The following is a 110,786-nucleotide window of genomic DNA, read 5'->3' on the forward strand; positions in this document are numbered from 1 at the left end:
GCCAGCTCATTATTCTAAAAAAGCCCCCTCATCGAGGGGGCTTTTTTTTATGCGGGGGTTAAATAATATTAGAATGATATTTTTTGAACTCTTTTAAATAATAGTCAATAATTCATCTAATGTTAAGTAGCCCTATATAAGGGTTAAACAATATAAAATTTAATGAATATTCAAGAAGCTTGCTCTAGCGTATAAACATTTTAATATTTAAATTTCTTTTAAGGGGCTGAGTATTAAAAAAATTATTTAACCTTATAAAAAAATAGAACTTTTTTATTCTTATATATTCAATTTATTCATAAATTAATCGAATAAAAAATTGTGAGGATAAAGAAAAAGGGCAGTTCAGCCCTAGTTCTTATAATTTTTATATTAGTTAACCCATCAGATTATGATAAACACTAAACAGAATCCAAAGAATCACAAGTGCTACAATTGGCTCAAGGACCCGCGCCCATCCAGGCACAAGTGGAGTAGACTCTGCAGTCGATTGTAGTGCCTGTACAGGCTGCTGATGAGGGCTCTCTTGAATATTTTGCTGATTTACCATTTGATTAAACTCCTTCATGGTTTCTTCTAATGATAACTCTTCTTGCTCAATTGGTTTAGAACCTATCAACTCAGTTAACTCACTTGTTGCCCAAATCCAGTCATCTGCCTGTCCGGATAAGTGTTCAATTTGTCCTAGTAAGAGTTCTTTTAGTCCTGAAGGTCCGAAATTCCCTGTATCATCTAACTGTTTAATTTCAGAGAACTGTACTGATAATACCTGTGTAATCGCATCTTCCAGCTCAGATTTACTTAAATTGGACTGATTCTTAGGGCAGGTGGTTAAATGCCGGGCGATTTCCTGTATATACAGCTGATCTTGAGTACGAATTTCTTGATAAACCTTATTAGCATCATAACGCCATAAAGTAATCAGCTTTGCTAAAGCAAGCGTATTAATTTCACAAATATACTTTTTTCTTTGGTCAGCTGGGTATTGTTTAAGCAGCTGAGGCTTTTGAATTTGTATTTGCTCAGCGAAATATTGGACTAAATCAAAAGCCATGGTGAACTCCCTAATTTTTTTAATCTAAAAGTCTCAAACTCGGTTTTTTCTTAGGTGAATCAGTTGTTTCTTGTTCAGCAGATTTTAAAGTATCTTTTTCTGTTTGGGTATCTGGATATTCTGCTGGATCGAAAAATAAGCCCTGACCATTTTCTCGTGCATATAAGCCTAGTACTGCCTCAATAGGAACATAAAGTTCGCGAGATGCGCCGGAAAAACGTGCAGAGAAAGTAATAGCCTCATTACTCATATGAAATTGATGTACTGCATGAGGTGCAATATTAAGCACAATCTGTCCGTCTTGAACAAACTGTTCTGGAACCATCGTTTGAGGATGGGTTGCATTGACCAGCAAGTGTGGTGTTAACTGGTTATCACAAATCCATTCATATATTGCCCGGGCCAGATAAGGACGGGTAGGGGACAAGTTAAGTTCTTGTTCAGTCATAATCGAGCTCTATTGATTAACTAGAATTTCATTGAAACGGTTTTTTTCTTGCTGGGTCATCGATTTGACAAAAGCAGGACGGCTAAAAATACGCTGACAATAAAGCAGGATTGGCCGGCAATGCTGTCTTGGCAGTTCAATTCCCATAGATTTTAACCGTATAAAAATAGGTGCCAGCATACAATCTAATATTGTAAAGTTTTCAGACATAAAATAGGGAAAATGTTGAAAAAGCGGAGTTAAAGAAACCAAGGTATCTTTAAGCTCCTGCCGTGTCTGTTTTTGTTCTGGCTGGCTCAATGTGTCGGTATGGCATAGCAGGATGTCTGCAAGTCTGAGCCAGTCCTGTTCAAGACGCCAGATATATTGACGCTGCTCTGCACGCTGCATAGGTGCATCCGCATAAAGCTTATTTTGTCTATAGCGATCATCAATATATTCAGAAATAATGACTGTATTGAAGAGCTTAAGATCTTGTTCAACCAGCATTGGTAAGCGGTTATAAGGGTTCAGGCTGGCTAGGTCTTCATCTTCATGATCAACCAATACCAGATGGTATTTAATCTGTTTTTCAGCCAGTACCAAGCGAATCCAGTGTGAGCGGAAGTCATCTGCATGACTATATAACGTAATACCCTGTAGTGGTGTATTTTCCAAAGACATAAACCAGCAAGAAGCAAAGTGGATAAATTAGGATACTAAAATTCAACCTAAAAAGCACGAACCATAAAGGACTAATCCTATTAAGACGGGATAGATTATAAGAAAAATGACAGGAGTGGGATAAAATGATGATTAAATTAATGCTATTAATATTTTTTGTTATGATCGGAGTAATTAATTACTATCTAAACAAGTCATTCTGGTGTCATGAAGGAATCTGGGGTAAGGATGTTCATGAACAATAAAAATTTAATCGTCTACTTTAGAATAGAGGGATGAATCAATAAAAAAGCCCTGATAAAAACCAGAGCTTCTTTGACCGATTCGGTAAACGAATTAACGTTTAGAGAACTGAGGACGTTTACGTGCTTTACGTAGACCAAGTTTCTTACGTTCAACTTCACGAGCATCACGAGTTACGAAACCAGCCTGACGAAGAGACGGTTTTAGTGTTTCGTCAGCAGCGATCAGAGCACGGGTAATACCGTGACGGATTGCACCAGCTTGACCACCGATACCACCACCTTTAACAGTGATGTAAAGGTCATATTTTTCAGTAGCTTCAAGAAGCTCTAAAGGCTGACGTACAACCATACGAGCAGTTTCACGACCGAAATATTGCTCTAAAGAACGGTTGTTGATCACGAGTTTACCAGTACCAGCTGATAGGAAAACACGTGCAGTTGCGGTCTTACGGCGACCTGTGCCATAGTTAGTAGCCATGTGCTGTATCCCTTAGATATCCAAAACTTGTGGCTGTTGAGCAGCGTGTGGATGCTCGCTACCAGCGTACACTTTCATCTTCTTGATCATTGCATAACCAAGAGGACCTTTTGGCAACATACCTTTAACAGCTTTTTCTAGAACTGCTTCAGGTTTGTGAGCGATTAACTTTTCAAAGTTAGTCTCTTTTAAACCGCCTGGGAATTCAGTGTGGCGATAGTATTTCTTGTCAAGTGCCTTGTTACCAGTTACTTGAACTTGCTCAGCGTTAATCACAACGATGTAATCACCAGTGTCAACGTGAGGAGTATAAGAAGTCTTGTGTTTACCGCGTAAACGACGAGCGATTTCAGTCGCTAGACGACCAAGAGTTTTGCCAGAAGCATCAACAACGTACCAGTCGTGTTGTACTTCAGCTGGCTTCGCGCTGAGAGTTTTCATTCAACCACTACCTATTATAGTTGGTTTGGACAAAGAAGCTGTCCAAACAAAAAGGAGACCGAATTCTACCCGATAATCAGGAGAACCACAATAAAAAAATCGAGTATTAGGCTTCTAATGTTACGCTTTAAATTATAAAAAGAGAAGGTTGTTTACTGGATCCTTCTAAAGCAAATTTGTATAAAGATATCTTAGTTAAAGAAAGGTAGGCCTTTTTAAAAATACGGCACTAAATTTGTGTGAAGTGCTTGTACTTCATAAAGAATAACGGGGCTCCAAAAGGGCTAGTCAGTTTATAGTCTGTATTAGCACTATATGACGAGCCCTAATATTTTAAATATTAATTTTACTGCTAGTATTCTCTATATCTATAGAGTTTTAAATAAAATTGATGAAGCTATAGAATCTTTTATCTGGAAGCTTGTTTATTTTAATCAGCATAACGCTGCTACATACAATTTAAGACCCTATACAATGCTCTCAGCTGTACAATATAAATTAAAGATGATTAGGTCTGAAGTTAATCATCCTTAAAACTCAGGAGTCGTTAAGTATGCTGCCTTTATATGTGACCAGTGGTGAGCCAGCAGGAATTGGTCCAGATATTTGCCTTGGTTTGGCAGAACGTATGGATCGACGGCCGATTGTTATTCTGGCTGACCGCACATTATTACTCGACCGTGCGGAACAGCTGGGCTATAGCCTTAAACTGATAGACTATACAGGACAGCAGCAAGGTTGTGTTCCGGGTGAATTATATATCGAACATGTTCCTCTAAAAGTACCTTGTAAAAATGGTAAGTTAAACCCCCAAAATTCAGCATATGTACTTGAGCAGTTACAGCGCTCGGCAGCTTATGCCATGACAGGAAAAAGCGCGGGGGTAGCGACTGCACCTGTACAAAAATCTGTAATCAATGAAGCTGGAATAAACTTTAGTGGTCACACTGAGTACTATCAGGAGTTTGCCGGGGTAGAGCGTGTAGTGATGATGCTGGCAACCAAAACCTTAAGAGTGGCACTGGTCACTACTCATTTGCCCTTGCGTGCTGTTCCCGATGCCATTACAGAAGAACGCCTGCATCAGGTGATCAATATTTTGCTTCATGATTTAAAAACTAAATTTAAGATTGAGCAACCGAAGATTCTGGTTTGTGGTCTAAATCCGCATGCAGGTGAAAATGGTTATCTGGGCCGTGAAGAAATTGAAGTAATTAACCCGGTATTAGAACATTACCGTGCACAAGATATTAATATGAGTCTGAGCCTGCCCGCTGATACATTATTTACGCCAGAAAACCTAAAAGATGCTGATGCTGTTTTGGCCATGTATCACGACCAAGGACTACCTGTGCTAAAATCTCAAGGTTTTGGTGAAGCCATTAATATTACATTGGGTTTACCGTTTATTCGTACTTCAGTTGATCACGGCACTGCATTATCGCTTGCCGGAACTGGTCGGGCAAAAAGTTCAAGTCTGCAGGTTGCTGTTGACCTGGCGCTTGAGTTAGCTCACTAATTTTTGTTGGAAATCGTTCTATGTATCATATTAATGCCCTAAACCCTAAAGATGAAGGGCATAAGGCGCGAAAACGCTTTGGCCAAAACTTCCTGCATGATCAACGGGTAATTGAAAAGATTGTACGTTCAGTCAATCCTCAGCCGGGTGATAATATTGTAGAAATTGGTCCTGGACTGGCTGCGTTAACTGCACCTCTTATTGCCGAGTGTGAAGCACTGACCGTGGTGGAACTGGACCGTGATCTTGCAGCAGGTTTGCCTGGACGGGTACCTTATCCTGAGCGTTTGACCATTATAGAATCCGATGCATTAAAATATGATTTCAGTCAGCTTTTTAAAGAAGGTCAGCCATTACGTGCAGTAGGCAATCTGCCTTACAATATTTCTACGCCATTATTGTTCCATCTCCTGGAGTTTGGCGATAAAGTCAAAGATATGCATTTTATGCTGCAAAAAGAAGTTGTGGATAGAATTACCGCTGAGCCAAATACTAAAGAATATGGGCGTCTGTCAGTGATGATTCAGTATTATTGCAAGCCGACCTATTTGTTTGAAGTGCCACCCGGTTCATTTAATCCACCACCCAAAGTGACATCTGCAGTATTTCGACTGGAACCCTACAAAGACAAACCGATCGTAGCCCAGAATGAAAAGGCTTTGGCACGTTTAGTTTCGCATGTTTTTACCCAGCGTCGTAAAACTCTGCGTAACAGCTTAAAAGGAATGCTGGCAGAAAATGGTTTTGAAAAAGCCGGGGTTAATCCGATGGCACGTCCGGAAACATTAACACTTGCCGAATTTGTTGCTCTTTCTGACAATATGGTGAACTAAGATATGGCAAAACGCTATAACTATATTATCGGAGACATACAGGGCTGTTTTAAGGCTTTAAAAGCATTACTCAAGCATATTCAGTTTGACGCTAGCCAAGATTTTATCTGGTTTGCTGGAGACATTGTCGCACGTGGTGAAAACTCACTGGGTGCATTGCGCTTTGTCAAAAAACTGGTTGAGAATGGGGCAGCAGCTACAGTTCTGGGAAATCATGATCTGAATCTTTTGGCCTGTGCCCGTGGTTTGAAAGAAACCAAACCCAAAGATAAAACTCAGGAAGTGATTGATGCTATAGATAGTGACGAGCTGATTGACTGGTTACGAAAACAACCCCTGTGTCTATTTCCTGACGAGAAAACAATACTAACCCATGCCGGCGTGCCTTGTATCTGGACCGCAGAACAGACTGCCTGCTTGGCCCATGAGGTGGAGGCTATACTGGCTCATGAAGATTTTACAGTATTGGATGACTTTTTAAGCGCGATGTACGGCACAGAACCAGACACATGGTCAGATAAATTGCAGGGTAATGCGCGTTTACGCTGTATTACCAATTATTTGACCCGGATGCGCCTTAGCAATGCGGAAGGCCGTCTTGAGTTCAGCTTTAAGGATTCTTTAGATGACCCAATGCCGGTAGGCTTTCAGCCCTGGTTTGAATTTGATTCTAAAGCCGCAGAAACACATCAGGTTGTATTTGGTCACTGGGCAGCCTTACAGGCTAAGACTGTCAGTACGAATATTCAGAATGTTGACGGAGGCTGTGTCTGGGGAAATCAGCTGGTTGCATTTCGTCTGGAAGATCAGCAATTATTTAAAGTCGATAATCCTTGCGTTGACTAAGAGGCTTATTCTGGTTTTTTGATGAGCCATATGCTAGAAAAAATTGTTAGAAATAACCTATAAAAAACCACTCGGTATGAGTGGTTTTTTAATGAAAAAATTTTATAGATTAAATTAGTCCTGACGAATCCAGGTCTGATTACGCCCCAAAGCAGAAACGCCAACATAACCACGTAACTGAAGACGTTTACCATTCGAACTCAGTTTGGCTTTCATGCTGTAAATTTTTCCACTTAAAGGATCAATAATACGGCCGCCCGTATAGTTTTCACCTTCAGTATGTTTTAGACCAGTTAATACATCCATACCAAGAATTGGTTTATTGGTATAAGGCGCTGGACAATTTACACATGTTTCTTTAGGTGTATAACCTGGACGTGGTGTAACTTTGATAATACGCCCAGTAAATGAACCATTGGCTTCCTGCCTGATCTCAATCAATGCTTTAGATGAGCCAGTTTTATCGTCAATATTTTTCCAGGTCCCCGAAATATCCTGTGCAAAGGCTGCACTCGACAATGCGGAAAAAATGATGGCGCTGGCAAACTTAATTTTCTGCATCATTCAAATCCTTTTTGTATGAAAATGATCACAAATGTTATAGTAAGGTTAAACTTTAAACTCTTCAATCTTTATTTATGATTACCAGGTCACATTTATTGTAAATAAAGCAAGAATGTTGGAAGCCAGATTGCGGTAAACACACCATTGACAGCCATACCAAATGCTGCATAACGACCGGCCACCTGTCCACGTTGCCAAGCTTGAGCTGTACCAATTGCATGTGCTGCTAACCCCAGTGCAAGGCCAGATGCCCGTTCATCATTAATGTGTCTCAAGAGCAAAGGTGAAAAAGCAGCCCCAATCACACCAGATAGAATTACAATCAGGGTGACGAGAGTTAAAGGTGCATGTAACAAGGTAGCAATGTTCAGTGCAATTGGTGTTGTGACTGCCCGGGTTGCAAAAGCTAAAACAGTGGATTCAGACATGTGCAATAAATAAGCAAGAGTCATGGGTAATGCAACCGCACTAACACTGGCAAAGACCAGAATGCCGACCATTGATTTTAAGGGAAGATCGTCATAACGCATGGCCGCCAGCGGGACAGCTAAAGCAACAGTTACATAACCCAGCAGTCGATTAAAAATTGGATTGACATTCTGCATGTAATCTTCATAAGGCTGCTGAAGCAAGGCTAGCAGTCCGACCACAATAAACATACCAAAAACCAGTAGGGGAACCTGAGGAAATCGTTGATTCAAATATTTTGCACAGAAGTAGCTGACTGTAGTCAGCAAAAAGCCAAAAATAATCATGAGCATCGTTTTTATTCCTTATAACCAGCGTTTTGCTATTTTTGCATAAACCCATAACGGGAACAGGGTACTGATCACCAGCACTACCAGAAATAACGGAATATCTTTACCCATATGTATCAGCATCATAAGTGAGCCGGCACAGATGGGTAAAAAGGCAAAAGCGCTTTCTTTCATGATCTTATTATTGGTATCCACCAGACGGTGTGGCAATTTTTTAAATCTACGCCAGATCAACAGGATAATCAGCAGGCTGATCAGTCCAGTCAGATTACCCAGTTCAGGATGATTCCAGATTGACATGACCCAAACAGCAGCTTCACGGAAGATAACAATCAGGGCAAGCGTACCTGCCCAAGCGGCCCAGTCTATATTTTCAATTCGGTCCATGTCTTATTCAGCTTTTTTAAAACGTTATTTATCACGTTTTAACCTATCTGGTCCCTGATTTCAAACTCTTCCAGTGGTCGTTTGAACTGTTGAGAGTTCTGACCAAGTATTTCATCAATGGGTAAATGAGCTTGCTTGATCAGTTGCTCGAGTTTGTGGGGGGCCATATTCACAGTCAGATGAAGTTGACCTTCATCATCATAGGCTTCTGATTGGATCACATTCAGAGCATAAAGCTGTGTACGTAGCTTGCCATAAGCAGGCTTGAGGACCAGTTCAAATTGCTGGAGTTGGCCCATGAGACATTCCTGAACAGCCTGACGTAGCAGTTCAAGTCCCTGGCCTGAATGTGCCGATACATACACCCGTTCCGGCATGTGCGGTTTGGCATAGATAATTTTGGCTGCTTCACCACTTACATCGATCTTATTGTATACGCGCAGTACAGGTACATCAGCTCCAATTTCTTTAAGCACTGACTCTACGGCATCAATCTGTTCCATCATATCAGGGGTGCTGCTATCAATCACATGCAGCAACAAAGTCGCTTCCAGTGTTTCTTCGAGCGTAGCCTTAAATGACTCTACCAGAGAGTGGGGCAGGTTACGTACAAACCCTACCGTATCAGCCAGTACCAGACTGCCAATACCATCCCATTCCAGTCGCCGTAAGGTTGGATCTAATGTGGCAAAGAGCTGGTTAGCCGCATAGACTTCAGTATTTGCCAATATATTAAACAGGGTAGACTTACCGGCATTGGTATAACCCACTAGTGAAACAGTTGGAATAGCAGCTTTCTGACGTGCAGCACGACCTTGCATGCGGGTCTGGCGTACTTTTTCAAGTTTGTCTTTTAGCTGGCCCATACGGATCCGCAGTAAGCGACGGTCTGTTTCTAGCTGTGATTCCCCCGGACCACGCAAGCCGATCCCGCCTTTTTGTCGTTCTAGGTGAGTCCAGCCACGCACCAGACGGGTAGACAAATGTTCAAGTTGTGCCAGCTCAACCTGCAGTTTACCTTCATGAGTCCGAGCACGCTGTGCAAAAATATCCAGGATAAGGCCAGTCCGGTCAATGACACGGCACTGCATGACTCGTTCGAGGTTACGTTCCTGTGCAGGAGACAGGGAATGGTCAAAAATAACCAGATCAATCTCTTCAGTCTTGACCAGTTCAGCAATTTCTTCTGCTTTACCTGAACCAATAAAAAGTTTTGGGTCTGGCTTAATACGTTGTGCAGTTACATGGTGTAGGATTTCAGCGCCTGCTGATTGAGCTAAAAGGCGAAACTCTTCGGTATCGATATCTTCCAATAACTGGACCGAAACACTGACCAGGATTGCTCGTTCACCACCTTGATGTCGCTCAAAATATTCCACTAATCTGTAGACTCTCTAGCATTAAAACTTCATTTTAAATAAAAGCTGTATCCTACGCGAGCTTAATTAATTAAATTCGGTAACAAGCTTTAGATCATGCTGGAAAAGGCCTGAGCTGTTAAGATCATTCCACCGGCATACAGAATTGACCAGCCTAAAATAGTTTTTAAGGTAGAAAACATTTCAATATGTTCTACAGGGGGCTGCTGCTGGTTAGATACTTTCATCACCTTACCTCTATTTATTAATCCGATGAATATATAATATTTGATTGGATAAAATAATTAAAATTGAATTTTTTTATCCTTATGTTCGGTTTTTATCATCAATGCAAGGAGTGCTTTAAAAGTATAGAATGGAGCTGCAATTGAAATTGTTAAAATATGATCAGTTTTAGTGATAACTCTATGTCTCAGCTTTCCACTCAGCCTGTGCCGGTCTCCGGGCTTTCTAAAATCTGGCTTTACAGTAAAAAAATCGTCACGGGTATAGCACTTATCATAGAGGGCTTTTATCTGGTTTATCGTCACAGGTTATATAAGCATCCTAATAAAGTAGAAAATACCCGTTATGTACAGTATTTCTGTCGCCGTCTTGGCGAGGTATTTAATGTCGAGGTGCGGATTCATGGCACTATTCCTCGCCAGCCAGCACTTTGGGTCAGTAATCATATTTCATGGTTGGATATCGCAGTAATTGGTTCAGCAGCACGGGTATTTTTCTTGGCCAAGGCCGAAATTGAACAGTGGCCAGTGCTGGGTAAACTGGCTAAAGCAGGCGGTACGTTATTTATTAAACGGGGTTCTGGTGATTCAACCAGAATTCGTGAGCAGCTTACCGATTTTTTGAAACAGAATATTCCGGTTCTATTTTTTCCTGAGGCCACTACATCTGATGGCAGTTATATCAAGCGGGTATATGGCCGTTTGCTGGGCGCCGCATTGGCTGCACACAAACCGGTACAGATTGCGCTGATCTGTTATGTTAACCAGCAGGGAAAGTTAGATACGATTGTTCCGTTTATTGATGATCTGACTTTTGCTGAACATGTGCGCCGTGTACTTGAAATGCCACCTGTTACAGCCCACCTGATGGCTTTACCCGCTATTTCAGTAGAAGGCCATACGCTTGAGAGCTTAACTGCTGAAGTCCAGCAGGCTATGGTCAACGGTCTGGCCGAACTACATCAAAATGTTTTAAAAACTACTGCTATATCTTAAATTGAATAGCCAATTTGAAAATAAAAAGCTCGGTCGTCTGAGCTTTTTATTTTCTGTTCTGAATACTTTACATAAAGCCTTCTAGAGTTAACCAAGACAGGGCCTTAATGCCGGCACGTTCCCACCATTTCATTCGTGGCTCTTTATGATAGATCTTTCCACCCGGCTCTTGTGGCTGGAATTCCCAGGTCAGTTTATTATTGGCATCTAAAACCAGTTTATATGCATATTTTTTAAGATTTTCATCCATAGTTTTATGCACAGCGTTCGCCAGTTGAGGGCTGTTAAGAATGACTCCAATTTCAGAGTTTAAATAGGCTGAACGGGGATCAAAATTAAAAGAACCAATAAATACCTGTTTTTCATCTAGTGCCATCATTTTGGCATGCAGGCTGGAGCGACTGAGTCCTTTCATGCTGACTTTGGCTTTTTTTGAAATCTCCTGATTTACTTCATTTAGTTCTTCATCCGTGACAGCAGGTAGAAACTCATAAAGCTGTACACCATTTTCGAGCAACTGTTGACGGTACTTGGCATAAAATGCGTGTACAACGGCGACGTCATTTGCTGCATAAGAGTTAGTGAGTACCCGAACTTTAATACCGTCTTCTGCCAGCTGGCTCAGCATTTTCGCACCTTGCTTTTCAGGAACAAAATAGGCCGAGATCAGATCAACACTCTGTTCTGGTTTATCCAGATATTTTAATAACTGAAAATTGAGTAAACCTTCCTTTTTTGCTTTTGCTTTAATTTTTTCAGGTGGATCTTTAACGACTTCTGCTTTTACCCAGTCAAAACCAATTTTATGATAAAGCCATTCATCAAATGCTTTAGAACGGTTCGTCAGATCCAGATAGTTTTGTACACTCACTTCCTGATTATGGATGTCGAGCTGACGTTTTAAGCTTTCATAGCGTAAATGATGTCGCTGTGCACTGACAATTTCCTTAACCGGATAGGCATAATCATCATTCCAGTAGTCATCAAAGGAATGCACAATATCATCAACTGCTGACCCTAGCAGCATGACATCAACATCTGAGAACTGATAGGTTTCACTAACGTTATAGTACTGGTTGCTCATGTTACGTCCACCGATCAGGGCAATTTGGTGGTCAGCAATAAAACTTTTATTATGCATACGCCGGTTGATGCGTTTTAGGTCAAGCACCATGTCCATGGCACGGTATTTCCGGAAGCGATACGGATTAAATAGTTTAATTTCAATGTTTTTATGTTGTGATAACGCTAAATAAATTCCTTCCATGTTCTTGGCATTGTTATCATCTATCAGGAGCCTGACTTTAACACCGCGGTCTGCAGCACGAATCAGGGCATGCAGAGCCAGTGCACCAATCCGGTCGTTATCCCAGATGTAGTATTGTAAGTCTAAAGATTTTTCAGCTTTATCGATGAGACGCAGACGTGCTGCCAATGCTTCAAGTGGATCATATAGCACATGGTAACCGGTCAGGCCCGGATTCTGTTCACGTAGTGGTGTAACGATCTGCGAAAGGCTGGTTTGGCTTGCATCAATATCATGGGCGTACTGAGGAACCTGAGGCATTTGTCGAGGTAGCGTGGTACAAGCCGGAACAGTGAGCAGTAAACTGCAGCTCGCTAATAGCACAGCGCCAGACGAAGATTTCAAAGATCGTAAACGCATAAATAAGAGTGACCGATAGGACAGAAGAAACCGTAGCAATATGCTTACGAGTACAGAACTGAGCTAGAGTATAATTGGGTCGTAACAAAATATAAATATATAGCCCATTCGGGGCGATATGGATCAGAGATAGAGTATGCTGAAACTGACATCCCTAGTATTTTACTTTTATCTGAGCTTTGGACTCATTGCGCTTTGGGCAGTCTCTCAAGCCTGGATCAGCCAGTCGCGTACCGAAACGATTCATCCTTTTAAAGCTTTTGTGCATCTATTGGCTTTCTATCTTTCTTATCTGCTTTTTCCCTTATTCTTTTTTAGCCTGTATGCAGGCTGGAGTGGTTATTTCAATATCCATGAAGCTGTATTTGTCTTTCTTCTCAGCAGTGTGCTGATCTATGCACGTTTTATTGAGCCTCATTTAGTGCATGTACATCGGCACCAGTTCTCTTTAAATCCTGAAAAACCTTTCCAAAAACCGGTTAAGGTTGCTCTGGTTGCTGACTTGCATATAGGTTTATTTTCCGGACATGAACGCCAGCTTAAGATTATTGTAAATAAAATTAATCAGGAAAATCCTGATATTGTTGTGGTTGCCGGAGACTGGACATATGAACCTGAAAACCAGCTGGCAAAAGAACTTGAGATGTTGCGTGAGATTAAGGCCCCCGTATATTCGGTGACCGGAAATCATGACGAACAGTATCCGGGACCGCCTATTCAGGAATTATTACGACACGCATTAGAGAGTAATAATGTCATCGACATTGAGGGGAAGATTGTTGAATTTGATGAATTCCGACTGATTGGAGTAGGTGACTTGTGGGCAGGTAAAACAGACATGCGCTTACTTCCAGAGTTACCTCAAGACAAGCCTTGGTTAATTTTGTCGCATAATCCAGATACAGTAGATATGGTACCTGCTTTACCGACACGTCCCCTCATGCTTTCAGGCCATACTCATGGTGGACAGGTCGAATTGCCTTGGGTAACCAACTATATTATGAAGAAAGTCTCGATACTGGGGCATAAACGCGGTTTGTACAAGCACGAACATGCAGATGTATTTGTAACGGTAGGGACTGGAATGGTTGGGGTACCTTTTCGTTTTCGTGTACCGCCAACTATTGATATTATTGAATTAATTTGATACAGGCAGATTCATCATATAAAAAAGACGGGAGAAGCCCGTCTTTTTTATAACTGCTTCAGCTTAGATCTGGTTATTTACATCTTCATTTTTAGTTTCACGGATCAGCATAAACGCAATCAGTGAAAGAATAGAAGCAGCTGAGAGATAATAACCAACTGCTGCCAGGCCATAATTTTCAGCCAGTTTAGTCGCAATCAGCGGTGCAAATGATGCACCGAAAATACCTGCGAGGTTAAATGTTAAAGCAGAACCGGTATACCGTACTGAAGTCGGGAACAGCTCAGATAAAACCGTACCAATTGGCCCATAAGTCATTCCCATAATTGCAAGGCCGGTACATAAGAACAGGAATACGACCAAGGTACTACCTGATTCCAGCATGGAAGAAAATACCAGACCAAATAAGGCAGCCGCTATACATACCCCAATAGAAGTAGCTTTACGGCCAAACTTTTCTGCAAATACTGCAGAGAGTGGAATAAAAGCAGCAAAACATAAAGTTGCAATCAGTTGCAGTTCAAGAAACTCACCCCGTGAATAACCTAACTGTGTTGTGGCCCAGTTCAATGCAAATACAGTGGTTAGATAAAAGACAACAAAGGTACAGATCGCAGCCACAGTACCTAAAACCAGCATTGAAAAGTGCTTGGTAAATACTTCTTTAAATGGAATGTTAACTTCTTTCTGTTTATCAAGCACCTTCTGAAAAGCAGGGGTTTCATGTAATTTCAATCGGATATACATACCTACAATAACCAGTGCTGCACTTGCAATAAAAGGAATACGCCAGCCCCATTGCAAAAATGCTTCTTCAGACATCAGAGCGCCTAGGAGCAGAAACGAGCCAGTCGCCAGAATAAAGCCAATTGGAGCACCAAGCTGAGGAAACATGCCATACCAGGCACGCTTGCCTTCTGGTGCATTTTCAGTAGCCAGCAATACTGCACCACTCCATTCACCCCCCAGCCCCAAACCTTGGCCCAGACGGCAAAGTGCCAATAATAACGGAGCTATAATACCAATCTGTGCATAGGTAGGTAATAAACCAATACAGACTGTGGAGATACCCATCGTCAGAAGGGCAGCTACCAGTGTTGCCTTACGGCCAATCCGGTCACCGAGATGGCCAAATAGTGCTGCACCAATTGGGCGGGCAATAAACGCAATAGCAAAAGTCGCTAAAGACTGGAGTACTGCCGCGCTACCGATTCCTGCCGGAAAAAACAGGTGAGGGAAAACAATCACTGCGGCAGTCGCATAGATATAAAAATCAAAAAATTCAATCGTCGTGCCGACGAGGCTCGCGAATAAAACACGAGCCTTAGAGTTAGTCGCTACTTCGGTGGTAGCAGCTGTAGTAGTTGATGACGCCATGGGTAACCTTACACTTCGTAAAAATAAATATTAGTTTTAAAAGCGTAATCTTTTTAAAAAAGGCGTAATTTCTTAAAAAAACAACGAAAATTAATCCATTAATCTCGTTCAGGGTCACTGAAAAGTGAGTACAAATGAATTAGATTACGTAAAGATAGATCGCCAGGAAGTGTAATCCTGCGCCTAACAATACAAAAATATGCCAGATAGCATGAGTATATCTTACTCTTTTTAAGGCATAAAACAATGCACCAATCGTATAAGCCAAACCACCTGCAATTAAAAGGGTTATGGTCTGTTTTGACAGGTACTGTCGCATGTCATCCATAACTAGCAATGCCATCCAACCCATCAACAGATAGGCCAGCAGGGAAATCTTTTGAAAACGGTGAATAAAAATCAATTTAAATACTGTGCCAATACCAGCAATGACCCATAAGGCAATAAGCAGGTTATGTGCTTTAGTGGTAGGCAATGCAATACTTAAAAAAGGCGTATAAGTACCTGCAATGAGATAATAAATGGCTGTGTGGTCCAGTTTCTTGTACCAGAATCTGCGCTGCTCGGTTCTGGAAAAGTGATATAACGTTGAACTTGTGAACAGTAATACCATGCTGCCTGCATATATCCATAATCCAATCCACTGGCCAGTCGGGAGATCACTGCCTTTTATGACCATCAGGACACCGGCGATCACGGCAAGTACTGCACCGACTGCATGGCTATATGCATTAAACTGTTCTTCTCTTGGATGATAAGATTCCGCAAGTGGAGAAGTCATAAACCAACCAATATATTTAAAAGTACAAGTGTATATTAATGCAGTTTTGCTTTTCAGGTAAGAACATTTAAAATTATTACTAATTTATCTAGGATTCTTTCCATGACATCTCCTGAAAGCTTTTCTGAACAGGAACAGCAATTTTTAAAAGAATTTCAGCAATCCCTTGATTTAAATCATTTTGAACGTCTGATATTAAGTCAGTATCAAGGTAAGCTTGAGGGGCTGCAAAAGATTACTTTCCGTCTGGTTGAGCTGCAAAATCAAGTAAAACTCTCTGGCCTGTATCATTATCAGACTCAAGATGTCACAAAAAACTATACTCTAGAAGAGGCAGTGCTGCACATTACATCTCTGCTTCATGACTGTAAACAGGCTAACCTGCTGATTGCATCTCATGAACTACAGCTGAAGAAAAACAAGAAAAAGGTCATGCTTACCCGTACAAAAAGAAAAGACATAACCAGCAAAGATACACCACTTATTACTCATGACCGGGAAAAGCAGCGTTATGTTGCACAAGATCGCCTATTTTTAAAATATTTAGGAATTACCGACGAAAAGGCCCAGATTATTCCGAGCATGGCGCGTAAATGGAAACAGATTAATAAGTTTATTGAAATTTTCTCAGGTGCTTTTGAACAGATTACTACACAAGATAAAGTACGAATTGTTGATTTTGGTTCAGGCAAGGGCTATTTAACCTTTGCTCTATATGACTATCTGCAAGAACAGAAACAGAAATTGCCTTTAATTACCGGAGTAGAACTGCGGCCTAATCTGGTCAGTTTCTGTCAGGAAATCGCACAGAAATCTGGATTTGAACATCTTGATTTTTTTGAAGGAGATGTGCGGACCTATCATCCTGAGCATCTTGATGTCATGATTGCCCTGCATGCCTGCGATGTGGCAACCGATTTTGCCATTCATACCGGTATCCGTTTAAATGCATCCATGATTATGTGCGCACCATGCTGTCATAAAGAATTACGCCCTCAGCTAGAAAGTCCTGAGGTTCTCCAGCCAATGCTGCAATTTGGAATTCACGCCGGACAACAGGCCGAGATGCTGACAGATACTATCCGTGCCTTATTACTCAAAGCTTATGGCTATGATACCAAAGTCTTTGAATTTATATCTTTAGAACATACCAGTAAGAACAAAATGATACTCGCGACCAAGCGCAAGAACTTCAAGCAGCCTGACCAGTCTGTACTGGAACAGATCAGGGCTTTAAAGGAGATGTATGGTATCCGCAAGCATTCTCTGGAACTGTTGTTAAATGACCAATGGGATCAACAGGATATTGGTTGCAAATGTTAACCTGGAAAATCTGTTCAGTCTTTAACTAAGCACTAGTGCACTGTGAACCAGAATGAAATAGCGCAAAACTGAAAATATTATAAAAGCCTTGGACTATCTCAAGGCTTTCCATGCCTCAATAGCCTGCAGACCCACATCTAATCCCACTTCATAGGTATATTGCAGTTTTCGTTTATCCTTGCAGAGACGGTTGGCAAGCCGTTTGTCATCTGGTGGGCAGATTTCCAGAATCTTTTGTGTCACCGGTGCAGTTTGAGCCTGTCGAATGAACTTTACCGACTGATTATAGCGTTCACAGCGTTCTTGCAAACTTAAGGCAAATCCTTGATTCTTTTTAACTATATATTTTGCCAGAAACTGGTCACCCTTACTGCTGGCTTTAAAATAGTTTTTTGGCCGGGTACGAATCACCATTAGTTGCGTAACATCAGGCTGGGCTGCTGCCCACTGTATTGGCAGGGCATCTGCTACGCCACCATCGAAATAAGGTTTACCATTTACCAGTACGGGTTGACGGGTCAGTACCGGGATGGAACTAGACGCACGTAATCCGTCGAAAATGTTCTCCTGGCTGGCACGTACATATTCAGCATGGCCATGAATGGCATGAGTCAGAACCATATAAAAATCTGGATTTTGCCTGAACAGTGCATTCTGATCCAAAGGTGATTCCTGTTCAACAACATCCCACATCCACTGCATGTCTAGCAGATCACCCCCTTTAAGAAAACGGCCATAGTGGATGAACTCACGGCGCAGGGAATGATCCAGATAAATATCAATATTCCTTCCTATCTGGCCTGCAAGATAGTTGGCTACATTGGTTGAGCCAGAAGAAACCCCGACAAATAAACTGAAAGGATTAAAATCATGTTTTAAGAAAGCATCGAGCACACCACAGGTGAAAGAGCCGCGCATACCGCCGCCCTCTACTACAAGTGCATTACGTGTTAGATCTGTCATATGCTTTTAATTCATCAGTTTAATGAGAATGTTCCTGATCACCGTGGCTATGTTCAATATGTTCGCCCGGAGCGGTTGAGGTTTCAGTAGAGGGCTGATCCGGCTGCTGAGTTGCATTAGCCTTTTGCTGGTTAGCCTGTGCTGCCTGCATGGCTTCAGGTGACATGGCCGGTGCATTTTTAAAGGCATGCTGCTGAGTATTTTTTTGCTGCTGACTTGGCATATAGTCTGGCTCATTGGTTACAGCCAGATAAAAAAAGCCCATAAAGAAACAGCCTAGAATCACGGCAACAATCAGTGCTTTCCAGCCCCATGGAGAATGCTCAGGAGAAGAATGATCTACCATAATAAATATCCAAAGTAAGAAAAAATACTGACTAAACTGGGTATAGTTATAGCATAAAACTGTCAAGAAATAGACTGGGGATTTCTAATATACTGAAAATGAAAAAAGAATTTTTTGTTTAAAATATAAAAGCTAAAAATGGTTAAATATGAAATGTCTACATGAGAAACAAAAAAGACGCGCAATCGCGTCTTTTTGTTCTGATCATTAAGCAGCGATTGGTAGTCCAGATTGTGCATGTTGTCTTAATCGCTGTGGTGGAGCAAAACGCTCGCCATATTCTGCAGCCAGCTGTTCAGCACGAGCCAAGGCGCGTTCCAATCCGTACTGGTTCAGGTACTGTATGGCACCACCGGTCCATGGTGCATAACCGATGCCAAAGATAGAGCCTACATTGGCATCGACTACAGATTCCAGCACACCTTCCTCTAAACAGCGTAATGTATCTAGAGCCTGCACAAAAAGAAAGCGTTCAATCAGCTCCTGCTCTGGTACTTCCTTATTTTTATTCCAGCGGCTCAAGCCTTTCCATAAATATTTTTTACCTTGTGCCGGATATTCATAAAAACCCTGACCTGCGGCTTTACCCTTACGGTCAAATTCATGAATCATGGTTTGAATCACTTCATCAGCCGGTGTCAGGGGTAAATCTTGAGCTATGGCCTGTAACGCTTTACGGGTTTCTTTTGCGACATGCTCGCTTAAAGTCAGTGAAACTTCATCCTGAATTGCGAGTGGACCGACGGGCATACCTGCCTTGAGCGCTGCCATTTCTATACTCGCCGGATGGATTCCTTCAGCCAGCATGCGCAGACCTTCCTGTACAAACTTGCCAAACACCCGACTGGTAAAGAAACCACGACTATCATTGACCACAATAGGAGTTTTACCAATCTGCTGCACAAAGTCATAGGCTTTAGCCAGTGTGGCTGCCGAGGTCTGCTGTCCCTTAATAATTTCGACCAGTTGCATTTTGTCGACCGGGCTAAAAAAGTGCAGACCAATAAACTGCGCAGCATTACGACTGGCCTGTGCCAGATCAGAAATGGGTAGGGTCGAGGTATTTGATGCCATCACACCCGTTTCATTTAAATAGATTTCTGCTTGCTGGGTAACCTGTGCTTTAAGCTGTTGATTTTCAAATACAGCTTCTATTACCAGATCACAACCTTCCAGGGTGCTCATATCAGCTGTAGGATGGATCAACTGTAAAATCTGGTCACGTTTTTCAGCACTCATACGGCCTTGACTGACTTTTTTATCAAGCAGTTTCTGGCTGTAGGCTTTACCCTTTTCAGCATTTTCTATAGATACATCTTTGAGTATTACTGAAATTCCTTTAATTGCAATTGCATAGGCGATTCCTGCTCCCATCATGCCAGCGCCTAAAACAGCTACCTTTTTAGCCTGCCATTTTTCATATCCTGCCGGACGGCTAGCCCCTGACTTGATGGCATTTAAGCCATGCCAGAACGTTCCGATCATATTTTTAGACACCTGTCCGGTGGCCAGATATGTAAAAGCGCGTGATTCAATCGTAAGTGCAGTATCAAAGTCGACTTGTGCACCTTCAACAGCTGCTGCCAGAATCGCTTCAGGGGCAGGGTAGCAGCCTTTCGTTTTATCAGTCAGTATGGCTGGAGCAATCGCCAGCATTTGGGCAACCGCAGGGTGTTTTGGATCTCCGCCCGGAATCTTGAAGCCTTTAACATCGAAAGGCTGCTGTGACTGCGGATGAGCCTGAATCCAGTCAAAGGCCTTTTGTAATAGTTCTTCTTCATGATCTGCCGTATCATGAATTAGACCCAGTGATAAAGCTTTTTCTACACCAAACTGTTTTCCTTCAATTAAATAAGGCAGGGCAGTTTGAATGCCCAGCAGTCGGATCATCCGGACAATACCTCCACCTCCCGGTAACAAACCCAAGGTCACTTCAGGTAAGCCGAATTTGGTTTTAGAGTCTTTTAAAGCGATACGGTAATGGCAGCCAAGTGCCAGCTCCCAGCCACCACCTAAAGCTGTACCATTTAAACAGGCAACCACTGGAATACCCATAGTTTCGATATAGCGTAAATCTGCTTTGAGTTTTTGTACCATATGAAAAAATTCAGTTGCCTGTGCCGGTGTGGTAGTCACCAGCTCGTCAAGATCTCCACCGGCAAAGAATGTTTTTTTGGCTGAACGGAAAATAATACCTTTTACTTCAGTTTCAGCTCTGAGCTGCTGAACAACTTTATCTAGCGATGCACGGAACTCGGCATTCATGGTGTTAGCTGACTGGCCGCTGGAATCTAGGGTCAGCACTACAATCTGGTCTGTATTCTTTTCGTATTGAATTGCGCTCATGTTATTCTCCTTATACGCGCTCGATAATAGTAGCAATTCCCATGCCGCCGCCGACACATAAAGTCGCCAGGCCACGTTTTTTATCCTGACGCTCCAGTTCATCCAGTAAGGTCCCAAGAATCATGGCGCCAGTTGCACCTAGCGGATGTCCCATTGCAATTGCACCGCCATTGACATTTACTTTGGCTGGGTCAACCTTGAGTTCATGAATAAAGCGCATGACCACTGCTGCAAAAGCTTCATTGACTTCAAACAGGTCAATATCATCAATACTCAGTCCAGCCTTTTTTAGTGCTTTACGTGCAGCAGGTGCTGGCCCGGTTAGCATGATCGTCGGATCGGTGCCAACCAGAGCAGTCGACAAGATTTTAGCTCTAGGTTTCAGATTCTGTTCTTTCACTGCTTTATCAGAGGCAATCAGTACCAGTGCAGCGCCATCAACGATACCAGAAGAGTTTCCGGCATGATGTACATGATGAATCTTTTGTGCTTCCGGATATTTTTGTAGGGCTACTGCATCAAAGCCCATTTGGCCCATCATTTCAAAGCTCGGATTAAGTTTGGCTAGCCCTTCAGCCGTGGTATTCGGCTTGATAAATTCATCTTCTGCCAGAATGACAACACCTGCTTTGTCCTTAACCGGTATTACAGACTTTTTGAAATAACCACTGGCCTGTGCTTGTGTAGCTTTCTGCTGTGAATGTAGCGCAAAGTGGTCTACGTCTTCACGGGTATAACCGTCCAGTGTAGCAATTAGGTCAGCTCCGATACCCTGTGGCACAAAACCACTGTATAAATTGGTTTCCGGGTCAAGTGCCCAAGGTCCACCATCTGAGCCCATCGGTACACGTGACATAGACTCGACACCACCTGCCACCACCAGATCCTCCCAGCCAGAGCGAACCTTCATTGCCGCCATATTGACCGCTTCAAGGCCTGAAGCACAGAAGCGGTTAATTTGTACACCGGCAACGTCATCATTCCAGCCCGCCGCGACAGCTGCGGTTTTGGCAATATCTGCCCCTTGGTCACCTACAGGCGTTACACAGCCCAAAACAATATCATCAACTTTAGAAGTATCAAGCTGATGACGATGCTGTAATTCGTTGAGTAATCCGGTGAGCAGACTGATCGGTTTAACTTCATAAAGTGAGCCGTCTTTTTTCCCTTTTCCTCGCGGGGTGCGAATGGCATCAATAATATAAGCCTCGCTCATAATTTTTCCTTTTTATATTGAATGACTGGTTTTTCTAATTTTTGAGTGTACTGCAAAGCAAACAGAGTGCAATGACGAGAACGAATCAGGCTAAATGTTGGTTTTTGCCAATACTGAATATAAATAATTATAAAAAAGCCCAAGTGTTTACACCTGGGCGGAGGAAAACTCGGAAATTGAGTTAAGACTTAATGATAACCATGTAATTGGCGGTACAGACCCGGGGTGACACCAGTCCATTTCTTGAAAGCGCGGTGGAAGGTGCTGGTTTCACTAAAACCGACCTGCTGTGCAACATCTTCCAAGGTTAATTCCGGATTAAGCAGCAGGTGAATGGCAGCATCGCGGCGTAAGGCATCTTTAACTCCCTGATAACTTTTACCTTCTGCAGCCAGACGGCGGCGCAGGGTCTGCGGTGACAGATAAAGCATGGAAGCAACATCGTTTAAGGTTGGCATCTCTTCGCCAATCTGGCTCTTTAACACATCACGAATACGCGATGTAAGAGAATTTACATTTTTGAATTTCACCAGCAGTTGTGCTGGCGCAGTTTTCAGGAACTCTTCCAGTGACTCATCATTCTGACGGATGGGCAGGTCCAGATAGTCGGCAGCGAAAGTTACTTCAGTACGTGGTGCATCAAACTGCATGACCGGCGCAAAAAATAGCGCATCATATTCATCTGCATGGGCAGGGCGGCCATAACCAAAATGTACCCGTTCTAGCGGTATGCGGCGTCCGATCAGCCAAGAAGCCAGACCATGCCAGATCATCAGCATACTTTCAGTAATAAAGTGGTCCGGGTCCATACTTTTAGGAATTAATGGCACCAACCGTGCTTCATGCTTGTCACGCTCTAGCGTAACTGACCATTCATCACCAAACAGCTTATAAAACTGTGAAGAAAGTTCTAGTGCATCACCGAGAGTTTTGGCATGTATAATCAGCTGGCACATAATGGCAAAAGTGCCGAGCCGACGTGGCTGTACGTCAAAACCGACGTGTTCATCCTGAGTGACCATCCATAGCATTTTAATGAAACGGGTGTACTGTTCAGGCGAGATACGAGCTTTCGGCTGGCGTAGCAGTTCGGCCTCGATACCGACATGTGAAAGTAAGGTTTCTACATCCATGCCGAGGCGTTTTACACCAGTCAGAGCCGCATTGACGAAATGGATACTGATCGTATCGCGGCTCATGTTAAATCCTTCAGTCTCTTTTATGTTCACGTGTGGTTGACCTAAATGACGCTAAAAATTATTTAATTGGCAATTTACAATAGGTAGACTACCATTTTTACATGATAAATTGCCGAAATGATCAAGGTAAATGGCTGAACATGACATTGTTTACCCGATTTTATCTTTTTAAGATGAAATGAAACCTTATCTGGATAAAACAATAATGACTACCCCTTTAAATGGACTGAAGGTACTGGATTTCTCGACTTTATTGCCTGGACCTTTTGCCAGTTTGTATCTGGCCGATCTCGGTGCAGAAGTTATTCATGTCGAGTCTGCAACTCGCCCCGACTTGATCAGGCTTTTACCGCCTTATGCTAATGGACAGGCAACTGCACACAGTTATTTAAACCGTAATAAACAGTCAGTAACTCTGGATTTGAAAGATAAGACCAGTATTGAACTGATCAGGCAAAAAATAAGTGAATTCGATATTGTAGTGGAGCAGTTCCGGCCAGGCGTAATGAAACGTTTAGGCTTAGACTATGCTGTACTGGCCGAACTTAATCCGCGACTGATTTATTGTTCAATCACTGGCTATGGTCAAGATGGTCCTTATAGGGACCGGGCAGGACATGATATTAACTACCTTGCTGTTGCTGGTATCGCAGGCCATAGCGGACGAGAAAAAGATGGTCCACCCCCTCTGGGCATTCAGGTGGCAGATATTGCAGGAGGCTCACTCCATGCAGTCATCGGTATTCTCACCGCAGTGATCGAGCGTCAGCAAAGCGGTCTCGGACAATATATTGATATTTCCATGACAGACTGTGTAGCGACTTTAAACAGTATGGCTGCTTCCGCTGCTCTGGCCGGGAAAACTCCGCAGATGCCAGAACAGGAACACTTAAATGGCGGCACATATTATGACTATTACCAGACTAAAGATGGCCGTTATCTATCTGTCGGCAGTCTGGAACCGCAGTTTATGCAAGGTCTGGCCCAAGTCTTGGATCTTCCTGTTCTGCTGGAAAAAGGTACTTCTTTTGATAGTGATGACCGAAAACAAGTCAAACAGGCTATTCAAGCCAAAATCTTAACGAGAACCTGGGCAGAGTGGAGTAATACTTTTGCAGCACTGGATATTTGTGTCGAACCGGTGCTGAGGCTGGATGAGGCCCTAAATTCTCCTTTAGCACAAGCCCGTAAATGGATTGTTCAAGTGCCTGTAGCAGCAGACCTGAAAAAAACCGAACCGCAGCTGGCTTGTCCTATCAAGTTCTCCCGATCACAAGCACGCTATACATTTAGCGGTCAGAGCCTAGGAGAGGGAAACTGGCCTGAATCGTCTCAGTAAATTGCACAGGAACAGGTAGAATAACAGCTGATCATCGTGTTTTGGCTCTTTATCAATAAAACCGCTATTAAATATGTAAAAAACGCATTTTGTTGATGAACCAAAGCTCGTTATGCTATCAGCCGTTATAATGAATCTAGCCGTACGCCATGTATTTATATACTGATTTCGATCAACAGCTGGTCAATGAACGCGTTGCACAGTTCCGTGATCAAACAGAACGCTATTTAGCCGGTAAACTTACCGAGGATGAATACCGTCCACTGCGCCTCCAGAATGGTCTATATGTACAACGTTACGCACCTATGCTGCGTATGGCAGTACCTTATGGCCTGATGAATTCCAAGCAGTTAAGAAAAATTGCTGAAATTTCAAAAAAATATGACCGTGGTTATGCGCATGTTTCTACCCGTCAGAACATCCAGCTGAACTGGCCGGCACTTGAAGATGTGCCTGACATTCTGGCTGAACTGGCAACAGTACAGATGCATGCAATCCAGACTTCGGGTAACTGTATCCGTAATACGACGACTGACCAGTATGCCGGTGTGGTTGCAGGCGAGATTGCTGATCCGCGACCAACTTGCGAGCTGATCCGCCAGTGGAGTACATTTCACCCGGAATTTGCTTTCTTGCCGCGTAAATTCAAGATTGCTGTTTCAGCACTTGCAGAAGTTGACCGCGCTGCGACTGCGTTTCACGATATTGGTGTTTATATCGTACGTAATGCACAGGGCGAGCTGGGTTATAAAATTATGGTAGGTGGCGGTCTGGGCCGTACTCCTATCATTGGCAGTGTAATCCGTGAATTCCTGCCACGTGAAGACCTAATTGCGTATCTGGAAGCAGTATTACGTGTCTATAACCTGCATGGACGCCGTGACAATAAATATAAAGCACGGATCAAGATTCTGGTTAAAGCCCTGACACCACAAGTATTTGCAGAGAAAGTCGAAGCCGAATTTGCACATACTCGTGAAAGTCTGAAAATTCAGCCAGAAGTTCTTAAAAAGCTGGATGAAGAATTCACACCATTTGATTACCAGAATCTGGCTGATGAAGACTTTACTGAACTGTTTGAAGCTCATCCTAAATTCAAGCACTGGTTTAATATCAATACCCATGCTCATAAAGTGCAGGGTTACCGTATTGTAACCATTTCGCTCAAGCGTGCTGGTGTGGCGCCTGGTGATATGACTACGGAAGAGATGAATCTGATTGCTGACCTGGCAGACCGTTATACATTTGGTGAACTGCGTACTACGCACGAGCAGAATATTGCGCTGGTCGATGTGCCGCAAAGAGACCTGTTTGAATTATGGCAGACTCTTGATGCACAGAACCTGGCACGTGCACATATCGGATTCCTGACAGATATTATCTGCTGTCCGGGCGGAGATTTCTGTTCACTGGCAAATGCCAAGTCTATTCCGATTGCTGAAGCGATTACCCGCCGTTTTGAAGACCTGGATACGCTGTATAATCTGGGTCAGCTTGATCTGAATATTTCAGGCTGTATGAATGCCTGTGGTCATCACCATGTCGGTAACATCGGTATTTTAGGGGTAGACAAAAAAGGCGCTGAGTTTTACCAGATTACACTCGGTGGTAATGCTGACCATGACGCTTCTATTGGCGATATTCTCGGGCCTTCATTTGCAGCTGAAGTGGTACCAGATATTATTGAAGAAATCTTAAATACATATCTGGATTTGCGTACAGACAATGAAAAATTCATTGATACTTACCGCCGCGTAGGAATTCAGACCTTTAAGGAGCGTGCATATGCTTAATACAGCATTACCTGTACTTTATAAAGATGGCACGATTGCGGATAATACCTATCAGCTGATTGGTGAAGATGGTCAGTTACCTACGGGAGATGTCCTACTGACTACAGCACAGCTGGAGCAGCTGGCACAAGTACAAGGTAAAAAGGCACTTTATTTGACAGTCAATGACTCACCAGAAGATCACCAGTTTCCGTTAAATGCACTGGATGCCATCTTTATTGAGTTTGCCGGTTTTAATGATGGCCGTGGTTATTCCTTTGCAGCGTTACTGCGTCGTCAGGGCTTTCAAGGTGAACTACGTGCAGTAGGTGATATTTTTAAGGACGTTTTGAACTATATGAAACGTTCCGGCTTTGACAGTTTCGTGGTTAAGGAAGGTAAAGATGTTGAGGAAGCTGCGGCTGGTCTGCAAGACTTTACTCATCCTTATCAGGCCTCGACGGGCGTAGGACAGGCAAATTATCAGACGGGCCTTTTCCGTTAATTTCAAAACTTGTAAATAAAAACCGGGCTATATGCCCGGTTTTTTACATCTAGTCTAAAGTTTAATAAACATCACGGCGATAGCGGCCATTTTGGCGAAGATCATCCACACAGCATTCACCCAAAATATCGATCAGGGCCTGATCTACATCGCTTGCCATTCCGTTAATACTGCCGCAGACATAAATTACTGCGCCACGTTCAATCCAGCTTTTTAGCTCTTCGCTATGTTCACGTAAAATATGGTGTACATAAATACGCTGCTCCTGATCACGTGAAAAGGCCAGATCCAGACGTTGCAACATACCTGTAGTTTGCCACGCTTCTAGGGTAGACTGATAGAAGTAGTCACAGTTGCGTTGGCGCTCACCAAAAATCAGCCAGTTTTGCGTATAGTCTTGGCGTACACGGCTGTGCAGCAGGCTCATCAGTCCTGCGATACCTGTTCCATTACCAATACAGATAATTGGACGATTATCATCGATCAGATGGAAAGATTCATTGGTACGAATGCGTAGTGCCACCGGTGAGTGTAAGGGTACATGCTTGGTCAGCCAGCCTGACCCCAAACCAAGACCATCTGCTCCTTCACACTGACGTACCACCAGACGCAAAACCTGCTGTGAAGGTATACTGGCAATCGAATACTCGCGTGAAGGCAGGGCAGGTAACTGTTCCAGTAACTGATCAACGCTATTAAAGACTTCAACCGTTCCGGTCAGGTCACGATCCCATAAAGCCTCTGCAAGGCTCATATTTATTGAATTTACTTGCGTATTGCCATCCAGCTGATGCTGGTTCAGAAAGTCTTGAATACGTGCTTGGCTATTGCCCGGCTGTATCTCGGCAATATCGCCCGCCTGCCAGATTACATCATGCTTGGCTTTCAGCTCGACATTATAGGCCGGACGACCCAAGCTGCCCGGATTAAGCAGCTCGCGCTTATCCAGTATCCACTGGTCAAATACTTTTTCAATATTCATGTTGCTTAAATCAAGCCGGGTAGCCCGAGCCAGGGCCTGATTCCAACGCTGAATATCTTCATTACTGCCATTATTAACTTCAATAACATCAAATAGGGGATGAGCACCAGAGCGTTTTAACCAGTGATTCACTTCATGCCCAAAGCTGCAATAACTATCAGGATATTCCTGTGAACCCAAGGCCAGAACAGCATAGTTCAAGTGGCTTAAATCCAGATCACTCTTCATTAGCTTTTTAACAAAACCAGTAGCCAGATCTGGAGCTTCACCAGTACCGTAGGTACTCACTACAAATAGTACATGCTCTACCTGTTTAAGGTCAGTCTCATATAGCTGCTGTACCGGTTTGACAGTAACCGGTTGTCGGGCTTCCTGTAAGCTGGTTGCAGTACGCCACGCCAGCTGTTCAGACATACCAGTTTGAGTAGCATAGGTAATCAGCCAGGATTTTGCATCCGGATCAATAGAATGAGCAGTACTGCTGTTACGTGCAGCTTGGGTCAGTTTTTTCTGCTTGCGGCGTTTTAAATACAGCATCCAGCCTGTAACAAAGAAGAGTGGCATGGCCAGTGCTGCCAGCATAACCAAAAACTGATAAACCGGTCCAAAGAAACTGCCCCGGTGCACAGGTAACATGCTGCTCATGATTTTTTCATTCAGCTTTTTATCTTCATAAAGCTCAAGATTTTCAAGTTGAGATGTCCGATAATCGAAGACTGCTTTATTGCGGGCGCGCTCATGTTGAGGCACAGCATCTGTAAAGGACAGCTCAATTTTACCATCCGGTTTTTTAGGTAATGTCAGGGTCAGACTTGAATATTCACGTTCAATTTGTGCATTAAAGCCTGTCCAGGCTTGAGTCAGTGCCAATTGAACCTGTTCGGGAGGAAGGCCCTGACCACGCTTACGATCAGCTTCACGGTCACCTGTCTGCTGTCCACCGCTTCTACCGGTAGACGCTTGCAATTCTTTTTCTTGCCCTCGTGGCTGGTTACCTCCCTGTAAAGCAGGCTGTTCACGTTCTACACCCAGTACCTTAAACATACCATTACGCCACCACTCATATGACCAGAATAAGCCGGTACAGGCCAAAATCAGATAGAAGATCACTACCCAAGTCCCAACTACGGCATGCAAATCCCAGATAAAGTTGCGTCCCTTTAAGCGGGGTTTAATGAAAAACCACTGACGCCATGAATGTTTTTTGGGCCAGCGCAAATAGAGTCCGCTTAGCACAAAGAAAATCAGCATTAATGTACAGGCACCGGTAATCTGTTTGCCGACCGGGCCTACTGTTAGATTACGGTGCAGCTGCTGAATAAACTGGAAAAACTTGCGTCCTTGAATTTCAGGTAGAACTTCTGCGGTATAGGGGTTTACCATCATGTTATAACCGCGGCGCTCTCCTTTTTTCTCGATATTGACTGTAGAAGAAGCAGCTGGATCAGTGTCGACTGTAATACTGTTAATTTTAAGTTCAGGCGACTGCTGATGGAAATGTTGATACAGCTCGGCAGGTGTCAGCTTGTCACGTTGTTCGGCCTGAACTACATAACTGTCCTGATTAATCCATTTTAAGATTTGCTGTTCATAGGAGTAAATTGCTCCCGTTACTCCCATAATCGAGAGAATCAGCCCCGCAGTAATCCCCAGAAACCAGTGAACTTGGAAAAATGTTTTTTTAAACATGTGCGTAGTGGAATTATCATGTGCCAAGAATGGCACCGATTATAAACAAAAATTAAGTAGATAAAATGGATTTTGCGATTAATAGACATTCTCATTATCATTTATTTTAAGTAATTTATAAAAAACCTCCATAAGCAGGAGGTTTTTTAACTCTGAATTTTAAAATACTCAGATGGTTTTAGGTTCACCCACCGCTTCTTTGAGATGCTTGCGAATAACGGCAAAAGAGAAATTCTTGCTGTCCATACGCTTTGGCAGGATATATGCACCTGGCTGATCTTTTACTTTAAAATTCATCAGAATAAAGTCCGGCGCATCATACCATTCATAAACATCTTTCCAGCCGATGGTTCCTACACCTTCCTGCATACCCATTTTCTGGCGCATAACAATGCCATGTGGCTGAACGCCCAAACGAATTCCCTTGATTTCCTGAACCGGAAATTCAGTCATTTTGCGCTTAACATACCACTCCAGACCATATTTGCGTACCAGCAGGTAAAGCGCTACACCAACCAGAGCTACCCAGCAGAAAATGGTTGAGTAGTTTTTAAGAAAGATAATACCCAAAATAGCCAGAACGGCAATTACGCCCATAATGGCCCAGGCTTTCATACCGATCTTGTTGGTACTACGCCAGATCAGCAACTGAACCTGACGCTGTTCGGCTTCTGAAACTTCGTAATTGACCGGCTGTAAAGTATAGCTATAAGTATTTTTCGCGTTCATAGTGCAAATAATGAATGGTAAACTCTTCAAAGTTTAGCATTAATTCTGCCCGTTCAGGGAGTATATTGTGCCAATTTAAGACTGAATTACAAGGAAGCCAATTCGGTCGCAGCATTATCCTGCTCATTGCTAAGGCTTTGCTTGAGCGTACTGAGCTGTTGCAAAATACTGAGCATTAGTGAAAGTTGTTGCAGAATAATCAGAGACTTTTGATCTTCTTCATGATCTTGTCTGAGACGTTCGCGTGTTGCAATAAGTATATTCTGGGCACTCAGGTCTGGTGTCTCATCACGTAACAGGGCGCCGCGTATGTCATCTAGAGCCTGATCTAGCAGTTTAAGAATCTCTTGGTCTTTTACCTGTTCCCGATGAGCACCTAATGCCGCGATGTAACTTAAAAAGGTATGACTCAGACATAAAAATTCGAATGCCCGACTTTTCTGTAACGGATCAAAATCGGGTTCAGTTGCCAGGGTAGAAATGAGAGATGCCATTTCAGCATCGGTATTGTGCGCGCTACGGCGAACAATCCGATAGGTTAAACCATTGTTACGGCCCTCATGATATTGCTGAACGACTTCATTTAAATAGTCGCACTGTGCACTGAGTGCTCGCTGAATACTGCGTGGCAATCGGCGAAATTTCCAGTCAGGCCAGATAAAGCTGACACCGAACCATGCCAGCGCGCAGCCGATTAGGGTATCTATCATACGCGGTAAGGCGGCAGTAAATCCCATTCCGTCCAAGTTGAAGTTGATAAGGGCTAAAATGGTAATGAATGCAGTAGCTTGGGCATATTGTTTACTGCGCAGCTCAAAAAACAGAACGCCGCTTAATACCAGTAAACAAAGCTGGCCTTCTATTGAAGGTACAAAATATAAAATGGCATATCCAATAATAATACCGACCAGTGTACCTACAATACGCAAACGTAAGCGGCGCTTGGTAGCATTAAAGTTGGGCTGGCTTACAAACAGGGCGGTGAGCAAAATCCAGTAACCATATTGAATATTGGTGAGCTGTACGAACACATACCCTATAAACAGTACAATTGATAAACGCACAGCATGGCGAAACAGGACAGATTCTGGTGTCAGATGCTGTTTGATACGAATTACAATATCATCCCAGCCTTTTAAATCATCATCTTTAAGCTGGTTTTCAAGGTATCTGCTTCTTTCAACTACATAACGTTCAGTTTCAACATTGCGCAGCTGGGCATCAATCGATTTCAGGTTGCGATACAAGGCAAACAGTGCATTTACCCATACCTGATCATAATACTGTTCGTCCCGCAGCTTCTCTAATGAAATACGCAGATTTTCAAATGCATGCTTAAAGCGGCGGTTATGCTGGTACGTCGTCCGCTTTAAAATACTTTCACCCAAGTCTTTACAGGCCTTGCCCTGAATAGTGAGAATGCGCTGAAAACGAAACAAGATGTCACTATGTTCAAAGATTTTTGCCAGTTTCTGATAGTCAATATGAGCTGAGTCAACCCGCTCATGAATATCTTGGGCCGCAAAATAATAGTGCAGACTGCGACGGGTATCACGTTGACCCCGGTCACCTTTTAATCGGGTGAGCAGGGCAGTTTTCATTTCATTGAAAATACCCACAAGCTTGCCGTTTTCAAGTGACAGGTCAATCATACTTTGCTGATAGCTGTCGGGTGTCATATCAACATCAAACAGGGCAGATTTGGCAAACAGGAAATCACCCAGTGCCGAATAGCATTGGGAAAGTTTATCCTGTACCTGACGTACTGGAAATAGCAGGAAACTGATGGTGGAAATCACTCCATACCAGACTGCGCCTGCGACCAAGAGCAAAGGCTGGCTATACCAGTGATCAAACAGGTGTACTCCCAACATTGAGTAAACTGAAATAACCAGACAGCCATATGAAATAGTGGCATAACGCCGGCCCAGAGAACCGAGCAATATCCAGCCAATACAGGAAATGATCAGCCCAATTGCAAACAGGACTGGATAGGGAAACAGAAACTGGATAGAAGCAGCCGTGATAAAGAATCCGATATAGGTATAGACCAGATTCATAATCCTGACTGAAAAACGGTCATCAATATCACTTAGTGCAGCCGCGACTACACCCAAAGTTAAAGGAATGGTCGCCAGTTGCTGACCCAGCAGATAAGGCACAAATGCGGTTGCAGTAAAGGCAATAATCATGCGCACGTTATACATGAAGGACGTATTGTACGTGGCCTGCTGAACACGGGTAAGCCAAGCTTTCAATCGACACCTTTTTAAGAACAGGTTGTATAAAAATTATTCAAAGACACTGCATAATGTGAAACTTCACGAATCACTATGACAAATCATACTATGGAGCGTGTAAGCTTGTCTTTAATCTTATAAATTCATCAATCATCTATGGACCTATCCAAGGATAATAGTCGTTCGCACTACAGCTTACCGTGGCTGATGCTGCTGGCCTCGCTGACTGCTTTAGGCCCGCTTTCGATCGACATGTATCTGCCGGCTTTACCCGGCATGGCAGAGGAATTTGGCGTCAGTACACAAATGGTGGCCAATACCTTGCCAGCCTATTTCTTGGGACTTGCTGTCGGGCAGCTGATTTATGGTCCGGTCAGTGACCGTATTGGACGGAAAAAACCTCTCTATTTTGGTTTGCTTCTGTACGTCGTGGCCAGTCTGCTATGTGCATTCGCTACCAGTGAATGGAGCCTGATTTTCAGCCGAATATTACAGGCTCTAGGCGGATGTGTGGGTGTTGTGATTGCCCGTGCTGCAATCCGTGACCGGCTAGATGTTCAAGCTTCTGCACAAGCTTTTGCCAGTATGATGATTGTGATGGGAATCGCGCCTGTTATGGCACCGGCCTTAGGCGCCTGGCTCCTCATCTATTTTGAATGGCATGCTATTTTCGTTGCCTTAGCTCTGATTGGGGTAATTTGCTGTATTTGTGTCGCCTTATTTTTTAAGGAAACTCTGCAACCTGAACGTCGTTTAAAGTTAAGTGCGAGACAGGTGCTCAGTTTATATAAAACAATTTTTCAGGATAAAAGTTTCCGTGGTCCGATGGTGATTGGCTGTTTTACTGGCGCAGTGCTGTTTTGCTATATCAGTTCAGCTGCGTCCGTCCTGATTGATCAATATCATCTAAGTCAGCAGCATTTTGCCTATGCTTTCGGATTTAATGCCGTAGGGATTACCCTATTTTCATCCATTAATAAACGCTTGGCCCGAAATATGTCGATCATACAGCGTTTAAAGCTTGGTGGAATTCTCCAGTTAATGGGTGTTTTTATTCTGCTTGGTGCAGGACTGTATGACGATACTGCACTTGCTATTGTGATGTCAGGTCTGTTTCTGGCTGTCTCGGGTATTGGTTTTACCGGACCAAATGCAATGGCCTTGGCGATGGCCGAGCAGGGCAGTCGCGCCGGTACAGCCAGCGCAATCATGGGGAGTATGCAATTTGCCTGTGGCCTGCTTGGCGGATTAATCCTGAATTTTCTGTTCTGGAGCCCCCTGCTAAATATGGCACTGGTAATGCTGTTCTTTATCGTAATTGGTGTGGCCAGTATATTTAAAAGCAGAAACTCTCTAGCTCTTTAAGGATTAAAGTTAAAGGCATCTATATATAAAAGATCTCTTGTGGTTTAATCCAGAAAAACTGCAAAATTTTCTACCGGTTCGCGTGGAGTAATAAACGTATTAACCAGTGCTTCTGGGTCGGCGTAGCCTAGCGCAACTGCGCAAACCAGTTCTTCATCTTCCGCAGCGCCCAGAATTTCTAAAACCAGAGGGTGAAAATGATTCCAGGCAGCTTGCGGGCAAGTATCTAAACCGCGAGCTTTAGCGGCAACCATCACATTCTGAATCATCATGGAAATATCCATCTTCGACCCGATTCCCATAATTTTATTAACGGTAAAAAACAGGCCAACTGGTGCATCGAACAGTTTGAAATTACGTAACTGCTGCTCAGCCATTTTTTCTTTTTCTCCTTTTTGAATGCCTAGCAAACCATATAGTCCCCAGCCATTCTCACGACGCCGGTCAATAAAAGGGGAAATCCAGGTAGAGGGATAATAGGCAAAAGTTTCTTTATATTGTGCTGCCAGTTCTGGATGTTGACTGCTTTCAATCTGGGCCTGACATACGGCTTCAACTAGAGCATCACGCTTTTGGCCATAAACAACATATACTTTCCAAGGCTGAGTGTTGGTACCGGAAGGTGCATGGCTGGCTACTGAAAGAATATCCCGAATCAGTTTTGGGTCTACTGGAGTGGATAAAAATGCGCGGACTGAATGACGGGAAGTGATGGCTTCATCGACATGGCGAACTTGCTCAGGGTTCATAAAAATACCGGGTTCAGGCTGATTTATAGTTACTTCTACTATATACAATAGTCTTATAAATAAAATAATAGCTTTATATACCGGTTTATAACCTTAAGAATAATAAGGTATTTGTGTTTTATATCACAAAAAACGATCATAAATTTAAAAATAGACGTTAAAACTGATTTTAATAACAAAGAGAACTTGTTACATTAGCCCTAAGTAATACACATTATGTTACTAACAACGGAATTTTAGCGTTTTTATTTTAATTTTTGTAAGCATTTAAGTGCAGTATTTTTTAAAAGAGTTTGGCAGTACTTAAGGAATAGCATAATTGAACTTGCAGACTGACCTGGCCAACCTTGCACGGATGCGGACATAATAATATTTCTGGAGATTAGGATGAGCAAAGTATCTAGCCGAAAAGCTTTTCTGCCACAGGGACTCGCGGTTGCAGTTGCTGCACTGATGATGAACTCGGCACATGCCATGACAGAACAACAAGAACTTCAACAGCTTCGTGCTGAGGTTAAAGAACTCAAGGCATTGATTCACCAGCATTTACCTCAAGCTTCCAATCAGGGGCAAAATACTGTAGCACGTTCTCCAGCACTGCAAGCTACACCTCAAGTAGTCCCTTTTTCTCAGCAGTCTGGTAATAATGCCAGCCCGCCGGCACCTGCTACGCCTGCAACCGGTTTAACAGCCCGCACAGCAAATGGTGCGGAAGTTAAGCTTTACGGTTTTGTCCGTGGTGATGCAGCTTATCAGTTTGAAGGTGGAAGAGGGATCTTTAACCGCATTAATACAGTAACTCTGGACAATGCGCCAGATAAGGAAGCCACTGAAGATCGGTTTGATGCAACTGCGACTACTACACGTGTCGGAGTGGATTTTAAAACTCCAATCCAGGGTGCAGATATTGGGGGTAAAGTTGAAGTCGATTTCCGTGGTGGAAGCAGCAATGACACAGTACGTATTCGTCATGCCTACCTGACTTATAATGACTGGCTGTTTGGTCAGACTACTTCATCATTCCTTTCTTCTGAAACCACACCAGAAATGCTCGACTTTAATGCACCGCTGGGTATCGGAACCTACCGTACTCCGATGGTGCGTTATAGCCATACTCTAGATGCTAATACCCGGTACTTCCTGGGTCTGGAAAAAGGTAATGATGATAACCGTCTGCCAGCAGCTACTGCTAAAATTAACCATAAATTTGCTGATGGTGCAGGCGTAGTAACTGGTCGTGCGCTGTTACAGGAAGTGCGCGCGAGAGCTTTAAATAGCACAACAAATCAACCAGCGCCTTATTTCGATGAAACAGAATTAGGCTGGGGTCTGGCAGTGGGTGCCAACTTTAAACCAACTGACCAATTAACCTTAAATGCTGATTATTCTCATGTTAAGGGTGATGACAAGTTCCTGCTTTACACAGAAAACCGTTATACCCCTGAGGGCGATGGTATTGAGCTGAATGAATTTAATGCTGTGTCTTTAGGCGCAACCTACAAGTTCACACCGCAGTGGCGTAGTACCTTGGGCTACGGCGCAATATTCTATGATGACGCCAAAGCAACGGCAGCCAATAAAGAACCAAATGAAAAACTGCAGCAAGGCTGGTTAAACGTAATGTTTAATCCGGTTAAACCAATCACTTTTGGTGCTGAATATGTCTATGGTGAGCGTGAAACTACAACTGGTGTAAAAGGTAAAGATAATCGCATTGGCATGATGGCTAAATACGATTTCTAAATCATTGTAAATAAAATAAAAACTGAGGCACATGCCTCAGTTTTTTTATATTCAAATAAGAATTTTTCTTATATTTTCGACTAATTCCAATAAAAATGAAGTAAAAAGGTCAGACTAAGGTCGTAGATAAATTTGCAATCCCCCCAAGACATCCCTTAAAAAAAACTGCATAATCAGCAAATTTTTTAATCTGTACACCCAAGATAATTTAACTTCCATCGAGTCAACTTCTAGGTAGTATTCTATAGAAGAACTCATTCAACAGTTTGGAGCTTATAATGAGTTTATCTCTCAGTATTAAGCCTGTTCAGCAGTTTCAACATGTATTTACCCATACATTAAAGTTGCTGTGTTTTGCATCCCGGATGGGGGTCCAAATGCAAAGGCCATGTTTCTTCAATATAAGACAAGATGTAATACAGTCGAGTTTTGATACTTTCCGTTCTTAGATAGAACAGTTCATGTATCCTTAACTTAAAGACGCGATACATTCTTGTGATTACAGCATACTTTAATTTATTTGAAGTAAAGTTGCCTATAGATTATAAAATCGGCATTTTATATAAAATAAAGTATGAAGAAAGACATTAGCCATATTTGATGGATCTTCTTATGGAATTTACCTTTAATGCGTTTTACACGCTTATTGCAGCAGTAATTGTTTTACTTCTTGGCCGCTTCCTTGTAAACAAGATCGGTTTTCTGAGTCGTTATAACATTCCCGAACCTGTGGCCGGTGGTCTGGTTGCTGCGGTAGTCTCGTTACTTGTGCATTCCCTCTGGGGTTACAGTATTACTTTTAGCAGTGAATTACAGACCAGCTTCATGCTGATTTTCTTTGCTTCCATTGGCCTAAGTGCCAACTTTATGAAGCTAAAAGAAGGTGGTATCGGTTTGGTGGTATTCCTGATCTGTGTTGCTTCATTTATTGTAGTACAAAACGCAGTCGGTATGAGTCTGGCCAGTTTGCTGGGGGTTGATCCGCTGATCGGTCTGATAGCAGGTTCAATTACTCTGACCGGTGGGCATGGTACAGCGGGTGCCTGGGGCGAAATCCTGGAAGTTGAACATGGTATTCAAGGCGCACTTGCTCTGGGGATGGCCAGTGCAACATTCGGTCTGATTATTGGCGGTATTATTGGCGGCCCATTGGCTAAACTTTTAATTAACCGATACAACCTGTCTCAGCCACGCACCGTGCGTCAGATTAATGATCGGGATACACATCCTGCACCCGATTTTCCCGAGCTTGCACCTTTTGAAAATCCGCATCAGGTACGCCTGATTACTGCTGACAATGCGATTACGACCTTGGGCATGTTCGCTGCCTGTCTGGCCTTTGCTGAGTTTATGACAGGTTACAGTAAAGGTACCTGGTTTGAACTGCCAACCTTTGTATGGGCCTTGGGCGGTGGGGTAGTTCTGCGTAACGTTCTAGAAAGTATATTCAAGGTTGATATCTTTGATCGTGCAATTGATGTCTTTGGTAATTCTTCACTGTCACTTTATCTGGCTATGGCACTGCTGTCTTTAAAACTGTGGCAACTGGCTGATCTGGCAGGCCCACTGGTAGTGATTTTAGGCGCACAGACTTTAACTATGGCATTGTATGCAGCTTTCATTACTTTCCGGGTAATGGGCAAGAATTATGATGCCGCAGTACTGGCTGCTGGCCACTGTGGCTTTGGTATGGGCGCAACCCCAACAGCGGTTGCAAACATGCAGGCGATTACCAATATGTATGGTCCATCACATAAAGCCTTTTTGATCGTACCATTATGTGGTGCTTTCTTTGTTGACCTGATCAACGCAACCGTGATTCAGCTGATTCTAAAATTCTTTGCTTAACAGGCATTCATAAAAAAGTCCCCCTCATACGGGGCTTTTTTATTGAGGTTGAAGTCGGCGATATTTTACAAATTTGAGTAGCAAGAGATTGTATGGATGAACAACTAAATACCCGTTTAATGGCTTGGGTAAGTTTCTTTAATGATCCTTTATGGGATTTTTTGGTGGTCTTTCTGGTGGTGGTTGGAGTGTTTTATACACTTCTAACCGGCGCAGTTCAGATTCGCCTATTCTTACACAGTATCCGTGTAATGAAGGGCAGCCGTAAAGAAGGTGACGATCAGCATGGTATTACCCCGTTTCAGGCTTTTGTTACGGGTCTAGCGAGTCGGGTTGGGGTAGGGAACGTTGCAGGTGTCGCAATTGCAATTGCAATTGGCGGTCCGGGCGCCGTATTCTGGATGTGGTTTACTGCATTTCTGGGGATGAGTTCAGCATTTGTTGAGTCCTCATTGGCACAGCTATTTAAAGTACGTGATCATCAGAACCAGCAATTCCGTGGCGGGCCAGCTTATTACATTACCCAAGGTTTAAAGCAGAAATGGTTAGGCGTTGTATTCGCACTCTCTCTTATTTTAGCTTATGGCTTTGTATTTAATGCAGTACAGGCTAACTCGATTGTAGATGCAACTGCTCATGCCTGGGGCTGGGACCGTGCAAATGTTATGCTTGATCTGGGTGGACTGGGTTTTGAAGTTTCTTGGGTTGGCGTAGTACTGGTCATTATGACCGCAGCAATTATTTTTGGTGGAATCAAGCGTATTGCGGTCGTGGCAGAGCGTATGGTGCCATTAATGGCTGTGCTCTATCTGGCAGTTGCACTTTATATTGCCATAATAAATTTCAGTATTCTTCCAGATATATTCAAACTGATCTTTACTGAAGCCTTTAAGTTTGATGCTGCTGCGGGTGGTTTTTTTGGTGCAATGGTATCGATGGCCATGATGCAGGGTATCAAACGTGGCCTGTTTTCAAATGAAGCCGGCATGGGTTCTGCACCGAATGCTGCAGCTGCTTCAGATGTAAAACATCCGGTAGACCAGGGGCTAGTACAGATGCTTGGGGTATTTGTAGATACCTTTGTAGTGTGTTCATGTACTGCGATTATCATTCTGGCTTCCGGTCTGTATCATGAAGCAGGTTTTGAGGGCGTTACGCTCACCCAGATGGCATTGGTCAGTCAGATCGGTAGCTGGGGTGATGATTTTCTGGCCCTGATTTTATTCTTGTTTGCTTACTCTTCTATTATCGGGAATTACGCCTATGCTGAGAGTAACGTTCAATTTATCAATAATCAGCCAAAAGTCATGTTTGTATTTCGTCTTCTGGTACTGGCAATGGTATATTTTGGCGCGATTACCAGCGTACCACTGGTCTGGTCAATGGCGGATCTATCCATGGGCTTAATGGCAACAATTAACCTGTTTGCTATTTTACTCCTGACGCCTTTCTTGCGAATGTTATTGAAAGATTATAGCTCTCAGCTTAAAAAAGGCATTAAGGAGCCGGAATTTAAAATAGATAAGTATCCGGAACTCAAGAAAAAAGTCGATTCAGATATTTGGTAAAGCTTGTTTAAAGCTCCTTGCGAGGAGCTTTTTTATGATTAGAAATAAAGTGAAAATAAAAAATAGCCTAAACATGAGAGTGGTAAACTCAATAGAACCGGAATTTTACTGTTTAGTAAAGCAATAACAAGTCCAACAAAAATTATATCACTCCAGTGCTGGATACCTTTTTGTCCGAGTTGTACTACCATCGCCAACAGTAAACCGACTACTGCGGCATTGATTCCATAAACCGCAGCCTGAATTTTTGTCTGCCTTAATAAGATAGACCAGTAAGGCAGCGTTCCAAAAATCAGTAAAAATGAAGGAAGGAAGATGGCGACTGTAGTAATCGCTGCATTAATTAATGGGGAAGAAGTAACCGGTAAAAATGCACCCAAGTAAGAAGCAAAAGTAAATAAGGGCCCAGGTACAAGCTGTGCAAAGGCATAACCTAGTTCAAAATTTGATTCTTCAATTAGTCTGGACGTTACCAGTTCCTGGTATAAGAGAGGAAGCACAACATGTCCTCCGCCAAATACCAGTGAGCCTGAACGGTAAAAACTTTCAAATATTTGTACAGCAAAAGAAGGTGCCCACCATTGCATGATAAAAAGTAATATAAACAGGCCAACAAATATCAACAGCCAATAATAGGCACGAAAGGGTGTAGAGACATTTTTTTGTATTTCTGGCTGATCTTTTACAACTATTGGTGCAGCAAGTTTCGCTGTATGAACGCAGTATAATCCTGCCACGCCCCCCAAGATAATCACCAGCAGCTGGCTCATGGCTAGCGGTATAAAATAAATAATAAGTGCTGAAGCCAGCATCAAAATAAATTGCCAGACCGTACTACAGAAGTTTTTTAACATTTGCCAGAAAGCAAAAATTACGACGGCCAGTACGATAAGTTGTACTATATGAAAAACTGATGAAGAAAGCCAAGAAGACAGGGAAACACTCAGTAGTGCACAGCCCAGCATTAAAATTATAGAGGGTAGGGTGAAACCAAGCCAAGCCAGAAGTGCACCCCCATAACCTCTTTGTAAGTAACCGATACCGAGTCCAACCTGACTGCTGGTAGGGCCGGGAAGAAGCTGGGCTAATGCGACCAGTTGCGTATATTCATCGCTACTCAGCCAGCGATATTTTTCCACAAAGGTGCGGTGAAAAAAGACCAGATGTGCAGCTGGTCCTCCAAATGAGGTACAACCCAGTTTTAAAAAAATAAGAAAAATAGTGAGATACTGAACAGATAAATTCATGATCGATATTCTTCTCACAAATGGCTTGAGTTTAGAGTCCAATCATGACAATTTAAATAAATTTTATACAGCAATTTCTGAAATGTACTTCTACAATTCCTTTTTCAGAAAAATAACTCAGATCTCTCAAGTGCCCATGAAACAGCTCACATTCTGCTTACTCTGGATGAGTCTGGTCGGCCTGACCGGCTGCCAACATTTTAAAACATCTGAGCCACAGGCTGCACAGATGGTCACTGATGCACGGGCACAGTTTGAAAAGGTTCCTTTTGCTCAGATTAAAACACTAGAGCAGCGGCCAGTTGTGGCTTTGGTCTTGGGTAGCGGCGGTGCCCGGGGCTATGCGCACATAGGGGTAATTGAGGTTCTGGAGCAGCAGGGAATCCGTCCAGATTTTATTGTGGGAACCAGTGCAGGCAGTATTGTAGGTTCTATATATGCCAGTGGAAAATCTGCAAAAGAGCTGCGGAGTATTGCTCTTAATATGAAAGCCACCGATGTACGCGATATTACCCTAGATATGAAAGGCTTTTTTGATGGCAAGAAAGTTGAAGACTATATTAACCAGCAGGTTGATAACATGCCGCTGGAAAAAATGAAAATACCTTTTTATGCAGTAGCCACTGAACTCAAAGAGGGTGCCCGTACTGTATTTAACTATGGAAATACCGGACAGGCAGTACGCGCATCGGCATCTATTCCGAGCATGTTTATTCCTACCCGTATTGGTGATAAAGAATATGTTGATGGGGGACTGACCAGTCCGGTGCCGGTTGAGGTGGCACGTGATCTGGGCGCTGATATTATTATTGCAGTTGATATTCTGGCACAGCCCACTCATACCGAAACGTCAAATGTCTGGGGGCTGTTTAATCAGAATATTAATATCATGCAGAACCGGCTAGCTAATGAAGAGTTGAAGTATGCTGATATAGTAATCCAGCCTGACTTACGTGAAAAAGCCCATATTTTTGATGTGCGTGGGCGTGAAGCCAGCATGCAAGCTGGTCGGGAGGCTACTTTGGAAAAACTGGAAATGATTGAACTGGCTATTGAGACTAAACATAACAACCAGCAGAGAGACGACCAGAAAAATCTTACTGCGCTTAATGATACGGCTGCTGTCAAAACTAATAGGTAAAAAAAGAGCCCCTGGTTGGGAGCGAGAGTGAAGGGGCCCTAAATGGGAGCTAAGAAAGCCATTATCTGACTTTCTTATCCCAGCTGAGGAGAACAATGACCTTGAGATCTCTGGAGTGAAATAAAAGGGTCATTGATAAGCTCATGATCAGTTTGCAATATGCTTGGCAAACTGTATATTGAAAAATGCAACTAATTCGAGAACTTATGTAAACATTGTCAGTATAAATGCAGGCTAAATAAAAACTTTTATAAGTATTTAATTTATTTATAAAATTAGCTGACTAGAGATAATTTTTATATTTTGTAGAAATTATAGGCAATTTTATAGATTGATTTAAAAGAGAATAATTCTTATTATTTGGATTCCTTGCTTATATGTAATATAAAAAAAATATATTATAGATACACTCTTAATTTTTTTTTACAAAGTTTAACACGTCCTTAATAGTTAATTATTCACTTTAAATTTATATCCTAATTGAATTAAATTTTTTAGTTCCCAAAGCTTATTAAAGTGGCTGTTTACAACCACTTTAAAATTTGTATTCAAATATTTTAATCTGCCAGTTCTGTAGAAATTGTATTGATGAGCCTGACTCCGGTTACAGCCTGAATATCTTCAAAACTTACCTGTTCAGTCAGTTCAATCAGCTCGATTCCCTGTTCGGTGACATCCATCACACCAAGGTCAGTAATAATCCGGTGGACTACACCTTTACCTGTAAGTGGCAGGCTACACTGTTTTACAATTTTTGGTGTTCCGTCTTTCGCACAGTGCTCCATCAGCACTACGACTTTTTTTACACCTGCAACCAGATCCATGGCTCCGCCCATGCCCTTAACTTTCTTGCCCGGAATCATCCAGTTGGCCAGGTCTCCCTGTTCGGAAACTTCCATTGCTCCTAAAATCGCAATATTGACGTGTCCACCACGAATCATGGCAAAGGATTCGGCACTTGAGAAAAATGCAGCGCCCGGCCGGGCTGTTACGGTCTGCTTACCCGCATTGATCAGATCAGCATCCACCGTTTCTTCAGTTGGAAACTCTCCAATCCCCAGTAAACCGTTTTCAGACTGGAGCCAGACATTGACCTGTTCTGGAATATAGTTGGCGACCAGGGTCGGCAATCCAATACCCAGGTTGACATAAAATCCGTCTTCAAGCTCCTGTGCGGCACGCTGTGCCATTTCATTACGTGACCAGGCCATATTTATCCCTCCGCCGTTTTCAGTGTCATCTGTTCAATCCGTTTTTCAGGTGTGGCATTGAGTACAATACGGTTAACATAGATTCCCGGCAGGTGAATAGCGTCCGGATCCAGCTCACCAATCTCGACAATCTGTTCAACTTCAGCCACAGTAATTTTTCCGGCCATGGCACAGACCGGATTAAAGTTCTGTGCGGTTTTACGAAAGACCAGATTTCCGGCTTTGTCGGCTTTATAGGCTTTAACCAGCGATATATCGGCTGTCAGTGATTCTTCCATGATATAGGTTTTGCCGTTGAACTCTCGCTCTTCCTTCCCTTCAGCAATGAGAGTGCCTACGCCGGTCTGGGTAAAAAATGCTGGAATACCAGCACCGCCGGCCCGCAGTTTTTCGGCTAGCGTACCTTGAGGGGTAAGTTCAACTTCAAGTTCACCACTCAGGTATTGACGCTCAAATTCTTTATTTTCTCCCACATAGGATGAAATCATTTTTTTGATCTGACGGGTAGCCAGCAGCTTTCCTAAACCGAAGTCATCTACGCCTGCATTATTGGAAATACAGGTAAGATTCTTAACACCCGTTGCCTGTAAGGCATCAATAAGTACTTCAGGAATACCACACAGGCCGAATCCGCCTACAGCAATCTGCTGACCATCCTGTACAATATCTTTTAACGCATCGGATGCTGAGGGATAAACTTTATTATTCATAGGACCTCATCCTTAATTTTTTATGGACTTTATACAGTGCAAAGTTTTTGTTTATAGGCCTGTGCAAATTTAGACGGATTAGGCCGATGCAATACCTCTGCAATATAGTCTGCAGCTGCTATCAGTTTTTCGAGCTGTATGCCCGTATCAAAACCCATCTGGCTAACCAGATAATAGACATCTTCAGTTGCAACATTACCTGAAGCACCTTTGGCATAAGGACAGCCACCAAGTCCGGAGATTGAAGAATCAAAGCTACGGATTCCTTGCTGAATCGACTCATAGATATTAGTAATTGCCATGCCATAAGTGTCATGAAAGTGCCCAGCCAGAGCTTCTTTTGGCAGGAGTTCAAGACATTCTCTCCAGACTGCGCGAACCCTTAACGGTGTAGCGGTTCCAATAGTTTCACCTAACGATACTTCATAACAGCCCATGTCATATAAAGTCTTTGCAACTTCTGCAACTTTCTGGGGGGAAATTGCACCTTCATAAGGGCAATCCACCATACACGATACATAACCACGCACCCGAATATTATGCTGTTTGGCCTGTTGCATAATATCTTGAAAGCGTTCAAGGCTCTCCTGAATCGAACAATTAATATTTTTCTGAGTGAAGCTTTCTGAGGCTGCCGTAAAAACTGCAATTTCCTGACACCTCACCTGAAGGGCGGCTTCAAAACCTTTCAAATTAGGAGTTAGCAGACTCAGTGAAATATCATCCTGTTTCGGGAGCTGTGCATAAAGTTCATCACTGTTAGCCATTTGTGGAACCCACTTTGCCGATACACAAGAGCCCACTTCTATCGCTTTAATCCCTGTTGCCATCAGGCAGGTGAGAAACTCGTAACGCTGTTGAAAAGTGATCACACTTTTTTCATTTTGCAGGCCATCACGTGCACCGACTTCAACAATCCTGATACTTTCATTCATGCAGAGGCCTCCGCTTCAATACAGAAATCCAGCAATTCATCACCCGCAGCGACCTGATCACCAGACTGGAAGAACAGATTGTTAATGATACCGTCCTGTGGTGCCCGGATGGTATATTCAATTTTCATAGCTTCCAGTGTCATAAGCGGTTCATCTTTTTTGACCTGAGCAAACTGCTCTACCAGTACCTGAGTAATAATGCCTGGCATAGGTGCCTTAAGATTACCTGCTTCTTCAACCCCGCCTTCTACATGGGCATACGGATCAATAATTTCAAACTCATAGGGTTGTGCGTGTTCAAAGAGCACCAGACTTGAGTCACACTTTACAAAGCATAGCTTATGTTGATGATTATCTATCTGGAGATGGGCTGTATTAGATGCAGTCAGTTCGCCAGAAATTTTAAAATCTTGATTATGGACCTTGACCAGATAGCCCTGTTTTAAGATAGCCAGTTCAATATCATAAATTTCCTGCTGATGGCGTAACTGAACATGGGTTTTAGCCTGCTGGTTCAATCGCCAGAAGTTAGGCTGTTGCCAAGGATCATGCGGCAGGGAGTGCTTTAACGTCTGCTGAAGCAGATGGAGGACAGCAGCTTGTGCCAGTAGAGATGGTTTAATCTCAGGCTTTGAACTGAACAGCTGGATATTTTCACGCTCGATCAGTCCAGTATCTAAGTTTGGCTGGCTAAATGATCCAGTCCCCACCAGACGGTGCAGGAAAGCTACATTATTACCCACACCCTGAATATAAAAGTTTTGCAAGGCATACTGCATCTGGCGCAGTGCATCCTGACGGGTTTTGCCCCAGACAATCAGCTTGGCAATCATCGGGTCATAAAAGCTGCTGATGCTGTCGCCCTGAATAATGCCGCTATCTACCCGCACATGTGCATTCTGCTGTAGGTATTGCAGAAAATGAATTTTACCAATCGAGGGTAAAAAGTTATTATCTGGATCTTCTGCATAAATCCGAGCTTCCAAGGCATGACCTTGAATAGAAAGATCTGCCTGAGCTTTAGGTAGAGGCTCACCATAGGCAACCCGTAGCTGCCACTCGACCAGATCCTGTCCGGTAATCATTTCAGTCACCGGATGTTCGACCTGCAGGCGAGTATTCATTTCCATAAAATAAGCTGTACCATCCTGCTCGACAATAAATTCGACTGTACCGGCACCTACGTAGTTGACAGCGCGTGCGGCGTCAATCGCAGCCTGGCGCATGGCCTCAAGTTTTTCCTCTGGCATCAGCGGAGCAGGGGCTTCCTCCAGAACCTTCTGGTGACGGCGCTGTACTGAACAGTCACGCTCAAACAGATGAACATAATTGCCATGCTTGTCACCAAAAACCTGAACCTCAATGTGTCTTGGGCGCGTGACATAACGTTCAATTAATACATCTTCATTACCAAAACTTGATCGAGCTTCGCTCTTGCAGGAGGTCAGAGAACTTAAGAAGTCTTCACTGCGTTCCACCAGACGCATGCCTTTACCGCCACCACCTGCACTGGCTTTAATCAGCACCGGGTAGCCAATCGCATCGGCCTGCTGTTTTAAAAAATCCGGCTCCTGATTTTTGCCATGATAACCTGGTGTCAACGGCACACCGGCCTTTTCCATGAGTGCTTTAGAGGTAGCTTTTAGACCCATTGCCCGGATTGCTTCCACCGGCGGCCCAATAAATTCGATACCATTTTGCTGGCAGGCTAGTGCAAAATCATCATTTTCAGATAAAAAGCCATAACCCGGATGGACCGCTTCTGCACCGGTTAGCAGTGCTGCTTCTATAATCCGTTCAATTTGCAGGTAACTTTCACTGGCTGGAGCACGACCAATACAGATGGCTTCATCTGCCTGTTTAACATGCTGTGCCTCGGCATCAGCTTCAGAATAAACCGCAACAGTTTGAATGCCGAGTTCCTTGGCAGTACGGATGACACGACAGGCAATTTCACCACGGTTCGCAATTAAAATTTTCTTAAACATAATCCTTTATCCTGCTTTTTATGATTTTGTGGAAAATAGCCTTAAGCGCACCAGTGTGGTGTACGTTTTTCCAAAAAGGCACTCAGGCCTTCTTGTGCCTCTTCGCCCAGCCGTAATCTTGCGATATGAGTTGCGGTCTGCTGCATAAGTTCAGGAGTCAGTTCCTGTTCGGCTACAGTGTCGATCAGTTGTTTGGAGGCCGTTTGTGCCTGCGGGCTACCTAATAGCAGCTGTTCAATTATTTGTTGAATGCCTGTATCCAGTGCTTCGGCACTATAGACTTCATGAGCCAGACCGATGGCTTTAGCCTGCTGTGCTGAAAGCCGCTCAGCAGTTAAAAAGTAACGTGAAGCCTGACGCGCACCAATAGCCCGAATCACATAGGGACTGATGGTAGAGGGAGCCAGTCCCAAACGTACTTCAGAGGTTGCAAACATTGCTTTTTCGCTGGCAATACATATATCACAGGCCGAGGCCAGGCCTAACCCGCCTCCTAGTGCTGCACCATGCACACGGGCAATGGTGGGCTGTCTAAGATGAGCCAGTTTATGCAGCATGGTGGCCAGCTTCATGGCATCCTGCTGGTTCTCTTCACTACTAAAATGACGGGCTGCTTTCATCCAGTTCAGGTCTGCGCCAGCAGAGAAATTTTTGCCGCGGCCTGCCAGTATTACCACACGAGTATTCACGTTTTGCTCTAGCGCATCAAAACACTGGCTGAGCTCGGCAATTAATTGTGCATTAAAGGCATTGTGCAGTTCTGGACGGTTTAGCCAGACATAGGTGGCTCCATTAGGCTGCTCTTCAATTTCAATCAGTTCAAAATGCTTCATGAATCTCTCCTACATGCGAAATACGCCAAAATGGGTTTCTTCAATTGGAGCATTCAAGGCCGCGGACAAACTGAGTGCAAGTACCTGACGGCTTTGTGCAGGATCAATTACCCCGTCATCCCACAGTCGGGCAGAGGCATAATAAGGATGGCCCTGGCGCTCGTACTGTTGTCGAATCGGATTTTTGAACTCGTCTTCCTGCTCGGCAGTCCAGTTTTCGCCTTTGCTCTCAATGGCATCGCGGCGTAAAGTGGCAAGAACACTAGCAGCCTGCTCGCCACCCATGACCGATATACGTGAATTGGGCCATGTCCACATAAAGCGCGGTGAGTATGCACGGCCACACATGCCATAGTTTCCGGCCCCAAATGAGCCGCCGATTACCAGCGTGATTTTAGGAACTTTGGCTGTAGCAACTGCCATGACCAGTTTGGCGCCATGTTTGGCAATTCCTTCATTTTCATACTGGCGGCCAACCATAAAGCCAGTAATGTTCTGAATGAATAGCAGTGGAATTTCGCGTTGTGTACACAGTTCAATAAAATGTGCGCCTTTCTGGGCAGATTCGGAAAAGAGAATGCCATTATTGGCAATAATTCCGACCGGCATACCATACAGATGAGCGAAGCCTGTAATAAGCGTAGTTCCAAACCGTGCCTTAAATTCATCGAAGCGTGAACCATCAACAATTCGTGCAATGATTTCCCGTACATCAAAAGGTTTACGGCTGTCACTCGGAATAATGCCATATAGCTCTTCGGCATCAAATAATGGTGATTCAATCTCTTTTAGCTGAAGCTGTACTGCTTTTTTCCAGTTCAGGTTGGCTACAATCCTGCGGGCGATTCCAAGTGCATGCAGATCATTTTCAGCCAGATGGTCGGCAACACCGGAAAGACGGGTGTGGACATCGCCACCGCCGAGATCTTCGCTAGTAACCACTTCGCCTGTGGCTGCCTTGACCAGTGGCGGGCCACCCAGAAAAATTGTGCCCTGATTACGCACAATAATGGTTTCATCCGACATGGCCGGTACATAGGCACCTCCTGCGGTACAGCTGCCCATGACCACTGCAATTTGCGGAATGCCTTTGGCAGACATCTGTGCCTGATTATAGAAAATCCGGCCAAAATGGTCGCGGTCTGGAAATACTTCATCCTGGAGTGGCAGGAAAGCTCCTCCCGAGTCTACCAGATAGATGCAGGGCAGCCGGTTCTGCTCGGCAATTTCCTGGGCCCGAAGGTGTTTTTTGACTGTAAGCGGATAATAGGTACCACCTTTAACTGTGGCGTCATTGGCAATAATCATGCACTGTACATCATGCACCTGACCAATACCGGCAATTACACCAGCAGAAGGTACATCATTGTCATACAAGCCATAGGCAGCCAGCTGGCCAATTTCCAGAAAAGGGCTGCCTGTATCTAGAAGGCGCTCAATACGCTGACGTGGTAGCAGTTTACCCCGGGCCAGATGTTTTTCTCGGGCCTTTTCTCCGCCACCCAGCTGGATTTTGGCGGCCAGCTGGTTCAGGTCATCGACCAGCTCCTGCATGGCCTGCTTATTCTGTTTGAATTCTTCACTACGGCTATTCATCTTGATTGCAATCTGGTTCAAGGCAGTCATCCTTGTGCATTAGGGTTAGAGGGATTAGGCTGTTTCGTTGAACAGCTCACGGCCAATCAGCATGCGTCGGATTTCCGAAGTACCGGCACCGATCTCATACAGTTTGGCATCGCGCCATAAACGCCCTGTAGCAAAGTCATTGATATAACCATTGCCACCTAAAGTCTGAATTGCTTCACCGGCCATCCAAGTGGCTTTTTCAGCCGAATATAAAATGGCGCTCGCTGCATCCTTACGCAGAGCACGGCCATGATCAGCACGGTCACAGGCTTGACCTACGCTGTATACCAGAGCCTTGCAGGCCAGCCAGGTCGAATACATGTCGGCAATTTTGCCCTGCATTAACTGGAACTCGCCTAGTGCCTGACCGAACTGTTTACGTTCATGCAGGTAGGGCATCACAATATCCAGACAGGCATCCATAATGCCAAGTGGGCCACCGCTTAGTACGGCACGTTCATAATCGAGTCCACTCATAAGTACCTTGACACCGTTACCCACTCCACCCAGTACATTCTCGGCGGGAACTTCACAGTCATCAAAAAACAGAGGGTAAGTGTTAGAGCCGCGCATCCCCAGTTTGTCCAGGTGCTGGCCATGACTAAAGCCTTTCATGTCTTTTTCAATTAAGAAGGCCGTCATGCCTTTGGCACCTGCCTGCAGATCGGTTTTGGCATAGACCACCAATACGTCAGCATCACCGCCATTGGTGATCCACATTTTTGAACCATTTAATACATAGCGGTCGCCTTTCTGGTCAGCACGAAGTGTCATACTTACCACGTCCGAACCGGCATTCGGTTCAGACATTGCCAGCGCTCCTACATATTCACCAGATACCAGTTTTGGAAGGTAACGCTGTTTCTGTGCTTCAGTACCATGACGGTGAATCTGGTTGATACAGAGGTTAGAATGCGCACCATAAGACAGGCCAATAGATGCACTGGCCCGCGAGATTTCTTCCATGACCAGAATGTGTGCCAGATAACCCATATTACTGCCGCCGTACTCTTCAGAGACGGTCATGCCCAACAGGCCCATGTCACCCATTTTTTTCCAGAGTTGCGCTGGAAACAGATTATCCTGATCGGCCTTGGCCGCAAGAGGCGCCACTTCCTTTTTGGCAAAGTTCTGAACCGATTCCTGTAGGGCCTTTAGGGTATTATCTATTCCAAAATCAATTGTTTGTAAATTCATTCTCTACCATCCTGTAGAACTGTATTTGTTATTTCGCAGCTATATTTGTTGTGACCTGAGTTCACAATACAATTATTTTTTAAAAAAGTGAACCTTTATTCATAAAATGATTTATAATTCATTTTAAGGCGTGAAGTAAATAATATTTTTCTTATGAACTATAAAAGATCTTCTTTGATGGAAGAACGGATGGCACAGAACCGGCTGGCCATTTTACAGGCTACACGTGACCTGACTGCTCGTGGGGGATTTAAAGATGCCCAGATTAATGCCATTGCAGAACTGGCCGGTATTTCAAGCGGTCTGGTCTACCGTTACTTTAATTCAAAAAACCAGTTACTGGTGGAAGTCCTGACCGACGCTGCCATGCAGGAAATTCGCATTCTTGAGTCCATCTACCGGGAAGACCTGCCGCCAAAAGAAAAACTGTTTAAGGCCGTTACAGCCTTTGTAAAACGCGCACTTACCGGACCGCAGCTGGCTTATTCACTCATCTTCGAACCAGTCGATGTGGCTATCGAAATTGAGCGTGTACGGGTTAAGCAGCTAATCAAGAATGCCATTATTGATATTTTGAAAGAAGGGCAGGAAAGTGGAGATTTCAGTTTTGACGATGTCAATACTGCAGCCCTGTGTATTGTTGGTGCCATGACTTTTGCTGTAGTCGAGCCGATTGACCCGGCTCGCCGTAAAAAGTTTGATAAGCAGGACTTTGTCCGTTATGTAGCTGAGTTCTGTCTGCAGGCAGTCGTTCGTGCACCTCAACCGGTACAAGGAGAAAATTAACACCTAAAACATGCCTGTTGTATGGATAAGAAAGAACTGAACAAAGAATTGCACATAACAATACGTAAAACACAATGAAAACCGGGGTCATGTATCGACCCCTAATAACAATCTGAAAAACACAATGACAATGAATCAAGGAGTAGGATTCAATGACAGATACACAATTAAGTTATGCATCTGGTGCAAGTGAGCAACCTTTACTGGGCATGACCATTGGACAGAAATTTGATCAGGCATGTGCGCAATATGCTGCACAGGATGCCGTTGTCTCGGTTCACCAAAATCGTCGCATCAGTTATGCAGAATTGAGAACACTGGTTGATGCATTTGCCTGTAATCTGCTTGAGCTGGGACTAAAAAAAGGTGATCGCCTTGCAATCTGGGCACCAAACTGTGTGGAATGGACCATTGCACAGTTTGCCACGGCTAAGGCAGGTATCATTCTGGTCAACCTGAATCCATCTTATCGCAGTCATGAACTTGAATATGTGCTCAATAAGGTGTCCTGTGTTGGCCTGATTATGGCAGTACAGTGCAAAACAAGTAACTTTAAGGAAATTTTACTCAAGATTGTTCCTGAGCTGCATGAAACTCAAAGCCGTGAACTGTCATTACAGCGACTGCCGCATTTAAAACATCTGATTAAAATTGATGATCAGGCTCATCCTGCTTTCCACTGTTTCGATGATTTACTGACTTCACCTACCTCAGAGCAGTTGCAGGCGCTGCAAAATATCGGTCAGGAATTACAATTCGATGAAACTATTAATATCCAGTTTACATCTGGTACTACCGGTAACCCCAAAGGGACCATGCTGACCCATAACAATATTCTGAATAATGGCTATTTTGTTGGTGAACGAATTTTACTTACCCCGCAGGACAGGGTATGTATTTCGGTACCACTATTTCACTGTTTCGGTATGGTCATGGGAAATCTGGCCTGTGTAACTCATGGTTCTGCAATGGTCTATCCATGTGATGTGTTTAATCCACTTAGCAGTTTAAAAGCTATTGAGCAGGAAAAATGTACGGCTGCTTACGGTGTGCCTACCATGTTTATTGCCATGCTGGAACATGAGCAGTTTAACGAGTTTGACCTGAGCAGCCTGCGTACCGGAATTATGGCGGGCAGTCCGTGTCCGCGTGAGATTATGCAGCGTGTGATCGACCGTATGCATATGTCACAAGTGACCATATGCTATGGCATGACTGAAACCTCGCCGGTAAGTGCCCAGAGTATGGTAGATGACCCGATTGAAACCCGGGTCAATACAGTGGGACGCATACATCCGCACGTAGAAATCAAGATTATCGACCGTAACGGCAAGATTGTACCGCGCGGCAAACTTGGCCAGCTATGTACCCGGGGCTATTCAGTCATGCTGGGCTATTGGGAAGATGAAGAAAAAACTAAAGAAGTGATTGATCAGACTGGCTGGATGCATACCGGAGATCTGGCGGAAATGGACCAGCAGGGCTTTATCCAGATTAAGGGCCGTATTAAAGATGTTGTCATTCGGGGAGGGGAAAACCTGTTCCCTAAAGAAATAGAGGATTTTTTATATACTCATCCCGATGTGTCTGATGTACAGGTTGTAGGTGTACCTGACCAGAAATATGGTGAGGAACTTTGCGCCTGTATTATTCTGCATCCGCATAGTAATACCAGTGAAGAAATTATCCGACAGTACTGCAAGGAACATATCTCGCACCAGAAAGTGCCGCGTTATATCCGGTTTGTAACAGCTTTTCCTTTAACGGCTTCAGGCAAAGCCCAGAAATATAAAATCCGTGAAATGATGCAACAGGAACTCAATTTAAAAGTTTCCTAACTTGATAAACTTATAAAAAAGCAGGGCAATCGCTCTGCTTTTTGTAATTTGGTATCTTAAATACTGATGCTGACAGTCAAAGAAAAAGTGCTGGAAACCTGCTATAGAAAAACAATGAACCAAAAATGACCGGTGCATTCATCAAGAGACTGGTACTTGGCCAGCCACACGTGTAATTTATCAGTTCAATGCCGTTGATAAAAAATAAAAGGAATCACAGGTTGCATGTTTAAATCTTTTTTTCCACAACCCAAAGTATTTTTTCTGTCATTGCTGTTCTGGTTCATGGTCAACCTGCTACTCTGGTATGTAGCAGGCGGACGGGAATGGGGAAGCTGGCTGGGCTTTCCATCAGATTATGCTCAGGCTGAACTGCCCATTGGGGTTAGCCGGTTCTGGTCTCCGGCATTTCTCTGGTTTTATTTGTGGTTCTTCATAGCTACTGCGATCTTTGCCATTTTTTGGCGATTTAAAGCAAATCATCCCTGGCAGCGCTGGTCGGTATGGGGCTCGGCATTTATTCTGTTTAATATCTGGTTTAGCGTACAGGTCAGTGTAGCCATTAATGCCTGGTATGGGCCATTCTGGGATTTAATTCAGCGAATGCTGAGTAGCGGTGGCGGTAATATCCGTGACCTGTATATGGGTACCTTGACCTTTTTATATATTGCCATGGTAGCAGTGACTATTATGGTCATTAATGCTTTCTTTACCAGTCATTATATCTTTCGTTGGCGTACCGCAATGAATGAATACTATACCGCGCATTGGGACCGGTTACGTCATGTTGAAGGAGCATCACAGCGGGTTCAGGAGGACACCATGCGTTTTGCCACTATTATGGAAGATTTAGGGGTCGAGCTGATTAAAGCGGTTATGGTTCTGGTTGCATTCCTGCCAATCCTATTTGAGCTCTCCCGGCATGTACCGGAATTGCCGCTGGTGGGGCAGGTAGAACACTCACTGGTCTGGGCAGCCATTGTCTGGGCTATCTTTGGTACGGTTCTGCTCATGGTGGTGGGTGTCAAGTTACCGGGCCTTGAGTTTAATAACCAGAAAGTTGAGGCAGCTTACCGTAAAGAGCTGGTATATGGTGAAGACTATGCAGACCGAGCCCAGCCGGCAACCTTAAAAGAGCTGTTTTCCCGCGTACGCCAGAACTATTTCCGTTTATATTTTCATTACGCCTATTTTAATCTGGTGGCAACCTGGTACCGCCAGCTTGATATCCTCTACAGTCTGGTCGTGCTTTTCCCTGCTATTGCAGCCGGCAAGATGACTTTGGGCCTGATCAACCAGATTGGTAATGTTTTCGATAAAGTCCGTGAATCATTTCAGTATCTGATTATGTCCTGGAAAACGATTATCGAGCTGTTATCGATCTATAAACGTCTCAAGACCTTTGAAGCCGTATTAGATGATTAAAGCTGCTTTTACTCCACCCGCCTCGGCGGGTTTTTCAATATAAAAAATCTGGTCAATTCCCTATATACCGGTTTTGCTGACTATAAGCCGTAGTCTGTTATTACGCTACAGTATTCCGCTTATTATTAAGGGATTACAAACTTTTGATGTCTTTGGAACATTATCTTCATGGTTTCGCTATAAACTTTCTAATGCACCTATTTACACAGTCATAATAGGTAAGCCAGCAGCCAGTATGCTACAAATAAACGGTTTTATATAATTGGCCAAATATTAAAAAGCAGGGAAATACTATGGCGCTTATATCCTTGAGCAAGTTTCGCGGACTTTTTATAGGGGCAACCTTACTAGGGGCCTCTCAGATTGCATTGGCTGGCCCAACGGTGGATCAGCTCAGTAACTGTTTGATGAAATCGACCACCGCCACCGATAAAACCGTAGTTCTGCAATGGACCTTTGTGGCATTGGGTAATCATCCCGACTTAAAGGCCTTTAGTAATGTGACTGCGACACAAAAGGAAGCATTAGATAAGAATCTGGCCACTGTGCTGCAACGCATACTGGTAGAGCAATGTTCGGCACAGACCAAAGCAGTGATTCAGACTGAAGGTTTGCAGGCGGTGGGAGATAGTTTTCAAGAGTTAGGCAGTATTACAGGTGAAGAAATTCTTAAAACGCCTGAAATTAAACAGCAGCTTAATGGTGTTCTGAAATATGTAGATTTAAATAAGCTAGTAACAACTTTCTTGACGCCTGATCTTTGGAATAAGTTGGGTGTTACCCGCTAAAACGTCGTATAAAAATAAGCTGTATAAGTAAAAAGCTGCGGTTTAAGTCTGTCTTAACCGCATCGTGATAAAACGTTGTTTAAGCTCATGCCAATTGGTCGAAATCCAGCACACAAAAGAACCCAAAGTCACCATGATTGCCCCAAGCCAAAAGGTTTTCGATAGAGATGTTTGTAAAATCCACATCGACATGATGGGTGAAAAAATCGGGCTGAAATAAGACAGTGTGACCAGCATAGTGATATTGCCGCGATTAATACCAATATTCCATGCCGCATAACCAAGTCCTGTTACGGTAGATACCATCAGCATATACATCAGTGTTGTGGCATCAACATGAATGATTTGCGCAAATTGCTCAGGATGGAGTATCAACATTTTGAGCCACAGCACCGCACTGGTGGCAATAAAAAAGAGGCTAATCGGGTTATGTCCCTGACTGTATTTTTTAGTCACCACACAATACAGTGACCATAAACTTGCGCCTATAAATGCCAGTCCATAACTCAGCGGATTACTTTGCATATGGCTAATCACCGTAGCAAGATCAATCGCACCATTCCCTGTTTGAATATAGAACACGCCTGCAAGACTAATCCCTAAACCTAAAATCACCCACTTATTAAATTTCAGTTCTTTAAATAAAATCAGCATCAAGATGGTCATACTCGGCCACAGGTAATTGACCAGGCTGATTTCAATGGCTTGTTGTGCGTTTTGGGCAAGGGCAATGGCATAGGAAAAGCAGATTTCATACACTACAAATAATGCGGTTGCCCCAAAGAGGTACTTACGCGGAATTTGTTTTAAGTTAGGAATACGAAACAGGGCAAACAGCAATACCGCACTGAAGCTATACATAAACAGTACGGCTAAGTCTGCACCGATACTACTAGTTACTTTTTTGAGTAATCCAATAATGGTTGACCATTGTAAGATGGCGCTAAAGCCGATTAGGGTAGCGAGGTTTTTGGTCATGGATGGGGTGTTGCTGATGGGGTGAGGGGATTATACGCTTTTTGAAAGTTTTTAAAGACCTCTCCCTAGCCCTTATTTGCGCTTCGTTTTAAAGCAGTGCTTTAAAACTTGCTTAGGAGAGGGAACGTCATTTTGAAATTCACGTTGTTATTAAATCAGATGATGCTCCCTCACCCTTATGGTTGAGCAACACTGCTATGTAAAGGGGAGATTTTTCTGAAGTCTTCAAGTTTAGCGATGGAGGAAACCTTTTGAGAGGCATGTTATTTTGGATGTAAAGAACTTTTAAATGATTGTAATTACAAAGTTCTTCTTCACAAAATATGGGAATAACAATTTATTTAGCAATAAAAATTTTTCCCTACGTAAGAAAGGAATAGATCTATAAGTGATTAAATTTTATCTGTAAAAATTATTCTAATAATGTCGTATTCAACTCTTTGTCTTGAAAGAGATATAATAAATAACTATATGGTTCAAAAAATATACAAAAAGATTATTGTTATGTTATAAAATATATTTTTTACACTGGGGAATACGCTTGAAAATAGGCTACTTTGCTCATTATGTATATGATACTCATAATGAAGTTAATTACAAATTTGATCTAAAACCTTTTCTCAAAGCCTTAATAAATTGGGAAACTAGTATTGAACTAGCAAAAAGATTAACAAAAGATGGAGAGCATTTGTATTTACTTCCAGTACAAGGTAAAAAAGACTTTTATCTGTTTGTTCAAACAAAATCACAAGACGTAATCCAAAAAATCAAAACTAGCGATGACTCAATAGCAACAAATAAAATAGTAGATGAGCTTGAAAAAGATTCTACAGTTGGATTTGCTTCATATGTTTATTTTGATGATAAGCGAAATTTATTTGCTTTCTCTAGCCGTCAAAATTCTCCTAGACATGGAGCATTTAAAAATTTTATTAATGATTTAATTGGAAAGCTAGGGTATGGACGATTAGAGTTTTGCGTAGAACAATTGAAGGAAAGTATAGAGAAACAAGAAGTATCTAATCTTCCGTTTATTGGTAAAACAACAATAACTGTTAATAATGAGAGTGAACTATTTGATCATATTGTTGATTACTTAGTAGGTGATTCAAGTGATCGTAAAACCATTGAAACTGTCGATATTACTTTGAAGCCTCAGTTAAGGCAAAATATTAATGATTCGTCTGCAAGAGCAATTCGCTCTTTAAAAGCTAAAGGGTTAGAAGGCGTGCGGTTGAAAGCAAAGCGGTCAACAGACTCGAAAGAGAAAGTTAAAGAATATTTTATTCTTGAATCAGGTTCGATCCTTGATAATATAGACTCTTTGGAGGATACAGCTATTTATCAAAATATGTATGATAATTTGATTTCTAATGATGAGTTAAACTATAAACTAGACGCAATTAATAAGGCAAAAGATTTTTCGAGTGACGAGTTAAAAGACTTAACTCAATTTTATTCTAACGAAAACTGGCTTAATCATTAATAAAAAACCCGCTTTAAAGCGGGTTTTCTTTTTCAAAATTAATCAGATTAACCAATCATTTTTTTCATTAATTCATTGACTTGAGCAGGGTCGTCTTTACCTTTTGAAGCTTTAATGACTTGACCAATAAGACCGTTAAAGAGTTTTATTTTAGTTTTACATAAAGATTCTTATGTTCGTTACTCATTCTTTCTTCAGTATGGAAGATTTGTGGAAAACCTTTTACTAAATCACCTAATTTCTTAAATCCATATGTACGTGGGTCAAAATCCACTTGTAGAAGTTTCCACTGAGAACCAAGTGATGCAACACTAATCCATTCACTATCATGATTATCAAAAACTTGCTTAATAATATTTAAAGGTAGAGTAGTACTGTGATTATTTTTAATTTCCTGTTTTGGTTCCTCTTTAACAATATTTTCTTGTTTAACTTCTTTAGTGATTGGTGCTAAAGATTCTTTAATCATAGGTTCTTCATAATTACTTAAATTTTCAACATAAGTAAAATGCGAGCACGCATTTCTAAATGCTTCTGGTGTTTGTTTTTTACCAAAGCCGTAAACGGTTGCCCCTTGTTCTTTGATACGAATTGCAAGAGCGGTAAAGTCACTATCACTTGAAACTAAGCAAAAACCATCAAATCGACCTGTATATAGTAAATCCATTGCATCAATAATCATGAAGCCGTCAGTTGCATTTTTACCTGTGGTGTAGGCAAATTGCTGCATTGGTTTAATCGCCAAGCTATTGATTGCTTGTTTCCAATTTCCATTTTGACTGACAAAATTTCCATAAACCCGTTTGACAGTTGCTTCACCATATTTGGTGAGTTCATTTAGAATATTTTCTATATCTTTTGCCGATGCATTATCTGCATCTATCAATACTGCCAACTTAGCCGTTCTTTCTTCTGAAACATTAAATATTGTTTTTAAAGCCATTATTCTCTCAAAAAATAAAAACCCCACACTAGGCAGGGTTTTTATTGCATAAAGACGATTAATTAGTCAATCATTAACCAATCAATTTTTTCATCAATTCATTGACTTGTGCAGGGTTCGCTTTACCTTTCGCTGCTTTCATCACTTGACCAACAAGACCGTTAAAGGCTTTCTCTTTACCAGATTTATATTCTTCAACCATCTTCTCGTTGGCAACAAGAACTTCCTTAATAATCGCTTCAATTGCACCTGTATCAGTTTCCTGTTTCAAGCCTTTTTCCGCAATAATCTCGTCCGCAGTTTTGCCTTCTTCCCACATAAAGCCGAATACTTGTTTCGCGATCTTACCGTTAATTGTGTTGTCTACAATACGTGCGATCATACCGCCAAGTTTTTCTGCTGTTACAGGAGAGTCAGCAAGCTCTAAGCCCGCTTTGTTTAACGCACCTGAGAATTCGCCCATCACCCAGTTTGCTGATACTTTACCTTGTTTCGCACCGCCCGCAGCAGCCACAACCGCTTCGTAGAAGTCCGCCATTTCGCGTGACAGCGTCAATACATGCGCATCGTACTCAGTCACACCGAAGTCAGCGATAAAGCGTGCACGACGCGCTTTAGGCAGTTCTGGAAGGGCAGCACGTGCTGCTTCGATCTGCTCGTCAGCAATGATCACAGGTAATAAATCTGGATCTGGGAAGTAGCGATAGTCGTTCGCTTCTTCTTTTGAACGCATTGAACGCGTTTCCATTTTCACAGGGTCGAATAAACGTGTTTCTTGGTCAATGGTGCCATCCCATTCAAGGATTTCCATTTGACGTTCAATTTCCACGTTAATCGCTTGTTCAATGAAACGGAAGGAGTTGAGGTTTTTCAGCTCACAACGTGTACCGAAGGGTTGACCCGGACGACGTAAAGACACGTTACAGTCAGCACGGAACGAACCCTCAGCCATGTTACCGTCAGAAATACCTAACCAACGTACTAACGTGTGAATGGCTTTAATATAGGCAACGGCTTCTTCAACAGAACGCATATCCGGTTCAGATACGATCTCTAAAAGTGGCGTACCTGCACGGTTCAAGTCAATGCCTGACATGCCTTCAAACTGGTCATGGATTGATTTACCAGCATCTTCCTCAAGGTGCGCACGCGTCACGCCAATGCGTTTAACTGTACCATCTTCAAGCTGGATGTCGATATGACCCAAGCCCACAATCGGATTGTCCATCTGGCTGATCTGGTAACCTTTTGGAGAGTCAGGGTAGAAGTAGTTTTTACGTGCAAACACAGACGCTTGGTCGATATATGCATCAATACCCAAACCAAAGCGAATAGCTAAATCCACCACTTCTTTGTTGAGTACTGGCAATACGCCCGGCATGGCCAAATCAACCAAACTTGCTTGGGTGTTTGGGTCTTGACCGAATTCAGTCGATGAACCTGAGAAGATTTTCGATTTGGTCGCAAGCTGAGTGTGAATCTCGATCCCAATAACGACTTCCCAACCATCAATCAGGTTAGATTTTGGTTTAGCAGTGTTCTTAGCCATTATGCGTTCTCCTCAGCAATTGCCGCGCGTTGGGTGTGCCAGTCGGTTACCTGCTGATACTGGTGTACTACAGACAGCAGTTGTGACTCAGACCAGTAATTACCAATCAGTTGCAGGCCTACAGGCAGCTGGTTGGCATCGAATCCAATTGGCGCATTAATAGCTGGCAGACCGGCAAGGTTGACCGCAAGGGTATAGATATCGCCCAGATACATGGCTACCGTATCTTGTGCAGCACCCAGCTGATAGGCAGTAGTCGGTGCGCTTGGAGCTGCAATGACATCGACCTGTTCAAAGGCTTTCAGAAAATCCTGCTGAATCAGGCGACGAACTTTCTGGGCTTTGACATAGTAAGCATCATAATAACCGGCTGACAGGGCATAGGTTCCAATCAGGATCCGGCGCTGGACTTCTGTACCAAAACCTTCCGAACGCGAACGTTTGTAAAGATCCATCAAGTCCACCGGATTTTCACAGCGATAGCCATAACGCACGCCGTCATAACGTGACAGGTTGGATGAGGCCTCGGCCGGAGCAATCAGATAATAAGTCGGAACGTAAGCCTCAGTCATGTTCAGGTCAATTTCAACCAGAATCGCGCCCATTTCTTCGAGCTTTTTCAATGACTCTTCAACACGCGCTTTCACTTCAGCATTCAACCCATCAACCTGAAAATACTGCTTAGGAATACCAATACGTAAACCTTTAACAGAAGCTGTATTCAAGTTGGCTACATAATCGTCGACTTCCTGATTCATGGAGGTCGAGTCTTTTTCATCATGGCCGGCCATGACATTCATCAAATAAGCGCAGTCTTCAGCAGAACGTGCCATCGGGCCACCTTGATCCAGTGACGAGGCATAGGCAATCATTCCGAAACGGGATACACGGCCATAGGTAGGTTTCAGACCAGTGAGACCACAAAAAGATGCAGGCTGACGGATTGAACCACCGGTATCGGTGCCGGTGGCAAACGGAGCAAGATCTGCTGCCACAGCCGCTGCCGAACCACCCGATGATCCACCCGGTACACAGCTTAAATTCCACGGGTTTTTGGTCGCACCGTAAAATGAATTCTCGGAGGTTGAACCCATAGCGAATTCATCCATATTCACTTTACCTAGTGTGACCAGACCGGCTGCTTTGCCCTTGGCAACTACGGTAGCATCGTAAGGGGAAATAAAGTTGTCCAGCATTTTAGAGCCGGCAGTGGTTTTAATACCTTGAGTACAGAAAATATCTTTATGTGCGATAGGTACGCCGGTAAGTATAGTTGCGGTACCGGTTTTAATCGCAGCATCAGCAGCATCAGCTTGAGCCAGTGCCTGTTCGGCAGTTACAGTGACATAGCTGTTAATCTGCGCATCAATTTTTTCAATACGGTTTAAATAGTGCTGAGTCAATTCGCGCGAGGAAAACTGGGCTGTTTTTAAGCCTTCGGCAAGTTCACGAATCGATAAACGATGCAAATCAGTCATGAGTTAAATTCTTTTAGGTTCAGTTTTGAAGTACAGAAGTTGACCAGATAATTATTCAATTACACGTGGAACCAGATACAGCCCCGCTTCAGTAGCTGGGGCAACTGCCTGATATTCTTCACGATGATTGGTTTCAGACACAACATCCTGACGTAATGGCTGAGGGTGATCAAATGGACTTTTTAGCGGTTCAACACCCTCAGTATCGATTGCTTTTAAGGTATCCATCATGCCTAAAATTTTATTTAGACTTTGAGCATATTCAGCAGATTGCGTATCATTGAGCGAAAGACGTGCAAGATTGGCGATTGCTGAAACTGTTTGTGCATTTAAATCTGCAGAATGCTGAGCATCCGGTGTAGACATACCATCACCTAATCAGTATTAAAAAATTCAAAATATCGTGCGTTATAATAAGCGATTGACTTGTTCAACGCACTACATTTAGTTAAAGTTGCCACCTTGCGTCCACATAAAGTTTAACTGAGAACGACCCGTGATTCTAAAACGACTAATTGGCTTGTTTTCGCCGGATCTAGCCATTGATTTAGGTACAGCAAATACACTTATTTATGCACCAGGGCGGGGCATCATTCTGAATGAACCGACAGTTGTCGCGATCCGTCACAGTGGTTCACAGAAAATTGTTGCCGCCGTAGGCCTGGATGCGAAACAGATGCTTGGACGTACCCCGGCAAATATTTCTGCCATACGTCCGATGAAAGATGGCGTAATTGCCGACTTTGAAGTAACTGAGACCATGCTGAACCAGTTCATTGGCAAAGTCCATGAGAAGCGCCTGTTTCCACCTGCACCACGTGTTGTGGTGTGTGTACCATGCAAATCGACACTGGTTGAGCGTCGTGCTATCCGTGAAGCGGTATTTAATGCAGGTGCGCGTGATGTCCGCCTGATTGAAGAGCCGATGGCGGCTGCAATCGGTGCAGGTATGCCGGTTGAGCAGGCATGTGGTTCTATGGTGGTTGATGTTGGTGGTGGTACCACTGAAATTGCGATTATTTCCCTACAGGGTTGTGTGTACGCAGATTCTCTACGTATTGGTGGTGATGTTTTTGATGAGCAGATCATTAATTATGTGCGTAAAGCACATGGTTGCGTGATTGGTGAAACGACTGCGGAACTGATCAAGAAAGAAGTGGGTATGGCGATCGGAGACGGTACAACACTTGAAATCGAAGTGCGTGGCCGTAACCTGGCTGAAGGCGTTCCCCGTTCAATTACTGTAACCTCTGATGAAATTACTCAGGCCATTGCTGATCCGCTTTCCAATATTGTCAGTGCAGTAAAATCGGCACTTGAACAGACTCCACCAGAGCTGTCCTCTGATATTGCCGAGCGCGGAATTGTGCTTACAGGCGGTGGTGCATTGCTGCGTAATCTGGACAAACTGCTGGCTCAGGAAACCGGACTGCCTGTTATGGTTGCAGAAGATCCACTGACCTGTGTGACTCGCGGTGGTGGTAAGGTACTCGAATTCTTCGATAACCCGAATCATGACATGCTGTTTGTAGGTTAAGTTAGGAACCAGGCGGTGCAACCGAATCTTTTTTCAAGACAACCGCCATCTTTTCGCTCATTCATCATAGCGGTGATCACCTGCCTTATTGTGCTGTTTTTTGACTGGCGCATGCCGCATGTGGTGCAACCTGCTAGGGAAGTCCTGTACGCTGCATATAATCCTATTTATGCACTGGCAAGCTATCCCGTGTTGTCGAGAGAATGGCTGAGTCAACAAACCAAATCTGAAGCCCAGCTGCGCCGTGAAAATACTGCGATGCAGGCCGAGCTGTTACAGGCTCAGGTGCGTCTGCAGAAACTGTCAGAGCTCTCTGCCGAGAATACACGTTTACGTGGTCTGCTCGATACGCCACTTATTATTGATGGTCGTATGGAAATTGCAGAAGTCATTGGTACTGATGCAGATCCCTTACGGCATATCATTATTATTAACCGAGGAGCCAGCAATCAGCTCAAGGTGGGGCAGACTGTGCTGGATGACCGTGGAGTAATGGGGCAGATCATTGATGTCTATCCGCATTCTAGCCGTGTAATGTTGCTCTCGGACAAGGAACATTCGCTATCTGTACGTCTGGAACGGACCGGTATGCGTGCCATTGTGGCAGGAACAGGCGATCTGGGACTGCTGAAAATGGAATACGTGCCGACCAGTGCAGATATCAAACCGGGAGACAAAATCTATACTTCAGGGTTAGGTGAACATTTTCCGGCAGGCTATCTGGTGGGTACCGTATCTAAAGTCAGACGCCATAATTCAGGTGAGTTCGCCCAGATTCAGGTGGTTCCAGCTGCACAGCTGGCTGGTGGACATCATGTGGTGATCCTGTTTTCGGACTCTCTGGCGATGGAGCAACCCTATGCCAATCGCTAAGTTGCGTTATGAAAAGCGTAAAGATCCATTGATTGTCATTATCCTGTCAGTCATAGTTGGGTCAGTATTAATGGTCTATCCACTGTCTTATGACATTTCCGGATGGCGGCCATTATTTATGCTGATGATCATGCTGTTCTGGATATTGTGTCAGCCAAGCTGGACAGGTGTCTGGTTTGCCTTTGCAGTGGGCATTTTTACAGACTTGCTACGTGATGCGCCCCTGGGAATGAATGCACTCAGTTTTGTGCTGATCACCTTTGTCGTACGCTGGTTTACCCGTGAACGCCGGATTTTAACCTTTGGCAATTTATGGGTACTGGCAACGCTAGCAATTTTTGCCCATCTGCTATTTACCTGGTTCACCCAGGTTATGGCCGGGCTGCATTTTTCAATTGCACGGCACTGGCAGCCATTGCTTAGCAGTATTTTGTGCTGGCCTATCCTTTATTACCTGCTGCGAAAATGGCGCATCTGATTCTGGCCTCAAGTTCGCCAAGGCGACAGGAGCTGCTCAGGCAATTAGGACTGGAATTCGATATTCACAGTCCTGATATTGACGAGAGTACAAGAGTAGGTGAAAGTGTCGGTGAGTACGTAGAGCGTCTGGCTTGTCAAAAAGCACAGGCAGTACTCGCACAATATCCTGAATCTGTAATTATTGCTGCTGATACCAGTCTCGGGCTGGATGGTACCATTATTGGTAAACCTGAATCGAAGCAGCATGCCTTTGAAATCTGGTCAAAATTATCTGGCAGACACCATGATGTTTTTTCAGGGGTCTGTATTGCCACATCCCGGCAGATTTCGAGTATAGTGGTACATACCCAGGTTGAATTTCAAACCCTCAGTCCAAACGACATGGAGCGTTATTGGGCGACCGGAGAGCCAGAAGGCAAAGCGGGTGCATATGCCATACAAGGCATTGCAGCGCAATATATTCCCCGGATTTTTGGTAGCTACACCAATGTGGTCGGGTTGCCGTTACATGAGACAATACAGTTATTAAAAGCAGTTAAGGCACTAAATTAACCGCTGGAAAGAATTTTTATAATGTTTTGAGTTTTAGTATGTCTGATGAGCTACTCATTAATGTCACCCCTATGGAATGTCGGGTCGCATTAGTTGAAAATGGTACGGTCAATGAACTGTTTGTTGAACGGACTGTCAAGCGTGGTCTGGTGGGAAATATCTATAAAGGCAAGGTAGTCCGTGTATTGCCTGGCATGCAGGCTGCTTTTGTCGATATTGGCCTTTCACGTACAGCTTTTTTACATATCAATGACATGATCTGGCCCCGCAACCAGCCTACTCCCAATGTATTTGAATTATTACAACCCGGCCAGATTTTGACGGTGCAGGTCATGAAAGATATGCTGGGTACTAAAGGCGCGCGGCTGTCTACTGACCTTTCAATTCCTTCCCGCTATCTGGTACTGATGCCATTTGGAAATCATATTGGGGTTTCACAGCGAATCGAATCAGAAGAAGAGCGTGACCGGCTGCGTTCACTGATTGAGAAAATTCAGCAACAGCACAATTTACCTGGTAGCGTAATTGTGCGTACGGCAGCTGATGGCGTCGATGAAGCAGATATAGCCCAAGATATGGCCTACCTTGCCAAGCTTTGGGAATATATTCAGCGCAAACAGCGTGCTACCACTGTCCCATCTCTGATTTTTGAAGAATTACCTTTGCCTCAGCGTGTTATCCGTGATCTGGCCAATGAAGAAACTGCCAAAATCTATATTGATTCACGGGAAATCTATACCAAACTCAGCGAATTTATTGAAGAGTTCGTACCGGGTATGCAAGATCGTCTGATTCACTACCCAGGTGAGCGCCCACTTTTCGACTTGTATAATGTCGAAGAAGACCTGCAAAAAGCCTTGCAGACACGGGTGGCCTTAAAATCAGGTGGCTATCTGATGATTGATCAGACTGAAGCCATGACTACTATTGATGTTAATACAGGTTCCTATGTGGGCGGCCGTTCACTTGAAGATACGGTCTTTAAAACCAACATGGAAGCCACTCAAGTGATTGTCCGGCAGTTACGACTACGCAACTTGGGTGGCATCATTATTATTGATTTTATTGACATGCAGGAAGCGAACCACCGCAATGAAGTCATGCACCAGTTTGAAAAAATGCTGGAACGGGATCATGCCAAAACTAAAATTACACAAGTTTCCGAATTGGGACTGGTAGAAATGACCAGGAAACGAACTCGGGAGTCTTTAGAACATCTATTATGTGAAGCTTGCCCAACCTGTCAGGGACGGGGATATGTGAAGACAGCAGAAACAGTATGTTACGAGATATTTCGAGAAATTATGCGCTATGCTCGGGCATTTGAATCACAAAGTGGCTTTACAGTAGTTGCCCATCCTGCGGTCATAGACCGTCTATTAACAGCAGAAGCACCAGCAGTGGCGGATTTAGAGCATTTTGTAAATCGGGTAATTAAGTTCCAGGTCGAAAATCTGTATACGCAAGAGCAATATGACATCATCTTAAGCTAAAGTTGTAACAGAATTTCGCTTAATCCTTGTTACAACTGAAATTTTACTTTCATGCATGAATTTTCAATACTAGATGCATTGGGTAGCCAAAGACTTTTCTCCCCTATGTAGTCTTAGCAAATGAGGTAAATGACATGAATGTTAGCGAAAGAATTATTCATAAAGGTTTTCAACACGTACTTGATTCAAAAAAAGTCAATACATGCTATATGCTTGATGATGATGGTCGAGAAATCCAGATTACTACTGCGATGATCCGCTCGGTTTGTCACCAGCTTTTAAAACAGTGCCGTACTATTAAAAAATAAGGGGCCTAATTTAGCCCCTCAATTTTTTATTGTTCTTTAACCTGTTACAGTCAGATTTTTCTCAAACGTTTCAGCTTCAATCAGTGATTCAAAATGTTGTATTTCATCTTCCAAATGGGTAAGCAGATTCTGCATTTTGGGTAATGCATTGCGACAGGCGATTAAGCCGACCTCGAGTTTGTCCAGATAACTGGTCATGGTAATATTTAAAGCTTGTCCATCTAGTACAATCGAAGCAGGAAAAAGTGCATCCAACTTTGCACCATTCCAGTACAAGGGTTCACGTGGACCCGGCACATTAGAAATTACTAAGTTAAAGGCCTGACGTTTAGGCATCATTCCTGAAAGTATATTAAGTCCTGCGGCAGAGTATACCAGTGCGCTGTAATTCAGAATCTGACCTGACGTCATCCGTTTAAAGCGCTGTTTAGCATTCAGTACACTCCGGCGAATAGTTTCCAACCGTTTTAATGGATCTGCCTGATGTGTACCCAGATTGGCCAGAATCATGGTAATCCGGTTGCTCACATCTGAGTCATCATCCCGGATAGAAGCTGGAACCATGGCAATTAATGGTTTCGCCGGTAAACTGTTCTGGCTAAGAAGATATTCACGTAAAGCACCCGAACACACTGCCAGAATTACATCATTAATAGTTACATCCAATGCACTTGCGATACTACGTAAACGGTTCAACTCAAAAGATTGTGCTGCAAAACGTCGTGAAGCACTGACCCGCTGGTTGAGTATACTTTTCGGTGCTTGAAAGCTGGAAACATAGTGCGGATTACGGCCCATATCTTTCATCACTGTCTGTGACAGTTCATACATTACTTTAGGTACAGCTTCAAACTGGTCTTTAAGTAATCCAAGAATTTTCTTTGTACTTCCTTTTTTAGCTTCTTTAAGGCGTTTGGCTCGTGGGCCTTCTACACACCATGGCGGTACAATACTTTTAGCCTGCTGGTCTTTAGATAGTGATTTTTCAACCAGTCGCATTCCTGCAATTCCATCAACCATGGCATGATGAATTTTGAAGTACATAGCAAATCGGTTGCCTTCAATACCTTCAATAATATTACAGGTCCAGAGCGGTTTTGCGCGATCAATAAGTGTACTATGTTCTTGAGAAATATAAGCTAATAGTTCGCGAATACGTCCTGGATGAGGCAGTGAAATATGGCGGAAGTGATGATCCAGATCAAACTCTTCATCTTCATCCCAAAACAGGCCACTTAGCCGGTTATTAAAGGGTGGTATCGGAATTGATTTTGAGTTACGAATATCCTGTACCAGATCTTGTATAAAAGTCGCGGGTGCATGTTCAGGAATTTCAAACAGGAATAGACCGCCTACATGCATGGGCTGTTGACGTTTTTCTAATGATAAAAAAATGAAATCAATTGGGTGTAATGGACGCATAGCGTTGATTGCCTCACTGCAATGGATCTGTCAGCTCTTATTGAGCTGCTCATTGTTAGAATTATAGAACACGCGTTACAGTATATAATCTTTCAGTCCAGACGCAGCATAAATTTATGTGAATTCATCAGTTAAATAAAAAACCGCCCAATCAACTGTTAAGACTCTCAGTTAGGTATGAGCGGTTTTTTGACTGATATTACTTCTTTAAATTACCAGCATGCAGACCACATTCTTTATGGGTGGCTTCTTCCCACCACCAGCGCCCTTCACGTTCATGCTGATTTGGTAAAACAGCTTTAGTACAAGGTTCACAGCCGATTGAGATAAAACCACGTTCATGCAGGGCATTATATGGAATTTCCATTAAACGGATATAACTCCAGACATCACTGCTTGACCAGTTGGCCAGCGGGTTATACTTGATTAATTGTTTACCCTGCCCAGAAAAACCTGTGTCTGCCTGAACTACTGGTATTTCAGTACGGGTTCCTGGACTCTGGTCACGACGCTGACCGGTAATCCAGCCATCTAAAGTCGCTAGTTTCTTGCGTAATGGCTGAACTTTACGAATACCACAGCATTCCTGATGGCCATCAACATAGAAGCTAAACAGGCCTTTACGATTTACCATATCGAGTAAGGGTTCTGCTTCAGGAAAACAAATTTCAATTTCAATGTTGTAATGATTGCGGACTTTTTCAATAAACTGATAGGTTTCTGAATGCAGCCGGCCAGTATCCAGACTGAATACCCGAAATGGTTTTCCCAAGCGGGAGGCCATATCAATCAGGACTACATCTTCAGCTCCTGAAAATGAAATAGCAATTTCACCTTCCTGACTCAAGGCAAGTTCCAGAATCTCGCTTGGAGATTTGTCAGCATATTCAGATGCCAAGGCATCCACTATATCAATGGTTGGGATAGCGGTCATGAAGGCTCCTGGCTCAAAGGCTTGGACGCTGTAAAAATATATATTCACTAAAGTGCAATACATTTTAAGGGAAATGAAATAAGCTGCTTAGCACATTAACTACAAAGCTTATGAATAAAACTGATTAATAAACAGTTGCGCAAAATATAACGGGTTAATGCTATGATAATCCGATTTTTTTATGATGCTTGGAGAATTCATGGAAATTGTATGTCTCGATCTTGAAGGGGTATTAGTCCCGGAAATCTGGATTAACTTTGCAAAAAAAACAGGGATTAAAGAACTAGAAGCCACTACTCGAGACATTCCTGACTACGATGTCCTGATGACTCAGCGTTTAAATATCTTGAAGCAGCATGGTTTAGGCTTAAATGATATTCAGGCCGTGATTGCAGATATGGGTCCATTACCCGGCGCCAAAGAATTTGTAGAGTGGGTCCGTACCCATTTCCAGCTGATTATTTTATCTGATACTTTCTATGAATTTGCCCATCCATTGATGCAACAGTTGGGCTGGCCTACTATTTTTTGTCACAAGCTGGAAACAGATGAAAAAGGCATGATCACTGCCTATAAATTACGTCAAACAGACCAGAAACGTGAGGCAGTAAAGGCACTCCACAACCTGAATTTTCGTGTAATTGCAGCAGGGGACTCGTATAATGATACAACCATGCTGGGTGAAGCAGACCATGGTTTCCTGTTTGATGCGCCAGAAAATGTAATCGCTGAGTTCCCGCAGTTCCAGGCAATTCATGGTTACGCTGCTTTAAAAGAGGCAATCCGTTCAGTGTCACTGCGCGATATTCCAGTTTAAGATTTTATAAATAAGCTTAAAAAAGGGCACTTGAAGCGCCCTTTTTCTATAAATTGTCTAATGAGATTTTTAGAATTTGTAACCAATATTTAGACCATAAGCGATAGCATGATTACTTTCAAAAGTACCTGCCGCCGTATGAGCACCTGTTACTGCATCAGCATCACCTAACCAGAAGTATTTTACACCTGCACCAATAAAGTAATTTTCAGCCGGTGAAAAACGTACGCCTGTACCTATACTCCAGTAACCTTCAGTTGGGCCTAGAGTTGTTACAGGATTACCTGCACCAGAATCCCAACCTACTGATACATTACCTGCCCACAGATCATTAAATTTACGACCTACACCGACCGTTGCTGAAATCTGATCATCTTTATAGTCAATCAGATTAAAGCCATTTGGTTTGCCAAGAGCTGGAGTTGATTGACCAAGGACTTGCGATAACTTGCCGAATTTATAAGGTTGAACTGCAAACTTGGACCATTCTACCCATCGTACATTGGCAAATGCGACAGTATTTTCCATAATGCCCGTTTGAAAATCGATATTAACTGACTGTGGCGTGGTTAATTCAGTACGTCCAGAAGTAGCACTAATCTGGTTCATTGCACCATCAAGTCGAGGATTACCAGTGAGTCCTGCCGCGCCAAAATTCTCATAAGCATTCATATCATGCTCAATTTCAGAACGATAGGTTATAGCAGCTTTTAGGGCAATCTCAGGAATTTGATAAGCAATACCAGCCAGCCAGCCTACCGATTCGTCTTCACCTGTTTTTAAATCATATCCATTGAAGGCGCTATAAGCATTACCGCGTAATTTCACCGTACCATCAACTGTCTGATAAACAGCACCTGCATATAAATTCCAGTTTTGAGTAGGCTGATAGCCAATCAGAAAATTCAGGTTTTGAGTATCTACTTCAACGGTAGTACCACCTTTAAATGGAACCATACGGTTTTCAACAAAGTTATTATTTCCTTTGTACTCGGCATCAGCACCAAATGGCTGATCATAGATCAGACCAAGTGAAATTTTATCAGTAGCCTGAATTTTCAAAGCCGCTGATGGGAAATAGTAGTCACCAGCCATATCACCAGCAACATTCCCATTTGCGTCAGTACCTGAAACATCAGGATCAAGGATAGAAATACCTGCCTCAAAATAGTTTCCAGGCTGTAAAAATGCCTGAATAGATTGACCTGAACGGTCTAAACCACCCGCATTAACCGCAGTGAGAGGGAGTGAGCTAAGAAGAATAGCGGAATAAATTTTATTGAGCTTCATGGTCTTTCCCTGATGCCATATGTAACAAAAAAGTTGAGGGAAAGTAACACAAAACAAAAAAGAGTAAATGCTCAGCTCGGTCTAAAAAATGAACTGATGAATGCAAGAAATATGCTTGATTAGAGTAAAAAGACTAAGAATACTGATGTATATAAATGATTTATAAATAAAAAATTAGAGTAAATGTTTTAAAAAGATACCAAACAAAACCGGATTTTTTTTGGCTAAATTAGCAACACTTAAAATTTGTATAGTAGAGTAGTAATAGAAAAGCTACCGCAAGCGATAGCCTTTCTAAAATAATTTACCTTAGAAACGATAACCAATTTTTAGACCATAACCCCAAGCATCGTTATCTTCAAAATCAGCTACATATGAATTAGAACCGAAATCAGATGCAGCTTGAGCTTTTGCATCGCCTAACCAGAAATATTTCACACCGCCCGCAATAAAGTAGTTTTGTGCAGGGCTAAATTGTAGACCTAAACCAAGATTCCAATAGCCTTCTGTTGGGCCTAAAGTAGAAACTGGATTACCAGCACCTGAATCCCAACCTACAGAAACGTTACCTGCCCATTGTTCAGAAAATTTACGGCCTACGCCTAGAGTAGCTGAGATTTGATCATCAGTATAAGAAACAATATCAAAGCCATTTGGATTATTAGGAGTAGCACCTGCCGCGCCTAAAGCTCTTGAAACTCGTTCAAACTGCTGTGGACGAATTGAGAAATCCTTCCAGTTGACCCAGCGTACGTTAGCAAAGGCTACTGTATCTGCCATAATACCGCTTTGGAAATCAAGGTTTACAGACTGAGGAGTAGAAATTTTAGTATTTGTATTTACATTATAAAGCGCAGCAGCAGGGTTTTGCGTTACTAAAGCTAAAATATCACTATGACCATATTCATTTGTTTTCAAATCATGATCAATTTCAGAACGATAAGTTAGTGATGCTTTTAGAGCAATTTCAGGAATCTGGTAAGCAATACCCGCTAACCAACCTACAGCACTATCGTCTTCCATTGTAGCATTGTATTGACCTAATGCAGTTGTACTGCCATATGCTAGACCACGTAATTGAACATTACCTTCAACTGACTGGTATACAGCACCACCATAAATATTAAAATTTTCAATAGGTTGATAACCTACAAGCATAGTAATATTTTCTGATTTAACTTCTACTTCTGTACCTTCTGTTCCATTATGGAAAACACCACCAGCTAAAGGATTTAAATAAGTATCAGTAGGGTAAGTTGCTTTCGCTCCAAATGGCTGATCATAAATTATACCAAATGAAAAATTATCAGTTAACTGAAATTTTAATGCTGCACTTGGAAAATAATAATCATCACCCATTTCGCCAACTGAGGTGCCTCGATAAGCAGGAGCTAATGGTGCGGCAGCTCCTCCTGGCGTCCAATTATTTTGAACTTTACCAGAAACTGATGGATCAAGAACAGAAATTCCGGCTTCAAAATAATTACCTGGCTGTAAGAATGCAGAGATCGACTGACCTGAACGATCTAAAGCTGCTGCAAATACCCCAGTTGCAGGTAGCATTGCTAAAATCATTGCTGTGCTAAGAGTTTTTAATTTCATTCTAGTCTTTCCTTGAGATACGGGAAGTTTTACGTGCATGATCTATGCTTTTTAATTTTGGAGATCATCCTCTTCCGGGATAAAATCTAACTTAACTCCATGTGACAAAAATAGCACAATTAAACTAAGAGTAAATGCTCTATTTGAACTTAAAAATAAAAAAAATATGTTGAAAAAACATGCTAACTGGAGTAAATGTTCTATAATTTAAAAAGAATAATAAATTAAGTAATTGAAATATAAAAATATTAATTTATCGTTATTATGTAATAATCGCTTTTTTCAATTAAAATTTAAAATTTGACTATTCAGATTTTTAAAAATAATCAAGAAAATCAAGAGCAAAATTTAAGCAAATAATTAATTTAAGTGAATTCATTGTAGGGAGGAATGGGTTAATTTTCTTTAAACAAGATTTTAAGTAGGAAGTAGTGGGTCAGTTTAAGATGATTTTAAGTAATATCTGTTCAGATAAAGAGGATATTTATTTAAATTTTCTGTGATGCAAAACTCAAACTATTTTTTGTCTTATCAGTACATTTTATTATTTATAAATTTCTTTATCTTAAAAATTTTTTTCCCTGTAGGCGGGTTAATCGATTTATCTCTTATACAACCGTGGGTAAGCCACTCGGGAGAATTCCTATTTCGTGATAGCTGGTATTTGGCGAAACTCAACCATAGCTATATAAAAGATATAATTATGGCTGTTTATATCTGCTATTTTATGGGCTGGTTAAGCTCATTTAAGTGCCAAAAACTTAAAATGTATCAAATGAAGTGGGGCTATTTTTTTCTGGTCTCCCTGTTATGTACCAGTATCGTTGGTCTCATCAAGTCGCAGTCTGCATATGCTTGTCCATGGAATATGACTATCCCTTCTGTTTCGGGGTTTACTTGGGATTTTTCAGCAAAAAATGGGCATTGCTTTCCAGGCGGCCATGCTTCAACAGGTTTTGCTTTATTAACAGGCTATTTTGTTTACCGCTTATCTAATATAAAAAAGGCCTGTTTCTTTCTTGTGGCTGGCTTAATACTTGGTTTTGCAATGGGCTGGGCGCAGATGATGCGTGGTGCCCATTTTTTAAGTCATAATCTATGGACATTGTGGATCTGCTGGTGTGTAAATGTTCTGATATACCAGATTATCCTCAAGTATTCTCCTCAAATTTTAACTACTGACTAGAGATTCTGGCTCTCTACTTTCTACAGGTTTTTTAAAGAATATTATCTGGTAAAAATATATTGACCTGTAAGCCACCTAATGTCTGGCTGTGTGTAAAACTAAGCCGTCCCTTTAAACGTTGGGTTGCCTTATGAACAATGGACAGACCTAAGCCACTCCCAATTTCTGTATGCTGATAAACACGGTAAAAACGCTGAAGCACCTTTTCGTATAGCATAGGGTCAATACCTGGTCCACTGTCTTCTATCTGTATCAGTGCTCCATTTTCTCTGGCATATACGGAAACATTAATTACACCATTCTCTGGCGTGTATTTAATGGCGTTATCAATCAGATTAAAAATGATTGAGTGTATGATAGCGGGTTCCGACAAGATACTCACCGGATCCTGCTGCTCCATGCCCAGATCGATATTCTTTTGTATTGCCAGCTGGATGAGCTCCTCTACACAATTTGTAGCGATATCGCTCACTCTGACCTGCACACCATGCTCAGTTTCTAAAATATTTGCATCCTGTTGAGCCAGGCTAAGTAATTGACTGACCAGATGCTGGACACGCATTAAACCTCTATTGAGGTTCTTTAAATCAGGATGGTCAGGAAACTCTTGTAACAGAATCTGTATTTGCAAATTTAATGCAGTAATCGGTGTTCTTAACTCATGAGCTGCATTTGCTATAAATTGCCGCTGCTCTTGCTGTGAATACTGAATCCGGCTGAATAGAGAGTTGATTTCATTAAGGACTGGTACAATTTCTTGGGGATATTTAAATATTTGAACCGGTTCTAATTCATGTGGCTCACGCTTTGCAATTTCTTCTTTAAATTCGTCTAAAGGTTTAAGATTGTGGCTGATGATCCAGCCTAATCCCCAGAGCACCAAGGGCATAAACAGCAAGTAGGGAATAAACATATTACCCGCAAGTTCTAGTGCCAGATGCCGGCGGACAGAAAGCTGCTGGCTAACCTGTATCTGGTCATGCTCAAGTGGGAGCACATAAGTCCGCCAGATATCACTTGCAGTCTGGTGTGTATAAAAACCGGCTTTTTCTACCGGTGCAACCAGCCGCTTTGACTGGCTTTGATGATCTTGATCAGTATATGCCCATACATCTACAAATAAATCTTCTTCATGGTAGCGCTGATGTTCATCAAACTGGCTTTGGATCTGCTCTGGACCATGGGCGGCAATACGTTCAGCCAGATTCTGCATCTGGGCATCCAGAATTTCATTAATTTCTTCAAGCGCAATACGATAAGCTGAAAAGACCAGTACACAGCCTAGACTGATACTAAAGAATGAAATATAGAGTATGAGCCGTTTTTTTAATGAGTAATTTGATGACATAAAAACTTCGCTGTTTAAGCTTAGGCCTGACCCAGACGGTAACCTAAACCGCGAATAGTCCGGATAAAGTCTTTGCCGAGCTTGGTGCGTAAATGATGTATATAGACCTCAATGGTATTGCTGTTGATTTCAGAATCTATATCGTAGAGCTTATCTTCCAGACTGCTTCTGGAAAAAATTTTATAGGGATAACTCATCAAGGGAATAAGGATAGCCCATTCACGCTTGGACAAGTCAATATGTTCATTTTTAAACAGGGCAGAATGCTGTTCCAGATCAAGTATCAGGTCGCCATGTTGTAATATCTGTACGGTTTCGGTCTGAATGCTGGTTATAGTGCTGCGACGTAATAGAGCCTGTATACGTGCCAGTAATTCATCAAATTCATAAGGCTTAACCAGATAATCATCTGCACCTTGATTCAAGCCATCTACCCGGTTGTGTAGCTGGTCGCGTGCAGAAATAATTAAAACTGGAAGAGTCGGTTTTTGCTGCCGGATCTGCTTGAGGACCTGCATTCCATCCATAAGAGGGAGGCCCAGATCTAGCAGGACAATATCAAATTCCTGTGTTTTAAGCAGTTTTAGGCCATCAATACCGTTATTTACCCATTGCACTGCGAACTGCTGATATTGCAGCAGTGTAATGGTGGATTCGGCAATCATAAAATCATCTTCAATAATCAGGATTTTATTCATTTTTTATATCCTCAGGCCCGATAGATGATGGCATTGTTGCAGCATATCATGCTGTGGCTGTATCACTGCACTCTTAATGTTGAGCAGACTGAGCAGGGTAGGAAATAAATTATCCTGGCTCAGATTTTGCTGTTTCTGGTTGGCCAGACAGGCGAACTGCACAGGGTGCTGCTGTTTCCAGCTCTCTGAAAACCACATTAACATTGGAATATGGGTTTGCTGGCTGGGTGCAATGGCATAAGGCGAACCATGTAAATATAAACCATGCTCTCCAGTAGATTCACCATGATCCGACAAATACCATAGCGCGCTCTGATAGTGTTGGTTTCCTTCTAAGGTTTGTATAAGCTCGGCTAGCACATGATCGGTGTAAACTATTGAATTATCGTAGCTGTTAATTAAAGACTCGGCACTACAACCCTGAATGGCATTGGTATTACATGTCGGTTGGAACGGCTGGTATGCTGCTGTTGAGCGCTTAAAATAAGCCGGGCCATGACTTCCTGCCTGATGCAGAACAATCAGGCGTGGTGTCTTATCTGTCTCTGGAATACTGGCCAGATAAGCCTGGAGTGCCTCAGGCAAGATTTCATCATGACATTCTCCCTCTATACACCACTTCTGTTTAAGGGATTTATTGAATTCATATTGTTCTATGCGGTTGCAGACGCCTTTACAGCCTGAGTTATTATCTACCCAGGTTACTTTGTAGCCCGCACGCTGGGCAATATCTAGCAAGCCTTCCCGGTGTGATGCCAGCTGTTCATCATACTGCTGGCGCGGCATACCGGAAAACATGCAGGGAACTGAAACTGCCGTGGCTGTTCCACAAGAACTGACCTGACTGAAATTTATAATATCCAGTTTAGATAGTTCTGGATTGGTCGCTCTGGTATATCCGTTTAAAGCAAAGCTTTCGGCACGGGCAGTTTCACCTACTACCAGAACCATAAGCTGGGGTTTTTTCGAATCTGATACCGGTAAAATTAAATGTGCATCTTCTCCATATTTAATAAGCGGCAAATTCTGTCTTGGCGCTTTCTTTTTATAATACGAAATGCTAGATGCGATTACATTTTGTGGGCTGATCATACCTTTTAGATCACGATGTTCACGAAAGATAGCTGCATAATCAATATAGAAGGTAAATAGCATCAAGCCGGCCAGAACCAATGAGGTAAGCGCACCGAACATTTTAGAAATAAAAACTTTAGATAAAGCTTCAGTTTTTATTTTGACTAAGCCTAGCAATGATAAAGGCAGCAAGACAAAGCCAAGACTCCACAAAACAAATTGCCAGGAGAGCAGATCTAGTACTTCGTGCTGATCGGTCTGTAATGCATTCTGAATTTGGTCAGCTGATATACCTATGCCCAGACTGTTAACAAAATAAGCTGAAAAACCGCCTAAAAGAATGAAGATGACAGCAAAGAATCGAATGTTCCATTTCCACTGCAGCAACTGAAAAATCAGGTTGTAGATACTCACCACTACAATGACTGTTGCCATTAAAAATAACCATGCCTTGATTCCCTGGTAAGGTGTGAGCTGCATCATCTTCATATAAAAAGAAAGATTCAGGGCAACGCCAAACCATATAGACAGGATTAAATTGAAGATATTAAGTGAAATAGGCGGAAACTTGTTCTGGAGTCGTCTGAATATCATAAAGGCATTGATACTTTCAGCTTGTATGGAATTTTAATGTAAAAGCTGAAACTTAAATGATACTTAAATCAGGGAAGAGGAGAGACAAAATATGCAAAAGACTTTGCAATCATTAAAGAGATGTATACTGATTTAAAAGGATGTGTGCCCTGCGGGACTCGAACCCACGTCGGTCGCTTAGGAGGCAACTGCTCTATCCAGTTAAGCTAAAGGCACAAAGAAGACTTATTATAAATGAAAAAGTTACTGTCTCAACAATAACTTTTTCAAAATAGAATTTTATGGACTTTACACACGAGGTTTAAGTATTTTATAAAGCACTAGCATCAGAACCACCCAGATTGGTAGCATCAGCACAGACTCTTTAAAGCCTTGTGTCCACATAATGTAGAGTACAACAGCAATAAATACTAAAACGATATAGTTGCTCAGAGGTGAAAACAGTGCCGGAAATTTGGATAAAATTCCATTTTTCTGAATATAGTCTTTAAACTTTAAGTGGGTTAACGTAATCATGGCCCAGTTCAGTACTAAAGCTCCTACTACCACATACATCAGATGACCTAATGCATCTTCTGGAATCAGATAGTTTAGTAATACGCAACCGAAAATCAGAAGTGCAGAAAAAAGCACAGCAGGAATCGGTACACCTTGCTTATTAACCTTCAAGAATATTTTTGGCGCATTACCTTGCTGAGCCAGACCATACAGCATACGGCTATTGGCGTACATGCCGCTGTTATAAACTGACAGGGCTGCAGTCAGAATAATAAAATTCAGCAGATGAGCTGCCCAGCCAATACCTAACTGGCTAAAAATCATTACAAATGGACTTTTATCCAGACCACCGAGTTCCAGCTGGTTCCATGGTACCAGTGACAGTAAGATGGTGAGTGAACCTACATAAAACAGTAAAATTCGGAAAACTACCTGGTTAATAGCCTTAGGAATAGTTTTTTCCGGGTTTTCTGCTTCTGCAGCTGCCATTCCGATCAGTTCAATCCCGCCAAAGGCAAACATCAGGAAAGCCAGCATATAAAACAGGCCGTCAAAACCATTCGGGAAAAAGCCGCCATGACTCCACAGATTGCTAAAAGATGCACCAGAACTGGCATCTGCAGTAAAGATCAGATAAAGGCCAAACACAATCATGGAAATGACTGCTGCCACCTTGATAATGGATAGCCAGAATTCTGATTCACCATAAAACTTGACATTACCCAAGTTAACTAAAGTAATGATTACAAAAAAGAAGAGTACCGAAGCCCACGCAGGAATATGCGGCCACCAGTAATTGATATATTTGGCAACAGCAGTCAGCTCTGTCATTGCAACTAAAATATAAAGAATCCAGTAGTTCCAGCCTGCCAAGAAGCCCGGAAAGTTACCCCAGTATTTATGCGCAAAATGACTAAAAGAGCCAGCAACCGGCTCATGTACAATCATTTCACCTAGTTGGCGCATAATTAAAAAAGCAATTAATCCACCGATCGCATAACCTAAAATAATGGATGGACCAGCAGACTGTATAACCTGCGCAGAACCTAAAAACAGACCGGTACCAATAGCTCCACCCATGGCAATAAGCTGGATATGACGGTTTTTTAAGCCACGCTGAAGTTGCGATGTATTATTGTTCAAAGTGCTCAGCTCGACGATGACTAAGTCAAGTATTGTAATGTATTGCAACTTATTAGCCTAGTCAGACTAATTGCTTGCTGCTGAATCTTAAGCTCTTTTATAAATTTAATAAAAATAAATAACTTAGCGAGATGTAAGGCTGTTATTTATAGAATCGGGATGGTTGAGTATTTAAATTTAGTCTGACTAGTCTATAAAATAATTCTGCCGGTTTCAGACTCGAACAGGAATAGCCTGCACAGCAGTTTAAAAAACCTTTAATATGAACCGGGATTGGATAGCCCACATTTGCCCAGCAATAATCATAAAGAATGACAGGAATTAAAACAGCAATGAGTTCAGTACCACAAATTAAAGTCGCCGCTACCTATATGCGTGGCGGAACCAGTAAAGGTGTATTTTTTAAACTTGATGATTTACCTGAGAAGGCTCGCGAAGCAGGTCAGGCGCGTGATCATTTTTTACTGCGTGTGATCGGCAGTCCAGACCCTTATACCAAACAGATTGATGGGATGGGTGGAGCGACCTCAAGCACCAGTAAAACGGTGATCCTGTCTAAAAGTACCCGCGCAGAACATGATGTCGACTATCTGTTTGGACAGGTCTCAATTGACCAGCCTGTCGTTGACTGGAGTGGTAACTGTGGCAATTTGACCGCAGCAGTTGGGTCTTTTGCTATTAGTAACGGACTGGTCGATGCTAATCGTATTCCTGAAAATGGTATATGTACCGTAAAAATCTGGCAGGTCAATATTGGTAAAACAATTGTTGCACATGTACCTGTAACGCAAGGGCAGGTTCAGGAAACTGGAGATTTCGAGCTGGACGGTGTGACCTTTCCGGCAGCCGAAGTTCAAATTGAGTTTTTAGATCCTTCCGATGATGATGGTGAGGGGGGCAGTATGTTTCCTACCGGCAATGTCATCGATATGTTCGAGGTTCCTGGAGAAGGCAGTTTTCAGGCTACATTTATTAATGCAGGCATTCCCACTATTTTTTTAAATGCAGCAGATTTAGGGTATACCGGCACGGAGTTACAAGAACAGATTAATACTGACCCTTTAGCGCTAGCACGTCTGGAAACTATTCGTGCCTTTGGTGCTCTTAAAATGGGACTGATACAGGATATAGCTGAGGCAGCCTCCCGTCAGCATACGCCGAAAATTGCTTTTGTGGCGCCCCCGCTTACTTATATGGCCTCCAGTGGAAAGCAGGTCAAGCAGGAAGATATTGACCTGCTGGTCCGTGCGATGTCGATGGGTAAACTACACCATGCTATGATGGGTACTGCTGCAGTTGCTATAGCAACAGCGGCGGCAGTCCCAGGCACTGTGGTAAATCTCGCTGCTGGTGGGGGAGAGCGTGAAGTCGTCCGTTTCGGACATCCTTCCGGGACCTTACGTGTGGGCGCACAAGCTGAACAGCAGCAGGGAACATGGACTGTCAGGAAAGCCGTTATGAGCCGGAGTGCCCGTGTGCTGATGGAAGGCTGGGTTCGTGTACCGGGCGACTGTTTTTAACCAAAGACATTAAATTAAAAAATACCAGTCTTCAAAGTCAGGCTGGTATTTTTTATATTTCCTCTTTTGATTATAAAGAGCCAATGTGATTTTCTCCCTAAAATAGGGGGTGCTATAATACTTTCGAACTGAGCCATAGAGAAAACAGGCGGAAAGCAGTATGATGCTCTTACTTTTGATAAGGATAACCTCATGACTGACCAACTTCCTGCGTGCCCACAGTGTCACTCTGAATTTACCTATCAAGACCAGGAACTTTATATCTGTCCTGAATGTGCGCACGAGTGGCCAGCATCCAACATGATAGAGACCGAAACTTTTACAGTTAAGGATGCGGTAGGTAATCTGCTTCAGGATGGGGATACAGTCAGTGTGATCAAAGACCTGAAAATTAAAGGTTCCTCACAGATCGTAAAAATAGGTACAAAAGTTAAAAATATTCGCCTGATTGAGCATAGTGATCATAATATTGATTGTAAGATTGACGGAATTGGAGCCATGAAACTTAAATCCGAATTTGTTAAAAAAGTCTAACCGAACAGAAGATATTGAGGCTATTTGTGTCAGCAATACCCGCAGTTAAAGCAGAGATATTAAAACAGGCGCAAGAACGTATCCAGCAGGACCTGCTCAGTGCGCTGGAGGCGTTTTCCTTACCAGAGCCTTTAAAAAGTGCGGTATATCATGCAGTCATGCTCGGAGGTAAACGGGTCCGTCCTGCACTCTGTTATGCAACAGCGGCCCTGCAGCCCAACTCCAATTTTGCAGCTGTGCGCCGTGCTGCGGTCGCGATCGAAATGATCCATTGCTATTCGCTGGCACATGATGATTTGCCATGTATGGATAATGATCTGCTGCGCCGCGGTCAGCCTACCTGTCATGTTGCTTTTGGTGAAGACACTGCATTACTGGCTGGTGATATATTACAGTCAATGGCATTTGAAGTTCTGGGTAGCCGCCTGTTTGATCAAGGTGTGGCGGTAGACCAGGCAGTTGTATTAAGACAGATGCAGATATTGGCTACTGCAAGCTCAAAAATGGTTTGTGGCCAGGTGATGGATTTACAGGCTGAAGGCAAGCAGGTAGACCAAAGCCAGCTGGAAAATATTCACCGCAATAAGACAGGCGCATTGATTCAGGCGGCGATCATGATGGCTGCGGTGACTATATTTAATGGTACGGATCAGGCTATTCCACAACTTCGCCAATATGGACAGGCAATTGGTCTGGCATTTCAGGTACAGGATGATATTCTGGATATTGTGTCTGAAACAGAAGTACTGGGTAAAACGGCCGGTAAAGATGAGCAGGTCGAAAAGTCAACTTATCCTGCTTTGATGGGGCTTGAACAGGCACAGCTTTATGCCAAGCAACTCCATGATCAGGCTTTTAGTGCGCTTGAATATTTTGGAGAGGCTGCTGAAGAGCTCAATACAATATCCCGCTTCTTACTGTCACGTAAAAGCTAGATCTGGCCAATAAAACCCTGTAATTAAAAAGGAGCATGTTAAGCTCCTTTTTATATAAAAAATGCGCTCATAAAACTATTTTTTCTAACTATCAGTCTGTTTAAAGCAGTTTTTATTGAGTAATTTATGGGTGTTTTGCTCAAAGTCTTTCTGCCGAGACTCAAGTTTTACTTCCGTTATTTGTTATTAAACTCTATTTAATATTAATAAAATAAGAACAGGCGGCTATTAAGCAAGCCACCTGTTTTAATAAAATCAGTCAAGATTAGTTATGACGACCCATAATTCCGCGGATGGTATTGAGTACATCAGCCGGTAGAACCACCGTTTTAGCATTGTTGGATTTTGCCATATCCTGCATGGCTTTTACATATTGTTCACCGAGCAAATAAGCTACCGGTATTTCCTTGTCACCTACTGCTGAGGTGACCATATCAATAGCTTTTTGTGAGGCTTCGGCCAATACGACCTGTGCCTCTGCATCACGGCGAGATGCCTCCAGACGACCATCAGCTTCTAAAATGGCAGCCTGTTTTTCACCATCAGCACGCGTTACGGTTGCACGGCGCTGACGTTCAGCCGCTGCCTGCGCTTCCATTGCAGCCTGCATGGTTGCAGAAGGCTGAATATCTTGGATTTCTACAGTTTTTAAAGTGATACCCCAATCTGAAATATCATCAGAAATGGCTGCTTTAAGTTTGGCCTTGATATGATCACGTGAAGAAAGTGCATCATCCAGATCCATTTCACCAACAATTGAACGTAAAGAAGTCTGTACCAGATTCTGAATCGCCCAACTATAGTTTTCAATACCATAGACGGCTTTTTCTGGTGTAGTCAGATTGATATAAGCTACTGCATTCATCAGCAGTACGGCATTATCTCGGGTGATCACTTCTTGTGAAGGAATATCCAGAACAATATCTTTGGTGGTCACTTTATAGGCGACTTCATCGACGTAGGGAATTACAAAACTCAGACCCGGATTCAAAGTAGTATGGTATTTACCCAGACGTTGAACAATCCACTTATAACCTTGAGGAACAATACGCACCCCTTTAAAAATAGTTACGCCTACAAAGAGTAAAAAGACTAAAACAATAATGGTGCTGACTGACATGATGGTTTCTCTTTATATTTTCATAATAGTAACGTGCAGTTAACCGTGTCGCTGCACGACCAGGTTATTTCCCGATATATCCGTCACTTGTACCCGATCACCGACTTGAACAATATCTTGCGTACGGCAGTTCCATTCATCCGACCCTAGTAACGGCATGGGAAAACGGACTTTAATCTGGCCATGTTCCATACCGGTCTGAATAACCATGCCTATCTGGCCGATAGTGGCCTCCCTTGAGAGCCCGGCCTTGGTTTTATCGATAGACAGAGGCTTGATAAACTTGAACCAGAGCAGGGTACATAGAATCGACAGGACAATCCACATCACGATCTGAGTGGTCAGGCTCATCATTGGAAAAAGCCAAAACAAAATACAGACCATGATTGCAGCAATACCAAACCATAATGCGGCAAAGGCAGGAAGAATTAACTCGGACAGAATCAGTAAAATGCCGAGTACAAACCAGTGCCAAGGTTCAATTACAAATTCCATAATTTTGTCCGGTGATTAAAGTTACAGCAAAAAGATGAGTCTTCACTGTAACAGATCAATAACTCAATGAAAATTTAAAAATTTTCAGCTGTTCAGAATTTTGGGCGTGGGGCTGGCTTAAAGGCCGCAGGTGACTTCTTAAATTGCTGAATCGCACCTTGAATAGCCCGTATCTTAAGCTGCGCCGCTTTCTCGCCTTCTAAAATAGATTCATTGCTGGCTTTTAAGTCAAGTACGCCTAAGTGCCCGACTTTAGGTTGGATGACCACATTAGCCTGTGCAAGTTCTTCATTAATGCTTTGCTGGCCCATGATATTAATGGTCTGGTCCAGTAAACCCCACATATTTACCGGGCGGCTGGCATCTGGTCTGGCTGAAATATCAACCGCAATAACAATGTCCGCTCCCATATCCCTGGCAGTTTTTACCGGAATCGGGCTCACCAGTCCGCCATCAATATATTTGGTTTTAGCAATAGTTGCCGGCACAAATACATTCGGGATACTGCATGAGGCCCGTACAGCCTGTCCCGCATTCCCCTTAATAAAGTCTGCTTTTTGACCATTATCAAGACGTGTTGCGACTGCAGCAAAGCGGATTGGAAATTTTTCAATTGGTTTATTGCTGACCTGATTATTCACATAGTTCTGCAATTTTTGGCCTAAAATAATACCCTGGCTATTAAGGGTTAAATCACGGATATCAGCCTCTTTAAGCTGAAGTGCCAGCTGCTGTAACTGATATGGGGTTTTACCACTGGCATAAATACTACCGACAAAGCTACCGGCACTGGTACCTGTAACAATTTTAGGTTTAATACCGTGAGATTCGAGTACTTTAATTACACCGATATGAGCAAAACCTTTAGCACCACCACCACCAAGTGCTAAGGCAATAACGGGCTCACGAGCCTTTAATTGTGTTGTAACCGGTGGAGTCTGGGCGGTCTTGTCACATCCAGCAAGAGCTAGTGCCAGTATTCCTGCAAAAGTAAGCTGTGCAAATTTCATCTTTAGTTTAGTAGTGACTTGGATCAGAAAAGATATGTCCATCACAGCAGATTTGCTTAATTTTTGCCAGCATTTTCCAGCAGTTTTTGTAAGGGTAGGGCCAGCCACTCTGGTTTTTTGGGAAAGAATTTCCCCTGATATTGTTTCAGGATATACTCCAGATCTGCTTCATAGTTGCCTGTAGGCTGCATGGCGCCTAGGCAATAAACTTTTTTGTGCTTGTAGTCGAAAGAAAACATGACTATTGGAATATCTGCCTGATAAGCAATCCAGTAAAAACCGCTTTTGATTTTCTCGGCACGTTTTCGGGTGCCTTCTGGGGCGAGGGCAATCCAGATTTTGTCAGTAGAGTGGATTTTTTCCACTGCCTGTACAGTCAGGCCATTGTTACTGTTACGCTTGACTGGAATAATACCTATCCATTTGAGTAAAGACTTAAAAGGGAATCTGAATAGGCTATCTTTTCCAAACACGTTTACTTTTAATCCCAGTGCCCCAATCACCAAAAAACCGTACCAGCCATCAATATTGGAAGTGTGGGGTGATACCACTGCAACAGCTTTAGGCAGATTGGGAAATTTACCCTCAAAAGTCCAGCCCTGTGCCAGAAACAGTTTCTGGCATAAAAGCCGAGTAGCTGCTGTACCGCGTGAGGGAACCAGATTGGGAAGACGGGGAAAATGTTGTAACATGCTTTGGTTTTTTAAGTAGTGGCGTATTTTAAATCTTAATCCGATGTCACAGCTGATACATTGGCAAAATATCTGAAGCTTGGTTTATGGGAATGAGCGTCATGGACAGTATGAGCAGTACAAAAATAATCCTGAATAGCCGAGTAAAGTAAATGTCCCGGCATCTTTATCTGCTGCTGTTTTCGTTGTACTGGGCGCAAGGCCTACCTGTTGGTTTTATGACACATGCCTTACCTGTCATTCTTCGTATGCAAGGGGTATCATTGGCACATATTGGCGGCTTTGGCCTGTTGATGCTGCCGTGGTCAATCAAAATTCTCTGGGCACCCTGGATTGACCGTTATGGTACTCAACGGTTTGGACATTATCGTAGCTGGATTATCCCTACACAGTTATGCAGTGTTTTAATATTAATTGCCCTGTCATTCTTGCCGATTCAGGCACTTGACCAGCCCGTTTTTTTACTCACTTTTTTTGCTGCCTTGATGCTGCTAAATCTGGCAGGTGCCACCCAAGACGTAGCTACAGATGGACTGGCTGTTCATTTGCTTACCCTCAAACAACAGCATTGGGGTAACACTTTTCAGGTCATTGGCTCACGTTTGGGCTTTATAGTAGGAGGCGGAGCTTTGCTCTGGGCATTGGACTGGTTAAGCTGGCAACCTACATTTTTAGTACTGGCAGCTTTGGTTCTTTTAAATACGCTACCCATTGTTTTATTTAAAGAGCCCGCAAAAGAAGTATCGGTCTTTTACGAAAAAATATCCTGCAAGCAAAGCATCAGACAGTATTTTAACTATTTCCTGAATAACCGGATTTTAAAATCCTGGTTAGGCGTGTTAGTCACTTTTAAAGTGGCAGATGGACTATCCGGACCGCTGTTAAAACCACTGATGGTCGATCTGGGACTCAGCCTTTCACAGATTGGTATTTACATTACAATATTAGGTGCTGTTGCAGCACTTTTCGGAGCAGTATTGGCTGGTACGCTATTAAGATGGATGCGTCGTACACAGGCTTTATTCCTGTTTTCTTTTTTCAAGGTTCTAAGTTTAATCGCATACGCTTGGCTGGCTTATTGTTATGACCAGCGGTATAAGGTAAGTCACTGGTTAATCTATTGCATTAATGCAGCTGAAGACATGATTTCTGCCATGTTACTGGTGGTCATGCTCACACTGGTAATGCAATATTCAAGAAAACAATATGCCGGTACAGATTTCACTTTTCAGGTTGCCGTTATGGCAACAATCAGTGGGCTACTGTACACGTTAAGTGGTATCGCCGGAGACTGGCTAGGTTATGCCTATTATCTGAATATTATTATAGGCATTTCAATATTGTGTATGTATCCAATTTGGCTCTGGACGAAAGCCAGTTAGCATCCTTCGGATGTATAAGGACTATTTGTTGTGCTGTATTCAGGTGATAGAAAAAAGTATATGGTTTTATTCTTATAAGAACTTTAAACAATAAAAGTTATATAAACCAAATTTAGTATGGTGTGTGAAAATTAAATATTTTCATTTTGCCTTATAAATAATTTTTATTAATTAATAAATTTAGAAAAGATTCACTGCAATCAAGGCAACAAGGGCAGGTAGTGCTTGAATATATATAATTTTCTTACTTGCGGTCAGTCCACCGTATATTCCTGCAACCAGGACGCAGCCTAAGAAGAAATTGGCGAGTGCCAGTGCATAGCTCTCAGGTGCATACAATGACCAGAGCAGGCCAGCTGCCAAGAAACCATTATATAAGCCTTGATTTTGCGCCATGACTTTAGTCAACCGTGCTTTTTCAAGAGTATTACCAAATGCTTTTAAACCAGAGGGCTTATCCCATAAAAATATTTCTAAAACTAAAATATAGAGATGTAGCAGTGCAATCAAAACAATCAGAATTTGTCCGATCATATACTTTATCCTTATTATTGATGAATAACGCCAGATCAGCCTCGTAGCTGATCTGGGATAAAAAATTACGGTTTAAGAAGTACTTTGCCCTGACGTGCACCTTGAGTGGCTTTCAGTGCAGCTTCTTTAATTTGTGCAAAGCTGAATATACCTTCAACAGGAAGTAGTAATTTTTTTTGCGCTGCAAGCGTCAATAATTCTGTAATTAGCGCCTTTTTGCGTTCAACAGATAACTGCTTGTTGACGACGCTTGCCCAAAAGCCTTTGACAGTGGCCTGTTTAAAAATCAGATCTCCTGAGGAAATCTGCATGGTTTCACCTGTCATACTGCCAAATGAAACCAATAGGCTATTATCGCTCAGTAAAGCGAGCATTTCACCACTGGCTTGACCACCAATTGAGTCTACACCGGCTATAAGAGGCTGATCAGCATGAATGGCTTTCACCTGATTTTTCCAATCTGCCTGGTCTGTTGCGACTACATTCTTGATACCCAAGGCTTGCATTTCAGTGACTGCTTCGTGCCGACGAACCAGATGAATTACCTTCTGACCACGCGCTTTTGCGATCATAGCCACAGTTTTACCCACCGCACCATTTGCAGTATTTTGAATTAGCCATGAATCTGCAGGCAGATTGATAAAGTCTAAGAGCATTAATGCGCTGATTGGCATCCCAATTAACTGAGCCGCAGTTTCGTCATCAATTGCATCAATTAAAGGGACGAGACCCTGCACTGGCGCAATAAAATATTCGGCCCAGCTACCATGAACTCCAGCAACTGCCACACGCTGACCCACTGTTACACCTTGCACACCTTCACCCAGTGCGTCGATTATCCCTACAGCTTCACTACCACCAATTGCGGGAAGTGTGGGCTTATAGCCATAACTGCCACGCACAGTCCATATATCATGGTTATGCATTGGAGATAAAATTGTTTTAATACGTACTTCGCCAGCTTTCGGCTCGGGTTGTGGCATATCGGCAGTTTCCAAAACCTCAACGGGTTCGCCAAACTGATGATGAATAATACTTTGCATTTGCTATTCCTTTAAAGGTTTTAATAATTGTTGGGTGGTTTCCAAGGCGAGATAGAGTGGTTGCTTATCTTGTGCAAGTTTTGCCAATAAAGCTGCACCCAACCATAGTTGATACATTGTTTGCGCCAGTTTTTCAGGTTCAATATGTAAGGAAATTGAACCGTCTTGTTGTCCTTCTTTAAGTAGACTCGTAATACGTTCTGTTAACTTATGCACGCCAAAGTTCAAAATTTGACGCATATCTTCAGATAAATCTGAAACTTCTGCTGCTAACTTGACGATCAGACAGTTTTCTGCCCAGCCTCTGCCATGAATACTTTCTTCAACATGAGCAGGAGGGTTAATCCATGCTTTCCAAAGTGCCAGAAGACGTAGGTAAGCGCTTCCGCCTTTTTGCTGCATCAACTGGTCAATCCTGACCGTGTAATCAGCCAGATACTGTTGTAGAAGTGCGCAGCCGAAAGCCTCTTTTGAAGCAAAGTAATAATAGAATGAGCCTTTAGGCACATCGCAATTCTTGAGAATTTCCTGTAAGCCCACTCCAACAAAGCCTTTATGCAGTACCAATTCAAAACTACTGCTTAAAATATGTTGGCGCGTTGCTTCACTTTTGTCTGATCGTTTCATACTTTTACTATAAATTAATAATAGACCAGTCGTCTACTTAATAATAAATTATTCTAGTGTTTTATATTGAAGCATCTTAATAAATAACTATATGCAGCCAGTATTTATCTGTAATACCGCTCATTCAGTTGTTTTCTATATTCAGATACTATTAGCAGTTGATCTAACTTAATGGACCTCATGCGGAGATAAAAGGTATCAGGTACAACTATACCTTTCTTGAGCAGACAACTAAGCTTTTAATAAAAAAATAAATAATAAAATCAGATTTTTAAATAAAAAATAATTGATTTTATTCAATCACAGGGCTCGCTAAGATCCGTTACAAACCAATCACGAGTAAATCATGAAAATGAAAATTTTAACGGGGCTAATCTTGAGTCTGGTTACAAGCACATCTTTCGCTGCACCAGCCATTTATGGGGAGATCGATGTAAGTCTGGATTATCTTCCAGAAAATAATGGTTCGGGTGTTTCTGATAAAGACGTTTGGGAAATTAATAGTAATAGTAGCTTTATTGGAATCAAGGGCGAGGAAAAACTGAACGAGCGTTTAAGTGCAATCTATGCTGCTGAATGGACCTTTTATGCAGATGGTGATAACACCGATTTTGACCAGCGTAACCGCTTTATAGGCTTAAAAGATATCAGACTTGGTACACTCAAGCTGGGCAAACATGATACACCCCTTAAGCAGCTGTCCGGTGTGGTAGATAGCTTTAATAATTATGTGGCTAATAAGGCAGATGTTGCCGGTATTTTTACTGGTGAAAACAGGGTAGACAATGTGCTGGTTTATGAATCACCCGCTATTCCTGTAGCGGAAGGAAATCTTAAAATAAATACGCTACTGGCAACTGGAGAAGCTTCAGGTATTAAAAAATCCAGTGGCGGTGTTAAAACAGCTGGGCGTGGTTTAGGTGATGCGTTCTCTACAGCGATCATCTATGACCATCAACTGTTTAATGCAGGCATTGCCTATGATAAAGCTATCCCAAGTAATTTTCTTGGACGAGGTATTTTAAATGCTTCCGAGCCGGAACCCTTAAGCAGCGGTATATTCGCAGCAGCAAATACCGTTCGGGCAGTGGGACGGATTCATTTGAACCAGCCTCTGTATCTGAAAGTACTCTATCAGAGTTCAAAAGTGGCGGATGCAGCCGGAAATGCAACGAGTGCGGCGACAATTGATGATGCACAAGGCTGGCTGATCGGAGCAGAGTATCAACTGCCTCAGGCCCAAGACTGGATTCTAAAGGCACAATATAGCCAGAATACCACCTCATTTAAGAATGCCACACCAGATTACGAAGCACAGCAGTATATGGTAGGTGCGGACTATACCCTAAATAAACAGGTCAAAACCTATGGTTATGCGGGTTATTTAACGCTCGAGCAGGGTGAAAGTAAAAATAAACAGCCTCTAGGGGGTATAGGACTTGAATATAAATTCTAAAATTCTATGTATGAACAGGACCAATGAATAATATGGTTCGCACTGTTGAGCCCGGTTTTTTACCAATATCGAATGAAGCGTATGAGCAGCAGTTTGCTAAATCAAGTGAAAAAACCGGTTAATTACGTTGAGGTAAATCAGGCTGAAACTGAGCCTGACACACCCCTTTAATTTTTTGTCTATTCACTACGACATAAATTGACTGTCCTACTTTTTTATCTTTACAGAGCTGTTGGTATTTTGAATATATTCCCAAACGGCTGGTAGGATCAGCGTTTGTATTGTAGAACTGATGCTGCTCCAGACGTGACCAGTCACGAGGGTTATTCGGTTTGAAGCTGAGCCGACATGTGCCAGACAGACGATAACTGTTACTGGTAATTTTCTCTCCCATTATTTTTCCCTGACAAAGTTTATCCAAAGCAGTACGATTAGGACCATTCATCACGTGCATATTATCATTTAGGGTCTGCTTTGCACTGTTCATGGGGGAAAGGGAAACCGTTTCAGCTGTGGATGCAGTAAAACTTTCAGCATTTTGATGCGGAGTTGATGCAGCCATCATGTTATAAACTAAGGGCATATTTAAAGTTGAGTCTGAAGCTGTCGTCTTGGAAACAAGTTCGGCAAAACTTGAATTCATCCATATTGCGGCTAAGCTAATACTGAAGGCAAATGCTCTTTTTTTCATCATGTAACTCATTCTTGGCAAAAGATAAATGATTTAAATTATTGTGATGACTAATAGCCCTGTCATGATCAAGCTGGTTGTTATAGTTGCAATTGCTGTATATTTTTAACACAAATTAGTATAACGCCGATTCTCAATTAGGCTACTCTAATTTTCTAAATTTTAAGTTATGAATATGATGTATGATTCAAGCCATCCTTTTTGATCTGGATAATACTCTGACACACCGTGACCAGAGTGTAGAGGCTTATAGTTACTATTTGGCCCAATATTATCAGCGGCACCTGGGAGAGGTGGATGTAATGCAGATTAAAGCTATCATCAACCGGATTGATAATGGCGGCTATCCCAAAAAGGAATTGCTAACTCATCCGAGTATTGCTGCTTCCGTTGCACAGGCATTACAACATGAACTTAAATGGCATCATGCTGTAGATTTTGATGAGTTGACGGCATTCTGGTTTGAACAGTTTGGCCTGCATGCAGTACCGATGGAAGGCTCTGAACAAGTATTGCAAGAGCTAAAACAGCAGGGTTTTAAACTGGCAATAGTGTCAAATGGCGGTCATGACACACGACTCAAAATTATAGAGGGTTTAAATATCGCTCACTATTTTGACCTGATTGTCAGTTCGGAGCTAGCAGGTTCTAAAAAGCCGGAGCCAGAAATTTTTCAATATGTATGTCAGCGGCTGAATGTTATGCCTGAAGAATGTCTGTTTATTGGTGACCATCCCATAAATGATATTCAGGGCGCACAAAATGCAGGAATGCATCCGGTCTGGATGGAAGGCTTTCATGAAGTAGATCCATATGACGCTCAGTTAATAAGCCCCAGAATTAAAAAACTTGAGGAAATCTGGCAATTTATTGGTTAATAAAGCTAAAAAGCGGCCTGGATGGCCGCCACATATAAGCAGAATTTTAAAACATACTATCATCCGAATTAGCAGAAATTTTATGGATAGAGAGGTCTGCACCAATAAACTCATCTTCCTGACTTAATCGGATATCCACAGTCAGTTTAAGTACGCCATAGACTAAAAAACCACCGCCCAGTGCAATAACAATTGCCAGCAAAGTACCGAATAACTGTGAAATGAGTGAAACACCGCCCAGACCACCCAATATCTGCTGTCCAAATATTCCCACTGCTATTCCACCAAAAGCGCCGCATACGCCGTGTAATGGCCACACACCGAGTACATCATCTACCTTTAGACGGTTTTGGGTATAAGTAAACAGCTTGACAAAAATAAGACCTGCCAGTGCTCCAATAATTAAGGCACCTACTGGATGAACAATATCTGACCCGGCACAGATAGCCACTAATCCGGCAAGTGGTCCGTTATGCAAAAAACCAGGGTCATTTTTACCTATAAAGTTGGCAGCCAGCGTTCCACCTGTCATGGCCATCAGGGAGTTAATGGCCACCAGACCGGAGATAGCATCCAGACGCTGGGCACTCATAACATTAAAACCAAACCAGCCCACAATCAGAATCCAGGAACCCAACGCCAGAAAAGGAATTGAAGAAGGGGGATGTGCACTGATCCGTCCATCTTTTTTATAGCGGCCACGACGCGCACCTAAAAGGATTACAGCTGCCAAGGCAATCCAGCCGCCCATCGCATGTACTACTACCGAACCGGCAAAGTCATGAAAGCTTGCACCAAAACTGGACTTGAGCCAGTCCTGGAGGCCCAGATTCCCGTTCCAGATCATACCTTCAAAGAACGGATAAATTAAGGCAACCAGAACTAGAGTCGCAATTGCCTGAGAGCGCATTTTGGCACGTTCAGCAATACCGCCAGAGATGATGGCAGGTATGGCTGCCGCGAAAGTCAACAGAAAAAAACAGCGCATCAGGTTATAGCCATGATCTTCAGCCAGCGTTGCACCTAGGTGAAAAAAATGATGACCATAGGCAATATAATAACCAACAAAAAAATAAGCCAAGGCAGAAATCGAGAAGTCTGTCAGAATTTTACTTAAAGCATTCACCTGATTCTTATGACGTACAGTTCCCAATTCTAAAAAAGCAAATCCGGCATGCATGGCAAGTACCAGAATTGCACCAAGAAGGAGAAAAAATAAATCCATATTCTGCATAATGAGGTTCCAATTCGGTGCAACTGATCTAAAACTCAGTCAGTATAACCATGCCAAATTTAAGTAAAAGAGAGAAGAAGACAGAAAATATTGATTAAGTTTTGCTAAGAAATAACAAGACTCGATATAAAGCAATTACTTAGGTTTAAATTATAGGTTTGCGTCAAGATGGGGCATAAAAATATAGTCTATTTATGATTTAATTTATTAATAAATATAAATTATTTTTAATAGGTATAAGGCTGGTTATGAATTTGTGCTATGAAAAAGTGCATTTTTAAGCTAAAGATAAACAGTAGAGAATCAGGTTGAAAATTTAACAAAACTAACTGTAAACCTGGTTTTAATCTTAAACACTACAAAAAAGCAGATCATATGATCTGCTTGTTCTCATCAATTTTTTTAATGCAGAATCTTGTTCAGGAACTGCTGAGCACGTTCACCCCGAGGCGTTGTGAAAAACTCCTGCTTGCTACAGTCTTCCACGATTTTACCCTGATCCATGAAAATAATCCGGTCTGCGACCTGACGGGCAAAACCCATTTCATGAGTTACACACATCATGGTCATGCCTTCTTTAGCCAGTTCAACCATTACGTCCAGTACTTCATTAATCATTTCCGGATCAAGAGCAGAGGTGGGTTCATCAAATAGCATGGCAATAGGGTCCATGCTTAAAGCACGGGCAATTGCCACACGTTGCTGCTGGCCACCGGAAAGCTCGGCCGGGTACTTGTTTGCCTGAGTACTTAAACCGACGCGGTCCAGATATGCCAGGCCTTTTTTCTTGGCCTCAGCTTCACTGCGACCCAATACCTTAATCTGGGCAATAGTCAGATTCTCAGTAATGCTGAGGTGAGGAAACAGTTCAAAATGCTGAAATACCATACCAACCCGGCTACGCAATTTGTTCAGATCGGTTTTGGGGTCATTAATCGCAATACCATCAACCAGAATCTGTCCCTGCTGGATGGTTTCCAGGCCATTGACTGTTTTGATTAAAGTAGATTTCCCGGAACCTGATGGGCCACAGACTACTACCACTTCACCTTGACGAATCTGGGTGGTACAGTCTGTGAGTACCTGAAACTTGCCATACCACTTGCTGACATTGTGCATATCAATCATGATCTTTTGATCATTCATACATGTAACCTTTTCTGTAATCTTCTTACGGTATATGTTGCCAGTGCACTAATGGTGAAATAGACCAGACCGGCAAACAGGATGTATTGAGTGAGCAGTGACATCAGGTCACCGCGGACATAATTGCTGCGGAAGAAATCCAGCAGACCAATGGCATAAACCATGGTTGAATCCTGAAATAGGATAATAGTCTGCTGTAGCAGTAAAGGAGTCATCTTGCGAAAGGCCTGAGGCAAAACAACCAGCCGCATGTTCTGGCTATATGTCATTCCCAGAGCATAAGCCGCAGCACTTTGGCCGCGTGGAATTGACTGTATGCCTGCCCGTACAATTTCCGAGAAATAGGCTGCTTCAAACAGCATGAAGGCTACAATACTGGAAACCAAAGCAGTATCTATAGTCAGGAAACGTCCGGTTACTGTGGTGTAAATGAATGGAACTGCAAAGTAGAACCACATCAGCACCAGCAGCAGGGGAATGGAACGGAACAGATTTACATAAGCCTGCGCCACCAGATTAAGTATTCTAAAAGAAGACAGGCGCATCAGGGCCAGCAGGGTACCAATCAGAATTCCGCCAAGGGTGGCAATACAGACAACTTTCAGGGTAATGGTCATGCCGTACCAGAGTGCCGGACCAGAAGCTTGTAAATCCTGTAGAAACGAAGTGAGCCATTCCATATTATTTGCCTCCTGCAATCAGGCCCGGAACACGTAAACGGTGTTCCAACAGGGTCATCAGTAAAATGAGGCAGACATTGATCACAATAAAGATCAGGGTCACAAAGGTATAAATTTCAATAGTATTTTGGGTATATTCACTAATGGTTTTCATCTGTGAAATGATTTCCGCTACCCCGACCAGTGAAGCGACTGAAGTGTTTTTAACACAGTTGGTCAGCTCGGAACTGAGCGGCGGCAAAATCGTCCGGAATGACTGCGGCAAAATGACATAGCGGTATAACTGTGCTGTACTAAAGCCCATGGCATAACCTGCATTGATCTGGCCGCGCGGCAATGCCTCAATACCGGTACGTACCTGTTCACAGACACGTGCGGCAGTAAACAGGCCCAATCCGACACTGGCCGAGATGAGTGCACTGGCATTTGAGCTTAAGTCGTTCATCCACCAGTCCTTGACCGGACCAGGCAAAAAGTTCGGGACTACATAGAACCAGATAAACAGTTGGATCAATAAGGGAACATTACGAAAAAGTGTTACATAAGCAGTGCCGATAGTACGTGCAGTCTTACTGGGCAGGGTGCGCATAATTCCCAAAATGCTCCCCAGCACCATGGCAATACTCCAGGCCACCAGCGCAATGACCAGTAACCAGCCCAGACCGATTAACACCCATTGCAGATAAGTGCTGTCACCTACACCAGTCGACTGAAACAGTACTGACCAATTCCAGCTATAATTCATGAAAACTCCTGACAGAAGCAGGCCAGAAGATATCTGGCCTGACGATGACTGTCTAAAATCAGGACTTACTGATCCCGGTCATGCGGATTGCTGATCAGGGCTTTTACTTGTTCCGACATTGGGAAGTTCAGGTTAATATTTTTTGGTGGAATTGGCTGCTGGAACCACTTTTTATACATATCGTTGATTTCACCAGAGGCATAAGTGGCCTTGATTGCGTCATCAACTACCTGTTTAAATTCTTTATCACCTTTACGCAGCATACAGCCATAAACTTCCTGAATCGGTGGTGTACCTACAATCACCCACTTGTCTGGTTCTTTGGCTTTAGACTTTTCACCAGCCAGCAGAATATCATCCATCATAAAGGCTGCCGCACGGCCATTTTGCAGCATCAAGAATGAATCAGCATGGTCTTTGGCAGAAATAACTTCACCAATCCCCAGTTCCTGTGCATGCTGACGGATATAACGTTCAGAAGTTGTGCCGGCGGTGGTTACGACCTTTTTGCCTTTTAAGTCAGAAAAATCCTTAATACCTGAGTCTTTCGCTGTAAGCAGACGAGAACCGACCTGGAAGAAACCAACTGAAAAGTCGACCTGTTGCTGACGTTCCTTATTGTTGGTGGTTGAGCCACACTCCAGATCGACGGTACCATTTGAAACCAAAGGAATACGGTTCTGGCTGGTCACCAAGTTGTAACGCACTTTCAGATCCGGTTTGTTCAGTTTCTGCTTGAGAGCTTCTACGACCTTCATTTGCAAGTCATGAGCATAACCCACCGGCTGGTTTGGATTATCTGCAATATAAGAAAATGGAATAGATGAATCACGGTGTCCCAATACTACAGTGCCAGACTGACGGATTTTCTCCAATGTCCCCGAACCTGCTGAACCTGTATTTGCAGCATTCCCCGATGCAGCATTATTTTCACTAGCAGGAGCATTATTATTGTTACTACAGGCCACAAGGCCGAGCATCAATGTACTCAGGCACAGCACTGAGGCTGCACGTACTTTATTTGACATGGTAAAACTCCTTTTCTATTGTTGTGAGCTTGCTGTTCCTGCCCAAGATAAACACCTGAATGTTTACCTGTTTTAAACGATTAAATATTTTTATACATCTTTCAACTTATCTTTTAGCATGTTAATAATCGGTGTGGAAGATATCCACGACTGAAGTTGTAGGGGCTTTTATATAAATATTTGTAAATAAAAGAAATTATGATGAAAAAAGCATCATTTTAAAGGGGTGTAGGTGATTAGTTTTACTTACAACTGACGGCTGTAGGAGGAGCTTGATCGTGTATAGTATTTCAACTCTATACTCCATTTCTCTCATGATGAGACTGGCTTGTTTTTATGAAGCAGGAAAAATAAAAAACTATTTTTTTACTTAGGGCTAAAAATACAGATTGTGTATCCTTTGCAGAGCTTATATGTTGTTTAAAACATTATTTATTTTTGCTGCTTGGATCAAAAATTAATTTGATACTTTTTAATGCGGCCCCAGCATATAGTATTTCACATGACACATATAATTCTGGCCCTTTTTCCGTTGGTTGCATTCATTGCTACGGGCTACCTGTTTAAAAGATATCATTTTTTAAGTACCGAATTCTGGTCAGGCGCTGAAAAGCTGAATTACTATATCTTGTTTCCGGCGCTGCTGTTTCACACTTTAGCGACTACAAAAATTGAATTTGACAGTCTGAAAATGCTGCTGGCGGCAATGTTTATTACAGTGCTGACTGCCACGATTGTCTTATACTTGCTGCGCTATATAAAACACATTCAGCCCGCCCGTTTTGGCGTACATACACAAAGTATTGTCCGTTTTAATACTTATATCGGGCTGGCACTGGTGGCTGCACTGTTTAAACAGGAAGGTATGGCCATACTGGCGGTTCTGCTGGCAGTCTGTATTCCACTGGTTAATATCATTTCTGTGCTGTCACTGACGTCTAGCGAGCAGATGAGCTTACGGCCTGTCATTATTTCTCTGTTGAAGAATCCCCTGATCATGTCCTGTCTGGTGGGGGCGATCGTAAATGTATTAAATATTCTTGTGTGGGAAGGAGTATTTAACCTGATCAAACTGTTTTCTGCTGCAAGCCTGCCACTGGGCCTGCTCTGTGTCGGTGCAGCCTTACAGTTTATGGAAATGAAAAAAGATATTCCTGCCTTAATGCTGGATACTTTTGCCCGTTTGCTGGTAATGCCGGTGTTGGCTATAGGAATTTGCTGGTGGATGCAGCTTCCTGTGTTACAAACCCAGATTCTGGTGATTTTTTTCGCATTACCGACAGCGTCGGCAGCTTATATTCTGACTAAAGTGTTAAAGGGGGATAGTCAGCTTATGGCAGCTGTTATCAGTTTACAGACCTTATGCGCTGCCATAACGTTGCCGCTTGTAATTGCTTGGGTGATGTAAAGTAAAGGATCAGATGATGGACTTTAAATCAGGTATAATTTTTATTTTGCTGCATTATTCATATGGCACTTGAATTAAAAACCACTTTTCAGCCCGATGTTGGGCTTTCACCGCAGCAGAGAAAGCTGAACCGGCTAATTGATAAAATTGAACAGCAACAGCTTGAACTGAAGCAGTGGCAGCAGGCGCAGGAACAGATTCAGCAATATACCCGTCAGACTTTAATGCCGGTCTATCAAGAGTTACATGCGGTGCTGTTTCAGCAACTGGAACAGTTATGGAAACATTTGCATGAAGCAGGATTTTCCAAGGCAGAGGCGACGCAGCTGGATGTGAAAATCCAATATCTTGCAGCTTATTTAAAAGACTCTCAATCTTTATCAAGGCAGCAAGCCGAGATTGTTGATGAAATTTATAATTACTATCAACAGCATATTGAACATACGCAAGCCAGAAAAAATAGAAAGCAAAGTGCAGAGAAAATAGAGCTATTTTTTGATGAAGAAAATAATTCAGAACAGATCGCATCTGAAGATTTTGAAGAATGGGATAGCGAAAAGTACAGCCAGACACGAGAGCAAGCCAAGCTTAAACGCCAGCGGGAAAAACTGGAACAGGCTACAAAGCTGGCAGAGCAGTCTTTAAAAACGGTGTATTTAAAAATTGCCGCAACTATTCACCCAGACCGTGAACCGGATGAAACCAAGAAAGTTGAAAAGACTGAGCTGTTGCAACGGGCAAATGAGGCCTATGCAGCACAGGATTTATTTTATTTATTGAAACTGCAAATCCAGATTGAGCAGAATCGGGGCACTTCACAAAAGGGTTTAAGTGCCGAGCAGATGAAGTTTTATCAACTGGCTTTAGATCTGCAAAGTCAAAAGTTAGATGATCAAATAGAAGAAATTATTCAATTATTGAGCTGGAATAAAAAAGCCCCTACAGGCAAGGTGAAAATTACAGATTTATATAAGCAGGTAGATGCGGATACTTCAGCGATGAAAAAGCAGCTAAAAGGGGAGAAAGAGCGATTAAAGTATATGAAGAAGGTGAGTGGGGTAGAGATGTTGATGGAGCATGGGGTTTTGTGATTTACCTCTCCCTTGCGCAGCAGTGCTGCTCATCTCCTGAAATGAGAGGGGAAATCCATTACATATTAGATTTAAACTGTAAATTTGGCTATAGTAATTGGGATGAAATTTAATAATAAGAATTAGATTATCAATGAACGTTCCCTTTCCTGAGCAAGTTTTAAAGCACTGCTTTAAAACGAAGCGCAAGTGAGGGCTAGAGAGAGGTTATAAATTCTGCTAATTTAAATAAAATAATAAAAACAAAATCTCATGAATAAAAAACTCGACCCTCAACTTTTACTATTCGCCAAATCTATGCGCCACACCGCCACCGATGCAGAACATTTAATGTGGCAAATACTTCGTGCCAAACATTTTATGAATCTTAAACTCCGTCGTCAGCATGTGATCAAACCATATATCGTTGATTTTTACTGTCATGAAATCGGTTTAGTGATTGAGTTGGATGGCAGATAGCATGGAATGGATGATAGAAAAGAATATGACGCTGAACGGACGAAGTTTTTAGAGGCTTTGGGTTTAACAGTTGTGCGATATTGGAATCATGATGTGTTGGGAAGGACGGATGTGGTTTTAGAGGATTTGTGGCAGAGATATTTTGAATTAAAAAATACCTCTCCCTAACCCTCTCCTGAAAGGAGAGGGAATATCCGTTACTAAATTCGTGTAAACATAAAATCAAATGACACCTCCTCTCCCTATGGGAGAGAAAGTAGGTAGTACTATATTGAATTAATTTCTTCAATAGATTCGATATTTAATTCTGCTTCTCGATAAACGTCATGGAAATAATCATCGAATTCCTCTTCATTTAGTTGAGAAATTTCATTTAAATTTAGTGATGTAGTATTTATTTTTATAGAGACGATACCCGAAACATTTAGTAACCGAGTTTCTGAAGCTTCGAATACGTGATCGTTCCAATCACTTACATATACAGACCATTCATCATCGAGACGGCTATAATATTCATGTTTATCTATGAAGTATTCAATTTCTGCTTCAACTTCTAAGTTAAAGTGGAAACCAAATTGATCTTCACCATAGTGGATGGGATTATTCAAATCTATATCAATATTATTGCCTGTGTAAGCTGAAGAAATAGTTCCTTCATTTTCATCATTTGAATAAGCGATATCATAGATTTTCTTATCCCAAAATTTCCTCACTTATGCAATCTGCTAAAAAATCTCGAATAGTGGGATTTTTAATTTCTGAACGTTGGATGAAAGATAAGACATTGCCTATTTGACTATCGATAATGTCCAACCCTTTTAATTTATCCTGTATATCAGTGCTTTGGATAAATATTTCTATGTTTGGAAAAATTGTATAATTTGGCATTTTAGAAAAAGTGTTAACTACTTTTTTATCATTGGCAATAATGACCAATTCAGAGCATTTTTTCTTTATTTCTTCAATGCCACGGCAGATAAAACTATCGGGAATATCTTCTCTGCTTTTAGGAGATGTTAGCGGAGCTGTTCCATTAAAATAAGCCTCTAATGCCGAAATAGTTTGATTAGCATCTATCGGCTGTATATTTGCATCTAAACTACTCAACCAAGACTTTGAAAAAGAATGAGCATCATTATTGATATCAATTTCTGACTCATCGATCTTTTTTTGAATATCATTAATAATTTCATGCACTAATGGTGATTTTGGAACTCTTAGAAACTTTCTGAGGCTTTCTTTAAGTTGGCGATATTCTTTTAAATAATATTCTAATTCTTGGGTTTCTAATTCTCTTTGTACAACATATGGAGCATGGATAACTAATAGATTAGCTTTTATTAACCTTTTCAGAGCCAAATACGAAGCATCTTTTTGACTTTTATTTTTGCCAATACCACTAGTATCTAACGCGATATGAATCATATTTTAAATAATAAAGGGCTGAATAATCAGCCCTTTATACACAATTTAGATCAAACTAACAACACATTAAAGCGCTGCAATTTGCTCCATATTGGCTTTAATCTTCGCTAACTGATCAGCAAACTCAGCAAGTTTCACTTTCTCGCCTTCAACTACAGCCGCAGGTGCTTTCGCAACGAAACCTTCGTTAGAAAGTTTAGTCGCAATTTGGTCATGTTGCTTTTGAACCTTGTCTAAGTCTTTTTGTAGACGACCCAATTCCGCTTTAGGATCAATTAAGCCCTTCATTGGAACGTATACAGATACATGACCGACTACAGAAGAAGAAGACAATGGTGGTTGTTCGCTGTCGGCCAAGAAGGTAATACTTTCAACTTTAGCCAATGCTTTGAACAACGGTTCAATACGTGCAATCTGCGCTTTTTCAGCATCAGTGGTATTTTGCAGCAGAACAGGCAACAAGCGCGCATTGCCTAGACCCATCTCACCACGGATGTTACGCACCGCACCAATCAAACCTTGCAGCCATTGCATATCTGCTTCAGCTTGGTCATTGATCTTCGCTGTATCTGCAACCGGGTATGGCGCCAGCATGATCGTTTCGCCAGTAATACCAAGTTTAGGTGCAAGTGTTTGCCAGATTTCTTCAGTCAGATAAGGCATTAACGGATGCGCCAAACGTAAAGATGCTTCCATGACCGAAAGAAGAACACGACGTACTTCGGCTTTACGCTCTTCAGACACATTTTCATCGTTCAGAACTGGTTTGGTTAATTCAACATACCAGTCACAGTATTCATTCCAGATGAACTCGTAAATCGCTTGTGCAGCCAAATCTAAACGGTAGGTTGCGAATGCTGTTTGCACCGCTTGTTCCGCTTTTTGCAGACGGCTCACGATCCACTGTTCAGGCAATTCCCAAAGATCTTGACGTGCTTCTGAACCAATGGTTTGACCTTCGACATTCATCATCACGAAACGGGTTGCGTTCCAGATTTTGTTGGCAAAGTTACGGTAACCTTCAACACGTTTCATATCGAACTTAATGTCACGACCTGTGTTGGCAAGCGCACAGAAAGTGAAACGAACAGCGTCAGTACCGTATGATTGAATACCTTCAGGGAACTCTTTACGGGTTGATTTTTCAATCTTCGCCGCTTGTTTCGGGTTCATCAAACCCGTGGTACGCTTTTGTACCAGCGTTTCAAGGTCTACCCCGTCAATCAGGTCTAACGGGTCAAGTACGTTACCTTTAGACTTCGACATTTTCTGGCCTTCGCCATCACGTACCAGACCGTGTACATATACAGTCTTGAACGGTACTTGTGGCGTACCATCTTCATTTTTCATGAAGTGCATGGTCAGCATGATCATGCGGGCAACCCAGAAGAAGATGATGTCGAAACCTGTTACCAGTACATCTGTCGGGTGGAAAGTATTTAAGAAATAGTTGGCTTTATCTTTGGCTTCATCGCCAGTCCAGCCTAAAGTCGAGAATGTCCAGAGACCAGATGAGAACCAGGTATCCAGTACATCTTCGTCTTGGTCTAACTGAACATCGGCAGGGATATTGTTTTTTGCTCGAACTTCTGCTTCATCACGGCCCACATAGACATTGCCTTCAGCATCGTACCAGGCCGGAATACGGTGACCCCACCACAGTTGACGCGAGATACACCAGTCCTGAATGTTGTTCATCCAAGCCATGTACATGTTGCTGTACTGTTCAGGAACAAACTTGATCCGACCGTCTTGCACTGCTTCGATGGCCGGCTTCGCAAGTGGTGCAATTTTTACATACCACTGGTCTGTAAGCAGAGGCTCAACAATAACGCCTGAACGGTCACCACGGGGTGCTTTCAGGTCATAAGGCTGAATCTGGTCTAACCAGCCTTCGGCTTCGGCCTGTGCAACCAGTTTCTTACGCGCTTCAAAACGCTCTAGACCAATATAATCTGCTGGGGCAGGGATGGTTTTAGAAATTTGTTCCCCAGCTTTGGCAATATATTCAAACTCAGCCAGTACTTCTGCATTTTTGTTAAAGATATTGATAATCGGCAGTTCACAGCGTTTGCCTACTTCATAGTCATTGAAGTCATGCGCAGGGGTGATTTTTACGCAGCCGGTCCCAAAATCTTTTTCTACATATTCATCGGCAACCACAGGTACTAAACGACCAGTAATCGGTAATACGATATTTTTACCAATCAGGTGCGCGTAGCGTTCATCTTCAGGATGTACAGCAACTGCCGTATCACCCAGTAGGGTTTCTGGACGTGTAGTGGCGACCACTAGGTAATCATGGCCGTCTTGGGTGCGCAGCGTTTTATCTTCAAAGAAATATTTAAAGTGCCAGAGAGAACCTTTTTCCTCAACCGATTCAACTTCAAGATCAGACAGGGCCGTTTGCAGTTTCGGGTCCCAGTTCACCAGACGTTTACCACGGTAGATCAGGCCTTCTTCATGCAGTTTTACGAAGACTTCTTTAACTGCATTGGATAAACCGTCATCCATGGTAAAGCGTTCACGTGACCAGTCCACCGAAGAACCCAGACGACGGATCTGACGGGTAATATTGCCACCAGACTGTTCTTTCCATTCCCAGACTTTCTCGATGAACTTGTCACGGCCCAGGTCATGACGGCTAATATTTTGTGCTGCCAGCTGGCGCTCAACCACCATTTGGGTTGCGATACCAGCATGGTCCGTACCTGGCTGCCAAAGTGTATTTTTACCTGACATACGGTTATAGCGAGTCAGGGCATCCATAATGGCATTATTAAAACCATGACCCATGTGCAAGCTACCAGTGACATTTGGCGGCGGAATCATAATACAGAATGACTCACCTTTTTCAGATGGCTTGAAATAGCCACGCTCTTCCCAGGTCTGGTACCATTTTTTCTCGATCTCGGTTGGATCGTAGGTTGTTGCAATATTCTGAGCTGAATCGGTCATAGTTTTAAAAGATCAAAAGCCAATAAAAAATTGTATTCATTGTAGCAAAAAAATATCTGTTTTTAATGCAGTAAAACCCGACAAATAATTTTGTATTTATGCTGAAACACGGTAGATTTAAGCTGCTTTAAGTCCGTATCGAGGCCTTTAAGCATTCAGATAAAAAATATAAGTAGTGAAAAATAAGGAAACAACCTTCATGAGCTATGCTGTATTTCTCAAATTGAGTGAATCCTCTTACAGCCGTTTTGAAGTTATTCGCATGCAGTTAAATGCCGGGGTAAAAGCAAGTCAGGCTGAAATGCTGGGTGGGGTACTCAGCGAAATTGCCTGTGAAATTATTGAGCAGGCCTTTAGCGAACTAATTTTAAAGCAGGCCAATAGCATAAACACTGAGGATACAAAAGAAATTAAAGAAAACCGGCAGGTGGTCAGGCAGATACTGGAAACTTTACGTAAATACCTGCCTTGGGCGATTTCATTTTTTAGTAATGAGCGCCTGTTGCCACTGGTCAACTATTTTGCAGGACTGATCTGTGAACATGACCGGCAAATCTGGATCCGCTATGACGTGCATATGCAGCTCATGCAGGATGTACTGGAGACTGTTGAACAGATTCGGGCAGGCCAGCTGAGTGCAGTGCCACGAGCTTTTGCCTTGCTTATTCATATTATTGATCTTGGCGTGACCTGCCTGATCCGTGAACCGAAGAAGCAGCTTAAATTTAATGTATTTATTGACAAGACCTTAAGTGGCGTAATTCATGTGACTACCCATTTAGGCTATAAACGCCTAGAAAAAATTGGGACCCAGCTCCAAAAGGAACAGGCCAATGCATACATTGAACATTTTATGGGCTTTATGCAAAAAGCCTGATAAAAAGTTGTTAACTGACCAGGAATAAAAGGCAGAGAAAAATGGCAAGTCCGCAATTAAACAATAAAATCGTCTGGATCACTGGCGCATCTTCAGGTCTAGGTAAGGCGCTGGCACAAGAATGTGCAGCGTTAGGAGCAAAGCTGGTCCTGAGCGCGCGCCGTTATGATGAGCTGGAAAAAGTTCGTCTGGCTTTGCCAAATGCGCAAGAGCATCTGGTTGTTCCTATGGATATAACAGATGAAAGTCAGGTACGTCATGCTTATGATCAGGTATTGGCTGCTAAAGGCCGCATTGACTGGCTCATCAATAATGCAGGCCTCAGCCAGCGCGCCTTGATTCAGGATACTACCATGCAGACCGAACGTGCCATCATGGAAGTCGATTATTTCTCACAGGTATTTCTGACCAAAACAGTCTTGCCCACTTTTATCCAGCAGAAGTCTGGACAGATTGTCTTTGTCTCAAGTGTAGCAGGACTACTGGGTACTCAGTATCGCGCGTCCTATTCGGCGGCCAAGGGAGCAATCCATATGTGGGCCAATAGTCTGCGTGCTGAAGTTGCTCAGGAGGGTATAGGCGTTTCTGTAATTTTCCCCGGTTTTGTGAAAACCAATGTGTCATTTAATGCCTTAAATGGAGAGGGCAAGCCACAAGGTCATCAGGATGAAGCAATAGAAAATGGTCTGGAACCACAACAGTTTGCCAAAATTACGGTTGAGGCCTTACTGGCTGGGGAAGAATATATTGTCGTAGGAGGCCATAAGGAAAAGCTGGGTGTACTGGTATCTCGCCTATCACCCAAGCTGCTATATAAAATGATCCGTAAAATGAAAGTAAAGTGACCTGTGCTTCTTTTTTGGAGGGCTGGGGGAGAACTGCAAATCCTGTTCAGTCCCCCTACTAAAAATGACTTATGTGGTTTTAATTGCTGTGCCGTAGGCAAATACTTCAACCATGCCACCCTGCATTCCGAGTTCAGTGGTACTCAGGCGTAAACCCATGATATGGGTTGCTCCTGTACGCTGAGCTTCTTGCTTTAAACGTATAATTGCCTCACGCCGAGCTCTTTCTACAATACTTTCATAAGCAGTGAGCCGGCCACCAAAAAAATTCTGAATATTGGCAATCACATATTTAAAATAGTCGTGTGAGATGACTACATTGCTCGAGACGAGCTGTCCGGTATTCAAGGTGGTATGAAAGCGCTGATTATCAACAGTAATATGTGCCAGCATATTTTCTTTTTCTTCTAGTTCACGCAGATGTTTGTATTCGACATGGCGCCCAAATGCCCAGCCAACCACGAACAGCACTATAAAAATTCCGATCTTAAAAATCAAAGCGTCCATAACCCGGCATCCTGTGAGATTTTATGAAGAGAACGGATCTGGAATTGAAGGTGCAACTGGAGTTACGGTGACTGCAGTCCCATATACGAACAGTTCAGAAGCACCTTGTGCTATATTTGAGGTAGAAAAACGAATCCCGACAATTGCATTGGCATCCAGATTTTGGGCTTTTTCAATCATGCGGTTCATGGCTTCCTGACGGGATTCTTCTAATAATTCGGTATAACCTTTAAGTTCTCCGCCTACAATATTTTTCAGACCAGCCATAAAGTCACGTCCGACATGCTTAGAACGGAACGTACTGCCATAGACCACATCAATTTGCCTGGTAATGTGGTGACCCGGAACAGATTCTAGATTGCTTAATAACATCTTATTTTCCTTTTGTTCATAATTGAAGATAGAAAATTTGGACTTGAAAAGCAATAAAAAAGCCCACCGAAGTGGGCTCTCTTATAAATTATGCTTACTGTACAGCTTTCGCTTCACGGTTTGCTTTTTGTTCAGCAGTTGAAGCCGGGCGAGCAATCAAATCAGAACTGGTGGTTTTAACCCCACCACCTAGAGATTTATACAGTTCTACCTGATTATTCAGATTGGCCTGTTCAAGGAGCAACAAGCCTTGCTCGGCTGCATATGAAGCACGCTGTGCATCAAGTACAGTCAGATAGCTGTCAATACCGGCACGGAAGCGTGCATTTGCCAGACGATAGGAAGTATTGGTGGCTTCTACCAGACGACGCTGTGCAGCGACACGGTCACCAATATTTTTACGAACAGCCAGTGCATCATTAACTTCACGGAATGCAGCCTGAATTGAACGCTCATAATCTGACAGGGCAATCTGCTGATCTGTTTCAGTAATAGCAATATTGGCACGACGCGTACCCCAGTCGAAGATTGGAATATCCAGACTTGGGCCAAGCGACCAGACAAATGCACCTGATTTGAACAGGTCACTCAGGTCAGTTGAGGCATAGCCAGCCGAACCAGTCAGGCTGATCGTCGGGAACAGGCGTGCGCGTGCAGCCCCAATATTGGCTCCAGCGGCACTCAGCTGATATTCAGCAGTACGGATGTCCGGACGGTTAACCAGCAGATCACTTGGCAGACCGGTTGACAGGACATTCTGGTTCGTTACACGGCTAATACGCTTTGGTGGCAACAGGTTGTCAGGAACCTGTTCACCCACCAGTAAATTGAGCAGGTTACGGGCTTGTGCAATCTGGGTGCGATAATTCGCTACGTCATTACGAGCAGTCTCAACAGAAATCTGTGCCTGACGGACGGGTAATTCAGAATCAATCCCGACATCAAAACGTTTCCGGTTCAGATTGTAGGATTCAAGCTGGGCAGCCAGTGTACGTTCAGCCAGGTCCAGATTGGCACTGGCAAATGAATAGTTGAGCCAGGCTTGTGACACCTGACTGATCAGGCTGATTTGGGTAGAGTCACGAGCAGTCTGCGTAGCCAGGAAGGTGTCTAGTGCTGCATCTCGCAAGCTACGGACACGACCCCAAAAATCCAGCTCATAAGCTGTTACACCCAGCCCTACATTGTATGAAGTAGTCGGACCACGGCCCTGACTGTTCAGGTTGTCCTGGCGTAGTACACTACCACTGGCACCAATGGTAGGGAGCTGGTTATTTTCAGAGATCTGGAACTGCTGCTGGGCTCGCTGAATGTTCAGGGTCGCCGTACGCAGGTCACGGTTATTGGTCAAGGCCAGATCAATCACCGATTTCAGGCGATCATCTGAGAAAAAGTCTTTATAGCCCTGTGCCGCAATCGAGGTTCCACTATCTGCTTCAATATAATTGTTGGGAATATTGGCATTAGCGACTGGCTCTGGACCGCGCATGCTCTGACATGCAGTCAGGGCAAGCGCTAGAACAGACAAAGCAAAACCGCGACCTGTTAAAGTCCAGAAATTTTGCATCACGATATTTGCTCCTGATTATTTCTGTTTTTTGGTTTCTGTTTAAAAATGCTACGGATCCATACATAGAATACTGGAATAAAGAAGATACCCAGTAATGTTGAGCTGATGACGCCACCCAATACACCGTAACCTACCGAGTGCTGGCTGCCTGCACCGGCGCCTGAAGACAGGGCAAGTGGCAGTACACCAAAACCAAATGCTAATGTGGTCATGATAATTGGACGCAAACGCATTCTTGCAGCATGCAGCGTAGCTTCTAACAGTTCTTCACCTTCTTCTTGCAGGTCTTTTGCGAATTCCACAATCAGAATAGCGTTTTTCGCAGCCAGACCAATTACCGCAATAATTGCAACTTTAAAGTAGATGTTATTCGAGAGGTTAGGATCTTTCGAAATCATCATACCTAAGAAGGTCAGTACCACGGCACCCACAATACCTAATGGAATAACCATGAGTACCGAGAATGGAATAGACCAGCTCTCGTAAAGTGCAGCAAGACACAGGAATACGATCAGGATCGAAAGGGCAAGCAATGCAGCAGTTTGCGAGCCGGCTTCATTTTCTTCAAGTGATAAACCGCTCCATTCATAATCATATCCCTGCATACCCATACTTGGCAGCTTGGCCATGATTTCCTGCATTGCCAGCATGGCATCACCAGAACTCACACCCGGGGCAGGTGTACCCTGAATATTAACCGATGAGATACCGTTATAACGTTCAAGACGAGGTGAACCATAAGTCCATTCACCAGTTGCGAAGGCTGAGAATGGGACCATCTGGCCCTGGTTATTACGCACATACCACTTGTCCAGATCTTCAGGCATCATCCGGGTGTCTGCCTGACCCTGTACATAGACACGTTTTACACGGCCACGATCTACGAAGTCATTAATATAAGACCCGCCCCACGCAATACTCATAGTACTGTTGATATCAGCAATACTTACTCCCATTGCACCGGCCTGGGCCTGGTCAATCGAAATTTTATATTGTGGCGTATCTTCCTGACCATTTGGACGCACACCCATCAGGCGTGGGTCTTGGGCAGCCATACCCAAAATTGCATTACGAGCGGCCATCAATTTTTCATGGCCATTACCACCTGCATCTTTCAGCATGAAGCTAAAGCCCGCAGTCACACCCAGTTCAGGCATGGCAGGTAATTGTAAAGGCATAACATAGCTGGCATCTTTAGCAATAACGTTCAGTGCCATACCACGCTGGATAATTGCACCAATCTGTGCTTCAGGGGTAGTACGCTCACTCCAGTCTTTTAATCTGATAAATGCCAGACCCGCATTTTGTCCTACACCGGTGAACGAGAAGCCTGCGACACTAAATACAGACTGGACATATTCCTTTTCATTCTCAAGGAAAAAGCCGGTCATGGTGTCAACCACCTGTTCAGTACGGCTTAGTGATGCATTAGGTGGAAGCTGTACCAGCGTCATCACTACACCTTGGTCTTCATCTGGAAGGAATGAAGAAGGCAGTTTCTGGAACAGCAGCACCAGTATGCCTATCACTACAACATAAAACACACCAGAAATAATACGGTGATGCAGGAGTTTGCTTACACCATTCTGATAACGGTGAGACATCCGGTCAAACTTATGGTTAAACCAGCGGAAGAAGCGGGCAAAAACATTATTGCTTGGTGCTTTATTTGGATCATGCTGTTTGAGCAGAGTCGCACAGAGCGCCGGCGTAAAGGTAAGCGCTACAATTAACGACAGGATCATCGCAGTAACCAGAGTAATCGAGAACTGCCGATAGATGACCCCG

100 protein-coding genes, 1 tRNA gene and 2 pseudogenes are annotated in these 110,786 nt (G+C 42.9%); 38 read left to right on the plus strand and 65 right to left on the minus strand.

Going from position 1 to position 110,786, the window contains the following annotated elements; all coding sequences use genetic code 11:
- Positions 1 to 376: 376 nt before the first annotated feature.
- The 5 genes from B3X18_RS11360 to rplM form a co-directional block, all read right to left on the minus strand.
- Positions 377 to 1,054 (minus strand): hypothetical protein, encoded by a 678-nt coding sequence (locus tag B3X18_RS11360; RefSeq protein WP_005024795.1) that lies wholly within the window; start codon positions 1,052 to 1,054, stop codon positions 377 to 379.
- Positions 1,055 to 1,073: 19 nt separating this feature from the next.
- Positions 1,074 to 1,502: a ClpXP protease specificity-enhancing factor gene (locus B3X18_RS11365; protein ID WP_005024797.1), complete on the minus strand. Its 429-nt coding sequence runs from the start codon at positions 1,500 to 1,502 to the stop codon at positions 1,074 to 1,076.
- A gap of 9 nt (positions 1,503 to 1,511) precedes the next feature.
- Complete coding sequence (locus B3X18_RS11370) at positions 1,512 to 2,165, minus strand: glutathione S-transferase N-terminal domain-containing protein (RefSeq protein WP_005024799.1); 654 nt, start codon at positions 2,163 to 2,165, stop codon at positions 1,512 to 1,514.
- Between the two features lie 336 nt (positions 2,166 to 2,501).
- On the minus strand, positions 2,502 to 2,888 hold the full coding sequence (gene rpsI / locus B3X18_RS11375; RefSeq protein WP_005016111.1) for a 30S ribosomal protein S9: 387 nt from the start codon (positions 2,886 to 2,888) through the stop codon (positions 2,502 to 2,504).
- A gap of 12 nt (positions 2,889 to 2,900) precedes the next feature.
- Positions 2,901 to 3,329: a 50S ribosomal protein L13 gene (gene rplM, locus B3X18_RS11380; RefSeq protein ID WP_005016108.1), complete on the minus strand. Its 429-nt coding sequence runs from the start codon at positions 3,327 to 3,329 to the stop codon at positions 2,901 to 2,903.
- A gap of 553 nt (positions 3,330 to 3,882) precedes the next feature.
- On the opposite strand from rplM, the gene pdxA reads away from it, so the two are divergent.
- From pdxA to B3X18_RS11395, 3 genes are read left to right on the plus strand one after another with little or no spacing between them, the layout of a single operon-like run.
- Positions 3,883 to 4,848, plus strand: coding sequence for a 4-hydroxythreonine-4-phosphate dehydrogenase PdxA (gene pdxA / locus B3X18_RS11385; protein ID WP_005024803.1), 966 nt, complete (start codon positions 3,883 to 3,885; stop codon positions 4,846 to 4,848).
- 20 nt (positions 4,849 to 4,868) lie between these two features.
- Positions 4,869 to 5,681, plus strand: a complete 813-nt coding sequence (gene rsmA / locus B3X18_RS11390; protein ID WP_005016100.1) for a 16S rRNA (adenine(1518)-N(6)/adenine(1519)-N(6))-dimethyltransferase RsmA — start codon at positions 4,869 to 4,871, stop codon at positions 5,679 to 5,681.
- Positions 5,682 to 5,684: 3 nt separating this feature from the next.
- A complete protein-coding gene (locus B3X18_RS11395) occupies positions 5,685 to 6,527 on the plus strand; it encodes a symmetrical bis(5'-nucleosyl)-tetraphosphatase (RefSeq protein ID WP_005024805.1) in 843 nt (280 codons plus the stop codon).
- A gap of 114 nt (positions 6,528 to 6,641) precedes the next feature.
- Here the strand turns inward: B3X18_RS11395 and B3X18_RS11400 are convergent, their stop codons facing one another.
- The 5 genes from B3X18_RS11400 to B3X18_RS11420 all read right to left on the minus strand — a co-directional run bounded on the left by B3X18_RS11400 (position 6,642) and on the right by B3X18_RS11420 (position 9,842).
- Positions 6,642 to 7,088 (minus strand): DUF2147 domain-containing protein, encoded by a 447-nt coding sequence (locus B3X18_RS11400; RefSeq protein WP_005404335.1) that lies wholly within the window; start codon positions 7,086 to 7,088, stop codon positions 6,642 to 6,644.
- A 95-nt stretch (positions 7,089 to 7,183) separates the two neighbouring features.
- Positions 7,184 to 7,852 (minus strand): LrgB family protein, encoded by a 669-nt coding sequence (locus tag B3X18_RS11405; RefSeq protein ID WP_005024806.1) that lies wholly within the window; start codon positions 7,850 to 7,852, stop codon positions 7,184 to 7,186.
- 12 nt (positions 7,853 to 7,864) lie between these two features.
- The gene (locus B3X18_RS11410; protein WP_034671175.1) at positions 7,865 to 8,236 is read right to left on the minus strand and encodes a hypothetical protein; all 372 of its coding nucleotides are present in this window, start codon (positions 8,234 to 8,236) and stop codon (positions 7,865 to 7,867) included.
- Positions 8,237 to 8,274: 38 nt separating this feature from the next.
- Positions 8,275 to 9,615, minus strand: coding sequence for a ribosome rescue GTPase HflX (gene hflX, locus B3X18_RS11415; protein WP_005024810.1), 1,341 nt, complete (start codon positions 9,613 to 9,615; stop codon positions 8,275 to 8,277).
- An 89-nt stretch (positions 9,616 to 9,704) separates the two neighbouring features.
- The gene (locus B3X18_RS11420) at positions 9,705 to 9,842 is read right to left on the minus strand and encodes a hypothetical protein (RefSeq protein ID WP_005024813.1); all 138 of its coding nucleotides are present in this window, start codon (positions 9,840 to 9,842) and stop codon (positions 9,705 to 9,707) included.
- A gap of 180 nt (positions 9,843 to 10,022) precedes the next feature.
- Here B3X18_RS11420 and B3X18_RS11425 point away from each other — a divergent pair, with 180 nt between their 5' ends.
- Positions 10,023 to 10,835: a lysophospholipid acyltransferase family protein gene (locus B3X18_RS11425; RefSeq protein ID WP_026056672.1), complete on the plus strand. Its 813-nt coding sequence runs from the start codon at positions 10,023 to 10,025 to the stop codon at positions 10,833 to 10,835.
- Between the two features lie 67 nt (positions 10,836 to 10,902).
- On the opposite strand, the gene B3X18_RS11430 is transcribed toward B3X18_RS11425, so the two are convergent.
- Entirely contained in the window at positions 10,903 to 12,501 is a 1,599-nt protein-coding gene (locus tag B3X18_RS11430) for a phospholipase D family protein (RefSeq protein WP_051590403.1), read from the minus strand.
- Between the two features lie 136 nt (positions 12,502 to 12,637).
- Here B3X18_RS11430 and B3X18_RS11435 point away from each other — a divergent pair, with 136 nt between their 5' ends.
- Positions 12,638 to 13,648 carry a metallophosphoesterase gene (locus B3X18_RS11435; RefSeq protein ID WP_026444223.1) on the plus strand — a complete coding sequence of 337 codons (1,011 nt, stop codon included), beginning with the start codon at positions 12,638 to 12,640 and terminating at the stop codon, positions 13,646 to 13,648.
- Between the two features lie 63 nt (positions 13,649 to 13,711).
- Here B3X18_RS11435 and B3X18_RS11440 read toward each other — a convergent pair whose 3' ends face one another.
- Positions 13,712 to 15,025, minus strand: coding sequence for an MFS transporter (locus tag B3X18_RS11440; RefSeq protein WP_286935607.1), 1,314 nt, complete (start codon positions 15,023 to 15,025; stop codon positions 13,712 to 13,714).
- Between the two features lie 139 nt (positions 15,026 to 15,164).
- A complete protein-coding gene (gene trhA, locus B3X18_RS11445) occupies positions 15,165 to 15,806 on the minus strand; it encodes a PAQR family membrane homeostasis protein TrhA (RefSeq protein WP_017401201.1) in 642 nt (213 codons plus the stop codon).
- Between the two features lie 102 nt (positions 15,807 to 15,908).
- On the opposite strand from trhA, the gene B3X18_RS11450 reads away from it, so the two are divergent.
- Entirely contained in the window at positions 15,909 to 17,129 is a 1,221-nt protein-coding gene (locus B3X18_RS11450) for a class I SAM-dependent methyltransferase (RefSeq protein ID WP_005024824.1), read from the plus strand.
- A 93-nt stretch (positions 17,130 to 17,222) separates the two neighbouring features.
- On the opposite strand, the gene B3X18_RS11455 is transcribed toward B3X18_RS11450, so the two are convergent.
- The 5 genes from B3X18_RS11455 to B3X18_RS11475 all read right to left on the minus strand — a co-directional run bounded on the left by B3X18_RS11455 (position 17,223) and on the right by B3X18_RS11475 (position 23,199).
- Positions 17,223 to 18,092 (minus strand): patatin-like phospholipase family protein, encoded by an 870-nt coding sequence (locus B3X18_RS11455; RefSeq protein ID WP_034671169.1) that lies wholly within the window; start codon positions 18,090 to 18,092, stop codon positions 17,223 to 17,225.
- Between the two features lie 19 nt (positions 18,093 to 18,111).
- On the minus strand, positions 18,112 to 18,438 hold the full coding sequence (locus B3X18_RS11460) for a hypothetical protein (RefSeq protein ID WP_005016067.1): 327 nt from the start codon (positions 18,436 to 18,438) through the stop codon (positions 18,112 to 18,114).
- A gap of 207 nt (positions 18,439 to 18,645) precedes the next feature.
- Positions 18,646 to 20,784: a 3-hydroxyacyl-CoA dehydrogenase NAD-binding domain-containing protein gene (locus tag B3X18_RS11465; RefSeq protein WP_005024829.1), complete on the minus strand. Its 2,139-nt coding sequence runs from the start codon at positions 20,782 to 20,784 to the stop codon at positions 18,646 to 18,648.
- A gap of 10 nt (positions 20,785 to 20,794) precedes the next feature.
- Positions 20,795 to 22,000 carry an acetyl-CoA C-acetyltransferase gene (locus tag B3X18_RS11470; protein ID WP_005024831.1) on the minus strand — a complete coding sequence of 402 codons (1,206 nt, stop codon included), beginning with the start codon at positions 21,998 to 22,000 and terminating at the stop codon, positions 20,795 to 20,797.
- 188 nt (positions 22,001 to 22,188) lie between these two features.
- A complete protein-coding gene (locus B3X18_RS11475; RefSeq protein WP_005024833.1) occupies positions 22,189 to 23,199 on the minus strand; it encodes an AraC family transcriptional regulator in 1,011 nt (336 codons plus the stop codon).
- Positions 23,200 to 23,404: 205 nt separating this feature from the next.
- Here B3X18_RS11475 and B3X18_RS11480 point away from each other — a divergent pair, with 205 nt between their 5' ends.
- From B3X18_RS11480 to B3X18_RS11490, 3 genes are all read left to right on the plus strand, one after another.
- Positions 23,405 to 24,538, plus strand: a complete 1,134-nt coding sequence (locus B3X18_RS11480; protein ID WP_005024835.1) for a CaiB/BaiF CoA transferase family protein — start codon at positions 23,405 to 23,407, stop codon at positions 24,536 to 24,538.
- Between the two features lie 149 nt (positions 24,539 to 24,687).
- Positions 24,688 to 26,331, plus strand: coding sequence for a nitrite/sulfite reductase (locus B3X18_RS11485; protein WP_005024837.1), 1,644 nt, complete (start codon positions 24,688 to 24,690; stop codon positions 26,329 to 26,331).
- Positions 26,324 to 26,815 carry a DUF934 domain-containing protein gene (locus B3X18_RS11490; RefSeq protein WP_034671163.1) on the plus strand — a complete coding sequence of 164 codons (492 nt, stop codon included), beginning with the start codon at positions 26,324 to 26,326 and terminating at the stop codon, positions 26,813 to 26,815. Before B3X18_RS11485 ends, B3X18_RS11490 begins: the two co-directional genes overlap by 8 nt.
- 61 nt (positions 26,816 to 26,876) lie before the next feature.
- On the opposite strand, the gene B3X18_RS11495 is transcribed toward B3X18_RS11490, so the two are convergent.
- The 3 genes from B3X18_RS11495 to yccS all read right to left on the minus strand — a co-directional run bounded on the left by B3X18_RS11495 (position 26,877) and on the right by yccS (position 32,473).
- A complete protein-coding gene (locus B3X18_RS11495) occupies positions 26,877 to 29,486 on the minus strand; it encodes a PepSY domain-containing protein (protein ID WP_034680289.1) in 2,610 nt (869 codons plus the stop codon).
- 168 nt (positions 29,487 to 29,654) lie between these two features.
- Positions 29,655 to 30,215: a hypothetical protein gene (locus tag B3X18_RS11500; protein WP_005016053.1), complete on the minus strand. Its 561-nt coding sequence runs from the start codon at positions 30,213 to 30,215 to the stop codon at positions 29,655 to 29,657.
- An 86-nt stretch (positions 30,216 to 30,301) separates the two neighbouring features.
- Positions 30,302 to 32,473, minus strand: a complete 2,172-nt coding sequence (gene yccS / locus B3X18_RS11505) for a YccS family putative transporter (protein ID WP_034671159.1) — start codon at positions 32,471 to 32,473, stop codon at positions 30,302 to 30,304.
- Between the two features lie 138 nt (positions 32,474 to 32,611).
- Between yccS and B3X18_RS11510 the strand changes: the two genes are divergently transcribed.
- Positions 32,612 to 33,820, plus strand: a complete 1,209-nt coding sequence (locus B3X18_RS11510) for a multidrug effflux MFS transporter (protein WP_026444220.1) — start codon at positions 32,612 to 32,614, stop codon at positions 33,818 to 33,820.
- A 44-nt stretch (positions 33,821 to 33,864) separates the two neighbouring features.
- Here the strand turns inward: B3X18_RS11510 and B3X18_RS11515 are convergent, their stop codons facing one another.
- Positions 33,865 to 34,569: a nitroreductase gene (locus B3X18_RS11515; protein WP_005406950.1), complete on the minus strand. Its 705-nt coding sequence runs from the start codon at positions 34,567 to 34,569 to the stop codon at positions 33,865 to 33,867.
- Between the two features lie 387 nt (positions 34,570 to 34,956).
- Here B3X18_RS11515 and B3X18_RS11520 point away from each other — a divergent pair, with 387 nt between their 5' ends.
- The 3 genes from B3X18_RS11520 to B3X18_RS11530 all read left to right on the plus strand — a co-directional run bounded on the left by B3X18_RS11520 (position 34,957) and on the right by B3X18_RS11530 (position 39,728).
- Positions 34,957 to 36,312, plus strand: coding sequence for a DcaP family trimeric outer membrane transporter (locus B3X18_RS11520; RefSeq protein ID WP_286935613.1), 1,356 nt, complete (start codon positions 34,957 to 34,959; stop codon positions 36,310 to 36,312).
- A gap of 612 nt (positions 36,313 to 36,924) precedes the next feature.
- On the plus strand, positions 36,925 to 38,160 hold the full coding sequence (gltS, locus tag B3X18_RS11525; RefSeq protein ID WP_005016037.1) for a sodium/glutamate symporter: 1,236 nt from the start codon (positions 36,925 to 36,927) through the stop codon (positions 38,158 to 38,160).
- A gap of 92 nt (positions 38,161 to 38,252) precedes the next feature.
- Positions 38,253 to 39,728 (plus strand): alanine/glycine:cation symporter family protein, encoded by a 1,476-nt coding sequence (locus B3X18_RS11530; protein WP_005024851.1) that lies wholly within the window; start codon positions 38,253 to 38,255, stop codon positions 39,726 to 39,728.
- Between the two features lie 38 nt (positions 39,729 to 39,766).
- Here the strand turns inward: B3X18_RS11530 and chrA are convergent, their stop codons facing one another.
- The gene (gene chrA / locus B3X18_RS11535) at positions 39,767 to 40,975 is read right to left on the minus strand and encodes a chromate efflux transporter (RefSeq protein ID WP_034688393.1); all 1,209 of its coding nucleotides are present in this window, start codon (positions 40,973 to 40,975) and stop codon (positions 39,767 to 39,769) included.
- Between the two features lie 136 nt (positions 40,976 to 41,111).
- On the opposite strand from chrA, the gene B3X18_RS11540 reads away from it, so the two are divergent.
- The gene (locus B3X18_RS11540; protein WP_005407005.1) at positions 41,112 to 42,116 is read left to right on the plus strand and encodes a patatin-like phospholipase family protein; all 1,005 of its coding nucleotides are present in this window, start codon (positions 41,112 to 41,114) and stop codon (positions 42,114 to 42,116) included.
- Between the two features lie 557 nt (positions 42,117 to 42,673).
- Here B3X18_RS11540 and B3X18_RS11545 read toward each other — a convergent pair.
- From B3X18_RS11545 to B3X18_RS11575, 7 genes are read right to left on the minus strand one after another with little or no spacing between them, the layout of a single operon-like run.
- Positions 42,674 to 43,327 carry a CoA transferase subunit B gene (locus B3X18_RS11545; RefSeq protein ID WP_034688395.1) on the minus strand — a complete coding sequence of 218 codons (654 nt, stop codon included), beginning with the start codon at positions 43,325 to 43,327 and terminating at the stop codon, positions 42,674 to 42,676.
- Between the two features lie 2 nt (positions 43,328 to 43,329).
- Positions 43,330 to 44,037, minus strand: coding sequence for a CoA transferase subunit A (locus B3X18_RS11550; RefSeq protein WP_005406924.1), 708 nt, complete (start codon positions 44,035 to 44,037; stop codon positions 43,330 to 43,332).
- A gap of 29 nt (positions 44,038 to 44,066) precedes the next feature.
- On the minus strand, positions 44,067 to 44,972 hold the full coding sequence (locus B3X18_RS11555; RefSeq protein ID WP_005406918.1) for a hydroxymethylglutaryl-CoA lyase: 906 nt from the start codon (positions 44,970 to 44,972) through the stop codon (positions 44,067 to 44,069).
- Entirely contained in the window at positions 44,969 to 46,960 is a 1,992-nt protein-coding gene (locus B3X18_RS11560) for an acetyl/propionyl/methylcrotonyl-CoA carboxylase subunit alpha (protein WP_005406962.1), read from the minus strand. The genes B3X18_RS11555 and B3X18_RS11560 overlap by 4 nt, the downstream gene beginning before the upstream one ends.
- A 41-nt stretch (positions 46,961 to 47,001) precedes the next feature.
- Positions 47,002 to 47,793, minus strand: a complete 792-nt coding sequence (locus B3X18_RS11565) for an enoyl-CoA hydratase-related protein (RefSeq protein ID WP_005406937.1) — start codon at positions 47,791 to 47,793, stop codon at positions 47,002 to 47,004.
- Between the two features lie 9 nt (positions 47,794 to 47,802).
- On the minus strand, positions 47,803 to 49,389 hold the full coding sequence (locus B3X18_RS11570; protein WP_266105093.1) for a carboxyl transferase domain-containing protein: 1,587 nt from the start codon (positions 49,387 to 49,389) through the stop codon (positions 47,803 to 47,805).
- 54 nt (positions 49,390 to 49,443) lie between these two features.
- Positions 49,444 to 50,616: an isovaleryl-CoA dehydrogenase gene (locus tag B3X18_RS11575; protein ID WP_005404324.1), complete on the minus strand. Its 1,173-nt coding sequence runs from the start codon at positions 50,614 to 50,616 to the stop codon at positions 49,444 to 49,446.
- Positions 50,617 to 50,769: 153 nt separating this feature from the next.
- On the opposite strand from B3X18_RS11575, the gene B3X18_RS11580 reads away from it, so the two are divergent.
- The 4 genes from B3X18_RS11580 (at position 50,770) to B3X18_RS11595 (ending at position 55,453) form a co-directional block, all read left to right on the plus strand.
- Positions 50,770 to 51,402 carry a TetR/AcrR family transcriptional regulator gene (locus B3X18_RS11580; RefSeq protein WP_005404936.1) on the plus strand — a complete coding sequence of 211 codons (633 nt, stop codon included), beginning with the start codon at positions 50,770 to 50,772 and terminating at the stop codon, positions 51,400 to 51,402.
- A 152-nt stretch (positions 51,403 to 51,554) separates the two neighbouring features.
- The gene (locus B3X18_RS11585; RefSeq protein WP_005406912.1) at positions 51,555 to 53,240 is read left to right on the plus strand and encodes an AMP-binding protein; all 1,686 of its coding nucleotides are present in this window, start codon (positions 51,555 to 51,557) and stop codon (positions 53,238 to 53,240) included.
- Positions 53,241 to 53,465: 225 nt separating this feature from the next.
- Positions 53,466 to 54,665 carry a peptide antibiotic transporter SbmA gene (gene sbmA, locus B3X18_RS11590; protein ID WP_005406986.1) on the plus strand — a complete coding sequence of 400 codons (1,200 nt, stop codon included), beginning with the start codon at positions 53,466 to 53,468 and terminating at the stop codon, positions 54,663 to 54,665.
- 293 nt (positions 54,666 to 54,958) lie between these two features.
- Positions 54,959 to 55,453: a hypothetical protein gene (locus B3X18_RS11595; protein WP_005024872.1), complete on the plus strand. Its 495-nt coding sequence runs from the start codon at positions 54,959 to 54,961 to the stop codon at positions 55,451 to 55,453.
- Positions 55,454 to 55,495: 42 nt separating this feature from the next.
- Here B3X18_RS11595 and yddG read toward each other — a convergent pair whose 3' ends face one another.
- Positions 55,496 to 56,431, minus strand: a complete 936-nt coding sequence (gene yddG, locus B3X18_RS11600) for an aromatic amino acid DMT transporter YddG (RefSeq protein ID WP_005406963.1) — start codon at positions 56,429 to 56,431, stop codon at positions 55,496 to 55,498.
- 541 nt (positions 56,432 to 56,972) lie between these two features.
- On the opposite strand from yddG, the gene B3X18_RS11605 reads away from it, so the two are divergent.
- Complete coding sequence (locus tag B3X18_RS11605) at positions 56,973 to 57,917, plus strand: hypothetical protein (RefSeq protein ID WP_005407000.1); 945 nt, start codon at positions 56,973 to 56,975, stop codon at positions 57,915 to 57,917.
- Positions 57,918 to 57,964: 47 nt separating this feature from the next.
- On the opposite strand, the pseudogene B3X18_RS15230 reads toward B3X18_RS11605, so the two are convergent.
- The 5 genes and pseudogenes from B3X18_RS15230 to gatC form a co-directional block, all read right to left on the minus strand.
- Positions 57,965 to 58,069, minus strand: a pseudogene (locus B3X18_RS15230) (hypothetical protein); the annotation flags it as partial.
- The gene (locus B3X18_RS11610) at positions 58,063 to 58,860 is read right to left on the minus strand and encodes an NYN domain-containing protein (protein WP_005406917.1); all 798 of its coding nucleotides are present in this window, start codon (positions 58,858 to 58,860) and stop codon (positions 58,063 to 58,065) included. The pseudogene B3X18_RS15230 and the gene B3X18_RS11610, both read right to left, overlap by 7 nt.
- Before the next feature lie 73 nt (positions 58,861 to 58,933).
- Positions 58,934 to 60,409 carry an Asp-tRNA(Asn)/Glu-tRNA(Gln) amidotransferase subunit GatB gene (gatB, locus tag B3X18_RS11615; protein ID WP_005406966.1) on the minus strand — a complete coding sequence of 492 codons (1,476 nt, stop codon included), beginning with the start codon at positions 60,407 to 60,409 and terminating at the stop codon, positions 58,934 to 58,936.
- Positions 60,409 to 61,887, minus strand: a complete 1,479-nt coding sequence (gene gatA, locus B3X18_RS11620; RefSeq protein WP_005406997.1) for an Asp-tRNA(Asn)/Glu-tRNA(Gln) amidotransferase subunit GatA — start codon at positions 61,885 to 61,887, stop codon at positions 60,409 to 60,411. The genes gatB and gatA overlap by 1 nt, the downstream gene beginning before the upstream one ends.
- 51 nt (positions 61,888 to 61,938) lie before the next feature.
- Complete coding sequence (gene gatC / locus B3X18_RS11625; RefSeq protein ID WP_005406899.1) at positions 61,939 to 62,253, minus strand: Asp-tRNA(Asn)/Glu-tRNA(Gln) amidotransferase subunit GatC; 315 nt, start codon at positions 62,251 to 62,253, stop codon at positions 61,939 to 61,941.
- A 130-nt stretch (positions 62,254 to 62,383) separates the two neighbouring features.
- Between gatC and B3X18_RS11630 the strand changes: the two genes are divergently transcribed.
- The 6 genes from B3X18_RS11630 (at position 62,384) to B3X18_RS11655 (ending at position 67,130) form a co-directional block, all read left to right on the plus strand.
- Positions 62,384 to 63,424: a rod shape-determining protein gene (locus B3X18_RS11630; protein ID WP_005015988.1), complete on the plus strand. Its 1,041-nt coding sequence runs from the start codon at positions 62,384 to 62,386 to the stop codon at positions 63,422 to 63,424.
- A 15-nt stretch (positions 63,425 to 63,439) separates the two neighbouring features.
- Positions 63,440 to 64,297 carry a rod shape-determining protein MreC gene (mreC, locus tag B3X18_RS11635; RefSeq protein ID WP_005015986.1) on the plus strand — a complete coding sequence of 286 codons (858 nt, stop codon included), beginning with the start codon at positions 63,440 to 63,442 and terminating at the stop codon, positions 64,295 to 64,297.
- Complete coding sequence (gene mreD, locus B3X18_RS11640) at positions 64,284 to 64,775, plus strand: rod shape-determining protein MreD (RefSeq protein ID WP_005024886.1); 492 nt, start codon at positions 64,284 to 64,286, stop codon at positions 64,773 to 64,775. Before mreC ends, mreD begins: the two co-directional genes overlap by 14 nt.
- Positions 64,763 to 65,329, plus strand: coding sequence for a Maf-like protein (locus tag B3X18_RS11645; protein WP_005406947.1), 567 nt, complete (start codon positions 64,763 to 64,765; stop codon positions 65,327 to 65,329). Before mreD ends, B3X18_RS11645 begins: the two co-directional genes overlap by 13 nt.
- 38 nt (positions 65,330 to 65,367) lie before the next feature.
- Positions 65,368 to 66,822, plus strand: a complete 1,455-nt coding sequence (gene rng / locus B3X18_RS11650) for a ribonuclease G (RefSeq protein WP_034688401.1) — start codon at positions 65,368 to 65,370, stop codon at positions 66,820 to 66,822.
- A 134-nt stretch (positions 66,823 to 66,956) separates the two neighbouring features.
- On the plus strand, positions 66,957 to 67,130 hold the full coding sequence (locus B3X18_RS11655) for a PA1571 family protein (protein ID WP_005015969.1): 174 nt from the start codon (positions 66,957 to 66,959) through the stop codon (positions 67,128 to 67,130).
- Positions 67,131 to 67,166: 36 nt separating this feature from the next.
- Here B3X18_RS11655 and B3X18_RS11660 read toward each other — a convergent pair whose 3' ends face one another.
- Together B3X18_RS11660 and B3X18_RS11665 are read right to left on the minus strand one after the other, a co-directional pair.
- The gene (locus B3X18_RS11660) at positions 67,167 to 68,552 is read right to left on the minus strand and encodes a WS/DGAT/MGAT family O-acyltransferase (protein WP_034688403.1); all 1,386 of its coding nucleotides are present in this window, start codon (positions 68,550 to 68,552) and stop codon (positions 67,167 to 67,169) included.
- 199 nt (positions 68,553 to 68,751) lie between these two features.
- Positions 68,752 to 69,486 carry a phosphoadenylyl-sulfate reductase gene (locus B3X18_RS11665; protein ID WP_034688405.1) on the minus strand — a complete coding sequence of 245 codons (735 nt, stop codon included), beginning with the start codon at positions 69,484 to 69,486 and terminating at the stop codon, positions 68,752 to 68,754.
- Between the two features lie 199 nt (positions 69,487 to 69,685).
- Between B3X18_RS11665 and thrH the strand changes: the two genes are divergently transcribed.
- The gene (gene thrH, locus B3X18_RS11670; protein WP_005406999.1) at positions 69,686 to 70,303 is read left to right on the plus strand and encodes a bifunctional phosphoserine phosphatase/homoserine phosphotransferase ThrH; all 618 of its coding nucleotides are present in this window, start codon (positions 69,686 to 69,688) and stop codon (positions 70,301 to 70,303) included.
- A gap of 69 nt (positions 70,304 to 70,372) precedes the next feature.
- Here the strand turns inward: thrH and B3X18_RS11675 are convergent, their stop codons facing one another.
- Together B3X18_RS11675 and B3X18_RS11680 are read right to left on the minus strand one after the other, a co-directional pair.
- Positions 70,373 to 71,593 (minus strand): OmpP1/FadL family transporter, encoded by a 1,221-nt coding sequence (locus B3X18_RS11675; RefSeq protein WP_005024893.1) that lies wholly within the window; start codon positions 71,591 to 71,593, stop codon positions 70,373 to 70,375.
- 309 nt (positions 71,594 to 71,902) lie between these two features.
- Entirely contained in the window at positions 71,903 to 73,195 is a 1,293-nt protein-coding gene (locus B3X18_RS11680; RefSeq protein ID WP_005015959.1) for an OmpP1/FadL family transporter, read from the minus strand.
- Between the two features lie 502 nt (positions 73,196 to 73,697).
- Between B3X18_RS11680 and B3X18_RS11685 the strand changes: the two genes are divergently transcribed.
- Positions 73,698 to 74,381 carry a phosphatase PAP2 family protein gene (locus B3X18_RS11685; RefSeq protein WP_034688407.1) on the plus strand — a complete coding sequence of 228 codons (684 nt, stop codon included), beginning with the start codon at positions 73,698 to 73,700 and terminating at the stop codon, positions 74,379 to 74,381.
- A 31-nt stretch (positions 74,382 to 74,412) separates the two neighbouring features.
- Here B3X18_RS11685 and B3X18_RS11690 read toward each other — a convergent pair whose 3' ends face one another.
- The 5 genes from B3X18_RS11690 to B3X18_RS11710 all read right to left on the minus strand — a co-directional run bounded on the left by B3X18_RS11690 (position 74,413) and on the right by B3X18_RS11710 (position 79,736).
- Positions 74,413 to 75,729 (minus strand): ATP-binding protein, encoded by a 1,317-nt coding sequence (locus B3X18_RS11690; RefSeq protein WP_005024899.1) that lies wholly within the window; start codon positions 75,727 to 75,729, stop codon positions 74,413 to 74,415.
- Positions 75,730 to 75,749: 20 nt separating this feature from the next.
- Positions 75,750 to 76,427, minus strand: a complete 678-nt coding sequence (locus B3X18_RS11695) for a response regulator transcription factor (RefSeq protein ID WP_005024902.1) — start codon at positions 76,425 to 76,427, stop codon at positions 75,750 to 75,752.
- 3 nt (positions 76,428 to 76,430) lie between these two features.
- A complete protein-coding gene (locus B3X18_RS11700; RefSeq protein ID WP_005015953.1) occupies positions 76,431 to 78,095 on the minus strand; it encodes a phosphoethanolamine transferase in 1,665 nt (554 codons plus the stop codon).
- 143 nt (positions 78,096 to 78,238) lie between these two features.
- A tRNA-Arg gene (locus B3X18_RS11705) sits at positions 78,239 to 78,311 on the minus strand.
- A gap of 72 nt (positions 78,312 to 78,383) precedes the next feature.
- Complete coding sequence (locus B3X18_RS11710) at positions 78,384 to 79,736, minus strand: amino acid permease (protein ID WP_005015952.1); 1,353 nt, start codon at positions 79,734 to 79,736, stop codon at positions 78,384 to 78,386.
- 332 nt (positions 79,737 to 80,068) lie between these two features.
- On the opposite strand from B3X18_RS11710, the gene prpF reads away from it, so the two are divergent.
- From prpF to B3X18_RS11725, 3 genes are all read left to right on the plus strand, one after another.
- Positions 80,069 to 81,256, plus strand: a complete 1,188-nt coding sequence (gene prpF, locus B3X18_RS11715; protein ID WP_034670898.1) for a 2-methylaconitate cis-trans isomerase PrpF — start codon at positions 80,069 to 80,071, stop codon at positions 81,254 to 81,256.
- A 192-nt stretch (positions 81,257 to 81,448) separates the two neighbouring features.
- Positions 81,449 to 81,790, plus strand: a complete 342-nt coding sequence (locus tag B3X18_RS11720) for a zinc ribbon domain-containing protein YjdM (protein WP_005015946.1) — start codon at positions 81,449 to 81,451, stop codon at positions 81,788 to 81,790.
- A gap of 26 nt (positions 81,791 to 81,816) precedes the next feature.
- Positions 81,817 to 82,725 carry a polyprenyl synthetase family protein gene (locus B3X18_RS11725; protein ID WP_005015945.1) on the plus strand — a complete coding sequence of 303 codons (909 nt, stop codon included), beginning with the start codon at positions 81,817 to 81,819 and terminating at the stop codon, positions 82,723 to 82,725.
- Between the two features lie 265 nt (positions 82,726 to 82,990).
- On the opposite strand, the gene B3X18_RS11730 is transcribed toward B3X18_RS11725, so the two are convergent.
- From B3X18_RS11730 to B3X18_RS11745, 4 genes are all read right to left on the minus strand, one after another.
- Positions 82,991 to 83,845, minus strand: a complete 855-nt coding sequence (locus tag B3X18_RS11730; protein ID WP_005015943.1) for an SPFH domain-containing protein — start codon at positions 83,843 to 83,845, stop codon at positions 82,991 to 82,993.
- Positions 83,846 to 83,884: 39 nt separating this feature from the next.
- Complete coding sequence (locus tag B3X18_RS11735) at positions 83,885 to 84,340, minus strand: NfeD family protein (protein ID WP_005015941.1); 456 nt, start codon at positions 84,338 to 84,340, stop codon at positions 83,885 to 83,887.
- A 92-nt stretch (positions 84,341 to 84,432) separates the two neighbouring features.
- Positions 84,433 to 85,350 carry a patatin-like phospholipase family protein gene (locus B3X18_RS11740; protein ID WP_155757838.1) on the minus strand — a complete coding sequence of 306 codons (918 nt, stop codon included), beginning with the start codon at positions 85,348 to 85,350 and terminating at the stop codon, positions 84,433 to 84,435.
- A 56-nt stretch (positions 85,351 to 85,406) separates the two neighbouring features.
- Entirely contained in the window at positions 85,407 to 86,042 is a 636-nt protein-coding gene (locus B3X18_RS11745; protein ID WP_005015935.1) for a 1-acyl-sn-glycerol-3-phosphate acyltransferase, read from the minus strand.
- Between the two features lie 152 nt (positions 86,043 to 86,194).
- Between B3X18_RS11745 and B3X18_RS11750 the strand changes: the two genes are divergently transcribed.
- On the plus strand, positions 86,195 to 87,424 hold the full coding sequence (locus tag B3X18_RS11750; protein ID WP_005024908.1) for an MFS transporter: 1,230 nt from the start codon (positions 86,195 to 86,197) through the stop codon (positions 87,422 to 87,424).
- Positions 87,425 to 87,604: 180 nt separating this feature from the next.
- On the opposite strand, the gene B3X18_RS11755 is transcribed toward B3X18_RS11750, so the two are convergent.
- The 3 genes from B3X18_RS11755 to B3X18_RS11765 form a co-directional block, all read right to left on the minus strand.
- Positions 87,605 to 87,958 (minus strand): DUF1304 domain-containing protein, encoded by a 354-nt coding sequence (locus B3X18_RS11755; RefSeq protein WP_005015929.1) that lies wholly within the window; start codon positions 87,956 to 87,958, stop codon positions 87,605 to 87,607.
- A gap of 65 nt (positions 87,959 to 88,023) precedes the next feature.
- Positions 88,024 to 89,001, minus strand: coding sequence for a zinc-binding dehydrogenase (locus B3X18_RS11760; protein ID WP_005015927.1), 978 nt, complete (start codon positions 88,999 to 89,001; stop codon positions 88,024 to 88,026).
- A 3-nt stretch (positions 89,002 to 89,004) separates the two neighbouring features.
- A complete protein-coding gene (locus tag B3X18_RS11765; protein ID WP_005015924.1) occupies positions 89,005 to 89,628 on the minus strand; it encodes a TetR/AcrR family transcriptional regulator in 624 nt (207 codons plus the stop codon).
- Positions 89,629 to 89,974: 346 nt separating this feature from the next.
- Between B3X18_RS11765 and B3X18_RS11770 the strand changes: the two genes are divergently transcribed.
- Positions 89,975 to 91,084 carry a porin gene (locus B3X18_RS11770; RefSeq protein ID WP_005015922.1) on the plus strand — a complete coding sequence of 370 codons (1,110 nt, stop codon included), beginning with the start codon at positions 89,975 to 89,977 and terminating at the stop codon, positions 91,082 to 91,084.
- Between the two features lie 118 nt (positions 91,085 to 91,202).
- Here B3X18_RS11770 and B3X18_RS11775 read toward each other — a convergent pair whose 3' ends face one another.
- The gene (locus B3X18_RS11775) at positions 91,203 to 91,775 is read right to left on the minus strand and encodes a hypothetical protein (RefSeq protein ID WP_349679924.1); all 573 of its coding nucleotides are present in this window, start codon (positions 91,773 to 91,775) and stop codon (positions 91,203 to 91,205) included.
- 182 nt (positions 91,776 to 91,957) lie between these two features.
- Between B3X18_RS11775 and B3X18_RS11780 the strand changes: the two genes are divergently transcribed.
- Entirely contained in the window at positions 91,958 to 92,653 is a 696-nt protein-coding gene (locus tag B3X18_RS11780; RefSeq protein ID WP_005015915.1) for an HAD family hydrolase, read from the plus strand.
- A gap of 46 nt (positions 92,654 to 92,699) precedes the next feature.
- On the opposite strand, the gene B3X18_RS11785 is transcribed toward B3X18_RS11780, so the two are convergent.
- The 5 genes from B3X18_RS11785 to B3X18_RS11805 form a co-directional block, all read right to left on the minus strand.
- Positions 92,700 to 93,887 (minus strand): ammonium transporter, encoded by a 1,188-nt coding sequence (locus tag B3X18_RS11785; protein WP_005406976.1) that lies wholly within the window; start codon positions 93,885 to 93,887, stop codon positions 92,700 to 92,702.
- A 402-nt stretch (positions 93,888 to 94,289) separates the two neighbouring features.
- Complete coding sequence (locus tag B3X18_RS11790) at positions 94,290 to 95,015, minus strand: amino acid ABC transporter ATP-binding protein (protein ID WP_171053876.1); 726 nt, start codon at positions 95,013 to 95,015, stop codon at positions 94,290 to 94,292.
- Positions 95,016 to 95,029: 14 nt separating this feature from the next.
- Positions 95,030 to 95,713: an ABC transporter permease subunit gene (locus B3X18_RS11795; RefSeq protein WP_005406929.1), complete on the minus strand. Its 684-nt coding sequence runs from the start codon at positions 95,711 to 95,713 to the stop codon at positions 95,030 to 95,032.
- Between the two features lies 1 nt (position 95,714).
- A complete protein-coding gene (locus B3X18_RS11800) occupies positions 95,715 to 96,458 on the minus strand; it encodes an amino acid ABC transporter permease (protein ID WP_005406923.1) in 744 nt (247 codons plus the stop codon).
- Between the two features lie 65 nt (positions 96,459 to 96,523).
- Positions 96,524 to 97,486 (minus strand): transporter substrate-binding domain-containing protein, encoded by a 963-nt coding sequence (locus tag B3X18_RS11805; RefSeq protein ID WP_005015903.1) that lies wholly within the window; start codon positions 97,484 to 97,486, stop codon positions 96,524 to 96,526.
- A gap of 502 nt (positions 97,487 to 97,988) precedes the next feature.
- Between B3X18_RS11805 and B3X18_RS11810 the strand changes: the two genes are divergently transcribed.
- The 3 genes and pseudogenes from B3X18_RS11810 (at position 97,989) to B3X18_RS11820 (ending at position 100,612) form a co-directional block, all read left to right on the plus strand.
- The gene (locus tag B3X18_RS11810) at positions 97,989 to 98,894 is read left to right on the plus strand and encodes an AEC family transporter (protein ID WP_034688415.1); all 906 of its coding nucleotides are present in this window, start codon (positions 97,989 to 97,991) and stop codon (positions 98,892 to 98,894) included.
- A gap of 62 nt (positions 98,895 to 98,956) precedes the next feature.
- The gene (locus tag B3X18_RS11815; RefSeq protein ID WP_005406987.1) at positions 98,957 to 99,985 is read left to right on the plus strand and encodes a hypothetical protein; all 1,029 of its coding nucleotides are present in this window, start codon (positions 98,957 to 98,959) and stop codon (positions 99,983 to 99,985) included.
- Between the two features lie 252 nt (positions 99,986 to 100,237).
- Positions 100,238 to 100,612, plus strand: a pseudogene (locus B3X18_RS11820) (endonuclease domain-containing protein).
- A 98-nt stretch (positions 100,613 to 100,710) separates the two neighbouring features.
- Here the strand turns inward: B3X18_RS11820 and B3X18_RS11825 are convergent.
- The 3 genes from B3X18_RS11825 to B3X18_RS11835 all read right to left on the minus strand — a co-directional run bounded on the left by B3X18_RS11825 (position 100,711) and on the right by B3X18_RS11835 (position 104,827).
- Entirely contained in the window at positions 100,711 to 101,157 is a 447-nt protein-coding gene (locus B3X18_RS11825; protein ID WP_286935627.1) for a hypothetical protein, read from the minus strand.
- Positions 101,138 to 101,869, minus strand: a complete 732-nt coding sequence (locus B3X18_RS11830; protein ID WP_286935628.1) for a PIN domain-containing protein — start codon at positions 101,867 to 101,869, stop codon at positions 101,138 to 101,140. Before B3X18_RS11830 ends, B3X18_RS11825 begins: the two co-directional genes overlap by 20 nt.
- A 66-nt stretch (positions 101,870 to 101,935) precedes the next feature.
- Positions 101,936 to 104,827 (minus strand): valine--tRNA ligase, encoded by a 2,892-nt coding sequence (locus B3X18_RS11835; protein ID WP_005406928.1) that lies wholly within the window; start codon positions 104,825 to 104,827, stop codon positions 101,936 to 101,938.
- Between the two features lie 199 nt (positions 104,828 to 105,026).
- Between B3X18_RS11835 and B3X18_RS11840 the strand changes: the two genes are divergently transcribed.
- On the plus strand, positions 105,027 to 105,704 hold the full coding sequence (locus tag B3X18_RS11840) for a hypothetical protein (RefSeq protein ID WP_017400958.1): 678 nt from the start codon (positions 105,027 to 105,029) through the stop codon (positions 105,702 to 105,704).
- Positions 105,705 to 105,745: 41 nt separating this feature from the next.
- Positions 105,746 to 106,549 (plus strand): SDR family oxidoreductase, encoded by an 804-nt coding sequence (locus B3X18_RS11845; protein ID WP_017400957.1) that lies wholly within the window; start codon positions 105,746 to 105,748, stop codon positions 106,547 to 106,549.
- A 69-nt stretch (positions 106,550 to 106,618) separates the two neighbouring features.
- On the opposite strand, the gene B3X18_RS11850 is transcribed toward B3X18_RS11845, so the two are convergent.
- The 4 genes from B3X18_RS11850 to B3X18_RS11865 form a co-directional block, all read right to left on the minus strand.
- Positions 106,619 to 107,056 (minus strand): YbjQ family protein, encoded by a 438-nt coding sequence (locus B3X18_RS11850; protein ID WP_005015886.1) that lies wholly within the window; start codon positions 107,054 to 107,056, stop codon positions 106,619 to 106,621.
- Positions 107,057 to 107,077: 21 nt separating this feature from the next.
- Positions 107,078 to 107,428 (minus strand): YbjQ family protein, encoded by a 351-nt coding sequence (locus B3X18_RS11855; protein WP_026444503.1) that lies wholly within the window; start codon positions 107,426 to 107,428, stop codon positions 107,078 to 107,080.
- 94 nt (positions 107,429 to 107,522) lie between these two features.
- Positions 107,523 to 108,995, minus strand: a complete 1,473-nt coding sequence (adeK, locus tag B3X18_RS11860) for a multidrug efflux RND transporter AdeIJK outer membrane channel subunit AdeK (protein WP_034688421.1) — start codon at positions 108,993 to 108,995, stop codon at positions 107,523 to 107,525.
- Positions 108,995 to 110,786: efflux RND transporter permease subunit (locus tag B3X18_RS11865; RefSeq protein ID WP_286935631.1), on the minus strand; the 1,792-nt coding region annotated here is incomplete at its 5' end. The genes adeK and B3X18_RS11865, both read right to left, overlap by 1 nt.

The organism is Acinetobacter sp. UBA6571, from assembly GCF_002434085.1.
Lineage (GTDB): Bacteria > Pseudomonadota > Gammaproteobacteria > Pseudomonadales > Moraxellaceae > Acinetobacter > Acinetobacter radioresistens.

Bases quoted from the DNA above. Each gene is read 5' to 3' on its own strand.
- B3X18_RS11360 (WP_005024795.1), bottom strand. From the start codon at position 1,054: ATGGCTTTTGATTTAGTCCAATATTTCGCTGAGCAAATACAAATTCAA.
- B3X18_RS11365 (WP_005024797.1), bottom strand. From the start codon at position 1,502: ATGACTGAACAAGAACTTAACTTGTCCCCTACCCGTCCTTATCTGGCC.
- B3X18_RS11370 (WP_005024799.1), bottom strand. From the start codon at position 2,165: ATGTCTTTGGAAAATACACCACTACAGGGTATTACGTTATATAGTCAT.
- rpsI (WP_005016111.1), bottom strand. From the start codon at position 2,888: ATGGCTACTAACTATGGCACAGGTCGCCGTAAGACCGCAACTGCACGT.
- rplM (WP_005016108.1), bottom strand. From the start codon at position 3,329: ATGAAAACTCTCAGCGCGAAGCCAGCTGAAGTACAACACGACTGGTAC.
- pdxA (WP_005024803.1), top strand. From the start codon at position 3,883: ATGCTGCCTTTATATGTGACCAGTGGTGAGCCAGCAGGAATTGGTCCA.
- rsmA (WP_005016100.1), top strand. From the start codon at position 4,869: ATGTATCATATTAATGCCCTAAACCCTAAAGATGAAGGGCATAAGGCG.
- B3X18_RS11395 (WP_005024805.1), top strand. From the start codon at position 5,685: ATGGCAAAACGCTATAACTATATTATCGGAGACATACAGGGCTGTTTT.
- B3X18_RS11400 (WP_005404335.1), bottom strand. From the start codon at position 7,088: ATGCAGAAAATTAAGTTTGCCAGCGCCATCATTTTTTCCGCATTGTCG.
- B3X18_RS11405 (WP_005024806.1), bottom strand. From the start codon at position 7,852: ATGCTCATGATTATTTTTGGCTTTTTGCTGACTACAGTCAGCTACTTC.
- B3X18_RS11410 (WP_034671175.1), bottom strand. From the start codon at position 8,236: ATGGACCGAATTGAAAATATAGACTGGGCCGCTTGGGCAGGTACGCTT.
- B3X18_RS11420 (WP_005024813.1), bottom strand. From the start codon at position 9,842: ATGAAAGTATCTAACCAGCAGCAGCCCCCTGTAGAACATATTGAAATG.
- B3X18_RS11425 (WP_026056672.1), top strand. From the start codon at position 10,023: ATGTCTCAGCTTTCCACTCAGCCTGTGCCGGTCTCCGGGCTTTCTAAA.
- B3X18_RS11430 (WP_051590403.1), bottom strand. From the start codon at position 12,501: ATGCGTTTACGATCTTTGAAATCTTCGTCTGGCGCTGTGCTATTAGCG.
- B3X18_RS11435 (WP_026444223.1), top strand. From the start codon at position 12,638: ATGCTGAAACTGACATCCCTAGTATTTTACTTTTATCTGAGCTTTGGA.
- B3X18_RS11440 (WP_286935607.1), bottom strand. From the start codon at position 15,025: ATGGCGTCATCAACTACTACAGCTGCTACCACCGAAGTAGCGACTAAC.
- trhA (WP_017401201.1), bottom strand. From the start codon at position 15,806: ATGACTTCTCCACTTGCGGAATCTTATCATCCAAGAGAAGAACAGTTT.
- B3X18_RS11450 (WP_005024824.1), top strand. From the start codon at position 15,909: ATGACATCTCCTGAAAGCTTTTCTGAACAGGAACAGCAATTTTTAAAA.
- B3X18_RS11455 (WP_034671169.1), bottom strand. From the start codon at position 18,092: ATGACAGATCTAACACGTAATGCACTTGTAGTAGAGGGCGGCGGTATG.
- B3X18_RS11460 (WP_005016067.1), bottom strand. From the start codon at position 18,438: ATGGTAGATCATTCTTCTCCTGAGCATTCTCCATGGGGCTGGAAAGCA.
- B3X18_RS11465 (WP_005024829.1), bottom strand. From the start codon at position 20,784: ATGAGCGCAATTCAATACGAAAAGAATACAGACCAGATTGTAGTGCTG.
- B3X18_RS11470 (WP_005024831.1), bottom strand. From the start codon at position 22,000: ATGAGCGAGGCTTATATTATTGATGCCATTCGCACCCCGCGAGGAAAA.
- B3X18_RS11475 (WP_005024833.1), bottom strand. From the start codon at position 23,199: ATGAGCCGCGATACGATCAGTATCCATTTCGTCAATGCGGCTCTGACT.
- B3X18_RS11480 (WP_005024835.1), top strand. From the start codon at position 23,405: ATGACTACCCCTTTAAATGGACTGAAGGTACTGGATTTCTCGACTTTA.
- B3X18_RS11485 (WP_005024837.1), top strand. From the start codon at position 24,688: ATGTATTTATATACTGATTTCGATCAACAGCTGGTCAATGAACGCGTT.
- B3X18_RS11490 (WP_034671163.1), top strand. From the start codon at position 26,324: ATGCTTAATACAGCATTACCTGTACTTTATAAAGATGGCACGATTGCG.
- B3X18_RS11495 (WP_034680289.1), bottom strand. From the start codon at position 29,486: ATGTTTAAAAAAACATTTTTCCAAGTTCACTGGTTTCTGGGGATTACT.
- B3X18_RS11500 (WP_005016053.1), bottom strand. From the start codon at position 30,215: ATGAACGCGAAAAATACTTATAGCTATACTTTACAGCCGGTCAATTAC.
- B3X18_RS11510 (WP_026444220.1), top strand. From the start codon at position 32,612: ATGGACCTATCCAAGGATAATAGTCGTTCGCACTACAGCTTACCGTGG.
- B3X18_RS11515 (WP_005406950.1), bottom strand. From the start codon at position 34,569: ATGAACCCTGAGCAAGTTCGCCATGTCGATGAAGCCATCACTTCCCGT.
- B3X18_RS11520 (WP_286935613.1), top strand. From the start codon at position 34,957: ATGAGCAAAGTATCTAGCCGAAAAGCTTTTCTGCCACAGGGACTCGCG.
- gltS (WP_005016037.1), top strand. From the start codon at position 36,925: ATGGAATTTACCTTTAATGCGTTTTACACGCTTATTGCAGCAGTAATT.
- B3X18_RS11530 (WP_005024851.1), top strand. From the start codon at position 38,253: ATGGATGAACAACTAAATACCCGTTTAATGGCTTGGGTAAGTTTCTTT.
- chrA (WP_034688393.1), bottom strand. From the start codon at position 40,975: ATGAATTTATCTGTTCAGTATCTCACTATTTTTCTTATTTTTTTAAAA.
- B3X18_RS11540 (WP_005407005.1), top strand. From the start codon at position 41,112: ATGAAACAGCTCACATTCTGCTTACTCTGGATGAGTCTGGTCGGCCTG.
- B3X18_RS11545 (WP_034688395.1), bottom strand. From the start codon at position 43,327: ATGGCCTGGTCACGTAATGAAATGGCACAGCGTGCCGCACAGGAGCTT.
- B3X18_RS11550 (WP_005406924.1), bottom strand. From the start codon at position 44,037: ATGAATAATAAAGTTTATCCCTCAGCATCCGATGCGTTAAAAGATATT.
- B3X18_RS11555 (WP_005406918.1), bottom strand. From the start codon at position 44,972: ATGAATGAAAGTATCAGGATTGTTGAAGTCGGTGCACGTGATGGCCTG.
- B3X18_RS11560 (WP_005406962.1), bottom strand. From the start codon at position 46,960: ATGTTTAAGAAAATTTTAATTGCGAACCGTGGTGAAATTGCCTGTCGT.
- B3X18_RS11565 (WP_005406937.1), bottom strand. From the start codon at position 47,793: ATGAAGCATTTTGAACTGATTGAAATTGAAGAGCAGCCTAATGGAGCC.
- B3X18_RS11570 (WP_266105093.1), bottom strand. From the start codon at position 49,389: ATGAATAGCCGTAGTGAAGAATTCAAACAGAATAAGCAGGCCATGCAG.
- B3X18_RS11575 (WP_005404324.1), bottom strand. From the start codon at position 50,616: ATGAATTTACAAACAATTGATTTTGGAATAGATAATACCCTAAAGGCC.
- B3X18_RS11580 (WP_005404936.1), top strand. From the start codon at position 50,770: ATGAACTATAAAAGATCTTCTTTGATGGAAGAACGGATGGCACAGAAC.
- B3X18_RS11585 (WP_005406912.1), top strand. From the start codon at position 51,555: ATGACAGATACACAATTAAGTTATGCATCTGGTGCAAGTGAGCAACCT.
- sbmA (WP_005406986.1), top strand. From the start codon at position 53,466: ATGTTTAAATCTTTTTTTCCACAACCCAAAGTATTTTTTCTGTCATTG.
- B3X18_RS11595 (WP_005024872.1), top strand. From the start codon at position 54,959: ATGGCGCTTATATCCTTGAGCAAGTTTCGCGGACTTTTTATAGGGGCA.
- yddG (WP_005406963.1), bottom strand. From the start codon at position 56,431: ATGACCAAAAACCTCGCTACCCTAATCGGCTTTAGCGCCATCTTACAA.
- B3X18_RS11610 (WP_005406917.1), bottom strand. From the start codon at position 58,860: ATGGCTTTAAAAACAATATTTAATGTTTCAGAAGAAAGAACGGCTAAG.
- gatB (WP_005406966.1), bottom strand. From the start codon at position 60,409: ATGGCTAAGAACACTGCTAAACCAAAATCTAACCTGATTGATGGTTGG.
- gatA (WP_005406997.1), bottom strand. From the start codon at position 61,887: ATGACTGATTTGCATCGTTTATCGATTCGTGAACTTGCCGAAGGCTTA.
- gatC (WP_005406899.1), bottom strand. From the start codon at position 62,253: ATGTCTACACCGGATGCTCAGCATTCTGCAGATTTAAATGCACAAACA.
- mreD (WP_005024886.1), top strand. From the start codon at position 64,284: ATGCCAATCGCTAAGTTGCGTTATGAAAAGCGTAAAGATCCATTGATT.
- B3X18_RS11645 (WP_005406947.1), top strand. From the start codon at position 64,763: ATGGCGCATCTGATTCTGGCCTCAAGTTCGCCAAGGCGACAGGAGCTG.
- rng (WP_034688401.1), top strand. From the start codon at position 65,368: ATGTCTGATGAGCTACTCATTAATGTCACCCCTATGGAATGTCGGGTC.
- B3X18_RS11655 (WP_005015969.1), top strand. From the start codon at position 66,957: ATGAATGTTAGCGAAAGAATTATTCATAAAGGTTTTCAACACGTACTT.
- B3X18_RS11660 (WP_034688403.1), bottom strand. From the start codon at position 68,552: ATGCGTCCATTACACCCAATTGATTTCATTTTTTTATCATTAGAAAAA.
- B3X18_RS11665 (WP_034688405.1), bottom strand. From the start codon at position 69,486: ATGACCGCTATCCCAACCATTGATATAGTGGATGCCTTGGCATCTGAA.
- thrH (WP_005406999.1), top strand. From the start codon at position 69,686: ATGGAAATTGTATGTCTCGATCTTGAAGGGGTATTAGTCCCGGAAATC.
- B3X18_RS11675 (WP_005024893.1), bottom strand. From the start codon at position 71,593: ATGAAGCTCAATAAAATTTATTCCGCTATTCTTCTTAGCTCACTCCCT.
- B3X18_RS11680 (WP_005015959.1), bottom strand. From the start codon at position 73,195: ATGAAATTAAAAACTCTTAGCACAGCAATGATTTTAGCAATGCTACCT.
- B3X18_RS11685 (WP_034688407.1), top strand. From the start codon at position 73,698: ATGCAAAACTCAAACTATTTTTTGTCTTATCAGTACATTTTATTATTT.
- B3X18_RS11690 (WP_005024899.1), bottom strand. From the start codon at position 75,729: ATGTCATCAAATTACTCATTAAAAAAACGGCTCATACTCTATATTTCA.
- B3X18_RS11695 (WP_005024902.1), bottom strand. From the start codon at position 76,427: ATGAATAAAATCCTGATTATTGAAGATGATTTTATGATTGCCGAATCC.
- B3X18_RS11700 (WP_005015953.1), bottom strand. From the start codon at position 78,095: ATGATATTCAGACGACTCCAGAACAAGTTTCCGCCTATTTCACTTAAT.
- prpF (WP_034670898.1), top strand. From the start codon at position 80,069: ATGAGTTCAGTACCACAAATTAAAGTCGCCGCTACCTATATGCGTGGC.
- B3X18_RS11720 (WP_005015946.1), top strand. From the start codon at position 81,449: ATGACTGACCAACTTCCTGCGTGCCCACAGTGTCACTCTGAATTTACC.
- B3X18_RS11730 (WP_005015943.1), bottom strand. From the start codon at position 83,845: ATGTCAGTCAGCACCATTATTGTTTTAGTCTTTTTACTCTTTGTAGGC.
- B3X18_RS11735 (WP_005015941.1), bottom strand. From the start codon at position 84,340: ATGGAATTTGTAATTGAACCTTGGCACTGGTTTGTACTCGGCATTTTA.
- B3X18_RS11740 (WP_155757838.1), bottom strand. From the start codon at position 85,350: ATGAAATTTGCACAGCTTACTTTTGCAGGAATACTGGCACTAGCTCTT.
- B3X18_RS11745 (WP_005015935.1), bottom strand. From the start codon at position 86,042: ATGTTACAACATTTTCCCCGTCTTCCCAATCTGGTTCCCTCACGCGGT.
- B3X18_RS11750 (WP_005024908.1), top strand. From the start codon at position 86,195: ATGTCCCGGCATCTTTATCTGCTGCTGTTTTCGTTGTACTGGGCGCAA.
- B3X18_RS11755 (WP_005015929.1), bottom strand. From the start codon at position 87,958: ATGATCGGACAAATTCTGATTGTTTTGATTGCACTGCTACATCTCTAT.
- B3X18_RS11760 (WP_005015927.1), bottom strand. From the start codon at position 89,001: ATGCAAAGTATTATTCATCATCAGTTTGGCGAACCCGTTGAGGTTTTG.
- B3X18_RS11765 (WP_005015924.1), bottom strand. From the start codon at position 89,628: ATGAAACGATCAGACAAAAGTGAAGCAACGCGCCAACATATTTTAAGC.
- B3X18_RS11770 (WP_005015922.1), top strand. From the start codon at position 89,975: ATGAAAATGAAAATTTTAACGGGGCTAATCTTGAGTCTGGTTACAAGC.
- B3X18_RS11775 (WP_349679924.1), bottom strand. From the start codon at position 91,775: ATGAAAAAAAGAGCATTTGCCTTCAGTATTAGCTTAGCCGCAATATGG.
- B3X18_RS11780 (WP_005015915.1), top strand. From the start codon at position 91,958: ATGATTCAAGCCATCCTTTTTGATCTGGATAATACTCTGACACACCGT.
- B3X18_RS11785 (WP_005406976.1), bottom strand. From the start codon at position 93,887: ATGCAGAATATGGATTTATTTTTTCTCCTTCTTGGTGCAATTCTGGTA.
- B3X18_RS11790 (WP_171053876.1), bottom strand. From the start codon at position 95,015: ATGATTGATATGCACAATGTCAGCAAGTGGTATGGCAAGTTTCAGGTA.
- B3X18_RS11795 (WP_005406929.1), bottom strand. From the start codon at position 95,713: ATGGAATGGCTCACTTCGTTTCTACAGGATTTACAAGCTTCTGGTCCG.
- B3X18_RS11800 (WP_005406923.1), bottom strand. From the start codon at position 96,458: ATGAATTATAGCTGGAATTGGTCAGTACTGTTTCAGTCGACTGGTGTA.
- B3X18_RS11805 (WP_005015903.1), bottom strand. From the start codon at position 97,486: ATGTCAAATAAAGTACGTGCAGCCTCAGTGCTGTGCCTGAGTACATTG.
- B3X18_RS11810 (WP_034688415.1), top strand. From the start codon at position 97,989: ATGACACATATAATTCTGGCCCTTTTTCCGTTGGTTGCATTCATTGCT.
- B3X18_RS11815 (WP_005406987.1), top strand. From the start codon at position 98,957: ATGGCACTTGAATTAAAAACCACTTTTCAGCCCGATGTTGGGCTTTCA.
- B3X18_RS11830 (WP_286935628.1), bottom strand. From the start codon at position 101,869: ATGATTCATATCGCGTTAGATACTAGTGGTATTGGCAAAAATAAAAGT.
- B3X18_RS11835 (WP_005406928.1), bottom strand. From the start codon at position 104,827: ATGACCGATTCAGCTCAGAATATTGCAACAACCTACGATCCAACCGAG.
- B3X18_RS11840 (WP_017400958.1), top strand. From the start codon at position 105,027: ATGAGCTATGCTGTATTTCTCAAATTGAGTGAATCCTCTTACAGCCGT.
- B3X18_RS11845 (WP_017400957.1), top strand. From the start codon at position 105,746: ATGGCAAGTCCGCAATTAAACAATAAAATCGTCTGGATCACTGGCGCA.
- B3X18_RS11850 (WP_005015886.1), bottom strand. From the start codon at position 107,056: ATGGACGCTTTGATTTTTAAGATCGGAATTTTTATAGTGCTGTTCGTG.
- B3X18_RS11855 (WP_026444503.1), bottom strand. From the start codon at position 107,428: ATGTTATTAAGCAATCTAGAATCTGTTCCGGGTCACCACATTACCAGG.
- adeK (WP_034688421.1), bottom strand. From the start codon at position 108,995: ATGCAAAATTTCTGGACTTTAACAGGTCGCGGTTTTGCTTTGTCTGTT.